Raw genomic sequence first — 112,103 nt, 5'->3', positions numbered from 1 at the left:
ATTTTGGCTTTAAAGTTCGCGATGGCGACGGTGATGAGGACGAAGAAACTCTCAGCATTTATATCGAAGACAGTGAACCTGTTGTTGATAGCAACCTGAACGCATTGGTTCAGCTGGATGATGATGCCCTTGCGGGTGGTCATGCCGGTGGTACAGGTGATGTTGATCCTGATAGCGAAAACCTGACCGGAACCTTGAACTTCGCGGCGGGTGCCGATGGGGTTGAAAGTGTTCTGTTGACCGGGGCGGCTTTGCCATCCGGTGCTGGTTTCTCATCCGCCTTGTCCAACGATGGCACTGTTCTCACGGTCAGTCAGGTTATCAACGGCGTACCAACAGACGTTTTCCGTGTGAACCTGACCGATAAAACATCTGGTGGTTATACGGTCACACAGCTAGCGGCGGTTGCCCATACAGCTGGTCTGGACGAAAACAATACCGAGTTCACCATTAACTATGAAGTGGTTGATGGGGATGGCGATAGTGCATCCGGATCAATTTCAATCAATGTTGATGATGACAGTCCGCTTGCTGTAACAGACAACGGAGAAGTGACCGAAGCTGGAACCCTTGACGTTACGGCGGCGAACGGTGTTCTTTCCAATGACGAGCAAGGTGCTGATGGTGCAGTTGTCTCTGGTGTTGCGGCGGGTGCTGGAACGCCTGCGGCATTAGGAACTGAGATTGAAACCGATTACGGTTTCCTGACCATGAATGCCGATGGGTCCTACACCTACGAATCCAAAGAAGGTACAATCAGTGACGACGTTGTTGATAGCTTTACCTATGAAATCAAAGATGCGGACGGTGATGTTTCCACTGCAACTTTGAACATCACGGTTAAAGATGCTGTGCCAACGGTGAACAATGCTAATAATGCACGTATTAAACTGGATGATGACGCCCTTGCAGGTGGTCACGCTGGTGGTACAGGCGATGTTGATCCTGATAGCGAAAACTTGACCGGTACACTAGATTTCGATGCTGGTGCCGATGGTATCCAGAGCATTGTTCTGACTGATATGAGTAGCGGAGGAGGGGCTGCCAATAAGCTTGGGCTTTATTTTAGTCCTACGGAGATCACTCTTGCCCAAGATATCGAAGGTGATGGTAGCTACGTCAATATATTCAAGATTACTCTGAGTGATACAACATCAGGTGCGTATACAATCACACAGCTAGCTCCTTTGCATCATGTCAGTGGAATAGATGAAAACAACGCTAAATTCCGTATAGACTATCAGGTTACCGACAATGATGGAGATATTGCAAACGGACAGATCTGGCTGGATCTGAACGACGACAGTCCACTAGCTGTGGTTGACAGTGGCGATGTCGATGAGGGTCAAACCCTTACTGTCTTGGCTGCTGCTGGTGTTCTTGAGAATGATCACCTTGGTGCTGATGGTGCGGTTGTAACTGGCGTTATTGCCGGGGATGGCACGCCTGTGGCATTGGGCACACCAATTGAAACAGCTTACGGTACCCTGACGCTCAGCGAAGATGGTTCTTACTCCTACGCAGCAAAAGCAGATGTGACCGACACGGATCTGGTTGACAGCTTTACCTATGAGATTACCGATGCCGATGGTGATACCTCTACGGCCAAACTGGATATCAATGTAACGGCTGTTTCCGAAGGCGGTGGTACCGACGATACATTAACCTTTGCCGTTGGTTCTCCTCTGGATGGTGGCGATGGTTTTGATACGCTCGCTATTCCTGGAACAGTTGGAAATGCATCAATCTGGATTACTCCTGGTGGTGGTGGAACGACCAGTTTTGATACTGATTTGATTAAGAACATCGAAGTTATTGATATGACCAATGGAAGCACAGATTACGAAGATTTTGGTGTCTTTGCACCAAACGCTTCGTTGACTTCACCGGGGATGCTTTCTGTACAGGACGTGATCGATATAACTGATGGGGATAATACTCTGTTTGTTATGGGTGATGGTGCCAGCGACGGGGTAAACCTGGAAGCAGGACAATCGGTTGGATCATCTGGTGATTCCGAAATTATCTGGACGCAAACGGCAACGGGTATTGCTGGTACAGAAGGATCAACGGTCGGACATACCTTTACTGAATATAGTGGGACAGGTGATCTTGGCGAAACCGTCAAGCTATACGTCGAAGATGACCTGACAGTAACGATATTCGGTACCGTCTAAAGCAATCTACTCCGCTAGATTAAAACAAAACCCCGGATCGAAAGGTCCGGGGTTTTGTTTGTTTAACGCTGAAAAATATAAGGTCTGAATGTTGATGGTGCCCGTCTTTTGGTAAATGGTGGTAGTGATATTCGTGTGACACCTAATTTATCTTTAAGGCTTCTTCAGTTAACCTTTTTAATTCATCTATTCTAACAGGTTTTTTTAAATACCCTTGGCATCCGCTTTCAATAGCTTCGCTTATGACCTTTTCATTTGTATTGGCACTTATCACGATTATTGGGATGTCTTTCAGGTTTAATTGGTTTTTTATATGACGAACGGCTTCTAGGCCGTTCATTTTTGGAAGGTTAATATCCATATATATAAGATCAAAGTCTTCGTTGATAAGTAACTCAAAGCTTTCTTCAGCCGTTTCAACCGATGAAAGGTAATCACCCCATAACTTTTCAACAAACAAGCTCAGTACCCGTGCATTAACAGGTTGATCTTCTATATATAAAAGCTTCATGTTTTATCCAATTTCATACGATCGAATGGTGTAGTTTTAAATACTGTTCTAACACGCTTTGTATCTCAAATATATTAATAGGCTTAGATAGAACGGCGTCAAATTTTCTCATTTTTATGTCTTTAGATGATGCATCTGAAATATCTGCTGTTATCGCAATTACAGGCGGTAAATTCTGGTACTCATTCTCTAGCTTTAGCATGGCTTCAACGCCGCTGATGCCCGGTAAATTAATATCCATAAAGACCAAATCACACTTGTTTTTCTCTATAAAGCTTAGTCCTGCTTCAGCCGAACGACAGCTTTTAAACGTTGCGTTTGGGTACGTTTCCTTAACAATTCTCTTTAACAGGGTAATGTTTGATGGGTTATCTTCAATGTACAAAACCAACCCTGAATCTTTTTTTGCTCCGAATGTGGTTTTTGGTTTAGGCAAGTTTTCTGGAGCTTGTTTGTTTTTGTCAAGATTAGCCGTGGGTAAGGTAATCCAGAAAGTACTGCCGTCTGTTGAGCTGGTTAGACCGATGTCACCTTTTAACATTGTGACGATTTTCTTGGTAAGTGCCAATCCAACTCCGCTGCCCTGAATATGAGAATTTTCAAGGCCCAATCTGTCGAAAGGAATAAACAATTTGCTTTGTAAATTTAGCGGAATGCCATAACCGGTATCTTCAATATTAATCCGAATAAATTTATCTTTTTGGGCTTCACAGGTTATGGAAACCGTACCGTTTTCACGGTTGTATTTTATGGCATTGGAGATCAGATTAATAAGACTTTGCCTTACCCTGACATGATCAGCATAAACGTATAAATTGTCATTTGTATCAGGATGAAATGTTACTTCTATATTATTTTCTGTCGCCAGAAATTTGGTTAAATCAATAGACTCTCGGATGATTTCATTAAGGTTGATATCTTCAAGAGAGACGGCGATAACGCCAGCTTCTATCTTAGACAAATCAAGCACATCATCTATCAGGCTGAGTAAGTGCTCTCCGCTTTTTAAAATATGGGTTGCTGCTTCTTGGTAAAGATCAAAATTAATTTCTTTTTCTTCTGAAATTTGCAGGAGTTGAGAAAATCCAAGTATCGTATTTAAAGGTGTTCTTAATTCATGGCTCATGGAAGAGAGAAAGTGTGATTTTGCCTGGTTCGCGTGTTCGGCTTCTTCTTTAGCCGCGAGGATATCATTTTCAGCGCGAACCTTTTCGGTTAAGTCCCTTAAAATACCAACAAAAAAAATGTCCTTTCCAACCTGAAGTTTACTCACCGCGAGATACATGGATAACTCTTTGTTACTCTTGGTCTTTCCTTCGACAATGCGGCCGATACCTATTATTTTTTTTGGTCCACCATCCATGTAATTTTTTAAATATTGATCGTGCTCTTTCCCGTATCTCGAGGGCATAATTTTGATGACGTTTTCGCCAATTATTTCCTCTTCTGTATAGCCAAAAATTTCTAACGCGGCGGGATTAACCATTTGGATAATACCTACTGGGTTAATAACGAGCATTCCGTCGACGACGGTATTCCAAATAGATTGAAAAAGGAGGGAATCACTTTGAGGGTTTGATAGATCTATACTGTCCATTATTTATTCCACTCAAGTTAAGCTATGATTTTTTCGCCGCTCGTACAGTGATTTTTTCATATCCTACCATAGGTAGAGTTTAATACTTGATTAATTTGTTAGGGGATTTTTTTTGCTCCGAGGAAAGGTCATTAATTAAAATGAGAACAGATTTCAAACTCGGGCAAAATTTTACAAAATTCTAGAATGACTTGAGTGATTTCATCCACCGGCAAGTCTTGGGATAAGGAAAATTTCGCTGTCTTCGGGGATGGGTTGGAACCAGTCGTCGCGGTAGATGGTGCCGTTGATCGCGACCGCGATGCCTTTTTCGATTTCGGGTTTTAATTCAGGGCACTGCTTTTCCAGACCGTTGAGCAACTGTCGGATATTCTTTGCTTCTATTTCAAGCGTGGAAATGCCGCCAGCGATCTGTTGGATTGTTCCCGAAAGTGTGACCTGAACCATATTTCCCTCTGTTACGACACAGCCATGTAACGAAGGCGGCCCTCTTTGTTGGTGAGGACCGCCTTGCTCTTTTTCGGTGACCTTATTCCGCAGCCACTTTGGCGTCGTCAATTGCTTTGAGAACGCGCGGTGGGGACATCGGAAGTTCGGTGAGACGCACACCAGATGCCGCCGATACAGCGTTGGCAATGGCAGCCAGTGGCGGCACGATCCCGGTTTCGCCGACACCACGAACACCATATGGATGACCAGGGTTTGGAACTTCCACGATTACGGTGTCGATCATCGGCAGATCAGATGCGACAGGCATACGGTAATCAAGGAAGCCTGCGTTTTGAAGTTTACCGTCTTCGCCGTAGATGTACTCTTCGTTCAATGCCCAGCCGATACCTTGAACAGCACCGCCCTGAAACTGACCTTCGACGTAATCCGGATGGATTGCCTTGCCAGCGTCTTGCACAACGGTATAGCGCAGGATATCGACGCGTCCGGTTTCAGGATCGACCTGGGTATCAACAATGTGTGTACCAAAGCTTACGCCCGCACCATCGGCGTTATATTCGTGATGACCTGCAATTGGTCCGCCCGTTTTGGATGCGGTTTTGGCAATTTCTGCGAGTGACATCGGCTCGAAATCACCTGCATTGGCACCAGAAGGTTTGGCGTGGCCATCTTCCCATGTGACGGCTTCGGCTGGAATGTCCCAGATCATGGCGGCACGGCTGCACATTTCAGTGATCGCCTTCTGTGAAGCCTTGATCACAGCCATACCACTGGAGAACGTGACACGACTGCCTTCTGTTGTGTCGTTATAGCCAAGAGCAGAAGTATCGGCGACGATTGCGCGAACTTTGTCATATGGGATGCCAAGTTCTTCCGCAGCCATAATACACATGGCGGCACGCGAGCCACCGATATCAGGTGTCCCAACAGCAATTGTGACGGTACCGTCCGCATTGATGTTGAGATTGGAGCAGGTTTCCCCGCCGAAGTTGAACCAGAACCCGCTGGCCACACCCCGGCCCTGATTGGGACCAAGCGGCGAGGAATAATGCGGGTGATCGCGGGCGGCTTCGAGGGTTTCAACCAGACCGCAAGAGCCAAATTTTGGACCGTAAGAGCTTTTACTGCCTTCACGTGCGGCATTTTTCAAGCGCAGTTCAATCGGGTCCATACCGATTTTTCCTGCCAGTTCCGCGATTACAGATTCCACGGCATAGACCGACATTGGTGCGCCGGGGGCACGGTAAGCGGCACCCTTTGGACGGTTGGTCACAACTTCGTAAGCGATTGTCTGTACATTATCGAGCGCGTAACAGGCAAACGCAGACATGGCACCAAATTCTGCTGGTGCGCCCGCAAAGGCGCCGCCTTGATAGCGAAATTCACCATAACCAGCGGTAATGCGACCGTCCTTGGTGACGCCGATTTTCACGTTCATGCTGGAACTTGCTGTCGGACCAGAGGCTTTGAATACTTCATCGCGTGTCATGGCTATTTTTACCGGACGTCCGGCCTTGCGGGAAAGCGCCAGCGCGACAGGTTCGATGAAGACCGTGGTCTTGCCACCAAAACCGCCGCCGATTTCAGACGCAGTTACCCGCAGGCGAGATACATCAATACCGAGCAACGAAGCACAAACCTGTCGGACATGGAAATGCCCCTGGGTACAGCACCACAGCTCGCTCATGCCGTCAGCACCGACATTGGCAACGCAGGCGTGGGGTTCGATATAGCCCTGATGGGTGGCGGCAGTTTTAAAATCGCGCTCGATTACAACGTCGGCCTGCTTAAAGCCAGCCTCGACATCGCCGTGGCCAAACTCACTGCGCGCAGCAACGTTGGAGGGCTTGACGGGCGCAGGTGTAACACCGGAAGTGATCATATCCGCATGAAGAAGAGGGGCATCAGGGGCCATGGCTTCGTCCACGTCAGTGACGTGTGGCAGGATCTGATAATCGACCTTGATCAGTTTTAGCGCTTTGCGTGCAACGGCTTTACTGGTGGCGGCAACGGCGGCAATCGCGTGACCTTCGTAAAGGGCTTTTTCGCGGGCCATGATATTACAGAGCACATCGTGATGATCGGCGTTTTCAGCAAAATCATCGCGCGTGATCACAGACTTCACACCGGAAAGCGCTTCTGCTTCGGCAGTATCAATACTCACAATAACAGCATGAGGGTGCGGACTGCGCAGGATCAGACCGACCAGCTGGCCCGGCATTACCATATCTGACCCAAAACGGGCGCGGCCTGTTACCTTGTCCATACCATCTGGACGTGGCGGGCGGGAACCAACAACTTTGAAGGATTTTGCTTTATCCGCATCAAATTCAGCAGCGCGGTTTTTAACGGTTTTTGGAGCTGGAGCGTTATCAGCGTCTGGATTACGTGCCATGATTATTGCCCTCTCATTTCTGCTGCAGCGTCCATAACGGCGCGAATGATTTTATCATATCCTGTGCAACGGCAAAGGTTCCCGGCGAGCCAGAAACGAACTTCGGTTTCGCTCGGGTCGGGGTTCTTTTCTAAAAGTGCTTTGGCTGCAACCACAAAACCCGGCGTGCAGATACCACATTGTAAAGCAGCGTGGTCGAGAATTTTCTGTTGAATCGGGTGGAGCTGTGTGCCCTTGGCAACGCCTTCGATGGTGCCGATATCGTGGCCTTCGGCCTCTGCACCCAACATCAAGCATGAACAGGTCAAGCGGCCATCAACCGTCACCGAACAGGCCCCGCAATCACCAGAGGCGCAGCCTTCTTTGGATCCTGTCATACCGAGTTTATCACGCAACACGTCAAGCAGGGTTTCTTCTACATCACAGACGAATTCAACAGCGTCGCCATTGATTTTGGTTGAAACATGAATACCGGACATTGTTATTTCTCCCCCCCGTTTGAGGTTTTTTTACTGGCTCGCGCGTTGGCTCGCTCAAGGGCAATTTTGGCTGCGCGCACCGCCAGAACTCCGGCAACTTTGGTACGGAATTCGATGGTGCCACGTTTGTCATTGATGGGCTTACAGGCAGCAGAAGTCGCTGCAGCCATTTTTGCAAGCGCGTCTTCGTCAAGTTTAGAGCCGATCAATGCTTTGGCAGCGTCTTCAACCAACAGAACTTTGATCGCAACAGCACCTAAACCAACACGTGCATGTGTGCAAACACCATTATCATCCAGTTCGATATTCACACCAACGCCAACGACAGCAATATCCATTTCTGTGCGGGGGATGAAACGCAAATAAGAATCTCCACCTCGTTTTGCCTGTGCGGGCAGGAGTACACTCTCAACAATTTCGCCTTTGGCCAAGGTGGATTTACCCGGCGCAACCGGGATCTCAATGACAGGCACTTCACGACGGCCATTCGGGCCAACAATCGTTGCAACCGCATTGGCGGCAACCATCCCCGGCACACTATCGGCAGCGGGGCCACAGTTGCAAAGGTTGCCAACCATAGTGGCGCGTCCTTGAACCTGAGTTGATCCGATCAGATCTGCACCTTCCATAACGCCGGGCCACATGGCGCAAAGACCTACATGCTCGTTCATTTCAGCAGAAGAAACCGCAGCACCAATTCGGTAACCACCGTTTTCTTCGACGATAGAGGTCATGGTCGGGATATTTTTAACATCGACCACCAGATCGGGTTCAACCATGCCAGAACGCAGTTGCACCAATAGATCAGTTCCGCCAGCGAGAACACGGGCGAGACCCGCCTCATCAGCCAGCAACGCGGATGCTGCTTCTATAGTTTTGGGAGATTCATAACGCATATACTAGATCCACTTGTCTCATCTCAACGAAAGTCGTTTTCCTGATCCCGGTTTCAGATCGCACCTAACAGCCTTCAGCACTTATGTCTGATGACCTTCTGAGCAGTCTGTCCATTCTTTTTCTTCTTTGTACAGTAGTAGATAGGGTGTGAGCCCCCTTTGTAAACATCAAACACGTCGCGGATGTCTTTTTTTATAAAATATAAGTTGTGGTTATATCCTATGGATTTGAAGTTTATATCTATGAGATATTTAGTGCGCTGAAATTGCATTCTGAGGAGATTTTCCCAACTGTTCGGCGAGATAATCGATCAACATGCGGACTTTGAGGGTTGAGGCTGCGCCGGGAGGATAGACGGCGTAGAGATCGAGCGGTGCCATTTCGTATTCGGGGAGCAACATAATAAGATCGCCCTTGGGTGATTCCCAAAATTCGTGTTCGGGCAGCAGGCCAAGGCCATGACCTTCCAAGACAAACTGTAAGCGAGCGCCGGCGTTGTTGGTACGCACCGGGCCTGAGATGCGGACCTTATAGGAACGTTCATCACGGGTGAGGGAGAGCACGCCGGAATGTCTGCTGTAGGTGACCCAGTTGTGAGAAGCCAGGTCTTCGGGCGCGGTCGGTGTTCCTGCCATTTCCAGATAGCTTGGGGCAGCACAGATCCGTCGACGGGTACTGCATATTTTTTTCGACATCATGTCTGAATCAAGTAACGGGCCAGACCGGATTGCGATGTCGTACCCGCCTTGGACCAGATTGGTCAGCTCGTCCGTAAGCTCTACGTCCAACTCGATCTTTGGATAGAGGTGACGAAACTTGCTGAGCAGGGGCACAATGCGTTTGAGACCAAAGTTGGTCGAGCATGTTAGCGAGATCCGCCCCACGGGTTCATCACTAAGGCTTTGAATACGCCGTGTTGCGGCCTCTGCCTCTTCGGTGATGAGTTTGCAGCTTTGGTAATAATCTTCACCTGCGTGGGTCAGGCTAAGGCTACGGGTGCTGCGGTGAAGTAATCGTATGCCAAGGCGTTCTTCGAGCTGTTTGATCTGGTGACTTATTGCGGCACGCCCTAAACCCAATCGACGGGCAGCTTCTGCAAAGCTGCCACTTTCAACCACACGAGCAAAGATAATCATGCCTCTTAAATCATCCATTATGTGCCCTTATAGCCGTTATTTTATTGTCAAATAATATCATACAAAATGTATTTATATTGGTCTATTAACATTATTGAAGAAGCAAATTATCTTTATCTCAACGGGAAAGGAAACGTCGTTGTTTGTTTTCACCTATTTGTATTGATTAAGGATATTGTTATGAAAATTTTGATGATTTTGACTTCTCACGCAGACTTTGGTGCCAGCGGGCGAAAAACGGGTTTCTGGATGGAAGAGTTCGCAGCACCTTACTACCGCTTTGCAGAAGCAGGAGCAGAGATCACACTTGCCTCTCCCGCAGGTGGACAACCGCCCGTGGATCCGGCAAGTCTGGGGGCTGATTTTCAAAGTGATGATACCCGCCGTTTTGAAAAGGATGAAGAAGCTCAGACCTTGTTGGCGAACACCAGTAAATTGACAGATGTCCAAGCCAGTGACTTTGACGCGGTCTTCTATCCCGGTGGTCATGGGCCGCTGTATGATTTAACTGACAATGTTGCTTCTCTCGCGCTTCTTACTGAATTTCACACTGCGGCCAAACCGATTGGGGCTGTCTGTCACGGTGTTGCTGCGTTGGTTAAAGCGACAACCAAGAACAACGAACCGATTGTGGCAGGGCTTGAACTTACCGGCTTTACCGATAGTGAAGAAGCCGCTGTGGGCGCGACTGATCTGGTGCCTTATTCCGTAGAACAGGGCTTACAAAAAGCAGGCGGTATTTTCCGTTCCGCAGACGACTGGGCCGATTTCGCAATTCGGGACGGCGTGCTGGTCACCGGACAAAACCCGGGATCATCTGATTCCACCGCGCGTTTGCTGCTCGAAGCCTTGGAGGGCTGATCTACAATTGATTTTGAAGGAGCATTTATGGCCGTAAGGATACAGAGCCTGCTAAATGCTCCTTCATGTAATCGAGATTATTCGAACCGCGATATGGCTTTAAATTTTTTGGGATAGCTCAAAAAGGTTATCCCAAGGGTCTGAGACGAAGGCGAGCAGGCAGTTGATATCATCGACAACAAAAGGTTCGGCCACCACTTTCACACCACGTGATCTGAGTTCTTCCAGCGTCTTTTTCGTATCCTCTACGGCAAAACAGATATGATGAGATCCGCCTTCGCCCAGACTGGCACTAAGGTCGGCATGTTTTGTACGGGGGGTGTTGAGGGTGCCGCCGATAAGCTCTATGAGAAAATTATCATCTGCAGCGGGTGCGAGATAGGCGAGTTTGAGGTCGCCAAAGGGCCATTGATGTATGACCCGAAAATCAAACTTTTCAATGAACCAGTCACGGCTGGCATTAAAATCGGGCACTCTCAGGGCCAGGTGGTCAGCTTTCATGGATGACAGAGGGCTTAGATTGTTTTTTGCGGGATAGGTAGGGATTGCCATCGTAAATTCCATTAACAGTTTAAGGTTATCTGATGACCTGACTATGAGGTTAAAGCGAGACGCAGCGTTATCATATTCCTTTCTGTCTTTTGCCTAAAACTCCAAAAAAGTTCCTTTTCGGTGTAAATTTAACCTTTGTCTGTCATGATCCTCCAGAATGTTTGATAACTGGGTGTAGGATATACACGGCAAAATGGATGATGCAGACGCGTTGATCGCAATTGTTGGCAGGTTGGCACCTGATGAGGGAGAGAACCTGACGGCAATTCCTGATATTAAGCTTTATCGTCATGAAGAAAGCTTTTGCCGCCGGCCTTATATGTATGGTCCGTGTATCTGTGTTGTAGTTCAAGGGCGAAAGCGCATGTACTATGGCGGGGCGGGGAATCAGGATAAATACAACGATTACAATCCTCGAAATTATCTGATCAATTCTGTCAGCTTACCCATTGAATCTGATGCTTATGATCTCTCGCCCGAACAGCCTTTTTTGGCTATTCAGTTGGACATTGATCAAGCCCTTGCCAGTCGTTTAATTGCCGAAATTGGCCCTGCCCGTGGGCCAAAGGCTAAACGGGCGCGCACTGCAGATATCGAGGCGGGAGAAATTATTGGCGCACCCCGTGGCGACAATTTGAGTGAAATCTGTGAAGATGTTGGTGGAAACCCTGTTTTATCGGGGCGGGCGGATAGTCTGGACATCAGCTTATCTAGCCCACTGACGGACAATTTGCAGAGGATCGTCTTGCGTTTGATAAAAACCCTTGATGATCCTGTCGATGCACGGGTGCTCGCGCCTGCAATCACGCACGAGTTATATTACGAAGTTCTTTGTGGGCCGCGGGGGGTATTGTTGCGGAACTGTGTTGCAAACGATACCTATGCCAATAAAATTGCACCGATTGTTCATTATATTGAGCGCCATTTTGATCGCCCGATTGAAATTGACACGTTGGTTGCAGTGGCAGGTATGTCAGCTTCGTCCTTGCACAGTAAATTCAAACAAGCCACAACTATGACGCCAATCCAGTTCATCAAAAACTTTCGCCTGCATAAGGCACGGCGTTTGATTTTATCGGGAACATCGGCCGGTGACGCATCCTTTGCTGTGGGATACAACAGCCCCAGTCAATTCAGCCGCGAATACAAACGCCTTTTCAATCAATCCCCAAAAGAAACATCAAGTCAGATACGCATGATTTAGCAGGATTTATTACCTTAGTTTTTATGATTTTACTTAAGGTGTTTCCAAGAAGAAAATTAAGACGTTAACGATGTGGTATTTCTTGTGACGTAAAATGCGGGGGAGTATTAGGAAAAGGTCGCTGAGATGAAGATTGTTTTATCTATAATTTGTTATTTTCTGTTGATCAACAGCCTGTCCGCACAAACCGTTTTTACGACCAGAGGGCCAGAGACTGCGAACGATCATCGTTATGAATATCAGCATAGATTGATTGAGTTGGCGTTACAAAAAACCGTTGATGAGTACGGTCCCTACAGATTGTTACAATCACGCATGGGGGCCAATACCAAACGGGCGATGGTTGAAGTTGAACAGGGTTATTACAAAAATTACTTTGTCGCTAATGCTGTTACCCCAGAACGTACGCAAAAGATGGTTGCCATTCCTTTTCCCATTGATCTTGGTATTTTGGGATATCGGGTGTTTTTTGCGTCTACGCAAACTCTTGCGCGCTTAAAAAGCGTCAAGAACCTCGATCAACTCAAGGAATTTTCAATGGTTCAGGGGATTGGGTGGAACGATACTGAAATTCTCAAAAAATCAGGATTCAATGTGGTTGAAGCGAGTAATTATCACGGCATGTTCCAAATGGTGGCCAATAACAGGGCGGATCTCTTCCCCAGAGGAATAAATGAGTTCCTTAATGAATGGGAAGCGAACAAAAAAATCAAAAACCTCGCCTATGACGAAAATTTAATCCTTTATTACCCCTTTCCAAAGTTTTTTTACACGACCAAGGGCAATGAAAAACAAGCCGATCGAATTATGAAAGGGTTGGTTGCTGCCTATAAAGACGGCTCTTTACAAGGGCTGTGGCAGTCGCAGTATCAAGCCAGCATAGATAAAGTCAATATGATGGAACGGCGTATTCTTTCGGTGAGAAATCCTGATTTGGCAGAAATAGATCCGTCTTATGCGCAATACTTTTACTTCGCTTCTCAGGCTGGGACGCATTAAAATTTGTACGAGGTAGGTCTCTCTCTCTCCCTTTTTCTGGTGATAAACAGGGGGGATGCGTGATTGTTCAGGGGCGATTTCACGACGTAATTTATTGTTAATGAAAATTAATCATGACTGTGATATAAAGGGAACCGAAAAGAGCATAGGTCAAAGTACTGATTTAGGGGTTGGGGGCAAAACCTGATAAGGAGATTGAAATGTTGCGTCGTTTAACTGTCCTCGTGATAGGCTTGTTTCTCTCCTTAAGCCTTGTCAGCTCGTACGCTCATGCCACAGAAGAAAAAATAAACGTAACCGTTGGTGAATGGCCACCCTTCCTGTCTCAAAAACTTGAAGGTGGCGGCGTTATTGCTGACCTGATCAGAGATATTTTCAAAGCCGAAGGCATTGAAGCCGAGTTGACGTTTTTACCCTGGGCGCGGGGCTATCATGAAACATCGATTGGCGATCACAATGCGATGGGCGTTTGGATGCACAAGGATGAGCGCGACGCAGAATTCCTTTTTAGCGATCCGGTTCTTATCGAACAGTTTGTCTTCTTTTATCTCAAAAAAAACCGGTTTGATTGGCAGGATCTGGATGATCTCGCGGGCTATCGCATGGGAGGCGGGATTAAATACAGCTATGGCCCTGAATTCGACGCTGCCCTTGCTGCGCAGACCTTCCTTATGGATCGTCAACCCAATGACCGGGCCAATTTTGAAAAGCTTCTTGCCGGGCGGGTTCAGCTCTATCCTCAGGAAATCTCTGTGGGATATTTTGCTCTACAAAGTCAGTTTGCCCCGGAACAGCAGGCCCGCATAACCCATCACCCAAAGGCAATTTTAAACAATAAAAGCTATGTTCTGTTTCCCAAAAGCCTGCCGGGCAGTGAAGCCCTGATGGCGCGTTTTAACAAGCGTCTGCAAGAGTTCAAAGACAATGGGACATACCAGCTCTACATTGACAGACTAGGTGCAAAAGAGGCGTCCTGATAGCTGTATCAATCGTTTTGGACAGGATGTCGATAGACAATGTCATCATTATCGGCAGCTTTTCCTTGGGTGTTTATAACTGCGCCAAGTCGCTCGGCAAGGGCTATAGATCGACAATTTTCAGGCGCTATATAACTCACCAATGTCTCAACGATTTTATTTTCAAATGCCCAATTTCGGGCAGCTGTCGCAGCTTCAAAGGCAAGACCTTTGCCTTCATACCCCTCGAATAAAAGCCATCCTAATTCTGGCTCAGGAAAATGATCGTGCCACAGGATTGCGACTTGGCCGACCACTGGATCATTTTTTTTAAGTTTCTGATTTTCTTTAAGCTCCAGCGCCCACGGCCCAAACCCCATCAAGGCCCAATGCCCAACTTCAGCCGCATAGGCATACCAAGCATGCCGCCTGTCCAGTTGCCCCATATGAACTGCGCGATTTGAAGCAAACATCTTGGCATAAGCATCAAAATCAGCCCTTCGATGTGGCCGAAGGATTAAGCGTTGAGTTTCTAGGGTTGGTGCGGAGTTCATGACAATATATTAATCATAGAAGACCTTCGCTTAGTGTTTTATTGTTCAATTAACGTGCTGTTACGATAGAGTTTATCTAATGTAATGTCGATGCGATCCGTTAATTATATGTTGCATTGGTTGCATCTTCGTGCTGCTTTTGGAGCGGGGTTTATTGTTATTTCTTGGGGCGCTATGTATATTCTCTTTCGCTTTTTCCTGCTGTTCTGCTCGAAAGATTTTATTCACTACTACAGAGGTTTACGGGCAAGAGGTCATTTGAACGAGAAGACTCTCACGGCTATCACATTTTATTTGTTTTTGTGGGCCGGACTGTTCTTTCTCTTTATCGGATATGTTTATTTTCATACTTGGGGTGATGAGATTGGCGAACATTTACTCTTGGCTCGCATATGTGCCTTTATTATGTGTTTAGTTGTTTTAATTTTGTCTCTCCGAAGGTTTAAATCCTGGAAAGAGGCCGTTTACGCTTATAGCGATGGTGTACTTGTTGATGGGATCTTGGTGAGTAAAGAGAGTGCACATAAAGGGTATGACTTGAAATATCTCTATAAAGTGGGAGACGTTCAATTTACCCTAACGAAGACAAGGCAATCTATTTTTGATGTTCATGACATTGAAAAAGGCCACAAGGTAAAGATCATCTATGCCAAATCATCCCCTTATAATGCGAAGTTTTATGAACCTCACGATTTTTCCAAGTATTGCCTAGATAAGAGCAAAAAAATAACCGATCTTGATGGTTCAAAAAGGAATTACCTTTTGTGACAATAGAGCGGTTGGATATTCAGATCGGCCTTGTCGGCATCAGATGACGATAGACAAGGTCGCCATGATCAGCGGCTTTTCCTTGGGTATCTAAAACTGCGCCAAGTCGCTCGGCGAGTTTTATGGAACGATGATTTTCAGGCGCGATATAACTCACCAGTGAAGTAACAACTTTGTTTTCAAATGCCCAACTTCAGCCGCATAAGCATACCAAGCCTGACGCCTGCCAAGTTGCCCCATATGGACTGCGCGATCTGAGGCAAACATCTTGGCATAGGCATCAAAATCACTTTTCCGGTGAAGTCGAAGGATTAAGCGCTGGGTTTCCAGGATTGGTGGGGTGTTCATGTGGCGATACCTGTTACGGGAGATTTGCTGTGAGTGTTTTGTTGGTCGCTAAAATATACGATTACGGTAGAGATAATTTATAAGAAAGATCTATTGATCTCGTTAATTATATCTTGCATTGGTTGTATCTTCGTGCTGCCCTTGGGGCGGGGTTTATTGTTATTTTTTGGGGCGCTATGTATATTCTCTTTCGCTTTTTCCTGCTGTTCTGCTCGAAAGATTTTATTCACTTTTATTTGGATTTACGTAAAAAAGGTGTGGTGAACCCGCAGGTTTTATCTTCTGCTGCCTTTTACGCCTTTTTGTATATGGGGATCTTTTTTGCCGCCTGTTTTTTTCTGTATTACAGGATGATGGAAAGCCATCTGCAATATGACTGGACCTTTCGCGGGTGGTTGATCTTTGTGTGCCTGATCATCTTCGGGTTTTGCTTTGTCTGGATAAAATCCCTTGAAGAAGCTCTATACGCCTATAGCGATGGTATTGTGGTTGTTGGTCGTTTGATCAGTAAAAAGTGGAGCAAAAAAGGCTTTTCGCTGAAGTATCAATTTGATGCAGATGGCGAGCAACTTTTCCTGACAAAAGATCGACAATCCTATTTTAAGGCAAAAAAGGTGAGTGTCGGGCATGAATTACCGATCATCTATGCCAAATCCTCTCCGCGCCATGCCAAGTTTTATAACCCTGATAATTTCTCAAAATATTGCCTTGATACCACGAAAGAGCCTCCCAAGATCAAGGTACCCGAGCGGAAGTACGTTCTGTAGATTGATCCCTGTTTTGCTCTCGTGAATTTATTGCCTTTTATGGCGAACTGCGACGTAAAGGGCGTGTAAATGCCGATGTACAGGCGCTTTATATGGCAAATTTTGCGCGCTGGATGGGACTTTATCTGTTCGCGGTTGGGGTGTTTTATTTCAACGCTTATCAATTCTATCTCGAACCTGAAAACCCGTGGGTGCGTATTGGCGGGCTTTTTGTTCTGGTGTTTTTCTTTGGTCTGTTTCTCTGGCCGCGGATCAAGGCGCTGGAGAAAACCGCCTTTGCCTATAGTGATGGTGCGTTGGTGGAGGGCAGGCTTTTTGACAAGGAGACCTATCGTAAAATCCGGGTTTTGAAATATGCCTACAAGGTTGATGGCAAGATCTACAAATTGCAAAGAGCCGGGCAATCGTTTCTGGATTTTATCAACACAAAACAGGGAGAGAGTGTAACCGTGATCTACGCCAAATCGGCCCCGGATGTCGCGGTTATCTTTGACCCGGACCTCTTTGCCAAACGCTGTTTAGACCGGGATAAAACCTTGCCGGAGATATCGATATGAAATTAGAAGGAAACTGTAAAATATGAAGATCCTGTTTAATCTGGTGCTGCTGTTTTGCTCTAAAGACTTCATTCTGTTCTATCGGGATATTAAGGGGCGCGGGGTTTTGAACGAAGCAGCGTTGCTTGCCTATTTCGTGATGTTCTTTTTCAAAGCGGTTTTCTGGATCGTTTTGTTTTGCTTGTTTATTCTGAATTTTTGGAAACCTGAGAGTTCAGTTTTAATGTTAAACGCTTTATTCCTTGGCAGTTTCCTGCTTACCCTTTTGATCATATTTGTAATCATCCGCTCTCAAGTTCGGGATATTGAAGTCCTTGCGCGCGCCTATAGTGATGGTGATGTGGCTGCCGGAATAATAACTGAAAAATCCTTTTGGAAAGGCAAGCATACCTACAATTTCAAGTACACCGTTAAGGGACGAAACTATCAGTTTGAGAAAAAGCTAGGTTTGCTTGGCGGCGTGGATAGTCTTGGGGATGTGGGAGATACTTTTCCTTTAATTTATGCGCAAAGTGATCCGAATATCGTGGAGCTATATCATAAAGTTAACTTTTCGAAACGTTGCCTTGTCAAAGATAAGTTGCCTCCTGACGACCTGTCAAAAGACGAAGAAAAGAAGTTTTTGGCGCGTTAATTGCCCTGAAAGGGTGGGGGTAAATGATGATGAGTTGTCAGGAAAATATGTTCGAGATCGTTCAAAATCTTGTTCCCTTTACAGCGGGTGACTGGGAAAGTGCGCTCCCTTTTTTCTCTTTCAAAACCTATGCGGTAAGCGACATCATCTTTTCCGCAGATGACAAGCCGATGCAGATCCATTTCCTGATCGAGGGTATCGGGCGGTATTTTTATATCGATATCGAGGGCAGGGAGCGCAACAAGTCGCTGGTTAAGGCGGGCGGGGCTTTTGCTTCGATCACGACGCTGGTCAGCGGTGAAGGCAGTCCTTTTTATACCCAGGCGATTACCACCTGTACGACCGGGGCGATTGCCTATGCTGATCTGATTACTTTGTCAGAGCAGCAGACGAACTGGGCCATTTTTTTACGCCGGGTTTATGAAAATCTCGCCTTGAAAAAAGAACGCCGCGAAGCCGGATTTTTGTTGCTTTCGGCCCGGCAACGCTACGAAGAATTCTTAAGCGAATATGGCGCGCAAAGCGACTTGGTGCCGCTCAAGCATGTGGCGATGTACATTGGCATTACAGATGTCAGCCTGTCGCGCATCCGCAAGGAAATGGGCCTGACCTAAAAGACTTATCATAGGATAAGGCTGCAACGGAACAAACCCGGTAGGATCAGGTATCTATTGGGAGAATGAAGTATGAAAAAGCTGCTGCCGCCGATACTCTTTGCGCTGATTGTGTGTGTTATGGCCGTTATTTGTTGGGGAACGGGTTCTCCGCATAACGTTGCCCGAAATTACAATCTCTTTGCTATTCCACTTGTTCTTACCGGGTTGTTTCTGGCTATGACGGGCAGCCGCTTGTTCAGGCAAAAAGGCACCAACATTATGACCTTTGACGAGCCGGATGTGCTGGTCATCGAAGGGGTTTTCCGTTGGTCGCGGAACCCCATGTACCTCGGCTTTGTCATTGCCCTGTTCGGCATTGCCATTGTTATGGGCGCGGCCTACAGCTCGCTCCTACTTGCGGCCCTGTTTCTTCTGATCACCGATCGCTGGTATATCCGGTTTGAAGAGCAGGTCATGCGCCGTAAATTCGGCGCTGATTATGACGCCTATTGCAGCCAGGTTCGGCGCTGGATTTAACCTTTAAGAGGGCGAAAAAAGACTGCACCCTGAAAAGGTGCAGTCGCACATCCGGTCTTTCTTATCCCAAAGCCTCCTTATTCCCGATAAGAAGGATCTGTCTTGTCCAGCATGGCTTTCAGGTGATCAAAATGAGCAAAGGCGGCATCGCCATAGTCTTCCCAGCTCCGCGCTGTTTTTTCGGCGATCTCATCGCTTAAGATGTTCAGTTCCTGTCCGGTCGAATAGGCCAAAATCAGGGTCTTGGCGGCACGTTCCAGGAAATAGAGGTCTTCAAATGCCTCTGCCACGGTATCTGAAGCCACAGACACGCCGTGGTTGCCCATCATCATGATCGACTGGTTGCCAAAGGCCCGTGCGATCCGTTGGCCTTCGGCCTTGTCATCGGCGAGACCGCTAAAGTTGCTGTCGATGGCCATGCGGTTGAAAAAACGGGCCGTGTTCTGATCAATCGGTTTTATGCTCGGATCTTTCAGGGTCGCCAAAGTGGTGGCATAGATTGGATGACAATGCAGAATAACCCGCGCGTTTGGTACGGCGGCATGGATGGCACCGTGTATGCACCAGGCGGTGGGGTCGGGTGCGTCAGGGCCGTTCATTACGTCGGGATCATCTGCATCCAGCAACAGCAAGTCGCTGGCACAAATTTCAGAAAAATGTTTCCACTTCGGGTTCAGCAGGAACTTTTTACCATCGCTTGAAACCGCAGCCGAAAAATGGTTGCCCACGGACTCATGCCAATCGAAATGCACAGCCAAGCGAAAGGCAGCCGCGAGATCAACACGGAGGGCCCATTCTTTTGCATCATAATCTTTACCCGTTTTGCGGCTTGTTACGCTCGACATCTGTTGTTTCCCCAAAATAATTCGGTATTTTTTCTGGTGGTCTTTTTCAAGATTGAAAGAGTTAGCGTTACTTTACAAACGAGAAAAATGACGTACTGTCATAAGTCAAACTAATGACCAATTAATGTATGCGCGGCGTGGTTATTCAAAGAGCAGAGAGAACACAAACAAATGAGTGGAAAACAGCTCCCGCCGTTGAACTGGTTGCGCGCTTTTGAGGCTTCGGCCCGGCATTTGTCTTTCACCGGGGCGGCGCGTGAACTAAACATGACCCAATCCGCTGTCTCTCAGCAGATTAAAAGCCTGGAGCAGCACCTCGGCCATCCGATGTTTATTCGACAACCCCGGACCCTGCATCTAACTGAAGCTGGAGAGCGCTATCTTCCGGTTATTCAAGATGCCTTTGAGCGTCTGCAATCCGGTACACAATCGCTTACTGGTGGCGAAGGCCATCAACGCCTGACCATTCAGTGCAACATGGCCTTTTCGATCTTTTGGTTGGCACCGCGCCTGCCCAAATTACTCGACAAACATCCTTGGCTCAGCGTGAACGTGGTGCCGGAAATCTGGACCACTCAAACAGAACCCTCGGCCTCTGTGGTGATCCGCTATGGCCGTTCGGATGTGGCAAGTACAGGGGAAAATTCGAGAGCTGAACGCCTGTCTCAGGGAAACTTTTATCCAGTCTGTACTCCGGAACTGACCGCCAATGCTGACTGGCGCAAAGATCGTCTGTTTGATTGCAGTGCCGTGTTTTGTTCGTGGGAGACATGGTTGTCAGATCAAGGTTTACGCTTGCCAAGCAACCAGCGGGTCAATCTGACTTCTACTTATTCGATCACCCTGACAGCCGCGGTGAACGGTGCAGGTTTGGCATTGGGTCATGACGTACTGGTTCAGGATATGATCGACCAAGGCCGTCTGGTGAAACCCTTTGCCCACAGCGTTCCCATGCAAGAGGCTTACTTCCTCATGATCCCCGCCCGCCACAGCCAAACCTACGCCAGCCACGCCTTTATCGACTGGATCCAAGGTGAGTTTGTTTGAGGAAGTGTTGATGTTTATATGGCCATAAATATTTTTTTGTATCTATTTGGTGTCTTAATAGGAATAAATTTTGCTCTGGCAGCGCAAGACAGGCAGTATAGCTGGGCTATTTCACGCACGTTGATTTTCCTTATTTAAGATTGTTTAGATGTCCTTTCTTTTTGAATTTTTTCTCCACGTTGGTGCCAGAGATTTTTTACCTTTTTACCGCGAACTAAAGGCGGCGGGGCGGGTTAATCCTGTCGTGCGGGCTTATTATCTCCGGCGTTTTTTGGGCTATAGTCTGCTTTCGGTTGCGATTGCTGTTTTACTGCTGTGGGTTCTGGGAGGGCTTACTTTTAACGATGGGATCAAACTGGACCTGACACTCAATGTGCCCGTACCGATCTCGCTGTTGGTATCTGTTTACCTGTGGTGGACAATGATTGAGATGGTGGGTAACACACTCCATATCTATAGCCGTGGTTGTACGGCGATGGCGACGGTAATGGGGACCAAGTCGCGCATGGGGCGCGGGTTTAATGTGCTGCACCGTTTTGAGGTCGCTGGCGCGGTTGTTGAGACCAGTTTTAACAAGCAGATCGGTCAGAAATCCTATTGGGACAGTCTGGGCGGGAAGGAGCTTGAGATTATCTATGCCGAGGACAACCCGGAACTGACATTGGAATATAAGGCAGAAAAATTTATGGATCGCTGCTTGGATCTTTCCCGTCAAACGCTTTGAAAATTCACTTCCCCAAAAGATACAATAAATCAGGGCTTTAATGCCCTGTGTCAAAATTGAGTAAAATGACGTTTTATCAATTACCACGATGGTTTTGATGATAACTGTTTTGATTATGGTAACTTTTTTACTGTTATATGTTTGGGAAGAAAGTTTCAGGTAAAATACCTAAAAATTTAATCTGAAATAGTTTGAGATACGGGCAGGGGATTGTCGTTGGCGCAAGAGAAGGCGAGGGTGTTAAGGCAGGGGTTACCTTTGTTGGAGGAAATGGAGACCAGTGATTTGGTCGATTTTCTTTTGCAAGAACGCCGGTCTTTTGTCCTAAAGTTGGAAAATCGAAAACCTCGACTGTCATCGCATGAAACGCGACATGAAATCGAAAGCTTTGATGAAGCTGTTCAATTGGTGTTACGCGACCAGGTTGAGGCGCAAAAAAAACGACCTGAAAAAGGTAATTATTCGAACAAAACAGAGAACAGAACCTCGATTTCCCTGAGTGCCCGAAAAGAAGAGCCACGATTTTCCATACCCAAGGATGACCCTATAGAGGATAAATCTCTAACGAGCCAGAAAGTCTCGGCCGGACCAATTTGGGATAAGGTCGAAAAGCGACCAGAGAATTATTTACCAGAGAATTATTCTTCCAAAAATCACTTAGCAGGAAATGGTTCTGAAGGCGGGCTTGCAGACTGGCCTGAGGATTGGCCAGATATTTTACCCACGCATAACAACGCAGAAGATCCTTATGGGTTTCGAGGTCATCGTCTTAAGGCGGGAAATGATCAGAATGATCGTAACCATTATGATGGTGACAGTCATGATGAAGACACCGGTGGGTTGAGGGCTGAAAAGCGCATTAAGTCAAAATCAATTGGCGGTCCTCTTGGGATGCTGATTGGATTGATGGTGTTGGCGATCTATATCCTTTTACCGCTTTTGGCTGCAACGAGTTCACTGGTGACGGGGGCGATGGCTTGGGATGCGTTAATCAATATTGGGGTGTTGAGCGGGGTTATTGCGGTTGCGATTTTTATTCTAACGATTTTTAGCTCTCATCGTTTCAGTTATGCTCTTTATGCCGGGATCGTGTTCTATGGCCTGAGCTACGGAGCGCATTATTACGCACCGGTACGCGATTTTATCCAAAACGAAAAGTATATACTGCCGCTTATAGCATCACAGATGATCGAAGGCTATTTTCAGGCTGCGGACTACACAGGATTACCAGAGAAAACCGGAGCACTCCAACGATCACCGCAATTACGTACTCAGTTTTTATCACAGAGTTCACCAGAGTTTTCTGGAGAGGGAAGTGGGCCAGAGGCAAACCCGACGCTTCAACAACGGCAAAAAGCCTTCGATCAGGAGGTCGAAGCATGGTTGGTGCAGTAGCTAGAGTAGCTAGGCGAAACGGTAAAACTCTGCTCCTGATAAGGGAACAGATACTGGCCTTCATAACGACGCTTCTTATGGTCTGGCTTATTGTCCCCACTGTCGTTTCAGCAGATATCGCCGGGCGGGAAAGTGGGCGTTATCAGTTCCTTCAACAGGCTGCAGGTCCTCTTGAAGAAGGTGTGAGAATACGCATTGAATATCCAGGTTTTGATTACGATGTAGGCTGGAAGGTTCAAAATGTTGAGGGCCAGGCGGTTACTCAGGCTCAAATCATGTGGTGGTTTCCAAAGGGCCGTCGACTTCCTTTACCAAATCCGCCGGGTGGATCTTTGCCCGTTTCTCAAATACCCGAAAGTATATGGCGTCATATAAATCTTTATGACTCAAGATTTCAGGTCATTCTCCACCGCAGAGGATTTCCGGAAAATCGTTACTCTCTCATCTTGGATCTTGGTATTCCCAATCGACCGGGAGATAAAGAGTGGAGCCTGAACGTCCCCAGAGCCTTGCCGTGGAATCGTTTGTTGACCCATTATCAAGGGCCGGGACGTGACAATAATGTTTATGTGAGCGCCGATGACGCTAAAAGCATTATTGGGCAGGGCAGTCCAAGAGACCGAAATGATGAAGATATCATTGTGGTGGAGAATTCCTGGTTGCTGGATGCTAAAATGAGTACAGCGGTTTTTAATCATAAATTACTGGCAGCCCGTCTGGATTGGCATGCAGATGTTATGGTTCGCGCCGTTCGGTCTCACCTGGATAACCTGAAGATCATTGCCAAACTGCCGATTGAAAAACTGGTCTTTAAACTGGAGCATGTGAAAATCGTGATCTCCAAGGACATGAAAGCCATTCCGGGTGATCTGGACCAGCTTTATGACAAACTAAATTCTGGTGTGCCGAATAAATATATTATCCCTGTGCGGCGGGCCTTCTATCACAAAGAGCGTCTGCGCATCGCTGATGAGGCAAAACGCGAGCTCCTGTTGCTATCTTTGGGGCGCTACGTTGATAAATATCCGGCGTGGTTCGACGAAAAAGTGAAAAATCTGGGGTTGGAATGAAAAGTTGTGGCCAGCTTAGTACTCTGATGAATATCTATTTTGAATAGTAAGGGGAGTTTCTTGAACCCATATTTCTACATAGCTTTACCAACAGACTGCTCTACAAATCGGGGGCGTTCTAATGTCGCTGATATTGTTCTTTCAGGCGGGAAACAAACGCGAACGGTCGTTCCTTTTTCAATCTGACTTTCAATCGTCAAGATGCCCCCGTGGAGTAGAGTGAGTGAATTGCTGATCGATAGCCCAAGTCCGGTTCCTTCTAAAGGGGTAGAATGGATATCTCCTCTGATTTGATGAAAAGGTTTGGTTAGGTGTTTGATATTATCGGCAGCAATCCCTGAACCATGATCTCTAACCACGATGATAATACTTCCTGCTGCAGAGTGTTGCGCTGAAAAGGAAACACTTTCTCCTTTAGGAGAGAACTTGATCGCATTGCTCAACAGATTGGTGAAAATTTGATTGATGCGTCTTTCATCTCCATAAAGGTTTGGGATTTCATTTAAGATATCAACGGTCAGAGTTACTTCTTTCTGATTAGCTATAGAGGCTATGCAATGAAGACAGTTGTTCATGACAGAAGGAATATCTATCACTTCTTCGGATAATTTTTCTTCATTTGATTCTATCTTTGCGAGGTCGAGTATATCATTGACCAGAGCTAATAAGTGAGTACCTGAATTTCGGATGTTTTCTATGTATTCTGTCTGTTTTTCGTTTTGCGCGCCACAAATGCCTAAAAGTAATGCTTCGGAAAAACCGATGACGGCATTCAACGGCGTACGAAGTTCGTGGCTCATCTTGGCAAAAAAATGATCCTTGGCTTTATTGGCTAGATCTGATTCTTGCCTGAGGCTTACCTCTCTTTTCAGACTTTCTGTTTGTTGTTCTAAACGCTGTTGGGTTAACATCAATCCGGTGAGATCATTGTGTGCTCCAATCATACGTAGAGGCGTTCCTTCATCGTTACGAATAATCATGCCTCTGCATCGAACCCAAACGGTGGATCCGTCTTTATGTTGGTATCTGACTATCTGGTCATATGGATGGTTAGGATCTTTTAAATGAGCATTAAAATTCTCTATGGAAGTGGCAAGGTCATCTGGGTGAATAAGATCCTGCCATTCAGCTGCGAGGTGTTTTTTTGTTTTTGGATCATGCCCCAACAGATTCCAAAAATGGTCATTCATCCATTCGATTTCGGGCTTCTCCAAATCCCAATACCACAACCCATCGAGAGTAGAGTGTTGTAAGAAATCAAATATTTTATTATTTGTTTTTACCAAAAAAGAGAGCTCTTTTGCGAGATAATGCTCTTTGTCACTCATTTGGGCATGTCCTTGGGTAACAGCGTTCAAAAACCTTAAAACACGTCTCTTACCAACGCTATTTCGAGTATTATCGACGAGGTGATTGATTTTACATTTTTACTCGTTAAGAGAGTGTTATTGTCGCAAAAGTTTAAGTAAAAAATAATTTTACTCATTTTGAATTTAAGAATTTTTGATAATTAAATTAACTATTATAAATACTTAAAGTGGTATTTCAGAATTTGGATCTTAAAAAATGTATAGCTCTCAAGCTGAAATTTAGTTTCGCCTTTGGGAAGGTTATTTTTATTATGGTGCGATCGCGACAAAATTTTAAATTCAAAAGTGGGAGATAAATACTCCGGAGGAGGACTTCTTAATCACAAGAGGTACACTAGTGATTGTTAATGGGGCCAAACACAAAACTTTGAGCTTACGGTTGTTAGGAAAAACTATTTATCTATGAAAAGAGTTATTTTTAACGTATTATGATGAAATAAACATCAACAGGCTTATCAAAAGCCTGAAAAGTCTAAGAGCTCGAAAATTAAAAAAATAAAGAGTCTGAAAAAGATGCGGCTCGTCGTTTTTCTCGAAAAAAATCGAGTTTATTTAAAAGCTGGGGAATGTTGCTTTGAAATGCTTTTTCCTGATTATTATTTTAATGATCTCGCCACTTACGTTAAAGGCTGAGCCTCTTAAGCTTGTCTTTCCTGAAAGCTATGCGCCGCTGGCGTGGGATGACGCTGGGCGTATGCGCGGCATCGGAATTGATGTGCTTGATGCATCGTTGAAAGATATTCTGAACGTTGATGTTTCCTATAAAGGGTATCCGTGGGCGCGGGGACAAGAAGAAGTCCGCAAAGGACGTTCCGATGGTTTTGTTACGGTTCCAACACCTGACCGATTGCTCTATGTAACCTGTAGTCCGGAACCTCTCATCGTTATCGAGCTTGCCGTTTATACCTATGCGAACCATCCGAGAAGAGATGAGCTTCTCCAGGTCAAAACCTATGATGATTTAAAAGGCTTTGTGCTGTTGGATTATCGTGGAAATGGCTGGACTAAAAATATAGCTGGTGGTCTGAATGTAATCTGGGCAAATACACTGGAGCAAACGTATCAATTATTGGCTGCTCGCCGGGCTGATGTTGTTGTGCGAAACAACTTTAATTTTGATTATTTTATGAAAGATCAAAGCCTTAAGGTGAAGTTTGAAAAAATGCCGGGTGTGTTGTCAAGGATACCGCTTCATCTATGTATCCGTAAAACTTCGCAATACGTATCTCTCCTGCCTGCCTTTAGTCAGACGATAAGTGATTTACGTGAAAAAGGCGTTATAGAGGAAATCATTCGCCCGTATGGTCATGGACCTTTGGCACCTGGTTCTTGAACTTCAATACAGGTTGGTTTTCATATTGTCGCGTCATAGCTGAGTTCTGACACAGAGTTATGAAACAGAGTGGCATTCTTTATAGGCATGGATAAATGTCCCAAAAGACTGCGTCTCGCAAAACGGATATGAATTGTTACGTGTGGCAGGCGTGCTGAGAGATAAGACCTCAAAAGCGCGCTCCGTTTGCGTGCTGCTATTCAAGATGAAGGAGCGCACTTTGTCGGCGATGACGTTGTCATGACAAGCCGTGTAAGCACCTTCATGATTTGCATCATATCCATAGAACTCGACTTCGCCCAAGAGTAATACACCATCCTCGATCCCAATCTCCACCCGGGCATCAAATTCAGCAACAACCCGATCACCACAGTGATACTCAAAGGTTGTCTCTAACTTTTCTGAACAAGAAAAAGATGATACTACAGAAAAAATAACAGCCATTCGTCACTCCAAATACTGGGGGAAGGTCGTTATTTTACGGTTATGATTATTGGGCAGGCAAAGTATCTCGGTGTCGAGGATAAACGGGCCGAATTAGATGCGCTTGGTATTCAAAAACGATGAAATCATCTTGAAAGAAATTGTGCTGGTGTAGGTGGATCGCTTTGTGCGCGAGCCACCTAACGAAACCAAAATGGCAATGCCAAGAATTTTAGTAAGCCTAAAGCCGGAAGCTTATAAAATGATGCTTTTAGAGCGGACGGCTTCTGAAAATTCGGATCTTAGGCAGATTAAATTTGAGCGGTAAAAATTTGGTCCAAGCCAGGCCGCAAACTGCCTGCCTGTTTCGTAGGCTTGCTCCGCGCTTTTTTGACCGGGATTGGGACCTTTGCATTTTTTTGGATAGCAAAAAGGCAGCCCACGGCGGTAATCTTCATATCCTCTTTGAAAGGCTTCGGAGCGATAAAGCTGATCAACCGACGTGACGATAAATCCTTTGGAATTCCCCAAGGTTTCTGAGTGCTGTATCATCGCTTTCGTCTCATGAGCCTATGTTTTCTCTAAATGACCCTGTGTAATTATCTACGATTTTCTCCATATCCTCAATTGGCCCTTTTTAAAGGCCACCCAGCTTCATATGGCGATTTACATCTTTGTAAAGCAGGTAACGGAACGGGCCGGGACCACCGGCGTAGCAGGCTTGCGGGCAGAAGGCGCGCAGCCACATGTAATCTCCGGCTTCGACTTCGACCCAATCCTGATTGAGGCGGTAAACCGCCTTGCCTTCTAGGACATAAAGCCCGTGTTCCATGACATGGGTTTCGGCAAAGGGGATCACGCCGCCGGGCTGGAAGGTGACGATGTTGACGTGCATGTCGTGGCGCAGATCATCAGGTTCGACAAAGCGTGTGGTGGCCCACTTTTCATCGGTATCAGGCATGGCGGTGGGCGCAACGTCTTTTTCATTGGTGACAAAGGCGTCGGGTTTGTCCAGTCCCTCAACGGCTTCATAGGCCTTACGTACCCAATGGAACTTCACAAGTGCGCCTGTGTTGTTGGCGAGCGTCCAGTTACAGCCCGCGGGCAGATAGGCGTAACCGCCCTCGACCAGTTCGTGGACGTTGCCTTCAATCGTCAGGCTCAAACCGCCCTCAACAACAAAGATCACGCCTTGTGCGTTTGCATTCGGTTCTGGCTTTGTGCTGCCGCCGCCGGGTTGAACTTCCATGATGTACTGGCAAAAAGTCTCGGCAAAGCCCGACAGCGGGCGCGAAAGTACCCACAAACGAGTCTTGTCCCAATGGGGCAGGTAACTGGTGACAATATCGCTCATGGTCCCCTTGGGGATCACGGCATAGGCCTCTGTAAACATGGCGCGGTCGGTGAGTATCTGGGTCTGTGGAGCCAGCCCGCCCTGGGGAGAGTAATAAGAAGAATGCGACATGTTTTGGACCTCGGTAACGGAGAGAAAATGGGATGGCTTTTACGAAAATGGCCGAAGTTTCATATCACTATTCTATCGCACGAGTGGCAAGCCCTAAAGCGCTATGAGGGTTTAAAAACGGCATTTGGGGGCTAAAAGGACTTGTGAAGGTCAGGAAACAATCAAATCTTTTTGCTGTGGAGGGGGCGGTTCGCTGCAACAAAAGTTTCCGGACTAATTAACTTTCCAGAAGATAGTCTCTAATCGAAAATATCAGGTGCCAGTTCCGGGTGGCGATTTCTGTGTTTTGAGAGTTTATAAGAAAATACCACAGTCGCGATGGCACCAATGATACTGTAGGGCAAGGCGAAGAGGACCCCGAACAGGGCTATTGCTATGAAGTTTTCTAATGCCTCTCCTGTATTTTCGAGGTGGCGAATTTCCAGTGAGAAGTTGGTAGCGTCAATCTTGAATGCGAACATTATGAAGATAAAAATAACCGTAAAGAAGGATGCCGCTAAAGTAGAGAGGCACCCTGCTGCGATGCTCCGGAGAACCAGAAAATTATTGGGTTGGAGAATAGCGGGGGTAACAAAATAGCCACTTAAAAATCCACCTCCAAAAACACTTAATAAAAGATCTGTTTCTTGCAGCATGATGGACAGGCCAAGGGTGGCAATCAAGGCGCAATAAGTACCTGAAACAAGTCGTTCTATTTTGGTGAATTTTGGGTTCATTAAAGGTGTCAGTGTCCCGTTAACGCAGAAACAAAGGTTGGATTTTTAAAGATTAACCATTTGGTTTATATATCAGATCTCTTCTGATTGAAAATCCATTTGTGTAAAGCCCAACTCAGTAAACCGTATACTGGCGCGCTGACGGCTGTGAAGAGTATAAAGAGGGTAAAGCCAAAATAAGGGCTGCTCGCTTCAGGGAGGATCGGGGCAAGAAAACCAAGACCCAGTTCCGAAAGAGGGTCCGCGAGACCATATCCCAATACTTCATACGGCAGAGGATCTGGCTGAAAGATAAAGGAGTTAAATGCCAGTAGGAAAAAGGCAAAAAACAGTATCACTGCGATCATCACGCGTCCGGGTTTGTAAATACGCGAATGAAAAAAGCGTGGCAGGATTAAAATTCCGGCAAAGAAATAACCGATTAAGGGAATAATAAGACTCTCAGGATTGAGGACGACGAAGTATCTGTCGTGATGACCGTCGCCATAAAGCACAATAAAATAATAAAGGTGGGAAAACAGAACCATTCCCGTCAGCCCAAGAACTGCACTGAAAAGACCGAGGATCAAACGGTGTTTAAGAGTTGCTGATTGGGGCATGGTCTAAGTCATATACGGATATTCTACTCAAAAGCGGCTTTGTCGATGGGTGGGTATTTCTGGTGGTGGCGATGCAGGAGATACGCCAACAAGATCGCGGCAGGGCCACCGATGATGCTTAAGGGGATAAAGGCCATTAAAGACCCCTGAATATGATTTAAAAGCGCATGGCTATAAGTCGATATGAGCCAGGTAATTTCCAGTCCGGTTTCCGGGACGATGCCCTCATAGAGAACCGAGTTGGTAAAAAGTAAGATACCAAAACTGATACCAGTCAGAAGAGTGATGGCAAGCGTTGTTATTACGCCACCGCTCAGTGCCTGTTTCGGTGTAAATTGTTGCGTAGATATGAAACCCGGCAAAATTACATAACCAAAGATGAGGGACGATATCAGACTAAAGGGCAGTATGTCGTAGACCAGTGATGCCAGCGTTGCCAGAGAGGCAAAACAAGCCGTGTAGAGCGCGATAATCATGCGCTGTTTTCTCGTGATGGTCGTTTTCATGATCTGAGTATGGGAAGATTTTAGCGGGGCGTCAAAAGATAATTTGTCGTTGTAATCGGTGCTTAACCTTTGATTTGTATTAAACTTCGGGGCTTGAAAAGCCCGCACAGGACCTTCATATAAATTTCCAGCACGGTTTATTGTGCGTCTTCCCAATTCTTAACTAATTTCTCTGCCTCAATGAGTTCTTCCGCGGAGAGATATGTTACTGATGTTTTCAGCAACGATGCCGCTTTCTTGTGCCCATTGTTTGCAGCGATCTTTAGCCAGTAGTACGTCTTAATTCTGTCGTCTTGATTTTTTGCTAACAGCAGTAGGTTTCCACCTAATTTGAATTGAGCTTCGACATGGCCACTTCGGGCTGCTTTTTCGTATAAATTAAGCGACTTGTCAGGTGGCCACTTAGAAATAGAAATCTCTGCTGCACGATATTGAGCTTTTGTATGGCCTTGTTCGCCAGCTCTTTCAAACCAATGCAAGGCTGTCTTTCTATCAGTGCCTATTCCAGTACCTGTAAGGTACATTATTCCGAGTAAATATTCAGCATCCACAAAGTGCAGCTCGGCGGATTTTTTGATAAGTTTATAGGCTTTGTAATCATTTTTTTTAGTACCTTCCCCCCGAATGTGTAATCTGCCTAGATAGTACAAGCCTTCAGGGTCGTTTACTTCAGCGGATTTTGTGAATAAATCAAAGGCTGTGGAGTATTCGTCGCGGGAATAAGCACTTAATCCATTTGTGACTTCTTGAGATGAAGATCTGCTGGAATCAGGAAAGCAAAGAACAAATCCTATAGTGAAGATAATTAAAAGCGTTGATTTCATTTGTTTGCACTTTCTTTAAAGCGCCCCTTTTTTCAAAGCCTTTAACCTTAGTTTGATGTCGTGGTGTTTGGGGATGTTAATTAACGCAAAGGCAGTGGTCTAGCGGAAATTAAGTTCTGTTGAGTTCTGGACCAATGATTTACACCTGACCTCCACACTTAATCCCAACACCTAAACCCGCCTCTACACCCGCCGGCCATACCAGATGATGCGGCCGATGATGTTGACTTCGTCGAAGGTGCGTTGGTATTCGGCGTGGTTGGGGTTGTCGGAACTGATGCGCAGCAGGGCGGGTTCTGAATTGGGGACGTGTTCGAGGCGTTTGACCACAACGCCGATGCCGTCCCACAAAGCAAAAATCCCCGGCGGGCTGGGGCGCTGGTCGTTGGTGTCGATCATGACGCGGTCGCCGGAATGCAGGGTGGGAGTCATGGAATCCCCTTGAACCTCAATAATGCGGGCGGCGGCCGGACTGACGCTAAGCTCAGAGCGCAGATAGTCGCTGGGCATAAACCAGTTGCCTTTGACGTCATCGGCAATTGCTGTGCCGCCGTGACCGTCATGACTATAGGCAACCCCGGCTTCACCACCACCGCCCATGCCACCGCGCACCGCAATCTCTGCGACGGGATCACAACCGGGGGCAGGAGCCAGTTGTGGTTGATTTTCGGTTTTTTGGTCTTTTCTGGACATACTTGTAGATTTACGGGCTGCCTCGTTTGAGGAAGAAGAGCCTGCCATGTCTGTTTCATAGTCATCGGTGGTGTTTTCATCGGTGGTGTCTTCGTTGAAGGTCTGTTCGTCTTCTGGAAGGTGCCGACTGTCGCGGCTGGTGTTCATAAGCTCCTTGGGATCGCATGTCATGGCGAGGGAAAGTCGGACCATCCACACATCGGTTAGACGGCGATCCCCCTTTTCCAATTTCATGACCTGGGCTTTTGTTGTGCCAGCCTTTTCGGCCACCTGCTGAAGCGTCATGCCTTTTTTAGAACGGATTTCTCTAATTCTGTTTTCCATTTTTCTGCCTCTTGCAACTGGCCTGACATACTTCGTTTTCTGTAACGGGTTTCGGTTTTTGTCGCGTCTGTTTTTACAAGCCGAGTGTTTCCGTAGTGGATACTGCGATAAACGCAAAAAGTTTACATAGTGGATACTTTTTTCTTGACTTGGTTTCCACTATGGATACATATTTGTTGCGAAGTCAAGAGAGAATCAAGAAAAAGTTAAGGAAAATAAGGATATTTTACCAATCAGAAGGTTTTAAGGTGAAGGTGTTGAAAGAAGAGGGGCATGTGAGGTTAAAAGAGAAGCTATCAAGAAATCATCTAAGGGGGCGTTGAACAGGAAAATATGCATATCGACAGGAGTGTACAGGGGGATTCACACCTATCGTTGTTTTAAAACATTTTTTGATAATATAGGTTAAACCGCCATTCTGAATTGTACGAAACCAGAACTAAATTCACTGTAAGGTCTTATTAAAACATGATGTTACCTATTTATGTGCATGATCTTGCCTTGGTCGGAACTGATATTAAACTTGTTACTCTCTATAATTGAAAATTTTGTATTTGTAACCAATTCATTATGAATTGAACCAAATAGAAAAATACCGAAAAGTAAGAGGGGATGTTAAGAGAAGTATCCATATAGGATACAATTTAGTTATTTCGAACAAATCATGAACAAAATTATTGATAAGGAAAGTCAATTCGCGAAGAGATTGCAGGTTCCGTAATGCGGGACCCAGTACTAAGTAATTTGGGTTTTAAAGGCTCAGTGTTTTATGGAGGCGAAATGAAAGAACGGAATGACTGGCAGGACTTCTATCGTCAGCAAGTCAAAAATGCTGAAAGGCTTCATCAAAACCTCCACCGCTTGCCGGATATTTTACCGCCGCGCATTCGGACTGAAAAATTAAAATTCAGAAATCATGATAATCAGAAACAGAAGTTTTCAATACAAGCATTACAGCAGTCTAAAAATTAACCAGTATCTGATTTTTGAGGAAGTAAGGGGCTGACGCTCTTTTAATATACGGCGGGAAGAAACGCCCGTTTTCGCGAGAGGCGCACAAAGGCCGCTCATTTTTATCTAATAGCGCAATAATCCATATTTTTACTCGCATGCTACTTCGGCGCTTAAGCCTTTTAGGGGGCCTTTAAGCAATGACCATCTGCGTCTTCGTTTTGACGAGGTCAGCGGTTTGTGTCGGTCCCGTTTTGGAAACGTCTAAATAAAAAAGCCAAATAAAAAAGCCAAATAAAAAAAGAAAGAAAAAACTATGAAATATCAGCACGCAGAAGATCTTCAGCCCGATCCATCCGTTGGCTTTTCCGCTATTGAGGTGGGGGGGGCAGAAGCAAATAGAGAAGGAAATAGAGAAAGAAACACGGAAACAAATGTGAAACCGGATGTGGCAACAAATGCCTCAATCTCAAAAGACCAACAAACAACTAAGCAAAAAACTCAGCTTACCCCGGCACCTTTTTCGGTCTTTAAAGCCTTATCCGAAGCCCGAGGACAGGAAATGACCTATAAAAAACTGCGGGTGATCAGCGGTATGGCCGACACTAATTCCTTTCCAAAGCACATTCAAGAACTGGTGGCCAAGGGCGTGATCCAATGCCTTGGTCCCCATTGCGACCGGTATGTGATCCTCAAGGTTGATCCTGCTTCTGTAGAACTAGTTCAACGCTATGCCCGAAAAACCAGCCAGCATTCGCGCCCCGATAGCAATGCGAATGCCAAAAAGCGCAAATGCCTCAGCTGCCGTGAAGAATTCCTGAGCGAATGGGCGGGCATGCGCATCTGTCTCGAATGTAAAACAACCCCCGCCTGGCTAGACCCCGACAACCCCTATACCCCCGAAGGCGACACAGACGGTTCCGGCCTGTCTGACCTCACCACGGGACTTTATTGAATGGAAAAAAAGCTAGCAGTCATTTGCTTCAATCAAGGCTTTGCGAATAAGCGTCGGCGCGCTTTGCGACCATTCCGTTGGATGGTCGTTGAGATATTCCATGACTTGCTCAACAAAATATTGAGGGGGATCACCGTAGGTACAAAAATCTACACGTTCTTTAAGCCCATCGTGAATGCCCATGATATAGCCGCTGCAATAAAGACCTCCAACATTTTTTTTGGGAGTTCCGAGAACAGGAGAACATTGTTTATACAGAGATTTCCCAGTGTTCGGACGCGGGTATTCGTTTTCAATCGGTACTTCCAACCCGAGGGCAGTGCCTGTTGCGAGGATCAGAAAAGTAAAAGAGTTCATATTGAGTTGCGACCTTTTAGTAAATCAGCGACAGGGATGGGTTTCTTTAAGGGCAGCGCTAACGGCTATTCGTGCGTTCTTTTTTGCCAATTCAGGATGGGTTTGAAAATAATCGAGGATCGCTTCATAGGATGTTCTCGTAGGGTATTTGGAAAGGCAGATTTCTCCCATCTCGCTGAGATCATCTTCAGCGGCCTGTATGTACGCCATACAATATACGCCTTGTTTCGTTCCGTGAATATTTTCAGGCGAAGACAAAATTCCACCGTTTTTATTAACGTGATCGGCGGTTTCTTTGCCACTGCGACACACTTCGAAAAGAAATTTACCTTGAGTTGGGAAAGCCTGAAGAGGTTCCGGCCACAAGAGTGCAATGATAAAAAAAATAACCAAGAATTTCATGTGATTTATCCCCCGATAACGTGTGCTCAGAAGGTGAAGAAAAACGGATGTGTCGTCAAGCTTGTACTCAACTCATGCCTTAAGCAAAAGGTGGCAGCATGAGTAAACTTCCTTGGTTTAAGTTTTTTCCGACCGACTGGCGAGCGGATGTCGGGTTGAAGTTGTGTTCGCTTTGTGCGCGGGGTTTGTGGCTCGAGATGATTTGTATCATGCACGAGGCCGGGGGATATTTAGAGATCAATGGCAGCCCGGTATCTATACCTGCACTGGCGGCCCTGTCTGGCACAACGACCCAAGAGATCACCGGATTGCTCGGCGAACTTGAAGAGGCGGGTGTGTTCAGCAGGGATCGTAAAGGTAGGCTCTATTCCCGGCGCATGTTACGCGATCTTAAAAAGGCCAGCACTGCGCGCAACAATGGGCGTAAGGGCGGTAACCCTGCTTTGGCAAAAGCCGTAGTGCAGGGACAAAGGCTAGGAGCAGGAGCAGGACAAGGACAGGATCGGGGACCTGTAAGGGGACAAGGCCAAAGGAAAGGGAACGGTGAGGGGGCGTCGTCAAGAGTTTCAAGGAAAAGGGAAAATTCCGATTTGGATAAGGTGCCCCATAAGGAACCGGATAAGTCGAGACTTAATACCCAGAAGCCAGAGACCAGAGTCCAGACTCATAAAATAACTCCCAAGGGAGTTAACAAAAATCCTGAATATGAGACTGTCGGCTCATCTGCGGATAACGCTAAAGGTGAGCCATCACATGACGATTTTTTGGTCGATCCTGAGGGAGGAGAATTCACACAGTTGCTTCGTGAGATGGGTGAGATGGGTGAGAGTTTGGTTGTGGACGAGAATTTGGGAGAGGGCAGTCAAAGATTTGAGGATTTATCTTTTGATCCAGTAACTCAAAAAACAACACCAAAAACAATGCCAAAAACAACGCATGATCAATCAGATATCAATAAACGGGGCGTCCGTTTGAGCGAGAACTGGGAACCGACAAACGATGACATTACCTTTGCCAGAAAGAGGGGCCTAAAAGATGAGTTACTTGCCACCGAAGCACTCAAGTTTCGCAATTACTGGACCAGTCTTGCAGGACGAAAAGCTTGCAAGCTCGACTGGCATCGTACCTGGCAGAACTGGGTCTTGCGCGGATACGAAAACGGATCTGGCAACCTTGCAAAGAGCAGGGGCGCGTTTGGCCGAAGTCGTGCGCATGGGCAGCAGTCCGGCGGACAACGACCGGGCGGTCTTGACCTCGCTGAAATCGGTGCTCGGGTGCTCGGTCGGGCTCAGGCACAAGACGATCTTTCCCAAGAACGGGGGCAGTTACGCCCGGCTGGAGGAGGTGATTTTGCCCAAAAAAATGGCAGCTGAAAAGCAGACCGAAATGATCCGTATTCTCAAACTTTCCCTTGCTCCCTTGCCACGTACTGAAATCGTGCGCGAGTTGCTCAAGCTTAAGGTCAAAACCAACAGTCGCAATATGGACGTGGCAACTTTGGAATTGCAGTTGGAAGTCTATGCCGACGAGCTGGCAAAGTTTCCTGCTGACTGTGTTCTGCAAGCGCTCAAGGATGTCGGGCGGCAAAAGTGGTGGCCGGAATGGGGGCAGTTGGAGCGCATGCTTTCGCCCCTAGAAGTCACAAGGCGCGGCGTGTTACGTGCGGTCGAGGGGGCAAACAAACGGGTCAAGCCGGATAGATTAAGGGGATGCCCCAATGGAGCAGTATCCACGGGGCAAGATCTTAAACGTCTTGGTGATTTGATGCCCGTACCAAACACGGTCTAATTCGGAAGTCCAAGGTATAACCCTCACCCAAAACCCATTTCTAGTTTTGGCAGGTGCGTCCCAGAAATTTTCGGGACGCCCGAGCTTAGGCGAGGAAAAGTCTCAGTGGCGCTTGAACGAAAATAAGTACGTTTGAACGAAATAAAAGGACACTTAATACATGGCAAAAAAACTGGATATCTTAACCCCTGAACGCCTCAACAAAGATGATCAAATTATTGAAGGGGCTTTGCGCGCGCAGACTTCTGGCGAAAGCACAAAGGTTTTACGTGTTGACACGCCGAGCTTGGTTGAGACTCTTTATGAACGTCGCGTGTTTGGCCCCAAAGACAGCCGTAAGCGCCTTGCCGAACGTCGTAGAGATAACGGTTTCTGGCTGATGGAACTCTATGAGTTTCTTTATCATTCCGAAGGCGTGGCCCGTTATGAACCTTTTTCTGGTGGGGCCAAAGGTTATGGCGCGGAAATGAGCGATGCGGAAGCTGAATTACGCGCGCTTTATCACCGTTATCTGCGTGCGCTGCCCGCCACCGTGACCCAAAGTTTACGATTTCTCTGTAAGGATCAGCAAATGCCGAGAGTACAAACTGTCCCGCTCACTGAATGCCTCGATCAACTCGATAATTGGCGTGATAAAGAGCGTCGGGAAAGGCGTGAACTTATTGATTAAGTGAGTGTTCTAAAATGTAGTTATGAGGATAGAGTTGAGAGAATACACGTGACTTTAAAGGGGAAACAAAAGCGGAAGGGAGATGGCCCCTTCCGTACTGTCCCTTGGTAAAGACTTACAAAAACAGAAGGTTGGTAGTGGGATTTTTTGGGGTTGTTCTTCGATCCGGAGAGATTTTTACAAAGCAAATGTTCGTAAAAACATGCTCTTTTTAGTGTCGGTCTTGAAACTCTAAAGAAGATAAATCGTTTTTTGATTATTGAATCCCGACAATTGATTTTAGATCTTCAATATTGAATGGTTTCGAAATCGTTCCATCAAACCCAATTCTCTTATATTTCTCTATGCTCTCAATCATCAGATCTGCGGTAAATGCGTAAACTCTTAATTCGCTTTTTATATGACTTGGTATTTCGGCAATAACTTCAAGTCCGGTTTTAGTTGGCATGTGAATGTCCAATAAAACGATATCGTACTTGTTGTTGGTAATCTTTTCCAATGCCTGCTCTCCGTCTTCAGCAGTATCAAAATCAATTGACCATTTTTTTAAATGTGCGGAAACGATCATCCGATTGATTTTATTGTCATCGACGATAAGCACTTTTTGAACGGTAAGAGGTTTAGCAGTAGGTTCAAATGATCTGAGGAAATCCGTGTTTCCGGGCACATTTGATAAGTTTTTCGTCAAATCTTTCTTAATTGAAATTTCGCAATTAAATGTGGTCCCAACACCAATTTCACTCGTGGCGTAAATGCGCCCGTCCATTAGATTGATAAGCTTTTTACATATAGCGAGGCCCAATCCGGTACCTTGCTGTGATTTTTCTTTGTAATCTTCCACTTGGCTGAATTCATCGAAAACGTGTTCTAGTTGGTCCTCATGAATTCCTATGCCTGTGTCAATTACAGAAATTAACAAGGTAAGCTGATCCGAAGTTTGATTTTTTTGATTTATGATAAGTGTGACTGAGCCTTCGTCTGTGAACTTTATGGCATTGCCAACGAGGTTAAACAGAATTTGTCGAATCTTATGTAAATCACCTAATAATAAAACTCCTTTAATGGCTTCATCCACTTGAACCTTTAATTCCAGATTACTGCTTTGAGCAGCCGGGGAATACATTGAAGCAATCATTTCTGCGAGGACATCAACCTTGAAAGATGTTGGTATTAACTCAACTTTGTTGGCAGTTAATTTTGATATATCCAGGATGTCGTTCAAGATGGAACTCAAGTGGTGACCAGAACTCAGAATTATATCGATATACTTTTTTTGTGTTTCATCTGTTTTTGTAACTTTTAAAAGGTCAGCCACACCCAAAAGGGCTGTTAATGGCGTACGGATTTCGTGGCTCATTGTTGCCAAAACCGCAGTTTTAGCTTCTGTCGATTTCTCTGCTTTTTCTCTTTCAATCTGTATTAAACGGGCAGAGTGCTCACCGCGCCAAATCATCCACAACAGGACTGTTGCGGTAAAAATAATAATCAGTGCTGATAACAAAGCTAAATTTGCATCGTCTTTAATTTTTCGTATTTGCAGTCTGCTGGCTTCTTTTTTGATAACAAAATTTCGCCTAATACTTGTGTTCAGTGTTTCCATCGCCTTTAGCGCATGGCTATCATCGATACGGACCAGGTTGTCTAATTCAATACTTGATATTGATTTTGGCTGTTCAAGCATCAAAGTTAGATTAGCTTTGTATGCATCAAGCACATTTCTGATGACAACGATATCTAGATTAAAATTGCTGTAGCCTGTTCCATGAGAGTTAAGTTTGTCTAGCTCCTGAGATACAAGCTCAATTGATTCTGATGCCTTTTGGGCATATTTAATATCACGTCTGAGTACGTAATTTTTGAAAGAGTGGATAAAGCCACCATACCCAAAATGATTTCTGAGTGAACTAAGGCTATCTAGTTGTACGATCGCTTTATCGCTATAATTTTGCCAACTTATTTCAGCCTCTGAAATGTTGGATTTCAAATTAAGAGCATTAACAATTACAACTAAAACAACGAATATAGTAGCTATCGTTGTTAGCATCATTTTTGAAATAAATGCTAAGCCAAACAGCTTGGATGAAGGCATACGTAATCTACTCTGCAATAAAAATAAATAACAATTCATAATATAACATCTTGGACCGTGTAATATATAACGCCATGGATGGTAAAATTTTCTTTAATATAGAAAGATTATTTAATTATGGTCCTTACATAATAATTCCTTGTTTTTTTTGGAGACTTTAAAATTATCTGACGGGCTGTTGCCAAGGCACACTTTATAATGGTTTTTCGCGATCATATTGGTGTTTTTTTTGCGTTATTTGAGTTGATGAATATTATCAGTCATTTAAAGCAACTAAAGTCGGCACAAGGCCGATTGATCTTTTCCATCACAATAAAGTTATTAGAGAGCTGCTCCACGCCGGAATAGGGTCGGCTATATTTTATTCAAGTGTTATTTTAAAAAAGGCATATTTAATGGACGAGATTGTATTTGTTCATCTTTATGAGGTTCATGAGCAGGAACTTATTGACCTTATGAACAACGAGATGGTTGGTAAGCAGATGCCGTTACTTTCGGGTGGGTTTTCATCTGAAAATTGTCAAAATTTTTTAAAAGCAAAAAAGAAAATTTGGGACGAGCATGGCTATGGCCCCTGGGCTTTTCTAATAAAAGGTGAATTTGCGGGATGGGGTGGATTACAACCCGAACATGGTGACGCTGATTTTGCGCTGGTTCTTCATCCTAAATTCTGGGGTTGGGGCCGAAAGATTTTCGAAAAAGTCATCGCCCGTGCTTTTAACGAAATGAAGTTAAATTCGATCACTGTTTTATTTCCACCAAGCCGGACGAATTCAAAAGCTATAAAGCGTATGGGCTTTGTCGAAGATGGTGAATTGAATGTCGATGGTGCGCTCTTTATGAGGTTTCGCCTAACCAAAGCTTCGCACAAAGATAGTTATAGCAATCTTGTCTGATGATTATTCAATACTGGTCTTGTGAAAATTTCTTTCCAATAACTCTCTTACCAGCTGATATCTGTTGGGGAGAGGTTTGTGTTTTTTCGTGATCACATAAACGGTTTCGCGTGTTGGCTTTGCAAGGGGTGCTTTGCGGATAGCGTTTTGGTTGGGAAACAAGTTGACCGTAGATTCAGGTAATACAGTAAACCCAAGGCCTAGGCTAACAGGCAAGAGGATCTGGTTAATTTGGTTGATATAACTTGTTTGCCGAATTTCCTGTATATTTTTGAAATTGTTTGGATAGTTTTTCTCTAATACCTGGTTGGCATAATGGGTGCCGTTGGGGTGGTTGACATACCCCAAGGCCAAAAGTTTAGCCCAACTGTGTCCACGATCGTGCGGCACAATCAGGCAGAGTTCCTCGTGCCCCAATTTATGGATGGTGATTTCCGGATCTTCAATCACATTGGTAATCAACCCAAGGTCAAAGGTGTTGGTTTTTATCAAGTTGATGATCGTATTATTGGGGGCCGCTTCGATGCTTATGCCTAAACCGGGATGCTTTTTTTGAAGTATCAATAGCGGCGGATAAAGTTGCATGGCCATAGAGCCGGAACAGGCAATTTTACATTCTCCGTGGTGAAGGGAATCTTTCCCGAGGTTTTCACGCAGAGTTGCCTCTTGCTTGTGTTGTTTGAGGGAGAAGCTTTTAAAGATTTCTCCCGCGGGGGTCAGTTCTATTCTTTTTCCATGTCGGTAAAAAAGAGCAACCCCCATTTCTGCTTCCAGTTTCTTTAAGTGCTGTGAAACGCCGGGCTGGGTCATGTGTAGTTTTTCAGCCGTACGGGTGAAGTGTCTTGTTTCACAAAGCGTCAGGAAGGTTTGGATGAGAAATGGATTTATCATAAAATTTTATTATTAAAATTATCACAAATGATAATTTCACATAATTTATGAAAACGCGCAAGTTGTAGGAAGAAAGTGAAGTTATCTGTAGTTTTATTTTGGAGAATGGAAATGAACAGCACCTCTCAATTGCCTTATCCCCGTACCTTTTCCCATATTGGAATTTCTGTTCCTGATCTGGAAGCTGCGGTGAAATTCTACACAGAAGTTCTTGGCTGGTATCTGATTATGCAACCAACCGAAGTCGAAGAAGAGGATACAGCGATTGGCCAGATGTGTACGGATGTCTTTGGGCCGGGGTGGGGGCATTTTCGCATAGCTCATCTTTCGTCTGGAGATAAAATCGGGATAGAGCTTTTCGAATTCAAAAATCAGGAAAATCCTGAAAATAATTTTGAATACTGGAAAACGGGCATTTTTCATTTCTGTGTACAAGATCCGGATGTGGAAGGGCTGGCTGAAAAAATCGTCGCTGCTGGTGGCAAAAAACGGATGGAAAAACCACGGTTCTATTACCCCGGTGAAAAACCATATCGTATGATTTACATGGAGGATCCTTTTGGCAATATCTTGGAAATCTATAGCCACAGCTATGAACTACATTATGGCTCCGGCGCTTATAATTAAGCGTTTGTCTCTTTAACCTGCTTGGTTCTTTGTTGAAGTTTTTATGTTCATTTTTTGGTGGTGCCCGACTTTTAAATTGTTCTTATTAGTTGTGAGCGATGTGTTCTCTGTTATAGTTTTCTGTAAAAGATAAAGGCCAATAATTGGCCCAAAGAATACGAATCAGGAGAGCATCATGGTACGGATAACAGTTGGGCCGGTTATTGGCTTGGTGACCGATACGACGGCACGGGTTGCTATTGAAATTGATACGGCGGCAGATGTAACCTGTCTGGCCACAGATCGATACGGCAACTACGTTGAAGCTTCCTTGTCTTTGAAGAAAGACCGATTTACCGCTTTTGAACTTTCTGATCTGGAGCCCGATAGTCGTTATACCTTTAGTTTTGAAGGCGCTGAAAGTCCCGTGAGCTCCAGCTTTCATACTCTGGCAACGACGCCTGAACGGATGAACATTTGTGCAGTGAGTTGTAACTTTACGATTTTTCGCGAAGAGACTGATTGCTGGCGAGATCTATATGATCGGAATATTAAGCCCGGAAATATTGATCTTTTGGTGCATATCGGCGATCAGATTTATGGCGATAGCGCCTTTCAAGAAGCAGAAAGCCTTTTGGAAGGTGCGCTGGTTGGCAGTGCTGCTCAGCAAGAACAGATCAGGGATCTCTACCGAAGGCTTTATCGCATGACGTGGCGTTTCCCGGCGACACGCGATGTTATGGCCAATGTTCCTAACCTGATGATCTGGGATGATCATGAAATTCGTGATGATTGGGGCAGCCGCGCAGGGGATAATAACCCCGCGACACAGGCGCATCACATCGGTACCCTGGCCCAAGAGGTCTTTCGCGAATATCAACGCCAGCTGTGGCAAAGTGCGGATGACTGGCCGGATAACAAATTCGAGGGCCATTTTCACAAGTGGGGAGAAATCGGCCTGCTGTTTGTTGATCAGCGTGGAGGCCGAACGTTTGAATTTGATCCTGCACGCCCTTATTTGGGAACAGAACAGTGGAACCAGATTTCAACGGCCTTGTCCCCCGGCGGCTATTTTGACGATGTACGTGGTTTGGTCGTCGTAACCTCGGTGCCGCTGGTCTATCTGGGCGATGCCATTACCAATGGTGGATCTGGTCTGGTTGATGATCTGCAAGATCACTGGGCCTATGGGACCCACCGCGCCGAACAAGTCGAAATGCTGCGTGCCCTGCGTAAATGGAAAGCCGTGGGTGGCCGGGAATTGCTGGTGGTGGGCGGTGATGTCCACATCGGGGTTCACACCGATATCAAGCACAATAACCAAACCATATTCAAGCAGTTGATCACCAGCCCTATGACCAACAAACCACCGGGATTTCTCGGCTTTAAAGCGCTCAAGGCGATGCTGGAACTGGAAGAGAGCCTGACCGACAGCTATGCGTTCGAGCACTCGGACTACACCAGACTTCGCAACTACGGCATGGTCCTGGTCCGCATCCCCGAAGATGTCACCGCCACCCCCAAAGTCAGCGGCGGTTTGGAAAAACCCCACAATCAAAAAAATGGTGGCTGATCCTCGTTCTTTCTGAGCAGTTTGACCCGCGCTCCTTTGGGGCGTTTTGACATGAGTTTTTAAGTTATAATGGAAGGAAGTTACTCCCTTCCAAACCATCCCTGTTTGTTAAGGGGGGGCGGTTTTTACTTAATGGAGGGAGTGTAAAAGGTGTAGGGTGAAATTCTCCTTTTACGGTTGAAGCTTAAATTAATTGCTATCAGTGCTTGCTTGCATCCTCTGGGTTGTTTTACTGTTTAAGTCAAACGAGACCCATCAATAGATCCTTTTCTCTCAAGTCTTTAGATTTTTTGTTCTTCTCTTGTTCTTATACGTAGGTCACCCATGAAACGCTTTATCGTATTGTTTGTTTTCCTCCTCGCGGTTGCCGGGGGTGTCTCGACCGTGATTTCCCAATATCTTGCCCCTAATTTTGATAAAGGGGTCGAGGCCTTTAATGATGAAAACTATAGTGTTGCGTTGAGTGAGTTAGAGCCTTTTGCTAACCAAGGAAATCCGAAGGCTATGTACTATATCGCGAAAATGTATGCCGAAGGGCGTGGGGTGGTTCAAAATGATAATCAAGCTGTAAAATGGTATCGTCTTTCTGCTGAGAAGGGTGATTTTTACAGTCAACACAATCTGGCGGTATTTTACGAAAAAGGCAGAGGTGTACCAAAAGATATCGAGCAAGCAATTAATTGGTACATTCGTTCTGCAGAGCAGGGGAGCGTACTCAGCCAGACAGCACTTGGCCGGGTACATTTGGCTTCCGGGAAACCGGAAAAAGTGGCCGAAGCAGCTAAATGGCTTCAACTGGCTTCAGAGCAGGACAATGCAAAAAGCCAGGCTATGTTAGGATACCTTTATGCCAATGGGCTCGGCGTGGTTCAGGATGATAAGACAGCATTTAAATTGGTTTCACGTGCCGCTGAACAAGGCTTAGCACCTGCTCAGACGCTCGTCGGTCATTATTATTATAACGGCGAACTGGTTACACTTGATTTTGAAGAGGCTTTTGACTGGTACCTCTTGGCGGCAGAGCAGGGGGAAATCACAGCACAATATAATCTGGCGAACATGTATGAAGCCGGGCAAGGCACCGCCCGTGATGTTACCCGTGCCTATATGTGGTGGAGTGTGGCGGACAAGCTGGGCCGGGAAGATGCCCGGGATCGCTTGACCCAGCTAGAGCAGTCCATGACCCCGGACGAGATTAAAGCAGGTAAAAGCCTTACCGATGAATGTTTGGTCAAGCCTTATGAATACACGGGATGTTGATCTAAGTCGTTTGTCGATAATTATTTTTCAGTAATTCCTTCCAGCCTTGGTCTTTCTTAAACTCACAGGTTTCTCATGATACGCTTTGTTCTCCTTCCTCTTTTGGCTCTGCTGGTTTTGGCGGGAACGTATGTTTTGCTGGAAACAGAAAGCCCCGGCGTAAAAGCATACCTTGCGGGTGAATATGACGTTGCCCTCAAGGAACTACCGCTTGAGGCCGAGAAGGGGTTTGACGAGGCGCAATATCTGCTTGGGTTGATGTACTGGCAATCAAAGGGCGTTGTTAAAGATCCCGACCTTGCTGTAAAATGGATGACGTTGGCTGCGGAACAAGGCCATGCCGAAGCCCAGCGGACGTTGGGTGGTTTTTACCAACTTGGCGATGGCGTTCCCCAAAACGACAGGATCGCGACCCAGTGGTACAGACTTGCCGCCGGACAAGGGGACGCCGGGGCACAGTACCGCCTGGGCAAGAGCTATGCCGAAGGCTGGGAAAACGGGACCCCAAATCCCAAAGCAGCCCTGAAGTGGTACACGCTTTCCGCCGAACAGGGCTTTGGTGCTGCCCAGAACGAGCTTGGGGTTATCTATCAACATGGCCAAAACGTTCCAAAAGATCTGGGTCTTGCCCTGAAATGGTACACGCTCGCCGCCGAGCAGGGCGTTGAGGGGGCACAAGAACATGTTCTAAGCCTGAGTAACAATGCCGACCGTGTTCCGATAGAAACCGAACTTGCAAAAACAGAAAACCCGGAAAGTAAAACAGCCACTAACAGTGATGGAAAAACGGAAATTGGCAACGACCCCGCAGAGCAGGGTGCCAATAGCCTAGAAGAAGGGGAGCTGGACGGCACAACCTTATTATATATTGGGCTTTTATTTGAAAGTGGAGAGGCGGTTCACAAAGATATTGATACAGCGATGCGTTATTATAAGCTTTCTTCTGATACTGGACATGCGGATGCACAAAATCACTTGGGAAGAATTTACGAAGAAGGAAAGTTAGTCCCGCAAGATCTAAAGCTGGCTGTAAAGTATTACAAACTGGCTGCGGCGCAGGGACATGAGAGAGGGCGGGAAGGGCTTGATCGTCTCGAGAAAACAGAACCTTATCCCACTGAAGTCGCCGGGGTGAAAAGTCAGGGTGAAAACAATCTCACGCAGGAACAGCACTTTAAACAAGCGGTAAAGCTGTTTGAAGGCAGCGATTATGACGCGGCGCTTGAGACATTACTTCCTCTCGCCGAGCAGGGGCACAAGCTGGCGCAGTATAATGTCGGGGTCTTGTACCGGGATGCTCTCGGTACCGATAGAGATTACAAGGCTGCGGTTAAGTGGTTCAAACTGGCCGCCGATCAGAACGATGCAAATGCACAATTCAATCTGGGGAACATGTACAGGGATGGATATGGTGTTGAGCAAAATCATGAAACGGCTGTCGCGCTCTACCGCTTAGCTGCGGCTCAAGGGCATACAAGGGGGCAGTACATGCTGGGGGTCTTTTATACGGATGGTGTGAGCGTACCACAGGATTATAGCGAAGCTCTCAAATGGTTCAGGTTGGCGGCTGATCAGAAATCGTCCTATGCTCAGGTTGCCTTGGGGCAGCTTTATCGGGATGGTTTTGGGGTGTCACAGGACAGGGATAAGGCAATCGCATTTTTTCAACTTGCAGCGGATCAGGGCGATGAAGAAGGCAAAAGGCAGCTGGCTTTACTTTTGGCGACACAATCAAGCGATGCCAAGGACGCTGCAAAGAGCCGAGTTATTGGATCTGCCGCTCTGAAAGTTGGTCTGAATGCCTTCGAAAAAGGGGATTATTTTGAGGCGATGGAGAAGCTTTATCCCCTTGCGGAAAATGGCGAGATGGAAGCTCAGTTTGCTCTGGGGCAAATGTATCGCAAGGGATTGGGCGTGGATAAGGATAGTGGCGAAGCGCTGAAATGGACCGGGCTTGCCGCCGATCAGGGACACCAAGAGGCACAGTACTATATGGGGCTTACTTATCACTTTGGTTTTGGCTTGAAAAAGGACCCGCAAAAGGCTGTTGAGTGGTACAAAATCGCCGCTGACCAAGGTCATGCGGGGGCAAAGAAAAATCTGAGCCGATTAACGGCAATTGAGAGCCCACCCAAAAAAGATGTTGAGGTCGCGTCCATTCCAAAGCCGAAGCGAAAACCGGATGCCATACCGCCCGGAACTCAAACTTCGGGTGGGAAGGATACCACTGGTACGAAGGATACCGGGGGTGTAGGGCAAGCGCCCCATGAGATGTTGCGTGATGCTTTTGAAAGAGAGGATTACGCGCAAGTGTATGCGTTATCTTTCCCTCTTGCTCAAAAGGGCAATCCGGCAGCGCAGTATTTGATTGGAAATTTATATTATCGAGGCGAAGGGGTTCCAAAGAATTATACGCAGGCTCTTGAGTGGTATATACGATCCGCAAAACAGGGATATTTAAAAGCCGAGGTAGAACTAAGTCACATATATTTTCAGGGTAAAGTCGTTCCAGAAGATTTTTCCAAGGCTTATAAGTGGGGACTGCAAGCGGCGGTAAAGGGGAGTTCGGATGCGCAATATCTCGTCGGTGGTCTCAAACAATTCGGTCAGGGTACATCAAAAGATCCGAAAGCGGCTGTGAAATGGTACAAACTTTCTGCCGTTCAAGGGGACCCGTTCTCACAGGAAAGTCTCGGGCGAATGTATTTGCGGGGCGATGGAGTTTCTAAAGATACCACGCGCGGATATATGTGGCTCTCCCTTGCTGCCGCTCAGGGAAATAAAATAGCCAGGGAATACAGAGACAAGACAAAATCCACATTAACCTCATCTGAAATCACTGCGGCTGAAAATATGGTCCGTGATTGCATGGCCCAGAATTATCAGGGGTGTTGATTTAACTCTGCTCCTTACAAAAAAAACTCTTCTCATGTTGCCCGCTAATACATTAAACAAAACCACAGGTCGAAAATGAAACGTCTGATTGTCATATCCGTTCTTATTGCCAGTTTCTTTGGTGGAGGCATTTCTTTTGCGCAAGACCTTCAAAAGGGCGCTCAGGCATTTTTTGAAAAGAACTATGACGTCGCGTATCAAGAACTTATGCCTCTCGCCGAAGAGGGGGAGCCGATGGCAGAGTTCCTGATTGGCTCAATGTACAGCGAGGGCTTGGGGCTGCCGCAGGATCGGAAAACGGGCTTTGTCTGGATGCGGCGGGCGGCGGATCACGGCAACGTTTATGCTCAAGCCCTGATCGGGGCGATGTATCGCTATGGTAAGGGCATTCCCAAGGATTATGATAAAGCTTTTAAGTATTTTAGCCTTGCTGCGGATCAAGGGAGCGAGGCGGCGCTCCATGGTCTTGCAGGTCTCTATCATCATGGCTTGGGGGTTGAACAGGATGCGGACAAAGCCATTTCACTTTATAAACACTCTGCTGAAGCAGGCATGGAAGATGCCTATAACGACCTTGGTGAAATTTACGAAGACGGTGTCATTGTTAACAGAGACCTTGAACGTGCCAAGGGATGGTATCGGCTTGCGGCGGTTGCGGGGGATAGCGAAGGACAGGAAAATTATATTCGTCTGAAAAAAATAACAAACAATGAAATAACAAACGGCGAGGACATCGCTTCGTCATCAAACCTTGATGACAGATTTTCCAAAGCGATGGATTTCATCAAAGAGGGAGATCTCAAAACCGGGCTCAGATACCTTACTTCTTTGGTTAAAGAAGGACACGCGGACTCTCAGTTCACCTTGGGGATGATGCACACTTTAGGAGAAGGATTACCTGTTAACAGGCCGGAGGGTTTGAGGCTGTTCCGGCTTGCTGCTCATCAAGGTCACGGGCAAGCGCAACACATGGCCGGGCTGTACACCAGTGTCGAAGGCACCAAGCTTTATAACCGGGAAGAAGCCATAAAATGGCTCCGACTTGCTGCGGATCAGGGCATTGAAGAGGCCGGGGAATTGCTGGCGGAAATGGAGGCTGAAGACGTTGATGACCCCTTACAGAAAGAAAAAAAGAGCCCTTCTGCCTCTAGTGTTCTCTCGAAAATCCCCCCTAAAATTACCCCTAAAATTGCCGCAGATTACCAAAAAAGCCTGGGTGCAATAAAAAGAAAAGACTATGAAGTCGCGCTTGAATACCTGATTCCTTTGGTAGAACAAGGCCATGCTGATTCCCAAGTCCTTCTGGGCGCAATGTATTCCGTGGGGAATGGTGTAGCAAAGGACGATCAGGAAGCTTTGCGTTTATATACCCTTGCCGCAGAGCAAGGGCATGCAAAGGCTCAATCCATCCTCGCGCTTGTATACAGCTTGATTGGTAGCCATACCTATGATCCCGTCAAAGCTGAGAAATGGTTAAAACTATCTGCGGCCCAAGGGGATAAATACGCTATTGAGACGCTGGAACTTTTCAAAGAGAAAGGCATTATTCCGACGGAACCCTCAGACGGTATAGCTTTTGAGCCTCAACCAGAAAAAGATAAAATTGTTATAGACGGCCTTAAAGAAGGTATCGAGGCCTATACCAACCAAGACTATTTCACGGCGCTGGAACTGCTTTACCCGCTTGCCGAAGACGGCGTGGTTGAGGCGCAGTTCATGATGGGTGAAATGTTTCGCCAAGGCCTTGGGGTAAGTCAAAGCAAGGCGGAAGCGGTCAAGTGGATGAAACGCGCCGCAGAGCAAGGGCATGCAAAGGCAAGATTTCATCTTAATAACTTAAACGGTAATGCCAGTTCGTCGGGCAAAAAAACTGCACGCAATCAAACAGCCGCCATTCCCAAGCCTCTTCGAAAACCCGCCACTGTTCCTGAACGCCCCCCGGTTAAAGAGCAATCTTCGCCTCAAAAAGAAAATGAAGTTGATTTTCTTGCAGGCTCCGGATCCCAACCAAAAGGTAAAAACGTCAGTGATATTGATGACGATGTTCTTAAAGGCATCGTAAAAGCTTTTTCAGATAAAGATTATAAAAAAGCCTTTAACCTGTTAGGTCCTGTTGCTCAAGCCGGGCATTTGGAAGGGCAATATCTTCTGGCTGGAATGTATGTCGTTGGCCGGGGAACGTCCGAAAATATACCCAAGGGTATAGAGCTTTTCAAACAATCTGCCGAGGGTGGATTTGCGAAAGCTCAAATGCGCCTGAGCTATATGTATTTTAATGCTGAGGTTGTTCCGGAAGATCTAAACGCAGCTTATTATTGGGCGCGAAAAGCGGCCGACCAGGGAAGTGCAGAAGGGCAATATATGGTTGGAACACTCTTGGCCACAGGAGAGCGTGATCCGGAAAAACTTAAAGAGGCGGCGAAATGGTTCAAACGTGCTGCGGAACAAGGCGACGCCCCGGCGCAAAGCTATCTTGCTCTTTTGCTTATGATCTCAGAGGATACCTTGCTTGAAGGGCTGATGTGGTTATCGCTTGCAACGAAACAAGGAAACGAAGAAGCACAAGAATATTGGGATAGTTTCACCGCCAAGATGCCCGAAGAAGACCTCGCGACAGTAAGGGATATGACCCGTAATTGCCTGGCAAAAAATTATCAGGGGTGTTAATTACTTCACTGTAATCCAACAATTTTCCATCTCCATTATTGAGTAAGCACTTATGTTCAAGTCTTTTGCGTTGTTTAGCGCTGTCGTTATTTCATTTCTTGGGTCTTCCGTTTCGGCTATGGACGAGGTTGAGTTTGGCAAGCTGCTCTTGCCGGGCAAGATTACCGTGACAAATCCCTTTCTTGATAGCTGTGACAGTAAAGTGGAATGCGGTCGGTTTTATAAGTTACTCCATGCCGGGATTGATTACAGGGCCAGAACCCCGACCAAAGTAACATCACCTGTTGAGGGCATTGTTGTGAAAATGGAGTACGGTGGGAAAGTTTATTCACCTCAGAAAGACCGCTCAGGAACCATTATGATAAAGACCAAGGGCGAAAAGCCAATGTACTTTATGTTTTTGCATATGAGTAAGAGCTTCGTAAAGGCGGGGGATAAGGTTCAGATTGGGTGTGTTGTCGGACTAACAGGCAAGAAGGGGACGATATTTCCGCATCTTCACGTTGAGTATAAAGAAATTCCAAGTGGGTCATATAGGCGACCAACGCCGTCTTTGAAAACCGTCGCAGAAATAAAAAAGCGCGGTAATATCTCTCCGACAGAGGCGGTCCTGAATACAGAACCAGCTGTCCCAACTGGTCATACTTGCGTCACTGGCAGCTAAGAAATTGGTAAAAATACTGGTGATAAATTGACAAGGACTGTTGATCTAATTCGATCCAGCACATTGAAATACGATATTATTGCCGCCTATAAATCCCCATTGTGACACCATTTTTTGTGGTATCTGATTTTGTTAAGGTCAGGTTTTGGGGAATAACGCCTTCGCCGAACAGGCGCTTGCCTTGGCCGAGTATGACGGGGAAGGTCCAGAGGCGGAACTCGTCGATTAAGTCGTGTTTCAGCAGTGTCTGAATTAAATTACAGCTGCCGTGGACTTGGATTAAATTTCCCGGTTGCTGTTTAAGGGTTTTAATTTTCGAACATACATCGCCATATATAAGTCCAGAGTTTTGCCAAGTTAGATCGAGATCCTGGGTGGATACGACGTACTTTTGGGCATTGTTCATCATTGTTGCTAGAGGGTCGTCGGTACTTGCCGTTGACCAATGGGGTGCGAACATCTCATAGGTTTTACGGCCAAAAAGCATGTCATAGGGTTCGCTCATGGCCTCGCGCTGGGCTTGCTCCATAACCTCTGCCCAATAATCGTTTGCCCATCCGCCACGCATGAACCCACCAGTGGTATCTTCTTGTGGGCTGGAAGGTGCTTGCATGACACCATCGAGGGTCACAAAAGCCAAAATGGCAAGTTTGCGTGACGGTGTAGATGCATGATTTTTGGACGTAGATTTCATGTGTAAACCTCCTATGATCTCATAGTCACCGTAGCCAAATCAACAGGGTTTACCCCCCTCACTGGCGCACCGCTTCATACCCCTGTTGCTTTAGGAAATGTTGCACGGATTTGTCACCGCCGAGGTGGCCGGCGCCGACGGCGATAAAGATTTTGCCGGAGCCCTTCATCATGCTGTCGATTTGATAGGCCCAGTTTAGATTGCGGTTGGTTAGTAAGGCGGATTTCATTTTTTCATCGTCACCGAATGAAGCGTTCATCAGATTGGCGAGGTCGTCAATTTCACCTTTTTTCCAAAAGCTGAACAGTTGGTCGAGCATGTCGGTGTCTTCAACCAACTGCTGCACGGAACCTTCGAAAAAATCGAGATCTTCTTGCGGGCTTAGGTTGCCAAAAATACTGAACTGCTGGTCAAGGGTTTCGAGATAACGAAGCTTTTTACCCTCTGCTTTGGCGGCATCCCATAAGACTTTATCGACACCTGCTTCGGGGTCAATGCCCTTGGCCTGCATCTGGAAGGTGGCAAGTGTAACCGCCGCCAGCCAAGGGCGCATAGGGGCGAAATTTTTAACCGCGCTTTTCGATATGCCGAGGGATTTTAAGGTTTTCAAGAAATAGTCCCGGCCTTGGGGGCTGAGGTCCTCGTAAAAGGGTTTGCCAGAATGATTGATGCCATACTCCTGCATCATCGGTGCCATGCTTTCGGGGGTGGCTTCGTTGACCGGAGCTTCCATGTAAAAGGTAGTCGCGGCATCAAAGGCATTGTTGATTTTATCGGTGCGCCAATCGAGCCCTTTTTCCAGCGCGTGCACGGTACCAAACAACCAGATCTCGCTATCTGCGTCGGTGAGTTTCCAAAGGGCTGGATTAACATCATCGTCCGCCCATACTTGAGAACTGCTCAAGGAAAGCCCCGCCGTAGCGGCAGTTAAGCCCAAACCGATATCTGCGACCAGTAATGTGCCGAGTAAAGCTGAGGCCAGGGACTTAGAGGTCGTATGTTTGACAACAGAAAGAAAGCTCATGAGATATCCTCAAAGTAATAAGGTGCGGAATAAGGCAACTGGCCTAAAGGCATAAAGAAAACTGGAAACAGAAGAAAATATGTATAAAGCCAAGCTGGTTGAAGCCAGCATAAATCTAACCTGAAAATGTTACCAGATCGTTTTTGTGACAATAAGCCAATAGTTGTGTTTCAAAGCAATATATTAAAGAGAGCAAGTCATTTTTTTTATCGTCAAAATCTGGATATAGCTGGATATTTTGGGGGGATGGTTCTAATTTAAGCAGAAGGGTCATAAAAAACCAAATTCCCAAAGAGGAATCATCGAAGGGCCAAAAAAGGACCTCAAATAAGAAAATGATCCATAAAATTTCAAAGGGCTATTAAAAAGCTCATAATTGAGGGAAGTTCATGCCCAGTTTGTTACTTGAAAAACTCGTCAAAGAAGTGCGTCGTTATCAAAATCGTGATTTCCTGCACGCTGCGATGGCAGTATGTGCGATCACGGCTTATAGCGATGGTGAAGTCTCTATCCAAGAGCGCTATTCAATTGATTATGCCATTGATAATATTGAGGCTTTAAAAGATTTCGATCCTGTGCGGGCGATTGAAATTCTCGACGATTACATCTATCTGCTCAAAGCAGAGCAAAGTGCCGAAAATCAAGATAGATCAGAAGGTGCCAAAAACGAGCTTTATAAAAAGATTAAAGTTTTTGAAGGAAACTACAAAAAATCCCGCACCTTGTTACGTGTGGCTCATCTGATTATCAGTGCGGACCGCGATATAGACCCCCGCGAAGAAAAAGAGTTTGCCATGATCTGCAACCTGCTTGGGCTGGAAGCAAAATATCTCTGGAAGCAAATCTCAGCCCAAAAGGCCCTTTAGGGGCTGTTCATCGTTAGAAGTACTTTAAAATAAAGGGTTTCGAAAGGAATGTACTCCTTTCGCGCTACTCCTGTTTAAAGGCTGGATCTAACAGAGTGAAAGCCTCTGCTCGGGAAACCCGTACCTGCTTGCGCGCAGTAATCAGGCCCACACCACGGTTACAGCAGTTCATCCTGACCGTTTGGCAGGGAGATCCACAGAACGAGTTGTGTGTCCAGGGAATGACGCGAGAGATGGCCTTTGCCGTGGGTGTTTTCAACTAGAACGAGCCCTAGAGTTGTATCGTCACTCACCCCCGGTCAACTCTTTGTTAAATCCTCTGCGAGCATCAGAGCATTGTTGTCCGGGTCATAGAATGTGGCAGTTTTGACCATGCCATCGACCACATCTGTTGGGCCATCAAATCGAACGCCAACATCTTCCATTTTAACCCTTGCGGCATCAAGATCTTCTACGCCGAACACAGGAACACAATTTCCAGGGGCCGGTTTTGTGTGCTCGCCAAGGCCAATTGTTACGCCTTGTGTGTTGGTTTTAATTTCAGACCAACCCGCTTCATCTGCATGGTAAATAGTCTCAAAACCAAGCATTTCCTTGTACCAATCAGCACTTTCGTGGCGGTCTTTGACCGACATCGCAATTGTAATCGTTTCATTCAATTTTATGAGCGCCATGGACTTCCCTTTATATTTTAAATATAGTAACTATACTTTATGGACATAAATATTTTTGTCAATATCACTTCAAGAGCTTGGGCACTGCCCATCTTGGCGAAACTCCACTCTGGCATACCGGGGCGGCAAGCCGCATTGCTGAACGCAACCGGAGCAAGCAGAACGGCCTTCACTCAAAGTATGGAGCATCTGATCAAGATTGGCTTGTTAGAGCGCAATCCCGGCCACGGCCACCCTTTGCGCCCGGAATTTCGACTAACACCTGTTGGCCAAGCGGCAGCCGTAATTGCGCATAAAATTCTAGACGTATCGGAAGACGACGAGCAGGATTTGCTTCGGAGGTCTTGGACCTTGCCAGTGCTGGCAACTCTGCAAAGGCCAAGTCAATTTAGTGAAATTAAGCGGAGTTTGTTGACGATTTCGGATCGGGCGTTGTCACAGTCGTTGCGGCGCATGGAAGATCGAAAATGGGTACATAGGCGCGTTGAAAATGAAGTTCGCCCACCAATGCCACTTTATTACGCAATCAACACTGGTGCGATGATCCGTAACGTTACAAGCGATTTAACTTTTGGTTGATGATAAAAGCCAAAAGCTGCCGTTCAAATGTTGCGTATGAACGATGACGTGTCCTCAATTCGCGATTTACCTCGCTGCCCCTCGCTATTATCCGCTTTGGGTTGGTAGAGGTTGCTTTAAAAGAAAGGGTTTCGAAAGGGATGTATCCCTTTCGCGCTATCCCTGTTTAAAAGACGGGCCTAAGAGAGTAAAAACCTCTGCTCGGAAAACCCGTACCTGCTTCGCTCAGCAATATACCTATATCGCCCACACCATAACTACAGCGGTTCATCCAGACCGTTATGTGCCAACAGTGGACATTTGGGTATTTAACAATCAGGCCAAAGTTCGTGTATTTTAAGTACTGAAATATAGTAAGCAGGCTAGGTTATTTGGCGGGGTAACCTAGATTGTCAGCCTTCCAATTGCGATTTTATGGGCTTGGGTATATCGAGATACCTCAACCAAAGTAATAATTAAATTATTACGGCTTTTCACAATAGAGTATAACTTCAATTAAAACTTGCAAATTAAAGCGGCACGCCTCCAAATGTGGCAATCACTCTTGGAGACAACTATGCGCGCAATTCTCGGGCTTGTATTTTTACTATCCTCATCCACAGCATTTGCTGAAAAAATCATATGGTATGAAAACGAAACTGTAATTTGGGAAAAACTTCCTGAATATATAAAAAATTATGACGAAGAATGCAGAGAAGGTAATCAGCTATCCTGCTCTACTCTAAGCTTGTATGACAACGTCTATGATTTTGATAGAATTATATCGAGTTATCACACTCAGTGTATCTTAAATGAAGCTAATTGCTTTTTAATTGGTGAAATGTATCGTCTTGGGCTTGGTGTTAAATACGATCAAGAAAAGGCTTTTAACTTTGATAAGAAAGCCTGTTATTCAAAACACTCACCATCTTGTGTTAATGGCGGCGACGCTTTTAGGCACGGATATGGCAGCGTAGTCAAAAATGTACCTCTTGCTATTAAAATTTATAAATTGGAGTGCCAAAGTGACAAGTTCTTTGGTTGCGCAAAGCTTGGAAGCTTATACCGCGAAGGCATCCACTTACCCAAAGATGACCAGAAAGCTTTATCACTTTTTAAATTAGCCTGCGACAATGTTAAACCTCTAGGCTGCTCCGAACTGATTTCCATGTATAGACTGGGCGGGGATAACATCGATCATAATATCCCAAAAGCAGATATATTGAGTGACGAATTGTCTTTTTTCTTGGCAAAGGAATGTTCGTCAAAGAAAACTTACTTAGCAAGAATCCACTGCGAAGTACTACAATTTAGTTCTTCGTCATTAACGAAGCGAAGAATACTATCTAAGCGAAAATTCTTTCCTTAACTGTAGCGGCTTGAAAAGACCCGAGCTTTGGATTGAAATAATCGGAGATTTGGGATCGAATTAAATGAAACTATAAATCAGCTTCGGCTCGAATTATATGATAATGAGATCACATTATCTGCAACTATAAATAGGATTATGGTCTTAGCCGCTCAGTGCCATAAGCGGACCTACATTAATTTTGTAGTATCAAAATTGTCCAAACTAAATAAACTGCCCGCTTATTTCACTACTAACTTCAATTGTTTTAATAAATCCTGTTCATCACCTTGAATCGCGCAGCAAGAAAAGTCTAGTGGGCCCAAGCCAATCAATTCCCCTACTTGATTACAATAATTTTGCAATTCCGATAAAAACTCTAACAGTTCTCGTTCAGAGGTCCCACCAAGTGGTTGCCCATTAAAATGTGCCTTTCGGTCAAAGTGTGCCAAGCGCTTATTCCTAGCGGTGGATATTTTCGTCCCAAAACACTTTAATTTCGCAGTCGTATCTTCAATTTCAGTATTTAACAGATTATTATCCTGAAGCCGTGAATTGATGAGGTCGATGGTAATGTTTTCCTTACCATTCATTTCTTCCCTATCCATTATTTTACATACCTGCAATTTCCAATCCCTATGTATTATTGCGGCAATATCGAAAAAAAATGCAGCGGCCACTTTAGTCAATATATCTCTGTTCTCTTCACAAAATAAATTGCAGTACAAATTGTATTCTTTTCGAATTTCGATACAGTGATCTCTTAAAGCTTTAAAATCTATGTGTAATTTTTTTTCAGCTGGTTCCATGATTGACGTTACCTTTTCTTCGCATGCACCTTGCTTACGATAAACGATTTCACTCAACGTCCGCTTAAGTCAGAAAGTGCCGATCCTAGTAGCTATGCCAAAGTTCTTGAAATGTCTCTAATCAGAAATGGAAACCATCTTGTAACGCCGAATTGCTTCCTTGGTCGCCCCTTCAAGATTGGGCATCATTGTCCGCCAGTTGATGTTCAACTGGTCTAGTTTTCTACGTATTGGTCCAATTTCGCAATATTTTAATTTGAAAAGAAGAGGTTTTTTGGTTGTGTCTAAAACCTGTTGATATAGCTCATCATTTTTGTGATCAGTTAGGTATTGATCAAAGGTCACGAAATTTGATTTTTTTTGATCAAGGGGCGGTTTTGCTCCCCGCTCACTTACATCCGATAGTGTCGGAATATGGGAAGTAAATATACCTTGCTGAGCTATGATATTAGCATTTTGAAATTTAGGGACATCCACTATCTCCAAAAATTTAAAAACCTTAACCAATTCGGGTAAGAGGCGTGGTATTACCCAAATTCCAAGCTCCATATTCGCGTTGTCGGAATTGATTCTATCAATACTCTCCACTGCAAAAAATAAAGCTACATATGGGTTACTCGTCCAGTCAAGTAAGCGTGTTGGAAGCCCATAGTGTTGCGCAAGGGCGAGTGCACGTAACTGTTCCTTGGTTGGAAAACTAAATTCACTAAATCCTAGGGGATTCAATTGAGAAAGAGATGATCCCTCAGCTCTTTCACGAGACCTTCTGTCATCAATGATACCTACAGAATCGTTGTCTATGAACATCCCCAGATCGTTAATACCTTCTAGAAATTGGTGAAATGGTTGAAGTTCGTGGTCGAAATGACCTGCCCCAAAATGAGCACTAACCCGGTTTTGTTGAGTACTTATTTGTTCGGGAGTGGCTTGATTGGGTAATCTGTAAACTGATGGTTCAAGCTTCCATGTCGCCTCTTTGTGGCCACGGAATAGAAACTCTCGCGGCTTAGTTCCTCCCGGCACGTTATACATATCGGCTTCAACGTCCAGTGCCTTTAGTAAAAAGTGAGCATGTGGGCAATGGTATTCATAGAATGAGCCTCGATCAATTGCTGCTATTTTGTCAATTTCCAATCCGCGGGGAAAAATTGGAGGAATATAACCTGCATCCAATTCGTGTTTTAACATTTTACGAGATGGTTGAATCGAACGATTGACCATAGCTTATTCCAATCAGCGCGTAAGAAACGATAGCAATGAGAACTAACCTGTAATAGCTTGACACCATCCGGGCTGTAATATGAAAGGAATCCCCCTGAACAGATTTTTACAGACGGTCTTCAAAACGGAAAAAACAAAAGAGGAAAAAATATAACTTTAACCGGGTGTCTCGCTTGGGTCATTTTTTCTAGGATATGTCCTTTCTTCTTGAATTTTCCCATCAACCTTGTGAATTTTCACTGACCCAGTCCTATTCTTCATGTATTCACGAGTTTCTTTAATAATTTCTTCTTTTGTTCCAGCCGTTTTAGAAGCTCGATCGTTCCCTACTTTAGTCAGTTTCCAAATTTTCCCATCTTTTGTAATGTGGTAGTCATCCATTATTGTCTCCTATTAAGTTTCAGTAATAATTAAATATTATATAAAATAGGTAGACGCACAACCTTTGGTGTTAATACTTCCAATTAAACGGCCATGTTCTTGGCGTCATGACATTTTAAAACTTGAAATGCTGAAAGCATTTTGTATTTTTGATTGCATGATAATGCATTTTGTTGCAATTTTATGCGTAGTATAATTCTCACCTACTTGATAGGCGACCATGTCGGATTTGACTTTTGATCTTAACAATCCAGATACCCGTCAGGCTGTAATGCTGGAGCGCTTGCAGCAAGGGAATACGTTGGTGGCGCGGGAAATTGGGGAAGAGTTCGGTATTTCTATCGACACTGTGCGGCGTGACTTGATCGCGCTGGAAGAGCTTGGATTGTTAAAGAGGGTCAAGGGCGGGGCAATTTCGATTCAGTCAATGCCGCAAATACCTGCGGTCCCTATGGTTGAACGTCTGCAATCGCGAACGAATTGGTTAGGGGATGCCTATGCTGACGATCCGGGTAAGGTTTCTGATGCGTTTTCTGATTTGTTGTCGGGGTCTCCGACGCTTTTTCTCGACGGTGGCACGTCGGTACTGTTTTTTACCTGCCAGTTGCCGCAGAACTTCGCTGGTGTGGTGATCACGCCGTCGCCTTTTGTGGCGGGGGTGATGTTGGAAAAGGAAATCGAGACGGTCATGATCGGGGGCAAGATCAGGCCACAAGGCGGGATTGCCACCGGGCTGGACGCTGTGCGGGCGCTTTCGGATTGCACGGCGGATGTTGCTGTGCTTGGGGCCTGTGGTCTTGATCCACGGTTTGGTCTTTCGGCGGATGATCTGGACGAAGCCGCAGTCAAACAAACCATGGCCCGCAACGCGCAAAAGGTCGTGGTTCTGGCCTCTCGTAATCAAGTGAACACGCAGTCCAGACACCGGGTGCTGCCGTGTATGGATATTGATGTCCTTATTACCAATGCGGAAAAACACGACACTTCTGTTTATCAACTGTCGGAAATTGAGGTGCGCCATGTCTGATAAGACATCAAGCAATGGGTCTGATAAGACATCAAGCAATGGGTCTGATAAGACATCAAGCAATGGGTCTGAGTATCACCTAACAAAAGACATTAAGCCTGGCTTCTGGTCCCCGCGAAAAGCTGTGGCGGCGATGTTTATTCTCAACGGCGGGCTTTATGGATGTTGGGCGGCGCGTATTCCTTCTATCCAGCAGTATTTTGATCTCTCTCCCGGCGATCTTGGGCTTTTTTTGCTGCTTTTGGCGGGCGGGGCGATTGCAGCCTTTCCGCTTTCGGGGGCGCTGTCGGATCGTTTTGGTCCGGCCAAGATCACGCTGGTTTGTGCGCTGGTGTACTGCCCAGCGTTGGTGATGATTGGCTATAGCGCCAACCTTGGCTTTCTGGCGCTTTCGATCTTTTTTTTTGGTGCGGGGCACGGGGCCATGGATGTGGCGATGAACGGTTGGGCCGCAGAGGTCGAGCGGGGGTATGGCCGCTCTATCATGTCAAGCTTTCACGCGCTGTTTTCTGTGGGGGCCGGGATCGGTGCAGGCTTTGGTGCTTTCGCGGCGTGGCAAGCGGTGAGCTATAGCGCGCAGTTTGCCGGTTTTGCTCTGTTACTGGCGCCTTTAATTTGGTTCGCCGCGCGACCGTTGTTGACGGGTAAATTCAAAACATCGCAGGCGAACAGCACGGGGTATTCTCAAGTAGAGAATGGTCCGAAAACAAATGCCCAACAAGAAACAAATGTCCCGCAAAAAACAGATGATGGACAAGGAGCCGCGCGCAATAAACCCAAGCTGGTCTTGCCAAAGGGCGCGCTGCTGGTGGTGGCATTGGTGGCCTTTTCCTGTGCGGTGGGTGAGGGGGCAATGGCTGACTGGTCCGCGGTTTTTCTGGCATCGGTTATCTTTGCCAGCGAAGGTCAGGCCGCGTTGGGCTTTACGGTATTTTCTATTGCCATGGTCGCAATGCGTTTTGCAGGCGACGGCATCATCACCCGCTTTGGCCCCGTAAATACCCTACGGTTTTGTGGGGGCGCAGCGCTGGTTGGCTCAGTCATTACGGCGACGACGACCGGTCTTTGGGCGGGTTATGTCGGTCTTGCGCTGATGGGCGTGGGCTATTCCATCGTCTTTCCGTTGGTGTTTTCCCGTGCCGCCAACAGCAGCCAGCTTAGCCCCGGTGTGGCCATTGCTTCGGTTGCGATCTTTGGCTACGGCGGCCTGCTGCTCGGCCCGCCCCTGATCGGATTTGTCGCCGAGATTTCCTCGCTGCGCTTTTCCTTTGGTATTTTCGTGCTGTTGTCGCTGGTCCTGATCATCGGTGCTGTGGCGTTTCGCCCGAAGGTAAGCCGGAAAGCGATGGTCCCCTGATAAGAGAAACCTTTCGCCTCTAACAGGAGGTCGCTTTTGTGCCGCCGCGCTATTCTGGCGAGAGTGTTTTGGGCGCATATCCAAAGTTGAGGTGGCGGAAATCATTATAACTAAAACACCGTTTTTGTTGCGGGGATATCGGCGCTCGGCTTTGGTCTTTTTGCTATTCGCCCGGTGGTACACAGTTGGTTGATGGATATGACGCCGCCTCATATGGGCGGCACTGCAACGTCGGTTTTGTTCGGCGTACAATCGGCGATGACAATCTTTGCACCCATTATCGTTGGTGCTTTGGCAGATAGGTATGGTTTGATATCAGCATTTTATTTTCTGGGTGTGTCTTTGTTGATCGCGAACTTTCTTGTGCTTTTTATCCCGAAAAGAATTGGATAAGACGAACGCAACGAGGATATTTCAAGGCCCGGAACAGGGGCAAAAATAAACCTGCTGTATGCAGTATTATGTATGTATCTATCTATGTCGGTATTTTATTTGGTTGGGTAATCCGATTGGGTTATCGGGCCGGGTAATTTGGCCGGGTAATTTGGCCGGGTAATTTGATCGGGTAATTTAGTAGGACTTTTTCAATTCCCGCTTTTTTAACTGTGCTTCACGCAGGACGATGAACAGGCCGCTGCCGCAGATTACGGCGATGCCTGCCCAGGTTAAAAGGTCGGGGAAGTCACCAAAGATAAAATAGCCGATCAGGGTGCCCGAGATAATCTCGACATAGCCAAGCGGGGCGAGAATGGACGCGGGGGCTAGTGCGCAGGCCTTGGTTAGCAGGAAATGACCAAGGCCGGAACAAAGCCCAAGCGCGATCATCCATAACCAGCTATCGGCGGTGGGCACTGTCCAGTAAAACGGCACAAAGACAGACATCACCAAAGTGCCAACGATCCCGGTATAAAACAGGGTGACGATGGCGGGTGTTTCATGGGCGATGGACCTTGTCAGAACGATGTATCCGCCGTGTAAAATTCCGGCTGCAATGGCCAGCAGGGCGGGGGTGCTGATGTTACCTGCTTCGGGTTTGAGTACGAGGAGTACACCCAAAAACCCGACAACGACCGCGGCATATCTTCTTGGTCCGACTTTTTCTTTCAAGATCAGGCCAGACATCACGGTGATTGCCAGCGGATAGACAAACAAAAGCGCCAACGCATCGGCAATGGGTAAATAGGCGAGGGCCCAAAAAAACAAAAAATTGGAAGCTATGATCAAAAGACCGCGCAAACCTTGCCGCGTGGGGGACTTGGGGCGCAGGACTTCATGGCGATAACGCACCAAAATAAAGGGCAACAAAAGCACAGTCATAAAGACATAACGCGACCAAACAATCTGTGAAGTCGAATGATTTGTGCTGAGGTATTTGGCAATCCCATCCATTCCCGGCACGACGATCATTGCCAGAGCCATAAGACCCACGCCGAGATAAAGCCTGTTCCCAGAAGAATTCCCAGAAGAATTCCCAGAAGAATTCCTAGACAAACACTCAGAAGAACATTCGGAAAAACTTTTTGGCATCAGTGTTGATGATTGCTCGGATAGTTTTTTGGACTGGTTAGAGAGTAGAGGAGAACTCTTTTGCGCCTCAACATCCTCTTGCCGATTATTTGTCAAAAACTTTGGTCCGTTTGATCTCAAGACCTTCGTCAACCTTTGGCGGGACAAAATAAGCGGTGAGTTCATCGAACTGTTCGTCGGTGGGGTTGAATTCGTGCGAGCCAGCGGCATTGCGGGCGTGTAGGCGCTTTTTGCAAACGGCGTCGGATGCTTCGAGGTAGTGCAGACAGTTTTGTACGCCTGCGCGTGTTGAAATACCAAGCATCCACTGGCGAATATTTTGGGTGTTTGCTGGAAAGTCGAGGACAACGGAAAGCCCGGCCTGGAGCAATTGTTGGACGTGGTCTTCCATAATGCTGCGCAAACGCGATGAACAGCGGATGTAATCGGGAATTGTATTGATTTCATCGGGATACAAACGTGAAAGCCACGTGTCTTCATTGATCAAAATAACCTGTGGGTTCGCTGATAAATCTCTCGCCAAGGTCGATTTTCCCGCGGCGATTTTCCCACAGACAAGATGAAGCGTATTAGAGCTGTTTGTCATTTGATCTTTAATTCCCAGTAATTTGGAATTTCCATTAATTAAGCTTTTATCCTATCAGGAGGAGCTATGAGGTGTCTATTGGCTCTTTTGGGATAACATTGCTTTTATGTCATTATCTTGTAAGGGAAAAGTAGGGATACTACCCAAGATTTTGAAAATTCAACCTCTTGAAAATCAAACACTTGGAATGCGGATGTAATGTTCCTTGTCCAATTGTGAAAAATGATTGAAATTATTTGGCAGTAAAAAGGATAAAAATGCCCGTTTTAGTAGGTGTTCAGGGTGTTGGTACTGGGTGTCATTAGAGAGTGTATGATACTTTGATTTCGTCTTTTAAAAGTACTTTTTGGTGGAAGTGTTTGATTTACAGATGCTTTTGGGCAGTAAAAAAGTATTAAGCTTTTGAAGTTATTCTATATTTAGTGATCGGCATTGTAATTTAGATTTGCAGATAAATGCTCGTAAATTTAGCAGGTACGACACAAGTTCCGGTATTGATTAAGAATGTGTAGTTATTTTGGTATTTGTATTGAGTAGGATTAGGTCTTAATGAAGTTAAAGCATTTGTTGATTGCAGCATTTCTGTGCCTTTCGGTGGTACCGTTCTTTCTAAGTTTTCAATACTTCACCCAATATAATTCCAGCCAGTATCGACTTCAAGTCGAAGAAAAACTCGCTGCCGTTTCCCAGATTGCCAAAAAACGTGTTCTTGATGTGCTTGGAAGGGTACATGATAACACTGCCTTGATTGCCAGTCGGACACAAATGCGCGCCAGCCTGGACAGCTGGAATAAAACCCCGGAACTTAAACACAAAGAAAAAATCACTAAAATTTTGCGGGACGCAAAAGGTAATATGTCTCGTATCCAGGAAATTATTGTTTATGATCCGGATGGAAAAAGAGTCGCGTCAACAAATAACGACCTGAAACAATCAACCTTCATTGAGGTTCCCAAAGATGAGCATTCCATACGCTTGGTGAACAAGGACGATGTGGTTGTTGCCAGTATGTCTCGACTGGAATACGAAGGCAAAGTTGTTGGTTATATTTGCATTGAATTTACTGCGGCATTCTTGTTTGATTTGATTAAAGATCGTACCGGGCTTGGTGAAACAGGCGAATGGTTGATCGCTGTGCGGGCCGAAAATGGGGATGCCTTGTCTGCCGTTCCGCTTAAGTACGTTTCAGATGCGGCTTTTAAACTTCGTGTTTCCAAAGATAACCTTGCTACGCCGGTAACCCAGGCTCTTCTTGGTAATGAGCAGATTATGCGCAATGCCCCGGATTATGACGGCGAACCCGTTCTTGCTTCGACGCGTTATATTCCTGAGCTGGATTGGGGGCTGGTTGTTAAAATAAATGAAGCAGAAATCAACGCTAAAGTTGATGAAGCGAGCGGTTTTTTGATTTGGCTGGGTGTGTTTGTCGCGATTTTATCGATACTTGCCGGAATCGTGATGGCCTATTACATCGCCAAACCGATAGAGCGGCTAAAGCAGCAAACCAGTGACCTTGCCAAAGGGCAATTTAATATTGATCCGATCACAAAGGGGTGGCGGGAGGTTACGGAACTTTCAACGGCTTTTCAGGAAATGGCTGGGTCTTTACAGAATTTCAAAGATAATCTCAACCAACTGGTGTCTGATCGAACAGAAGATCTAAATGAAGCCAATCAGGATTTGGAAGAGAAAAACAGGGAACTGGATGTTGTTGCATCAAAAGCGCAATCAGCGAACCGGGTAAAGTCTGAATTTCTGGCGAGTATGAGCCATGAAATACGCACCCCCATGAACGGTATTATTGGCGCCACAGGCTTGATACTCGACACAGCTTTGAGTTCGAAACAGCAAAATTTTGCAGAAACCATTATGAAATCCGCCAATGCGTTGCTGAACTTGATCAATGACATTTTGGACTTTTCAAAGATCGAAGCAGGCAAGCTGGATCTGGAATTGATTTCTTTTGATATGCAAGAACTGATTGAGGATGTCGCAGAGTTGGTGGCGTCTAAATGTAAAGACAATGATATTGAGCTGTTGGTTAGCTTTTCTCCTGATCTGGATCGTTATGTCATTGGAGACCCTGGGCGTGTGAGGCAAATCCTTCTTAACCTGATCAGCAACTCAATCAAGTTCACTGAAGGCGGACACGTTTTCATAAGAGCCCGTTCTACCAAGTCAAAAAACGGGAGTGTGAACTTCGATTTTGAGATCAGAGACACTGGAATAGGAATTGCCCCGGATAAGCAGGCCCTGATTTTTGAAAAATTCTCTCAAGCGGATGCTTCTACAACCAGACAATTTGGCGGTACAGGTTTAGGACTGTCTATCTGTCAGGATCTTGTGAAATTGATGGGGGGAAGTATTGGGGTCGAAAGTAAGTTGGGTGAGGGCGCATGCTTTAGTTTTAATATCGCATTAAAACAAGCGGATAAGCCAACTGAATTATCCGACGATCTTAATGCACAGTCCGCAGAAACCCTCAATGGATTACGGTTGCTGGTGGTTGATGACAGCGAAATCTCTTTGGAGATCGTGGCTGAGCAACTCGACGGTTTGGGCATGGATATCCAATCTGTTGCCTCAGGTCCGGCGGCACTCGAAGCTTTGAAAAAGGCCGAAAGCATTAATAAACCCTTTGATCTGTTGCTGTCGGATTATTGCATGCCAGATATGGATGGTCATATGCTGGCGGAAGAAATACAAAAAGATAAAGAGATTAAAACCCCACAGATGACATTAATGTTGTCATCTCCTGAACGAGGCGACGGAAAACGTGTGTTGGACCTTGGCTTTCGGGGCTACCTAACCAAACCTATTTTCCCAGGGATTATAAAGGCAACGCTTTCGAAAGTCTGGAAAACAAGGGATGAAATGCAAGAAACGGCGTTAATTACGCGCCATAGCTTCCGGGAAAATCAACATAAATCTGAAAAACGTTTGAACTTTAAAGGCGTTCAAATCCTGCTGGTTGAGGACAATCCGATCAATCAGATGATTGCCACTAAAATGTTGGAACGTTATGAATGTTCGGTCACTCCGGCGGGTAATGGTAAGGAGGCGGTTGAGCAGTTCAAACAGCGACGGTTTGATTTGATTTTGATGGATTGTTATATGCCAGAAATGGATGGGTTCCTCGCGACCAAGGAAATCCGTAACATTCAAGAGAAAATGAAATACAAACATACCCCAATTGTTGCTTTTACTGCCAATGCAATGGCAAAAGATCGCAAGCAATGCCTTGATGCTGGGATGGATGACTTTATCTCAAAGCCAGTTCAGGTTAAAGAGCTTGAGAAGGTCTTGGGTACCTGGTTGGTGAAAGAGGATGCGGAGGACGACGTTGAACTCATCGATTATTCCGAACTGGAAGATCTGGAAAACAAAATTGGTGATAAATTAATCCCGATTGTCGAGTGCTTTATCCAATTTGCCGAACAGACATCGCCTAAGTTACAACAGGCTTTTGACGCCGATGATGAGAACGCCGTGAAGTTCGCAGCCCATTCCTTTAAGCCTATATGCCATGAACTCGGTGCTGTATCTTTGGGGCGTTTAGCTCATCAAATGGAACTTCTGGCTGATAAGGGAGAGCTTGATAATGCGAGGTTGATGTTGCCGGAGTTCTTGTTGACGAGTGAAAAAGTTTCTGAGTTGATGCGTAATTACATCGAAGAGCATTATAATCGACCAAAAAACAAAATCGCTTAAGGTAATTTTGGAACCCAGACCTTGGAGGCCACAACACAATTAAGACAGTGTGGCACTTTTGGGTGAGTTTTCAGGGAATGTTAAGCCCTGATACTCGAAATGTTGACAGATCAAAGCCCCAGGATTATTCGGGCATCATCGGACGTCGCAAGGGTCCCGCCGAGGTGGTCGATGATATCAGCGGCCTTTTCTACAAGTTGGGCATTATCGCGGCAGAGTTCCCCTTTGCGGATTTGCAGGTTGTCTTCCATCCCAACACGCACATGGCCGCCAAGCAGGAATGATTGTGCCAGAATTGGAAATTCGTGACGGCCAATGCCAAAGGCGGCCCAGACCGCGTCCTTGGGCAGTTGGGAGACCAGATACATCAGGCTTTGCGGGTTGGGCAGGATGCCATAGCGTACACCCATCACGATCTGCATCATCACCGGGCCTTTGATAATGCCTTTGTTCAGAAAATCCAGTGCCATGTTAAGATCGCCAACATCGAACAGCTCTATCTCGGGCTTGGTGTCTGCGGCGTAGATGCGCCCGGCCATGATCTCGACATTGCGCGGCGTGTTGATCACTACTGCTTCGCCGGACCACATGGTATTGAAGTCGAGGGTACAGATTTCGGGTTTGAGCTTTTCTACGTGGGCCACGCGCAGTTCTGGTGGGCAAAGGGTGCTGCTCTTGGCTGCGATCCTCGGTTGATCATCAGAGGGCACAAAGCGACCGCCTTCGCCCGTGGTCAGGTTCAAGATCACATCAGAGTTCTTTTGCCGGATCAGGCCGACCATTTCTTCGTAGAGGTCAAAATCCATCGACCCTTTGCCCGTTTGTGGATCACGCACATGCAAATGCACAATCGCTGCCCCGGCCGCCGCCGCACCAAGCGCTGCATCTGCAATCTGCTTGGGCGTAATGGGCAACCCCGGGTGCTGCTCTGGCTTGGTCAGGTTACCCGTAACGGCACAGGTCAGAATGGTCTTTTTAACGGCTTTGGGCATAATGAAGGCTCTGATGTTTGGAAGGTGATTTCTATATCAAAGGAATACTTTGACCCAACATGTAAAACAAAACAAGGAGGCGGAGGAATACATCCCTGTATTGATTTCTGACAGCTGTAATGAGAGCGCATAATTTTGCGATCAAGGCCTTGTGATTACCAGAATTTCTCACTGTCCTTACTCTCACTGTCCGTAGCGGGTCATAATGGATCGCCATTCTTTTGAGTTTTTAAGGTAAGAGATCTGGGATTGCAGGTAGGCATGAAGATCTGCGTCGCCTTTGGTGAGAAAATGTCTTTGGAACCGACTGTGAGGGTCGCTTGAAAAATGTATTCGCCCCGCTAGTTTTCGTTTGGCCAAAAGGTATTTGGCGATGGGGGTGGGCATAATACCTGCGTCAACTTTCTCCACAAACACCATGCGCATGGTTTCCCAATAATTTGATGTGTTTATGCGTGTAATACTGCCGTCTTTAACTAGGGCATCTAAACTTACCCACATCGCGCCTTCCTGCCCGGCAACGGTTCGTCCTTTGAGGGAGTTTGGCCCTGTGTATTCAATTGGGTTTTTAGGAGACGAAATGATGCTGTTACTGTCTTCCTGATAGCCTGTAGTCCAAAGGTATTTAGTTTTGTTGGTGTCATTAAACCAGGTGGGGTTAACCCAGGGAATGACAATTTTTGGATCTTGATCTAGCCGTTTGTTAAGCTCTAATCTGGAAAGCGGTGTTACCTTAAAATTATAACGGCCTTTTGAATGTTCACTCAATAAGTCAGCAAGCTCATATGTAAGGCCAAGCCTTTTTTGAGGTCTGACAATAAAAGGCTCTCCTATATGATAGGTCAGAAAGGGGATGATCTGTTCTGATGTTGATTTCAGAGTTGCATTTTGGGGTGCTGAGGGTTCTTCTGCCCATAAAGTAGAGGGAATTAAAGGCAAAATCAGAACAAGCACACAAGCATATAGAGTTCTAAAGGGGCTTGTTTTGGCTAAATTAGGCTTGATATTCATTATGGAAAGGCCTCACCTTTCTATTTTATATCAACACTTTGAACGTTTTAAACTATTTCTTGGCCATAATTTTACAGAACCGGAATTAAGGAATTCATAAGCTAAGCTTTTCACGGAAAATAATCAGATTTTGACAAGCTTTGAAAGTGCCAATGATGTAGTGTTCTGATCTGAAAACGTCGAGGCTCCATAATGTGGAGATTTAAGGCATTTGTTGAAGGGAATTATGAAGTCATGAGCAATAAACCAGACATTAAAACAACACCCGGAATTCGAAAAACAAGCGGCCGTGGAAGGTTATTCGACAGCATTTTGGATACGGTTGGTGATACGCCCTGCATCCGGATTAACAATCTCGCACCAGAAGGTATGGCAGAAGGGGTGCGGATTTATGTGAAAGCCGAATTCTTTAACCCGGCAAGTTCGGTTAAGGATCGCTTGGCCCTGAATATTATCGAAGCCGCAGAGCGTGATGGCAGCTTGAAGCCCGGCCAAACAGTGGTTGAAGCCACCAGTGGTAATACCGGGATCGGTTTGGCGATGGTGTGCGCGCAAAAGGGCTATCCGCTTGTTGTGACGATGGCTGATAGTTTTTCGATTGAGCGCCGTAAATTGATGCGGGTCTTTGGTGCCAAGGTGGTTTTGACGCCGCGGGCGGAAAAAGGCTTTGGCATGTATAAAAAGGCTGTTGAGCTGGCCGAAGCAAACGGCTGGTTTTTAGCCCGCCAGTTTGAAACCGATGCCAATGCCGATATTCACGAAAATACCACGGCACAAGAAATCATGGCTGATTTTGAGGGTGAAAGGTTGGATTACTTTGTCAGCGGTTATGGTACTGGTGGCACCATCACGGGTGTTTCGCGTGTGTTGCGTAAACAAAGACCCGAAACAAAAATCATTATGACGGAGCCGGCCAATGCCCCGTTGATTGGTAGCGGCACCCCTCAAGAACGCGATGCAAAAGGATCTCCAGCAGTTAGTCATAGCGCGTTTCAACCTCATCCCATCCAAGGTTGGACACCAGACTTTATCCCCCACGTATTGCAGGAAAACCTGGATAACAACGGCTACGACGACCTGATGCCAATTACCGGACCAGACAGCATTGCCTGGGCACAAAAGCTGGCCCAAAAAGAAGGCATTTTAACGGGCATTTCTGGTGGCGCAACCTTTGGTACCGCCATGGCCGTTGCCCAAAACGCCGCCCCCGGATCGGTTATCCTCTGCATGCTGCCCGACACCGGTGAGCGCTACATGACAACCCCAATGTTCGAGAGCATTATCGACGACATGGACGCAGAAGAAATCGCGCTTTCCAAATCAACACCCGGCTTTCAAATGAGCTGATATCTCCATGGCACAGCGCTTTAACCAAAAGCGCTGTGCCTATTGGCTGATATCGGTTTAGGTGGGAACTCTTCAAAACGAAAGTTGAGTTTTGTCGGTTGATCCGTCCACTATTGTGCGAAAATGAAATGGGACCTGAATGCCGTGTCGAGGGCCTGTCTGGCCATCGTTGTTGCTTCATCCGGGGCTTTGTTAAATTGAACTTGATAATACTCGGCGAGTGCTGCTTGTGCCTTTGGGTATTGGGTATAAATTTTGTTGTAGAGGCGTTGGTAGCTCTTGCCTCTTTTCGCCCAATTTTTTAATGCAGTATCAACCTGCTCTCGTGTATTATATGGCTCTGTGTTTATAAGGGCCCACGGCCTTTGTATCATGTTGGCTAAAACGTGTGTTATCTTTCCGCGTAATCTTGCGGTTGACTGTAACGTGCCTTCGTTATCGCCATCTCCGAGTGTCTCATCCAGATAATTTACCAAGTTTTTTACCGCAAAGGGCAGGAGGTCAGAGATTGTTTTCTTTTCGGATTTGAAATGGATTGAGCATCGTTCTTTGGCACCATCTTGTGCAACGGATAACACTGACCAAGCACCCAGAAAGACATAAGGGTTCCCGACATCTAACGCCCACACTTCCTTATTATCTTCTGCCTGTATCATCAAAGGCGGGGTCCACTGTTCCTCAGCGAGGGGGGTGAATTTTCTTTCTGCAGGACTGCGGCTGTATCCATCGAGAAAGGAGGTCGGGGAAATGTTTTCAGGGATGGCAAATAGAGTGTATTGATCGCCTCTCCATCCGAAGGCATCTTCGTTTATTACATAGCGCAAGCCATGGGTTGTTTCCGTCTGCCAATAGATACTACGTGTGAAATTTCCATCCTCATTACTTTTAGGGATTTTTTGAAAAATTGACGTATCAGCAATAAGGGCGTCGCCACCAGATAAATCCAGCCCCATTGGGCCAAGGGCGAGGTTGCTTTTTATACTTGCCGGAATGGTAAGTGAGTTATGAAGATAAAAGCTGTTGGAATTGTATTTTTGCGTCGCAATTTCGAAGGCATGTGCACAGATTTCATGAGAAGAGTTTTTATTAAGTTGTGGCCAGGTAACAGCTTCCGCCAAGGTGATTTGTGGCAATGTAATAAGAGTTACAATAGGGGGAAGTGTTTTAAGGATCTTACTAATCGTATGTATGAAATGGTTCATGACATTTATCTCAATTTAAATCGCCAAGCGTCAGCTGAGCTCATTTGTGGGCAGGCATTGATAAGGCTGAATGTTTAGACGGTATGCTTTTTCTATGATCGGCTATTCAAATGCCTCAATTTGTTCGCGTGCGAATTTGTGGTTTTGCTTTTCTTTTCTGATCGCGAAATAGAGCCAAAAAAAGTCGATGGTTAGCCAGATGGTTTGGATGAGAAATATAAATCCAATTGTTGCAAATAGCTTTTCGAGATGGGGATCAGCATCGACTATTCCTTGTTCAGGATCCTGCTGAAAGCTGTAGTAGATTGCATAAATTAGTACCCCGAAATTTACCATAAGAACCAGAAATTGAAGGATACCCACTTTTACTCTGTCGAGATAAAAACGATGACCGCCAAAGAAGCCCATGAAAAGCCAAAGGGCATAGGCAACCGTAAATGATTTATCGCTAAAAGCTTTAAAGGGAGGGGGCATTATAGCTAATCTCAAGGCGGACAGGAGGAAAAGACGATCTTCTATTTATCGACTATAAATTGTGATTGCGTCTGACGAAAGAAAAACATCTTCCTTGGTGGTGCGATTGTGGTGTAATATTGCATCGTATAAATGTTGAAAGCTCATAACATGCCAAGACAAAGCATTACCTTTACAGATCCCAACAGTGAATGGCTGAGAACGAAGGTTGATGTTGAGGGCGAATATTCGAGCAACAGCGAAGTTGTCAACGATCAGATCCGTAAAGCCCGGGTAAACGAGCAGGCTGAAATCAACGCGGTCCGGGCTGCGCTGCGTGTCGGAGAGGAAAGTGGTATTAGTAATAAAACGCTCAAAGATATCATCAAGGCCGTGATGGAGCGACAAGCCAAATAATGGCGGGGTATAAGCTAACCGAAGCTGCCGCAATCGATTTTGAAGTAATCCTTGAATACGGGATAACGACATTTGGTCTGGAGCGGTCCCTGAAATATCAAAGGGCATGATCCGCCGATTTCTTGAACTGTGTGAACAACCGGAACTCTATCCCGTCGTTGAGCAGATCGACAAAAACTATCGCCGCAGCGTTTATGGTTCGCACTCAATCTATTATCGTGCTCTTGAGGGCGAGATTATCATCACCCGTATCCTTGGCCGTCAGGATCTTGCGAAAGCGTTTTGATCGTATTCTCACCCCGCAACCTGACCCAACAACCAGTCTTTCAAGGCTTTACTCGCCTTGCTTAAGGGGCGGTTTTTGGGGTGGACGAGGTAATAGCTTTTGGGGGAAGACAGGCGGAGGTCGAAGGGTTCAACCAACTCGCCGTTTTGTGCTTCTGGACAGGTTAGTATTTCATTACTCAGGGTTAACCCTTGGCCGCGGCGGGCGGCGTCAATGGCGAGCAGGGCTTGGTCGAAGTGCATGCGGGGGATGGCATCCTGTTGCGTCTTGGGCAGGGTGGTAAACTGCTCCAGCCATTCTTCCCAGTGATGGTGCATGCTGGTGTTGAGCAGAGTGGCCCCGGCAACATCTTCGGGTTTGTTTAAGGGGTGTTGTTTCAAATAATCCGGAGAACAGAACAGCCGCACTTCATCCGCATACATCAGCTGACTTTCAAGGCTCGGATCATGACCGTCATAATGACGAATGGCGAGATCTGCGGGCTCGTGGTGAAAATCCACAGGGATCAGGGTGGCGTTGATATGAACTTCAATATTGGGATGCTTGCTGACAAAACCTGCCAATCTTGGGCCGAGCCACTTCGCTGCAAGGGTTGGCGACAACGACAGCTGCACGCTATTTGAGGTTTGTTCTTTGTAACAGGCGCTGGCTTGGGAAATTTGTTCGAGGGCAGGAGCAATGGCGCTATAATATCCTTTGCCTTGATCTGTGACCTGAAGCTGACGCGCCTGCCGGATAAACAGCGGGTAGCCGAGCCATTCCTCCAGTTTTTTTACCTGTTGAGACACAGCACCCGGCGTAATAGAAAGTTCTCGTGCGGCTTCTTTAAACGACGCATGACGCACGGAAGCCTCAAAAGCGACCAGAGCACGTAAGGGGGGCATTGATTTACGCATGTGACACCGTGTTTTTGTAATCGTTGTGATAGTTTCTGGCTTTGTCTTCGCGATAGTTTTGTGATCTATTCATTGATAGCTAGCTGACTGTTTTCAGTCTAACGTGGAAGATCAGTAGTAACAAATGAAATAGGTTTTCTATTCTATAGGCGCGTTAAAATCGTTTGTGAATAAAGTAAGATCGGCTTACATGCTACTGACTTAATTAACACAGGAACCTAATCATGTCCCTTGCGTCAGTAAAATCATCTAAGTTCTTTCACAGCAGCACATTTTTGATTGTGACGGCCTGTTTACTGCTGATGTTCTCTTTTGGTTATCGCTCTGGTTTTGGATTGTTTCTCTCTCCGATTAGTGAAGACAACGGCTGGTCGCGCGATATCATGTCTTTTTCTCTCGCCTTACAAAATCTGGTCTGGGGCGTGGTTGCTGTCTTTGCGGGCGGTCTGGCTGACCGTTATGGTAATGTGCGTGTCGTCCTTGGTGGTGTGGTGCTTTATAGCCTTGGCATGTATCTCATGTCGGTCACCGACAGCATCTGGATGTTACATACATCAGCAGGATTGATCGTTGGCTCTGGTATTGCGGGAACGGCCTATGGCATCGTCCTGCCCGCCATGGCCCGCGCTGTTGGTGAAGAGCGCAGACAATGGGCACTGGGCCTCGGTACCGCGGCAGGTTCCATGGGGCAGTTCCTAGTGGTACCGATTTCGTTTCAGTTGATGGATAGCTATGGCTGGGTCATGGCGCTTCAGATTATGGCAGCGTCGGGCATTATCATGGCATTACTGGCAATTCCTCTAGCCCCTTATTCGGGGGCACATGATACTTCGGTTAAAGGACCAACTCAGGGCGTGTGGGATGCCTTGAAAGAAGCCATGCGCCATCACTCATTTTTATTGCTGGTTGCGGGGTTTTACGTCTGTGGGTTCCAGCTCGCCTTTGTCACCGTTCACATGCCTGCCTATCTGGTTGATCTCGGTTTCGGGCCAGAGGTCGGGGCCTGGGCCATTGCCCTTATTGGCCTGTGTAACGTGGTGGGGTCATACCTTTCGGGGTATCTTTCAGGACGGTTTCCCAAGCGTGAGGCGTTGGTGGTAATCTATGTCGCGCGCGCCATTGCAACCACAGTATTCTTGCTGTTACCGATCACCCTGACGTCAGTGTTGATTTTCAGTGCCGTGCTTGGCTTTTTCTGGCTCGCCACCGTGCCGCCGACTTCAGGTCTTGTCGCGGTGATGTTTGGCACCCGTTATATGGCCATGCTCTATGGTATTGTCTTCCTGGGCCATCAGCTCGGTAGTTTCACAGGTGTCTGGCTCGGTGGTTATCTCTATGAAGCTACAGGCTCTTACGACCCCGTCTGGTGGATCTCCGTCCTACTCGCCCTGCTGGCAGCCCTCGCCCACTGGCCCATCAAAGAACGCCCGGTTGCGAGATTGCAGGGAGTGTAGGTGGGCGAAGTCATTAAACCGGAAGGGAAGCTCCCTTCCGGGCCATCCTGTTAATCGAGTTTCTTGGCTTCAGTTTTTATGAGAGATCAAGAGGGTTATTTTCTACAAGTATTAGATTTTCCTGACCTCTATCAAGTTGCATTGCTTCCATAGCTTTGACGATCACTATTTTTTGTTCTGAGGTAATCGATATATCATCTTCAAGTAAGGCATCAACTAAGGTTTCCATGCCTAATCCCCATTCATTGTATTTATAGATATAATCATGAATAGTTTCTTTTATATCTTTAGGTAAAAGGTGTTCAGTCTGTTCATAGATTTGTTTGGAAATCTTACTGTTTCTATGACGGTCCATTATTTTGAAAATTATTTTGTTCATTGGAATAAAACTCAAGGGCCGATAGAGTGAAACATAAATGGAGATATTTAGAAAAATCAATAAATTAGATTGTTGTATCTCTGAATTTGAAAAATGCGACATAAGCACGGTGCCGGGGGCACATTAAGTTATTTTCTCGTCAACAAATATGCCAAATTATCATACTCCGTTGCTAATAGCAGGTAAGTATCGTGCCATCCATTTGAAAGGGCTATTTCTTGTATAGGTCCTGCAATCGTAAAGAGAATTATTGCGTATTCTGGCAGAGGATTGTTCGCGGGCTTTAAGAGATGAGAAATTGTCTCGTCAACCAGCCTTTTGATCTCAACAGGATCTTCATCTGGCCAGCCTTGAGCTGTTGATCGTGATAAAAGCTCTTTTGTTGTTGCTAAAATAGTTATGAGCTTTTGTTTATCTGACCAGCGATCTTCAAGCGTTAAATTGCTTAACCAATCCATATTAGATGCCTATTGAAATCAAACTATCTATTGGAATAACAATAGCTTTTGGAGATAAGGTTTTCAAGGAAAGAGGTGACGCAGCGCTTTAAGGCCTTTTGTTGCCTTGCTTTGTGACGCTGGATTATATGTTGTGATCCTTGACACCTCTATTGCTCTATCGCAGTGTCTCACACTTGTTGGGTAAGTATTGAGGGTGATTTTATATCCCTGTAATCCTATCCCAATTAAAGCCTGAAATTGAAAATGTTTAGATTTCAAGGCGACTATTGTGATGTGAATGGCTGAATTGTCGCATCACTCTTGTTTATCAAATATATAGTGTAAACTAGCTGCTTATGACACAGAGTACTGAGACTTTGTATGCTTGAAGTTACCTTTAGAACGACAGCGGTTGAACGGGCGTATAAATACTGGCTTAGTAAGCGCCCCCCGGAAAAAGGCACACCGGGAAACGGCTCCACAGATGAGTGTCAGTCGTCGGGTGGGGGAGCCGGGCTATTGCCTTCGCGTGCCTTAATTGACCCCATTGAGATGCGTGCTTTTCTCCCCAATGTTTTACTGTTGGATGTGCAAAGAGAGCCGCTGGATTTTCGTTTTCGTGTGGTTGGGACCAGTGTGACCCCGTTGCTTAACCGTGATTATACATCGGAATGGATGAGCAACATCGACAACCTGAAAGCACCAGGTAAAGTCTGGACAAACTGTAGTTCTGCGGTTGAGTTCGGAGAGCCTGTTTATGCCTGTACGCCCTATACGGGGCCCAAACGGGGTATTTTGGATGTTGAGGATCTCATCCTTCCACTCGCGGCTGATGGTCGTACGGTTGATATGCTGATGATCATTTTGGCGGGAACCAAGAAAGAAGTGACACCGAAAGTGTAGTTTTTGGAGTAAGTGACTTTAATAATTGAATTTTCCAATAAAAAATCATAATTCTGTGCAAAGTAGCTCTGTTACGGGGGCAATCTGGACCGAGCAAATCGCCACCACGTATGTCGAAAATACGGTGAGCATGCCATTAATCGGCTGACTGCAGCGCGGGCAGGGCTTAACCAGGATGATCGTGTGTTGGATATCGGGTGCGGCAGCGGCTCCGTCTTACGGGCTGCGGCAGAATTTGCAACCAAAGGGGACTTGATCGGCGTTGACCCAACGCCAGCAATGATTAGGATTTCACAAACTGAAAGCGCCGACCATCCGGATTTCGCCCGCATGCGGTTGTTGCTTGGTGGGGCCGAAGCGTTGCCGTTGCCGGATAATCGGGTAACGGTTTGTTGGGCGATCAAACATTGCACCATTGGCAGGATATTGCGTTGGGCTTGGCAGAAACTCATCGGGGTTTAACCTCCGATGGACGTTTTATTCTTGTTGAAGAGATCTTTGAAAAAGGCCACGGTCTGGCGCTGGATGAGATACAAGAACATTTGATTGACGCTGGTTTTAAGGTCGTGAACTCAAGCCTTCAATACGCAGACGGTGCGCAAATGCACATGGTTGTGGCACGTAATAATAAAGAGAACTGAGTATGAATTTCACAGCAACCCTTATCGGGTTTTGACATAATATTTTGGTTTGTGCTTGTCATGGTGAGGAATCTTTTATTTTAAACATGTTTCTGTTTATTTGCAGAAACTTATTTAAAAGCAGGAGCTTACATGTTGCATGTGTCTGTAGCTGCTCGTATGCTTCGAGTGTAATAATTTTGGGTACACAATAATTCTGGCAATTGAGATGATATAATGGACGACAACAAATTATACGAAGACTTTATGTTGGTCAGTGTTAATACCGATAGGCTTGGCCACATAATTGATGGTGCTTCTCTGGCAGATACAACGGGTTATTTTTTAGAGTTTGGGGTTTATAAAGGAAGGACTCTCAACCATATTGCCGGTAAATTTCCTTCTTTAAAAATTTGGGGATTTGATTCTTTTGACGGTCTGCCTGAACCATGGGTTCGGTCTTATGACAAAACAAATGTGACACCACAAAAATGGTTTGCTCTAGACGAATTGCCCGTGGTTGCCTCTAATGTGGAGCTTGTTGTGGGGTTGTATGAGAGTTCTCTTCCTGCATGGTTAAGTGAACACGATGGCAACGTTTCATTTCTTCATGTTGATTGCGACCTTTATTCCTCGACTAAAGAAATTTTGAACAATTTAAATGACCGTATCGTTCCGGGAACGATCATTGTTTTTGATGAATTATTCGACTGGCCAGAAGCTGGATATGAAAGCTGGAGAGAATGTGAGTGGAAAGCATTGATTGAATGGATGGCTGAATATGGCCGCGATGTTGAACCCTTGTGTCGAACGGATACAGGACAAGCCTCATTAACGGTCATTAAATAAATTATTAGTGTTACTTTCCTCAAATTCAAGTTTGCTACGCAGCTGTTAGGAGTCAAGGTTTTCCGGTAATGTCTAAGCCAGTTACATATTCGAAAAATAATGACCCAAAGAATAATGACCCAAGAAAGGCTGGTGAGGTAAACGCAATCTCATCGTGTGCGTTTACCACTCGTAGAATTGCAGTTAAGGCGTGGGGTTTTACATCTGTGCATCTTGAGACTGTGCAAGATGTAAAACTGGAAGCGGAATTGTTGGAGCTGTTGACCCCGGCAGTGACCATGTTTTTACCTGAACCGTTACAGCTTTCACAAAAAACAGATCGCATTGCTTCTTGGATCATTGCACGCAACAGTGAAAGCACTGTTCTTGAAGCTCGTGATAAATCAACACACGCGTTGTTGGGGGTGCTTATTCTTGCTGTGACTGACGATGCAGACTGCCCTTTGGAAATAAGGCTGGGTTATTTACTCCGAGAAAAGAGTTGGGGCAGGGGCATTGCAAGTGAATTGCTCAAGGGTTTGGTGGCGTGGTGTAGGGAAAATCATCTCCCCGTCCATTTTCTTGGTGGTGTTGAGAGGGGAAACCCGGCTTCGGCATCTGTATTGATTAAAACAGGTTTCAAAAGATCGAACACGTTGTCTTCTGAGAAAACGGATATTTTTGAGTTAAGTCTTGGAGCAAAATTACTCTAATTATACTGTCCTTGATGTCTTTATTTCTGGTCAGTTTATAATGGATGCTTGTCACCAGTTGCTTATGCGCTGATCGCTCAGTAGGATCCGGTGATGATAAATTCAAATGATAATACAGATCTTATTCAAAGTTTTCGAAGCGTCGTCGGGCGCCGGTATGTTCTGAGCGATCCGAAAAAGACGGAGCGTTTTCGCAAGGGCTTTCGCTCTGGTCAGGGTGAGGCCATTGCTGTGGTGCGCCCAGGTACTTTGTTGGAACAATGGCAGGTCCTCAAAGCCTGTGTTGCCGCGGATAAGATCGTCATTATGCAGGCCGCCAATACGGGGTTGACCGAAGGCTCAACGCCAAAAGGAATTTATGACCGGGATGTGGTGCTGATTAACACCAATCGAATGAAGCAAATCCAGATACTGGATGAAGGTAAACAGGTGATCAGCTTTCCGGGCTCAACCCTTTTTGATCTCGAAAAATTACTCTTCCCCTTAAAACGTTTACCGCATTCGGTAATTGGATCATCTTGTATTGGGGCGTCCATCGTCGGTGGTGTGTGTAATAACTCGGGTGGTTCCTTGATAGAACGTGGGCCTTCTTATAGTGAGCTTTCTCTCTTTGCGCAGATTGGCAAAGGCGGCCAGTTGGAACTGGTCAACCATCTGGGCGTGAAGTTGGGCCAAGGGCCGGAAGATATTCTCACTAATCTGGAATGTGGGAACTATACTTCTTCGGATATTCTTGAAACCAACAATAAGGCCTCAGACAGCGAATACCACGAGCGGGTGCGCGAGATTGATGCCGACACGCCTGCACGGTTTAATGCAGATAAGCGCAGGTTGTATGAGGCCAGTGGCTGTGCTGGGAAATTGGCGGTCTTTGCGGTGCGGTTGGATACCTATCCCCGCTATGAGAGCGAGCAAACCTTTTACATCGGCACCAATGATGCCAACGAGCTGACCGAGATCCGTAGGTCTATTCTGGAAAGTTTTGAAAACTTGCCTGTGTCTGCTGAATATATGCATCAGGAAATTTATGATATTTCCGAGCGGTACGGCAAAGATACGTTGATGATGATTAATGCTTTGGGGACGGATCGCCTGCCGACTTTTTTTGCCCTTAAGGGTGCGATTGATGCCCGGTTGAGCAAGGTTAAGTTCCTTCCCAAAAACCTGACGGACAAGTTTATGCAGCTTGTTGGGCGGTGTTGGCCCAATGTATTACCCAAGCGTATGCGCACCTTTCGTCAAAGGTTCGAGCATCATCTGATCTTGAAAATGCGTGACCAAGGAGCACAAGAAGCCAAAGATTTCCTGACGGATTTTTTTGCCAAAAACAGCGGTGATTTTTTTGACTGTACTTCACGCGAAGGCAAAATTGCCGGACTGCACCGTTTTGTTGCCGCCGGGGCCGCGATCCGTTTTCAGGCTGTACATGCGAGCGAAGTCGAGGATATTCTCGCGCTTGATATTGCGTTGCGCCGTAATGACCGTAATTGGTTTGAAAAGCTCCCTAAAGAGATTGAAGACAAGCTGGTTCACCGGCTCTATTACGGTCACTTTATGTGTCATGTTCTGCATCAGGATTACATCGTCAAAAAGGGCGTGGATGTTACCAGTCTAAAGGCGGACATGCTGGCTATTTTGGATCAACGCGGTGCAGAGTATCCAGCCGAGCATAACGTTGGTCATATTTATAAGGCCAAACCTGATCTGGCTAATTTCTATAAATCCATCGACCCCACTAACAGCTTTAACCCGGGCATAGGGAAAACTTCACGTAACAAAGATTATCGTGAATAATAGGTTTTGTACTTATGATGTGGTTGCTCATCTTAATATAAATGTAATTTTAGTACATTTTTTGAGAAGTATAATTCAGCGCATTCACTTTGCCAAAAGAGAAGCTGAATTATAAATCGGAAATATCATTGGGCCCTAATGAAGTCGTATTTCTCATAACAGAGAAGTTGAAAAAGGCGTAAGAATCGCGATATTAAATTACACTTATGTCCCGTAAAATAATGAAAACTAACAATATTTAGCTTATTGTTGAAATTTTTTTAAGTTTCTATGATGTTATACAAAATCAAAATTTGATGGCTATCTAATTGATTTTTAAGTTGTATATACTTTATGAGATAGATGGGGTGTTCTCGTGTCGGTTTCTAAGGAAGGGTGCTGAGTATTCTGTGCGTTTATTTTTAATGACTCTTTAAGAAAATAACCGTAATTTTCCTACACTCGGTCTCCCGGGGAACCTAAAAGTGAACTTCTTTTTACTTAAATAAATTAATTTGCAGTATGAATTTGCATTATGTATGGGATTGAGTTGGGTATCGTTCATTAGAAATATCGTGTGGTTTTGATGACGACTTTAGGATGTGGGGACAGAGTACAAAACTGGATGACATCGTTTCGGTTTACCGAACAAATTTAGACCTGAATGCAAAATGTATAAGTACTTTCGGTCTGATTGAGTACGGGATCTGCTTTGAAAATCGGACGTGTCGTAAGGGGGACGTTTAAGTTGTCCAGTTTTAAGGATTCAAAGGTACTTCCTTAAAGGGGGGATCTAGCCAACGTGGAAACCGATCATGGGACGGGGAGTTTTTACCTGAACCGTTGAAATACCTGCGGGAGAAAACTTTCTGGTTTTTTACTGCGATGTCAGGCTAAACAGAGTTTTACGCAAGAACTTTAGGGTGGGGGACGTAAAATTAGTTTGGCAGCGTTGTGTTCTGCATCGCAAATGCGGGTGTCGGGGTAAGTACAGATCTTAATGATGGTCCAGGTAGTGACTTTGGTCTAGAGGAGCGCAGGTAATACCTAAGGGGGTATAAGCGTTCTGCCTTTGAATTTTGTTACGTAGTTTTACTGTTGAAAAGAAAGCGAGTGCCCGCAATAGCTAAGCCGCGACAAAGGCCGGCGGGGCAGAGATGCCCATTCTTTTGAGATAACACTATCTTATTACAAACCCTATTTTTGAATAGCCCTCAGCCCACTACGATGCCGGATGTTCGCTTTGCTTCGTCTTGCAGCCAATGGATAAAAGAGCTTAATGATTTTCTCGGAGGATGGTATTTGGAAGGGTAAACGATGTAATAAGGCCAGTCAGAGATTTGTTTTTCTGAAAAGGGTTGAATCAGAGTGCCTCTATGAATTTCCTCGCTAATCAATACCGACCGCCCAAGCATAAAACCTTCACCGTTAACGGCGGCCTGAATGGTAAGGTTGCTGTCACTAAAGGATTGGCTTGGTTCCAAGCTTGATGAGGGGGGGAGGCCTTCTCTGTTAAACCAGATTTGCCAATTCAAGTTGGTGTTTTCGTGGTCAAAGGTATCGTCAGCTAACAACCTGCAGTTTCCAATGTTCTTCAAATCGATACGATTATTTGCCCAATAAGTAGGACTGCACGCAGGAGAAACATATTCATCAAACAATTTTTTTGAGTGACAGCCTTGATAATTGTTGCCTTTTAAGTGTTGCGGACCAGACCTTATTGATAATGAAAAATTATCTCGGGAGAAATCAACAAGATTAACCGAGGCTTCAACCATAACCCTGCACCCTGGATGGTGTAAGGAGAAGGCGGGTAGTCGGCTAATCAACCACCTTGAGGCTAATGATGGCAGGATGCTTAGCCTGATTTCACTTTCGTTAGGAATGTTTTTTCTATGAGAAACTTCTTGCTCCAGTTTATCAAAAACCAAATTTATTTGCTGGGAAAAGCGGATACCGTCTGGGGTCAGTGTTGTTTTGTTTGATGTCCTTTGCAGGAACTTAATGCCCATCCAGCCTTCCAGTATTGTGATTTGTTGACTTACAGCTGATGAACTGACGCAGAGCTCTACAGCTGCTTGTGCCAAACTTCCATTTCGTGCGACAGCATCAAAAGCTCGAAGGGAATTTAAGGGAGGCAGTTTTCTCATGTCTTGCTCTGTTCGTGTTTGGTGTAAGCTATGAACGATGTGCTTAGCTGAAAGTGTCTTAATTAGCTGCATAATTGGGTGTTATGTCAAGAAATGTCAAAAATATAGCATAAGAAAATCAAAATCTATAATGCTTCGTTTTTAAATATTATTTCTAATAATATAATAATTACAACTATTTATATTTAATGCTAAAATATAGCATAAGAAAAACTTAGCCTATAGTTATTATTAAATGGGGACTGTTTACGACAAAGGCGTGTTATATTTATATCCTGTTTTATTGATGGTAGGAATGATGAATGTCTATGATAAAAGCAATTGGCGTCCGAGAAGCTTTGCCCGTAAATCACGAAGATTGCTTCGTTGAGGTGGAACTCAAAACACCAGAAGCTACAGGCCGTGACCTGTTAGTTCGAATTAGAGGTATTTCAGTTAATCCTGTTGATTGTAAACAAAGACAAATGATCGAGGGACCTTTGAAAGAACCTCGTATTCTTGGTTGGGATGTTTGCGGTGAAATCGTGGCTGTAGGATCTGATGTCGAAAATTTTACTGTCGGAGAGCAGGTTATCTATGCGGGTGATATCACGCGTCCAGGATGTTATGCGCAAATGCAGTTGGTTGACGAAAGGTTGGTTGGTCCAAAACCAGAAACCATTACCGAAGAAGAAGCTGCATCATTGCCGTTAACTGCTCTTGCAGCTTGGGAAGCTTTATTTGATCGTCTTGATGTTGATAAAACGAATAGTCGTGATGGCAAGGCAATCCTGATTATTGGTGGTAGTGGAGGCTTGGGCTCTATGGCAGTGCAGCTTGCACGGAAACTGACCAATTGCACGGTGATCACAACTGCATCTCGCGCCGAAAGCAAGGAATGGTGCTTGAAGATGGGAGCGCATCATGTTCTTGATCACTCCAAGCCATTGCCGGAGCAAATGACTAAGATCGGGTTTGAAACTGTTCCCTATATCCTCAATTGTAATAACAATGTGCCTTATTGGGAAGCGATGAGTGAAATGGTATCCCCCGAAGGATCAATCTGTTTGGTTGCGAGTACCAAAGCCAAGCTTGATCTGGATATCTTTATGAAAAAGAGCGTACGTATTAGCTGGGAACTGATGTTCACAAGATCCATTTTTTCGACCAAAACAATGGCCAACCAAGGTGATATCTTGAGCCGCGTTTCTAAATTGGTGGATACTGGTGTGCTTACCCATACGAAAACAATGAGCCTGGGGGAAATGACAACACATAGTCTCGCTGCAGCGCATGCTCAGGTGGAGAGCGGGAAGATGATCGGAAAGCTATCTCTTGGTGGTATTTCTGATTAAGTAAAAAGCGATTATCCTCAGGGTTTGTCGGTCAACCTTGGGGATAGCCGTGATCATTTTATCATATAGTACGGGCAAATCATGGATTTTCGTATTTGGATTACTTACGTGTGCACGCGTTAATGCTTATGGGGGCTTATGGGCAAAATCCATCTAAATAATCAAAATTGAACGGGCCACAATATAGATCCCCAACAATAAGAGAGCGACAAAGAAGACGCGACGAAATATCTTTTCTGAAATTTTTGCACGTACTCTCTGCCCTATAAACACACCAATTATTGTTGGTAATAAAGCAGCAAGCGACTGCATTCCAAGTGATGCGTCAAGTATGTCGTTCCCCCTAAGGCTCAACGCGAGGGCGAGGGTCGACAAACTGAATAAAATGCCCAAGGCTTGAACAAGGGTGTCGCGTGAAAGACCTATTGCCTGAAGGTACATAGCGCCGGGTATAACAAATGATCCGGTCATTCCCGTGAGTACACCATTGATACTGCCTAAAGCAGGTGCAATCCAAAATTCTTGGCGTCGGGTAAAGCAAAGACGCATCCCTTTTAACCCTATGCTACCATAAAGGATCAGCAAGACCCCAAGAAGGAGGGAGAGGTGGTTCCAGTCAATTCTGGTTATTGCCATTGCACCAAGCCAAACCAGCCCTGTGGCTGGGAGTAAAAAGGGCCAGATACGCCAGATGATTTTTAAGGGATTTCCACCAGCCAAAGATTGCCAGATGTTTGTGAGCAAGGATGGAACAAGAATAAGAACCATGGCGGATGGTAAATCAACAACAGTGGTGAGAAGGCCGAGACTAATCGTAGGGAGACCAAGGCCAACGATGCCTTTGACTGTACCAGCAAAAACAAAAATGACAGCGATCAGGGCCATGGTCAGTGGTTCAATCATACTGGAACCATAACAGCTTCGGGCTTTTCTGGAAGATAATTTGTAAGGAACAATATCTTCTAGAGGAGCAATGTGTCTATGAGGGACAGCCTGTTTAGTTGTACCCTTCGTCGAAAGTACCGATGGTTTGTTAAGCCATCAGTACCAAAACGATGTTGATTTTTATGATTTAATTTCTATTGAAATCAAGAGTATCAGTATTAAATTTTTTAACCATTAATACTAGTTTAGCGAGTGACGAAGCCGCCGTTAACGAACAGGGTTTGGCCTGTTATCCATCGGGATTTTTCCAAATGTTGGTTGAGAGGGCAGCAGCCGAACTGGACGGGCCAAGGTGGGATTAAATGTTTATAGGGATGTTTTGAGTCTTTGAACTCGCTGTCGAATATGGTCAATTACGGTTCGTAATGGAAGGTTTGGCGTACCAATAAGACTGGATGTTGCACAAATGAGTGGGCCTCGTATGTTATACGATAAAGTGATAAAACAACCCAAACAGACCTCTTTGAGACACTTCGAGTAAGGTGTGAAAGCTTCTGCTCGAAGGCAAAAGCATCACACATTATTTATAATTACTCAGATATTGGCGTTTTGCTGAGGTCTCTTAAAAATAAAACCTTTGTATGTTACGAATTTATCCTGTGGCAGTTTGTTCTTTGATTAACTCTTTTTCTAGAGAGATTGGTACTATCACTTTAACCTTGGTGCCCTCACCCTTACGGCTGGTGATTTTTAGTTCACCTCTGATTTGCTCTACAAAAGCATGAACGATGGGCAAACCAAGTCCTGTTCCTGATAAATCTGAGGTAAAGGCATTTTTTACTTGTCCGAATGGCTTGACGGCCAGATCGATTTCTTCTTCCGTCATACCGATCCCTGTATCTTCGATAACGATATTGACATTTCTGTTACCCGGCCATGCGCGAATAGTGACACGGCCTTGCGCGGGCGTATATTGCACTGCGTTTGATATAAGGTTGATCAACACTTGATACAGTTTACCCCGATCCGTATTTACGGTTTCAGGTAAATCACTATCCACCAGCACTGAAACGGTTAGATTTTTTTTCTCAGCGTGCTTTTGAACCATGTTTGCAGCATCTGAAATTAATGTCTGCAAAATGATATCTGTCAGTTCCAAATCTTGAATATTTTGTTCAACCTTTGAAAGTTCGAGAAGCCCATTTACCAGGCTGAGAAGGTGATTACCTGATGAAAATATGTCTTCAGAATATCCAACATAAGTTTTGCTGATAGGTCCGAATGCCTGCGCTCGCATAATATCGGAAAATCCTAGTATAGCGTTTAGCGGTGTTCTCATTTCATGGCTCATATGAGCTAGAAAATTTGCCTTCATTTCATTGGCTTCTTTGATGCGTGTCGCTTTCCTTAATTCACGTTCGATTTCTTTACGTTTCGAAATATCCCGCAGAATACCAGTATATAGAACTTCGTCGTCAATCCTGGTTTCGCCGACTGACAAATCCAAAGGAATAACTGTCCCGTCTTTATGTCGCCCGACAACTTCACGACCAATACCTATAACCCGCGCCTCTCGGGTTTCCTCGAACCGTTTGATAAAATTGCGATGTGCTGCGACGCTGATTCCATTGGTAATCATGGCAATGTTCTGGCCCACGGCTTCCTGCGCAGTATACCCAAAAATTCGATGCCCGCTTTTACTCCATTGGCGAATGACCCCCAACTTGTCAATCACGATAATTGCTTCGATAGTGGTGTCGAAAATTGCCTGCAACCTTGCCTGATCAGCACGGGCCTCTCTTTCCGCAGCTGAACGTTGCCGGGCTTCATTGGCAAGGTTTCTGATACTTTCTTTTAAGCGGGCCGCAAACGCGGCTGTCGCGACGCCGCCTGCTAAGACCAATGTTCCCAGGCCAACAAAAATTGCCAGAATGACATCATCCAGTCGACCAGTTTGACTGCCTGCCTCTATGATTGGATAGAATATGGCCGCTTGCATGGCTATGTAGTGCATTGATGCAACGGCTAATCCTAGTGTTGTCGCTGCCGTTATCTGTCTGAAACGTCTATATGACGTCTGGCGCTGCCCGTATTCGACAACGGCCAGGGAAATATAGGATAAAACAATCGCGGCAATGACTGACAAAGCAACATAACGTGGGTCGTAAAAAAGAATAGCAGGCATTCGCATTGCGGCCATTCCAACATAATGCATGGTCCCGATGCCCGCCCCCATCAGCACCGCGCCTATCATCAACCGAAGCTGAAGGTTGTATTGCTGCTGACTGACTACAGAAAGCGCGGTCAGGCTGGCAAGAATAGCCGGAACGATTGAGATGGAGGTTGTCAGAAAATCATAAGAGATCCCGCAAGGTAGTGAAAATGCCAACATACCGATAAAATGCATACCCCAGATCGCGCCACCGAAGGCCAGAGCGCCCGCTACTTTCCAGAGCGTGCCACTTCCTACATCGTTGGCCGCTGCGAGTTTTTCGGCGCGGGTCAAACACATCATTCCAGCCCAGCCGCCAAATATCGCAATGGCAACTGATAGAGCAACTAAATCGAGACGAAAAGCTCCGATCAGTGGTATAGAATTACCTGGAAAATCGACAATCCCTGTAAAATAAGTGTCAAAATACATGCCTTAATTTGACTCCGGTGCAAGACATTTAACTTGGGCGTAGAATTCCCTTTTGTGGTGAATTTTAGGCATAAACAACGAATAATAGGTTAATGAGAGGTGCCTCTTTTTATCGTCCGTCTTCATTGTGTATCAATATCTGGCCTGAGCCCCAAGTTTCTTCTATTTAAAAGTAAAGATTTTGGGTAAATGATTTTTGGCTTTATGCTGCAAACTTGTTAATTTTACATTTCTTTTCATATAGCGCAGTCGGGATTATTTCTAACCAATTTAAAATCCGTTTAGTGGCTTGATGGCTGCTATCAATGGCTTTGTCTTTAAGGGTGAGTGTGTTTGCAATCTTGGCTTCCTAAAAATTTGTCCCCTTAAAACGTAGGATCGAATTAAAGGCACTGGCTGTTGTTTCGTTGCATCTATCCGATAAGGCTTTTTGAACAAATTTTCAGATATCACTTCATCCAAATCATGAATAATAACGAGCAGGCCTGTTGCTAAAACCAACATCTCCGGGCGTCTTTTTTTTCTTCAATTCTATGAGCTGGAGTTCTCAGAGTAACAACGGGATAGATTTTACGCCATCCCCATACAGCTTTTTCTAGGCTTTGGCCTGAGTTGGTAATGTCTGATGATCAACCCTCGCTTTAGTTGATTGATGGTGGTTTCGAGATCGTCTGCTTTCAAATTACTCTATTTTAAGCCGGGTGATTTCAGGTGGGAAGTTATGGTGTTGATATCTGTCACAAAGGCTGGCCTTTGGAAAGTAAAGAGCGGTCACGTCTATACTACTTGTGATCGATATAATTGTTTGTGTCCATGTTATCAGTAGTGGTTTTGCATGCTTACATGCATATCGACCTGGATGTGTTTGAAATGGAACTAATTTAACGAAGTTCTGACCGAGCAAACGTGAAGTTTAAATCAATAAGAGTAGTGATTTTTATATATGTAATGGGGATTTTGACCCGAGATTATTCGCGTAAGTCTTTGAAAATTAAAATACTCGTTACCAATGTTTCATTATTTTGAAATCTTAGTATTTTTTAAAGATTTTAGAATTATCTAAATCCTATCTTCTTGATCAAGTACTCAAGAACACTTTATCGATGGATTCTGAAAAAATTCAATAAAACACCTAATTTGCCTTTGGAATCAATTTTATGAAACAATTTAAAACGACCGGTAGAGAACTCTTTTTTGACGATGATGAAATCATTGTAAGTAAGACCGACCTTAAGGGTAAACTGACCTACACCAATCCTGTTTTTATACGTCTGGCCGGATATAGCGAAGCTGAATTACTTGGCAAACCGCATAATATTATCCGTCATCCAGATATGCCGCGCTGTGTGTTCCAGCTTTTGTGGGAAACTCTTGGGCGCGGCGAAGAGATTTTTGCCTACGTCATTAATAAATCGAAGAATGGCGATCACTATTGGGTATTGGCTCATGTAACGCCTAGTAGGAACCAATCGGGTAAAATTATTGGCTATCATTCCAACAGACGAACGCCGGATAAAAAAATCCTGCAATCATCAATTATCCCGCTCTACAGAGAGTTGGTGGCAATAGAGAACTCAACGTCTAACCGTAAGGATGGCATGGAGAAATCCTATCAAAAACTCCTGAGCGTGGCATCGTCACAATCAATGAAATACGACGAGTTCATTGCAAGACTTGCGGCTTAATAAGAATTACGAATAAGAGTTTAAGTTATGTTTTTATCAAATAAATCTGCCGACATTGAAAAGGTACTGACGGTTTGTAAAGCGGTTGCAAACGGGGACTTTGAAGCACGTATTGTTAATATTCCAGCCAAAGGCCAGATGGCAGAGCTCATGCACACTATTAATCTGATGATTGATCGTACGGATGCTTATATCAGAGAGTCAGCGGCTTCTTTGGAGTATGCCAGCCAAAACAAATACTTTAGACGTATTTCGACCAAAGGAATGCTGGGTGCTTTTGGCAGTGCGAGTGCAACGGTTAATCAGGCGATGGGCAGTATGGAAGAACGGGTAACGACTTTTTCTTCTATTGTCGGTAACTTTGACAGCTCTATGGAAACCGTGGTCTCGACCATTGCTTCTGCTGCAACAGAGCTCAATGCCTCTTCTGATGCATTGAATGTCACAGCTCAATCTACCAATGAGCAGGCAAACAGCGCAGCCTCTGCAGCTGAACAATCGGCGGTTAATGTGCAAACGGTTGCTTCTGCCACCGAAGAATTGACGAGCTCTATTTCCGAAATCTCTCGTCAGGTCACAAATTCTTCCTCAAAGGCTCAAGATGCCGTAGTGAAAGCCCGTGATACTCAGACGGTCATTGAAAGTCTTGCGGATACATCTGAAAAAATCGGTGAGGTTATCTTCCTGATCAAAAATATTGCAGATCAAACCAATCTGTTAGCCTTGAACGCTACAATTGAGGCTGCGCGTGCGGGTGAGGCGGGCAAAGGGTTTGCGGTTGTGGCGGCAGAAGTGAAAAATCTTGCTAATCAAACGGCAAAGGCGACCGAAGAAATCACCTCTCAAATCGGTGAGATCCAAGCCTCAACAGAAACAGCCGTATTATCTGTTAAAGATATTCATGATGTGATCATTGGTATCAACGACGGCTTTTCAGAAGTCGCCATTGCTTTGGATGAACAAGGCGCAGCGACACAGGAAATCGCTCGTAATGTGGAAGAAGCTTCGACCGGGACGGCAGAGGTTAGCTCCAACATTCGCTCTGTCACGGATGGATCATCCGAGACCCGTAACGCCGCACAGGATGTGGGGCAAGCATCTGGCGAACTTTCCCGCCAAGGTGAGTTGCTGAATTCTGGCGTGAATACTTTCCTTGCTGAAGTACGCAAGGTCATTTGAGAAAATATACCAACGCAGGGTATTATGCCTGTGTCTTGGATCAGAAAACTTATGAACAGGGGGGCAGAATGTTAAATCTGCACCCCTGAATAATGTTTATGATATAGGGGACTTAGAGCAGGGCAGTTAAGCGCTAGCGGGAAAAGTCCATCGTCCAGTTAACTTCCCAGGTGGTGCCGTTATCAGGAGAAAAAGCCTGTTCCCAACGTGGGATTTGTGTGTTGGTTCCCGTCCATCGAAAACGCACCTTGATCGGTTTTCCACCTAAAACATCATCGGCGTAAAACGTTCCGATACCATCCTTGAACTGGCCGAGTACCGGAACATCAAGGCTGTGGGGATTACGACCGTCGAGCCACCATATCGCCCATTTGTCACTGGCGGGATCATAGGTCCGCAAGGAGATCGCGCGGTACGGATTACCGGGCAAATCAAGCACATTGTCATCCATGTTACCCCCGTAGTTTTCTGGTCCGCCGAGTAATGGTTGAGCGATCATCTGTCCGCCAAATTCCTGCCAGTTATCTGAATTGATTAAACGCTCAACAAGGCGGCGGTGGTGCACGTTCCATGTCCCCATTAGAAAATCAAAGGCTCTTACCTGATCTTGAGGGGCCTGATCTGGGTGTGTTGGCGCGTTTTGGGCGGCTGTATTTGTCATGTGATCTGTCCTGCTTTTTTTGTGGATATTTTCGTAGTGCGCACAAACTATTCCGCTATACTTGCCAAATAATGTCAGGTTTTATTTGGATGCTAAAATAAATGCGGGCTTCGCGTCTTCTATCGATCCTCATGCGTTTGCAAAAGGGGCAGGTCACCGCCGAGCAACTCTCTGCCACGCTCGAAGTTTCCGTGCGCACCATCTACCGCGACATGGATCACCTCAGCTTTGCAGGTGTACCTGTTTATGCTGATCGTGGCCGGGCAGGCGGGTTTCAGCTCCTGGATGGCTGGACCATGCCGCCGACGGGTCTGACCGGAATAGAGACCGAGGCGCTGTTGCTATCGGGCTTGCCCGATCAGGTCCGGCAGCTTGGCCTGCACGCCGCCATGCTCAGCGGGCAAGACAAAATCATGGAAACCCTGCCCGAGAGCCAGCGGGAATTTATCGGCAAAATATCCAACCGGGTGCATGTGGACCCGGTTTCATGGTTTGGCAAAGAAGAGCCCGCTGACAAGCTGCACGATATCGCCGATGCGGTCTGGAACTGTCGCCGCCTGTCGTGCCATTATGAAAGCTGGCGCGGCGTGGTAGAACGCACAATCAACCCGCTCGGCCTTGTCGTAAAGGGTGGCACCTGGTATCTGGCCGGGGAGGTGACGAGAGATGAAAGGCGCGAGGTTGGCAAAGACGTAACGAAAGAAATAAAAGAGGGACAAAGGATTTACCGGGTAACAAAGTTCCAAGAGATCAAGGTGCTTAAAGAAACGTTCAGCCGACCCAAAATTTTTGACCTCGCAGAGTTTTGGCGCCAATCCGTCAAACGCTATGAAGCCAATATCTATCGTACGACAGCCAAACTCAAGCTCAGCGCAGAAGGCCTCCGCCAAATTCACAAACTGGGCGACCCCGTCGCAAAAGCCGCCGAACTAAGTAAATCCGGCTCGGATGCTGAGGGGTATTTTAACGTCACTATCCCCATCGAAACCCTCGACCAAGCCTGCTCCGACCTCCTGCGCCTCGGCTCCAGCTGTCAGATTTTAGAGCCGCGGGAATTAGTGGAGAGGGTAAAGCTGGCTTTAAGGAATATGTGTGATCTCTACAGGTAAGAGTTGGCTTTTAAATAACCATCGAAGCTATCGTATTTCATAATGCTTTCATCCGTCCTGTAGTCTATGAAAAATCCGGGATTATCGAGAATTTCGGACTTCAAATTTTTAGTACCAATTTTAGATATTGCCTTTTCCAGAGTAGAGATACACTCCTCTTTTGATTTAAATATAAAATTAGGTTCCCCATCGTCGTGGGTACTCATCGTACCAATATTTTCTATCGCTATTTCAAAGTCGATTAGACCCAGTTTGGGTTCAGATTTGAAATAACTAAAGAGCTCTTGAATAGTCGAAATACAGGGAAGATCTTTTGCTGATATCCAGTCGTTTTGTTTGTAGCTTTGAGCTTCGAAGTCAGTGATTTCAATATTTGTCTCAAGCGCAAAATATGACAAACCTTGCCGGGTTGATAATTCATTCAAATAAAGCTCAAAACCACGTGTTGTTTGTTCGTATCTGAATAGATGTAATCTAAGATAATTACACATAATAAGTAATTACGATCTCCAAATGATCAGGTTTGATAACTTACTATATCTGGAAATGGTTTAAAGGGAAATACGCCCATTAGTTGTTGTTTAAGCTTTTCTTCTTAATGTCAGGTACGCAAAAGATGTCAAAATCAATACGTATGGAAGGTATCGTGGAATTGGTTGATTTCAAAGAAGCTATTTCGAACCATGAGATTGAAAAAACCAAGCTTAGAGCAACCCTAGCAGAGGCTCACCGTTTGAAAGATCGTTCTAAAATTCACGACGAACTATTTTCATCTGCTGCAAAGAGGTATCGAGAATTTACATCGATTGTGGATGATCTCACGAATGCATGTCTAAAAGATGGTATTGTGACAGACCCTAATCTCCGTAAATTTGTCTTCGACTATATTCAATGCGATCCTTACTTTTATCGATCTGGTTATATCTTAGAGAAACTGCTTCAGCGTATTAAAAAGTTAAAATTATCAACGGGTGAGAAAAATAAAATTCAAGTACTTATTCTTCATAGGATTGAAACTCGAGCATTACGAAATTTCCGAAATATTTGTAGATTGATTCCAGTAATATCTGATGATGATTTTCATCAAGCAGTGCTTGATAGGTATCGATCAAAGGATGAAAATGTTAGAAGGCGTGCAGAGTTCGCCTTATGCTATTTTCGATAAATTTAGCGAAGTTCTCAGAAATTTATCACTTTTTGGGATAAGTTCATAAGTCCTTTATAGTGTTGTTGATGTGGTCATCAAGCAGCTTTAAAACACGCGATATTCGTCTTTAAGTGCGCGACCTTGCTGGTTCCGGTCAAGACGATGCCGGAAGATATGGTGTTTTTTATAAAGCCAAAGGCTTTGGTAATTTCATCGTGGGGCGAGGCGTTGTTTTTGATCATATGTCCCATGTTTAAGGGGCGGTTAATAATGGGCTTGATATTGGTTTCGTTCAATAATTCAAGGAGATCTTTAAGCGCATCATTTTCAAAATTAAAGGGGAATTGTAGAAAGTCATACTTCCCGCTTGAGCAAGCGGTTGTTGCGCCTTTCATGTCTGAAATACTGGCACCAAAACGGTGAATACCGAGGGTTTTTGCATAGGCCAACGCTTCGCTAATATCTTGAGATTTCAAAACGCTATCTGTTGCTTTGTGAACTTGCAGAATATCAATTTTACCAAGCAGATCCATGCTTTGATCCAGACTGGCTTTCAAACGTTCAAATGAATGATCAACAGTGGTGGATTTGCTATCGTCGCACCAGTGTTCTCCAAATTTGGTCGCGACGGTGATGTCATCTAACCCGCCGTGAGCTTTCAAGAATTCTCCAAAGATTTCTTCACTGGTGCCATAGGCCGGGGCTGTATCAAAAAACCTTATTCCGAGAGCATAAGCTTGTTCTAATAGCTCGAACGCTTGCCTTTTGGAGGGCGGTTCTGTGTTTGCTGCGCCCCATTGCCGACCGATTGAAAGCAAGCCAAGGCCGAGATTTAAACTCTTCACTGTTTAGCCCTTCTTGGGATGGAAATAGGATTGCTCATGGAGGGTGATTTGTGATGATGCCTCACCGACAACGGCAACCTTTCCCGTATGAATAGTTTGGCCTCGTATGAGGCCGCGCCCTTTGATAACGGCGGCTCTAAGGTCTGGATCTTGGCCGCTAAAGGGATCTCCAGCTTCGAGGATGCAGTTTTGAACTGTTATGGAACCCAACACTTGCGCACCGTCGCCGAAGGTGGAGTTGCCAAGTAACATGGCCCCAGAGAGATACCGACCGTTATCGCCAATTTTGATACATGTACCGGGGCTGTTCGCTTTGATGCTTACGCCGCCTTCAGGGCCAAACTGGTTGCCGCTGCCAATTTCGATGACGCCACCCTCAATTGAGGGGTAGTTATTTTCAGAACCATTTGTGTCTGGGCCGGATGCTTCCAAATAGCTCATGGGATAAAAGGTATTGGCGTTCCCGATAACGATGGCCTCTGGCCTGTCGGCACGCAGGGTCACACTTGGATAAAAAACATTATCTCGGCCAATTTTTGCATGAACAGATATCAGGGTCGAAAAGGGATCAAGTACTGTGTTGCCCCTTTGAGTGAGCGCCATGGTCTCGCTCAGGGACAGAAACCCGTTGTCTCTTCGCTGGGTATCAATGTCAGAATACAGGTTTTGCTCAGACACTTTTGAGATCTTTCTTGAATGGTTTTCACGAGGGGAATGAACGACGTTTATTCGGCCGTAACAAGCCGGACACCAAAGCCGATAAAGACGGTGCCCGCGAAGGCTGTCAGGCCGCGTTTGGCTTTGGCCAGAGCTTGACCCATGACCCGAGTGGTAAAGGCGACGGCAACCAGCGCGTACCAGCAGAGGGAAATCGAAACCATGGTCAAGACGGATAGCGCGCCGTCGCTCCAAATGTAATTTTCAGGAAGGGCCGCGGCAAAAAGACTGGTGACAAACACAGCTGTTTTTGGATTTGCCAGATTTGTTGTCAGTCCTTTGAGGAAAGCACGTTTAAGTGATTTAGATGTAGTTTGTGATTTCTCAGATTTTTGTGACCAATCCATAGGTTTTCGTGCCGCCCAGATCATTTTTGTCCCCATCCAAATCAAATAGGCCGCGCCAACAAATTTAAGCACGACATAGAGCATGGGTGCCGCCGCAAAAAGAGCCGAAATCCCGAGCCATCCCGCGATCCCCCAAATCAATGTGCCAAGACCAATGCCAAGCACCGTCATAAGGGCAAAGGCCCTATTTGAGGTCGTCGCAGCCCCCAAAACCATAAACAAGTTCGGCCCCGGCGTTATAGCCGCAATCATCCATATGACCCCGACAGATATAAGAAAGCTCATGTTTGTTTCTCCTCAGATACAGCTTGAAAAAGTAACGCGAACAAGAGAGTGGTGCAATGGGAGGAACGAATGGCGTCTTGAGTGTCGATTTCATGTTATATGAAACGATAACTACATAACGAGCATGCCATAAGCCGTTAATAGATCAGATGCTTGGGATTTTGAGATAATGGCGCCCCGAAAATTTGCAGCGTCTCTCAAATCGACCAAGCCAAGGTCTGCGTCGCGAAGATCAGCGCCTTTGAACTTCGTCGCTCTTATGGACGCACCGACAAGTTTACAGTCCTCAAACTCCGTGCCGCAAAAGTCACACCCACCAAGATCTGCATCCGATAAGTTAAGCCCACGAAGGGTCTGATCTCTAAATGAAAATCGTTTCATTATTGCAGAAATCAGGTTGCACTCCTCAAACGTTACACCCAAGTTCCGGCTATTGGAAAAATTAGCGCCGAGTAGCTTACAGCCGACAAACTTCGTATGTGAGAGCTGTGTAGCAAGCCAACTTGATCCAGAGAAATCACATGACTTAACAACGTTCTCCATGCAATTGGCGTATGATAGGGATAGTCGGTGCCCTTTGCATCGTAACCAATGACAGTTATCAAGATTGGCATGTTCTAATGAGGCGTCTCGAAAGTCACAATCTTCAAAAACTGCGTTTGTCAGAGTTATATCTTTTAGTATTGCCTCGGAGAAGTCACAGCCAATGAAATGGAGGTCATTTGTTCGGTCCGAAATCAGATCGCCAATGTTCCCCTGATTGATTATCACTTCACGTATGACGTGACGAGAAGGGGCTGGTTTTATGGGGTTTTTCATCATAAAATGTCTTTTAAAATATCGTGATTTGGAAAGGGTAGATCCCATCTTCTGCGCCTTCAAGCGTGATTGAGGCGAATTGATCGTTGCTTTTTTCTAACTATCTGTTTGCTCTACTACTCCCAAGAATGCTCCTTCACTTCAACGTGTTGTTGCCATCAATACGCTGCCGCCGATGAGAACGCCGCCGCTGGCATAGCCGAAACGTTTTCGGGTTGTGTGGCTTTGGTTTAGGAAAAATCAGTGCCACCATCAGGGTTAATGGCATAGGAAAAAGTCACTTCATCACGGTCATCGTTACGAGTAGAATCTCTAATATCATGGATATGAATGACGGCGTAATTACCCTCATGATTTTTGAGAGCAACAAGCTGTCCCTCTTCAGGGATAACTGCGCGATTGGTGTAAACTAATGCTGTTACATCTCTTACTTCTTTAATTTGACCAGCTCCATGTATGAGTGCGATCTCTTCGATGTCAGGTGGATCATTATAAAGATAGATACTCTTATCACTGCGTTTGGAGAATTGAAGTGTAAATTGATATTCACTATGTCCAATAATAAATTTATGGTCGTTGCTCATATAGTCACATGTTATTCTACTTTTAAGCCGTTTATCTGCATATCCAGGTTTCCAAGGCCAATAAATGGCTAGAAGAGTAACAATGCCTCCTACAAAAACTACGACTGGCTCCAATGGAAACTTCCACTCGAGTAACTCAACAAAAAACCAGATTACAGATAAGCATAAAAAAGATATCCCAAGCCACAGTAGCCATTTCTTTTGGCTGCGTTCTAGGCGAAAAAGAGTGTTGTGAAACATATTTTATACCTGAATTACTGAATAAATACACGATTATAGGTGTTATTATTTTAGCCTCAATAGTTGTTTATGATTCTAGTTATAAACAAATAATTATCAAGGTTTCTCTTACTCTTAGCCCTTAATTACTCTCAATAATACCTTTGCGTTCCTTAATCCGCTGCACGAAAAAATCGATAAAGGTGCGGATGCGGGGGACGCGGCGGAGGTCATGGTGCATGAGCAGCCAGATGTCGCGGCTGCTGACAATTTGGCCGGGGGTGAGGCGGACGAGGTTGGGATCTTGCTCGCCGATAAAGCAGGGCAGGATGGTTGCACCGATGCCAAAGCGCACGGCCTCCAAAAGGGTGGCGACTGAATCACTGCGCAGGCGACATAGATTGTCGGGGATTTCCGGGGCCAGTCTCGGCCAGGTCGGGGTTGCTGATCCGTCGTCCCAGTTTAGCCAGACCATCTCTTCCAGACGCCCTTGCAGGCTTTCGACATACTCCCGTGCGGCGTAGGAAGCAAAGGTTGCGGTGGCAAGCTTGCGACCAAACAGTTCTTCGTTGGGGGTGTTGGTCGCATAGAGGGCGAGGTCACCGGGCAGGCGTTTGTCGTCGATTTCCTGAGTGCGGATACGCAGGTTTATATCAGGGTATTCTTGCAAGAACTCAGACGTTACAGACATCAGCAGGTGGTTGGAAAGGATATCCGTGGTGACGATATGAACCGTGCCGCCGTGATGTTCATCGAACCCGGCGATGTTCTGGTTGATCTCTTCGACTTCTTTTTCAAGCCGGGCCGCACCCTCAAAAACGGTTTGCCCTGATGGGCTGAGAATATTGCGTTTCGCCGTGCCCATAAAGAGGTTGAGGCCAAGCTTCTCTTCAAAGGCCTGTAGCTTGCGCGATACCGTGCTTTGGTCGAGGCCGAGGTGCTGCGCGCCAGCGGTAATCGATCCACTGCGGGCGACGGCTAAAAATATACGAAGATCATCCCAATTTTCCATCCATGCAATATAGCATGGTTTTCATGCATATCCATCTGTTTACGGTTTTTGTGCATTGTGTGAGGGTGATGCCCGTTACCGACAAGATACCAGTATCAAGATACCATCATCAAAGGAACCCCACCATGTCAGCATACTTCGTTGCGCACTTTGTCGTTAAAGATCCCGCTAAATTGGCGACCTATTCTCAGGCTGCGGCCCCGATTATCGCGTCTTTTGACGGTGAGTTACTTTTTAAGGGCGGTGCAGATGGCGTCTTAACGGGAAAAGACGCCTTACCCGGAACCGCTGTGTTCCGCTTTCCAAGCCAGGATAAGCTCAATGCCTTTTATCACTCCCCGGAATATCAGTCCCTGACCTCTGCGCGCGAAGCGGGCGCAGATATGGTGCTGTCTGCTTTTGAAGCGGCGTAAGATCTTTTGATCTAAACAACGAAGGAGCCAGTTGGGTGACCTCAACTGGCTTTCCTTTATGAAGGGGACAAGCCATGTCCAGATTTCCAGAAGGCACAAATATCTTTGTGATCGACCTACATTATATCGCAGTCTTTGAGCAAATAGACCCGCTGATCGAGGCCCACAGGGCTTTTTTGCAAAAATACTACGCGCAAAAAGTCTTCATCGCCTCGGGCGCAAAGGTCCCGCGCGAGGGCGGTGTGATCCTCGCTCTTTCCGACAAAAAAGAGAAAATAGAGGCCCTGATCAAGCATGACCCCTTTTATCAAAATGGCGTGGCCCGTTACAGGATTACGGAATTCAAACCGAGCATGATGGACTTTACCAAGTCAAATATATTTCAGAGTTCACTTATTATGTGCCTCAAACCATAACATGTTTTGTGTGTCTAAAATGACCGTTCAAAATCAGTGGTTGTGGGGAGGGAGCCGTTTATTATGTAAAAGGTCTTTTTGTATCTCCAAAAAGGGCTAAGCCAGCGCTCATCAACGATACCTCAGGCATACCGGGGATTTTTCTGAGAAGGTTATTAAAAAATTGAATAAAATTGTACAAACCTAATAAAGTTAGGAAAATGCAGTTTTTTTTGAATTTTATAACATATTCAACCACTAATTACATTAAATTGTCATTGATATCAGTGTGTTATGATATTTTTAAATTTTACATATAAAGCATAAATCACTAATTATTTAATTTTTACCAGATAAAAAACTATAAATTTAAAGATTTACAAAATTATATTTTACTAATACAGCTTAATAGAGTGTGGATTATCTAAAATCAACCTTTTATAGTAATTTATCACAATTATAAAACAGCAGATATAAGTCTGCGATGTGAAAATACGTACAACTCTTAATAACAAAAATAACTCTAATGGTTGTGCGAGCAGGGAGCTTTAAAGTGTCTATGACAACTGTACCTGTACTTGTTACAGGCGGTGCAGGATTTATTGGGTCTCATTTATGTGAGGCACTCATCAACCGTGGCCACCATGTTTTGTGTATTGATAACCTTCAAACCGGAAGTTTGGATAATTTAGCCGGGTTTTGGGATCACCCAAAATTCGAATTCTGCCAGCATGATATCATTGAGCCGTTATCAGTTGATGTCAGTGCGATCTATAATCTGGCGTGTCCGGCGTCTCCGGTTGATTATCAAAAAGACCCGATCCATACCTTCAGAACCTGTGTTCTGGGGGCACTTAATATGCTGGAACTGGCTCGAAAAAAACGGGTTCCCATTCTTCAGGCCTCAACCAGCGAAGTGTATGGCGATCCGGAACAGCATCCGCAAACAGAGACCTATTGGGGCAATGTTAATCCGATTGGCCCCAGAGCCTGTTATGACGAAGGCAAGCGGTCCGCCGAGACGCTTTTTTATGATTATCACCGGGCTTATAACGTCGATACACGGGTTATCCGCATCTTTAATACCTATGGTCCGCGTATGAAAGCGGATGATGGCAGGGTGGTTTCCAATTTCATCACAAGCGCCTTGAAGGGGCAGCCGCTTACGATTTACGGCGATGGCAAGCAAACCAGATCTTTCTGTTACGTAGATGACTTGGTGCGTTTGATTTTGGCCTGTATGGATCGTGATACCCGTAACGACACGCCAATCAATGCCGGAAATCCGGAAGAATACACAATGATTGAACTTGCGGAGTTGGTTATGGAACTTGTGGAGGGGGATAGTTCGTTAATCCATCATCCCTTGCCAGTTGATGATCCTCGAAAACGCAAGCCCGATATCTCTGTTGCGAAGGATGTCTTGAATTGGGAGCCGGAAATCTGTGTGCGGGACGGGTTGTCTAGGACCAAAGATTATTTCGTAAAAACGACCGATGGAAACCGTTTCCAACCTCTTGGTTGGGATCATAAATTAGAGGTTGCTCATGCCTGATTATATCCCGGTTTTGGTCACAGGTGGCGCTGGCTATGTGGGAAGCCACGTATGCAAAGCCTTGAAGGGAAATGGAATTTTGCCCATTACGTACGATGACCTGAGTACGGGGCATAAAGAAGCTGTTCTTTGGGGGCCTCTGGTGTGCGGTGATATTGCGGATCGGCAGAAACTGGAAAGTGTTATCAGAGAATATGCGCCTGTTGCGGTTTTACACTTTGCAGCACGCGCCTATATAGGGGAATCAATGGGGAAGCCCGCCGAGTATTATCGGACGAATGTTGCGGGCACTTTGTCATTGCTTGAGGCAATGGAGCATACAGGCGTCAAACGCATTGTTTTCTCCAGTACCTGTGCGACCTATGGTATTCCTGAAACACAACCCATTACCGAAGATCAGATTCAAAAACCCATAAACCCTTATGGGCATACTAAACTTACAGTCGAACAAATGTTGCAAGACTTTGAGAGTGCCTACAGCATCAAGTCGGCAATATTGAGGTATTTCAATGCTGCCGGTGCGGACCCCGAGTGTGAAATCGGGGAAGACCACGACCCGGAACCACATCTTATTCCAAATGTTCTTTCTGCGGTATCCAACCGAAGCCCTGTGGTTATTCATGGTGATGACTACCCAACGCCGGATGGAACCTGTGTCCGGGATTATGTGCATGTCAGTGACTTGGCCAGCGCACATGTTGCGGCTGTCAGATCCTTATTGAGCGGAGCAGACTCTTTTTCTTGTAATCTTGGAACTGAAAGAGGCGTGTCAATCCGTGAAATTTTGACCACAGTCGAAGAGGTTACAGGCCGATCTGTACCGCATCAAATCGGTCCCCGCCGCCCAGGCGATCCTGCAACTCTTGTGGCAAATACAGCGCGCGCAAAAGAGCTTTTGGGGTGGACCCCGTGCCATAGTGATCTGGAGACGATCATCAAGACTGCCTGGTCCTGGCATCGCCGCCAGCAAAACAAATGTGCGGCTTAATTCTGAGTAATTGAAGGTTCGAAGTATAATGAAAATTTCTGCAATCGTTCCCTGTTTTAACGAGGACGAAAATCTGGATGCAGCCTATGAAGCCTATACCAAGGCATTGGCGCCCTATGATGATTACGAAATTATCTTTACAGATGATGGTAGTACGGATCGCTCTTTGGAGATGATCAAGGCTTTTGCTGCCAAAGACGATCGCGTTAAATACATTTCATTTTCTCGAAACTTTGGCAACTGTGCTGCTTTTCGAATTGGCTATCGCTACGCCCGTTTTGACTGGTGTATTCAATACGATTGCGATTTGCAATCACCGCCCGAAGAATCATATAAATTGATCGAAAAAGCTCAGGAAGGCTATGATGTCGTCTTTGGTATCCGGCGTGATCGGGACGATCCCTTTTATCGGGTTTGGGGAACAAAGATCCAGCAATTCATAGCGGAGCGTCTGTTTGGGATTGAAATTCCGATCGGTGCGTCAGTGTTCCGCGTGATGCGTACGGCTGTTGCGCGCGATGTCATTAACTATCCGGCGCGCGCTCAATACTTTATTGCGACAGTACCCAAGGTTACGCACAACTACGTTTCTGTTGAGACAGATCATCACGCACGTCGGGATGGGGAGTCAAAATGGACGCTCTACAAGATGTTCCAGCACAGTTTTGATTTGTTCCTTGGCTTCTCGGTCATGCCTTTGATGTTTATATGGATTTTGGCTGGAATGGCTGTCGTTACCGCAATGGGAAGCCTGTTTTTGAGTGCCAATACTGCTTTTTTAAGCGCTGCGATTGCCGCAGGAAATTTAATCGGTTTGGGGATTGTCGGGGAATATATCAAACGTCCCTTTAGTAATAATCTGCCCTATAAACAGATTTACGTCCGTGAGAGTAACATTCCTGAGTGTCAGCAGGATTTCAACACACGTGATCTTTTGGAATATGGCCAAAATCCACATAATGCGCCGGTTCTTGTTGCAACAGGTGAGGGATCTTAAGTCATGGAACTGTCTTATGATACGCCTTCGGTATCCAACTCTAATCATGTGACGGATGAGGATAATTTTGAAAAGGTAAATTATGCAGCAGGGAAAACCGTTTTAATCCTTGGGGCCAGTCCTGATCAACTGCCGCTGTATCAGGTTGCAAAAAGGGCTGGGGCCTATGTGATCGGTGCAGACGCAAACCCGAATTCCATAGCGCGGCCCTTGGCTGATCAATTTCTGTTATTGGAAAGCCGTAATGCCGAAGACATTATCAGGATGTTGGATGGTAGAACTTTGCACGGCGTTGTTTCGCCGGGGAATGATTCCTTTCATGAAACAATTTATGATTTGGCAAAACATTATGACTTGCCTAATCCGCCAAGCCGGGATGCGGTTAATGCGTCATGTGACAAGGGGTTCTTTTCTTCTCGGGCGCAGGAAATCAATGTATTGGCGCCGACGCACTGTACCTCGCACGATATCTCTGTCTTACGTGAATTTGCCAAAACCCGCCAACTTCCCCTGATTGTTAAGCCGGCTGATTCTTCGGGGAGCAAGGGGCTTTCCTTTTTAACGGCCCTGGATCAATTGCCTACGGCTTATGAAAAAGCATCGTCTGTTTCACCGACAGGGCTGGTGATTATTGAAGATTACCTATCGGGCGAACAATTTGGTGTTGAAGCCTTTCGAGTGAATGGGCGTTGTGTTCTGTCGGCTGTAAGCCAGCGGGGGCACACAGGACCCCCAGACTTCCTTGTCACACAGCATAAGGTTGGCTTTACGTTACCAGAACTTTTAGAACGGGAACTTGTACCGACGATTGAGCACATTGCTAATGCGTTAAATATCCAGAACGGTCCTCTTAATTTCGATATTATTCATACCTCAGATGATCGGATCTGTTTTATCGAAATGGGCGCACGTCTTTCCGGTAACGGTTTTCCTGCGCTGGTTCGGGAAACCTATGGTGTGGACACCCAAGATTGGGTGTTACGATTGTCACTTGGTATGAAGATTGATGTCCCCGGTGACTTTTTGAGATCAAAAAGTTACGGGATACAACAGGTCTTAAAAGCACCAAAAACGGGAAATTTAAAAAAAATCATAGGATTGGAACGCATAAAGGAACATCCAGCATGTAAACAGGTAACGCTATTCGTTGGACCTGGTGACGAAGTTCGGACGTTTGAGCGTACCGTTGATCGTCTGGGGGTGGTGCTCCTGGTACACGAAGACAAAATGTTATTGGAGCAGGGGCTTGCTTTTGTTGAGTCTGAACTCTCTTTTGAAATAGAAGATACATGCCAGTGTGAAGAAGCTGGCGTAATGAAGCTGGAGTGTTAAATGTCTAAATCTACGAAGTGGTCAATTTTCTTTGGCATGTGTGCGGTTTTGCTTGGTGGCTATGCTATTTTGCTTCTACCTTCTGAGCGTGAAGTTAAAAGTCTTGGCATTTTTATTTTTAAGTTAACCCCGTTTTTGTTTGCTGCACTTGCAATTTCGCTATTCGATCCGGAAATTTTTAAACGGTTACGCGTGACGGTGCCGATAGCCTATATATGCTTTGCCATCTTTTTCTTTTTCTATGTGCCCAAGATGTTCTTTGATGTTGCTTTCAGGGATGCCGGTAATCTTTATTACATGACGCTATTGATTGTCCCGTGCTTGATACTGGCCTTTGCCCTTATGTACCGCATGGGCGGGGGATCAACGGGGATGGTTTTGAGGATCGCCATTGGTTTGTTGATACTGATGCTGTCAGGTATCGAAGATCTCGCGTTCTTGACTATTAACCCCCATGAGGTCGGAAAGTATAATCCAATTCCCGAAGTCTGGTCGTGGGCGTCACACATGAAGGTTCGGATCGGACATTATCCGACGAAATACGAAGCTTTTGCCTTTATTGGTGTTCACGTAGTCTTGGCTCTGACGGTTGCTTTTTATCACTTTCGCTGGCTCTCCCCGGTTGGACGTTATCTTGGGGTATATGAAACCTCCAAGCCGGATCCCGTTGAGCGCGAAGCTTATGCAGGTTCATGACCGACTATCGCATTGTCATAACGGAAGATCCTGCCGATATTTCTCAATCCGGTTGGGATGATGTTTCCGGGGATAGATTACATTCAAGCTATCGATGGCAATGTTTTTGGACCGCGGCACAGGCACCGACCTGGCCTCGGAGCCGGACTTCGATGATTGCGGTTTATGAGAATGATCATATTGTTGGGCATTGCGGTGCCTATCGATATCCTTTTCCCTTGCCGTTTAATAAATCCTGGCAAAGGCGGGTTGCCCGTTCGGTTATGTGGCCCTTAAACCCGATCAATTTTCATAAACCGCCTGTTGTACATCCGCTGGCTGATCCAAATAAGGTGTTGCCTTTGTTGTTAGAGGGCATTGATCAATTGCGTCGGCGCTGGTTGGCGCCAGCTACACGGTTAGTTATGTTGGATAAAAAACAAGACGAGCTATTGTTCAAGCATTTGGCACAAAAGGGTTATGCTTTTACGCCCGGTATAACTGATACGCGCTTGGACATTACGTGGCCATCTTTTGATGAGTATTTGAAAAGTGCGATGCGGAGCAAACATCGAAATTTTTTGGCCCGGTGTTATCAGAAGGCAACCGAGGCAGGGGCAAACTTAGAAGTTCTTCCCCGTCCTTGGGAACACAAAGATGAAATTATAAAACTGCTCCGGAATGTTGCTGCACGTAATCGAAGCGAGACGCTTTATGCGCCTGATTTTCTGGACGCGGCGAAAGGATATCTGGAAGACAGAGATGTTGTGGTTATCTGTGCCCGGGTAAAGGGCAAAATGGCGGCCTGTACCATTAATTATCGGGATCATAATGTTCTCACCCAGAAATCTCTCGGGGTTGACTATGAACTGTCTCAACCACTTAATCTATACCGTCTTATTATTGCCGAAGGGATTAAGTATGCGATCAACAATGGCATCAGCCGGGTAGGCTGTGGGTTTAGTCAGTATGATATCAAAAGCCGCCTTGGCTTTCAGCAGGCCGAGACGGCAACAGCTGTTAAAACCTGGCCTTCTGGTCTTGCGCGGCTTTTTGCTTATCGATCCGGATCTATGACAGCAGTGCAAAAGTCTTCTCCCGTCTCAAAGGTTTCCCCGGTCTCAAAGGTCTCAAAGGTTTCCCCGGTCTCAAAGGTCTCAAAGGTTTCAAAGGTTTCAAAGGTTTCCCGGTGAAAATTCTGACAGAAAAGATGCGTTTATTACAGAACACGATACTTCTTATGGGTTCGATGGTTTTGCTTCGCGTCTTTTCTGCCGCAACAACAATTGTTCTCACCCATTGGTTGACGCTAGAAGATTACGGTCGGTTTTCTTATGGGCAGTCTGTGGCCTTGTTGTTGATGTTCGGTGTTTCTGTGGGGCTGCCGACCTTTATTGTTAAAGATCTCGCGGGGAAGACCGAGAACGCGGCAATGTTGTTAACATCCTGCCTGAAATTGATCGTATTTTTAACGCTTATTGAATGTACGGTGGTCGGGGCGATATTTCTTTTCGGAGGCTTTCCGCAAGGTTTGGCTGGAACGGTTATCCCGATGTCCATTGGGGGCGGTGCTCTTGCTGGCAACATGGTCATGCAAGCCTTCTTTCGGGCCTATGACCGCTTTGCTCTACAGGCCACTTTATTATCTCTTCAGGGGGTAATGATGTTGGTGATCTTGTTGACCGTGGCAAAGCTGTTTGATAGTTCAGCTGCTGTGGCATGGGCCTTTGCGGGCAGCACGGGGTTTATTTTTTCTGTTCACCTTGCTTTTACAATTCGAATTACGGGGTGGTCGTGGTTAAGCCAATTCCAATTTACAGAGCTTTTACGCAAGACGATTTCTTTTGGCCTGATTGACTGGATTATGGCTGGGTATCCCTTGGTGGTTGGGACGGGGTTGTTGCTTTTTAAAGGCGCAGCAGAAGTTGGGATTTTCTATGCTGGCTTTGCTGTTTTTGGTGCAATTTCCATTATGGCCCTTGTTCTGGATCAGATCTTTATAAGAGAAATTCTTCGATCTGACCGGGGGCAACAAATAAAAATAGCGCGGACATATATCGCAATTGCGTTTGTTGCAGGTGTGAGTGCCGGGGCGATCGTGTTTTTTAGTGCGGGTTTACTCGCGTCACTATTTTTTGCAGAAACCCAGCCGATGCTGGTGCTTGTCCTCCAAATGTTTTCTTTTGCCTTGGCTTTTCGTTTTGTTGGGATGGCATCCAGTAGTTTTGAGCGTTTAAACGGTGCGCAGAATAAAATCCTTCTGATCCACTTTACCGGTTTGTGTTTATTGATGTTGGTTATGCCCTGGGCGTTGCAGTGGGGATTGGTCGGCGGCGCGGCAGCAATGGTTATATTAGAACTATGTCTTGCAATTGTTTTTGTATTTCGCACATATTTCCTTGGAAAAACTCTCTGTATCCCCCTTGCGGGTAAACCTTAAACAGCCTTTCAAAATTTTTTCGAAGACAGAGATGTTTTGGATAAGGGGGCTTTAAAAATGGAAGATATGCGCATGATCTTTAAAGGTGACGACGTATTTTATCGCCCCTTGGCGCAAGATGATTTACCCGCACTTTACAGTTGGGCCTGTGATCAAGAGGTCACGAAATACAGTTTGTCCTGGTATGTTATTCCCAAGCCCATTGAATGCCATAAGACGTGGCTAGCCGCGCTTATCGCAAAAGATACATCGGTTGATTTGGCGATCTGTTGTAACGAAACTCAAAAGATCATTGGCTATAGCGGGATTACCGCTCTTAATCTCATCAACCGCTGTGGAGAGTTTTATATCCTCATCGGAGAACAAGACTATTGGGGCCGGGGCATTGCAACGGAAGCGACTAAGATCATCACAGAATATGGCTTTAAGAACCTGGGATTACATAGAGTGGAGCTTACCGCTTTCGCCGATAATCCTGCTGCAATCACGGCCTATAAAAAAGCGGGCTTTATACATGAAGGCATAAAGCGTCAGTCAGGTTTCCGGGATGGTCAATATCGGGATAAAGTAATGATGTCGGCTCTTTCCTCTGAATGGATGAAATGAAACTTTCGATCTCTGCTAAGATTTATGTAAGGTGATAAACCTACAGAGAAGATCAGCTTGTGCGTTCTCAGTTTGAATCCAGTATCTTTGTAAACAGAATAGGCACGCCGACGATGACCGAATTTAGTATGGAGTTGACTTATCTTTCCTGGCAGGAGCTTTTTCTTCGGGTTGGAATGACGATGGTATTCGGGCTTGTTCTGGGGTTAGAACGTGATACCAAAAATAAACCAATCGATTTTAGAGCTTATATGATTGTGGCGGTAACCACTTGTATTCTCGCTATTTTAGGGCAGGAGCTCTATTCAGACTTTGCGTCGGCCAGTAATATTGTGAAGGTTGATCTCTCAAGCATTGTTGCTGGTGTTATGACCGGGATTGGTTTTCTGGGGGCGGGGGCAATTATCCATCGAAGTGATGATCGTGTTGTTGGAACGGCAACTGGCGCTAGTATCTGGGCTGCGGGGGGGATTGGCCTGACGATTGGCTTTGGGTTTTATGGGCTTGGCATTGTTGCTTTTGGGTCTATTAGCCTGATTTTACTGGCTGGTGGAGTGTGTCGGTCGTTCTTTTCTGGTGAGGATGACAAAGAAGAATAAGAAGACAAAAATAAAAACAGGTAGTGTCATGTTTGTCATTTAGTCCGTCTATACTGACCTGCCAAATTTGGGGGCGTGTTTTACGACTGAACTCTGGTAAGCTTGAGCGGAATAACTACATATGCGTATTCAAAGTTCGGGATTGGGTTTTCGAAAAAAATAACAGGGGCGTTTATGCTGCACTACCTATTGGGCTTCATAACACTGCTTTGCTTTTTGGCCAGTGTGATCCCTTTTATACCGATAGCTCATGGGGCCGTCAGAATATTTGATTTTGGACGTCTTCAAATATTTTCAATCTCTGTTTTTACATTTATGGCTGTGGTGATGTTGTTAGCTCAAGATCAGTACGGTGCCATTCTTTCTGTAATGTTGCTTTGTTCAATTTTTATAGAATTTTTTCATATCGCGCGATTTACACCGCTTTGGCGTAAACAATCCGCAAGGTTTGATCCTGATAAGTACAACCCAGATAAGCATGAAAAGGCAATTACCTTTAAGCTTTTGGTTTGTAATGTAAAACAGGGAAATAAAAGTTATGAAAAACTTATCGATATTATCGAAGACTGCGACCCGGATATCCTTATTCTTATGGAGACAGATCAAGTCTGGGTAGATGCTTTGCGATCGGTTTCTGATCGTTATGATTATAAGCTCAGTTGTCCGCAGGATAATAGCTATGGAATGTTCCTGGTTTCTCGGTTGGAACTCACAAAAGGAGACGTGCAATTTCTATTGAACAAGGGAATACCGAGCTTTCATTGCACATTTAAATTGAAAAATGAGACAGAATTCAATTTGATTGCTATTCATCCGGATCCCCCCGTTCCACATAGAGATACAGTTGGGCGCGATGCCGAAATCTTGGTTGCGGGGAAAAAGGCAAGATACCGGAAGCGCCCTTTGATCGTCGCCGGGGATTTAAATGATGTGGCTTGGTCTTCTACGACACGTCGGTTTTTGAGGATTTCCCGCTTGCTGGACCCACGGCAAGGGCGCGGATTGTTCAATACCTTTGATGCGCGCTTTCCCTTTTTGAGGTGGCCACTGGATCATATTTTTCATTCAGAAGAATTTGAATTGGTTACGATCCGACGACAACCGTTTATGGGGTCTGATCACTTTCCGATGTTTTATGAGTTGGCCTATGTATGTGAGAACAATAACGCGCTTCCTGTTGATCCTACGGTGACGGAGATGAAAGAGGCGAGAGCATTAATTAAGACAGAAGGTAAGCGCGACAGGCGCCCGGTTGGGGAAGATTGGGAAAAGTAATTAAGCTGATGAGATGTATTATGAAAAATCTAGTTTCGCCCGGTTAAAAGCCAACAATGGCGTGAATAAGATATACAATTTTAAATAAACAGCCATTTGTGTCGGAGATAAGAGAGAAACAGCTTCTAAACTATGCTTCTTTAAAACCAATAGGTTATGAGGAGGGAAGATGTTTCAGCGGCGCATTCCTGAATGGCTTCGTCATGCCCCGACACCAGGGGCAAAAGGCTTTGCTATTCTATCTGGTATCGAAGCAATTTCCCGTGGGATTTTGATTTCTGTTTTTCCTCTGGTTATGTATCGGGCCTATCAGGATACGGTCGTGGTATCCCAGATTTATTTTTATGTTGGTTTGATTTCTTTGGTTTGTGGTCTTCTGGTGCCTTGGTTGACCCGCTTTATACCTCGGCGCTGGATGTATTCTAGCGGGGCAGTTCTTTTTATCATCAGCGCTTTTTTCGCGATTGAAGGCACCCCGACAACCATTGCTCTATCGTTATTCTCCTACACGGTGGCTGTTGTTGTGCTCTTTGTTTGCTTCAATGCTTATGTGCTGGATTATGTGGCAAAGGTTGAGCTTAAAAAATCAGAAACCCTCCGTCTGTTTTACAGTGCTATGGCATGGTGTGTGGGGCCAGCAGGCGGGGTCTGGTTGTTACAATGGTGGACACCTGCACCTTTTTTGATCTCAGCTTTTGGCGCGGCGGTGTTACTCGTTGTTTTTTGGTGGATGCGTCTGGGGGATGGTAAACTGATTACCAAAGCTCGTGCACCGGCCCCAAACCCAGTAGCATTTTTGATGCGATTTTTTGTCCAGCCCCGTCTGATTTCCGGGTGGCTTTTTGCGGTGATCAAGTCCTGTAGCTGGTGGGTCTATATCGTATGTCTACCGATTTATGCAGTTGAATCTGGTCTTCATGAAAGCGTTGGTGGGATTGCCCTTTCGATCTCTAACTCCCTGCTTTTTATCACGCCTTTTATGTTGATGTGGATAGAGCGTAATTCGGTGCGCTACGCGATCCGGTTGGGTTTTTTTATGGGAGGCAGCATATTTGTAGTGGCAACCTTAACAACCGACTGGCCTTGGGCGGTGGTGGCTCTTCTCGTGCTTGGGACATTGTTTTTAATATTGCTGGATATCTGTGCAGGCCTGCCTTTTCTTATGGCCGTTCGCCCTTCTGAACGTACCGAGATGTCAGCGGTTTATTCTACCTTTCGGGATATTTCCGGTATCGTCAGCCCTGGAATGGCCTGGTTGGTACTGTTGGTCGCGCCGATCTCTACACTCTTTGCTGTCGCAGGGGGAGGGATGTTTGCCGCTTGGGTTGTCGCGGCGCGGCTTCATCCCCGACTAGGGGTGCCCAAGCGGGTTTAGAGGTAAATAACTTTGCCGTTATGGATAACTCTTTAGCGCATATCCTTTTGATGAAGAGCTTAGGTAATTACCGAATTAATTTTCTGAAACAACAGTACGATAGAGATGCCAAGTTGAGTGTCCGAGGACTGGCATAACCACGCAGAGCCCGACAAAAAACGGAAGCGATCCCAAGAGAAGAGATCCTGCAACAATCAGGCCCCAGGCCGCCATGGGAACTGGGTTCGTTAGAACGACCTTTGCCGATGTTTGTACGGCCATGGCTGCGCTTATGTCTTTATCCAATAACATGGGAAAGGACACGACGCTGATGGCAAGGACGACAACGGCGAAGACAAAACCTACGCCACAACCAATTACAATCAGTGACCAACCCGCAGGTGTTGTCATTACTTTCGAAACAAAATCACTTATCGAAGAAGGTTCGATGACGCCAATGGTCATCTGGTAAATGCTCAAAGCTACGACCAACCAGATTAAGAAAATAATCATTAACAAGATACCTAGGGCGCTGATTGAGCCAATTGCGGGAGAGTCCAGCACATCAAACGCGTTTTTCCAGGCCAGGTTAAGGCCTTGTTCACGGCGGCGACTAAGCTCATACAGGCCCAAAGCAGCAAGAGGGCCAATTAAAGCAAAACCGGTGATAAGTGGAAATATGAGAGGTAAAATATCGTATCCAGCGGTTAATCTTGCTGCCAAGAGACCTGCGATGGGGTAAATGATGACAAGCAATAAAATGTGGCTTGGCTTTTCCCGAAAATCATTGATTCCTTTGGCTAGGATCTCTTTAAGGTCCATCACACTAATTTTTTTGATTTCTGGAATAGACCGAATAACAGGGCGATCCACGGTTACTTTTTGTGTTTCATGCGTGGCTGTCTTAGGCATGTATCTTTACTCCTGAACCAGTTGACTTCGAACGAGTAGGCTCAAGCAAAAACGGTTCCTGATGGACCACACAAAACAAGTAACACAATCGTGCCGGGGAGAAACTGGGCTGTCATTACGTTAACAACCTGCTCAACCAACCGCATTTTGAAGAAGGCACGCCCCGTAGGCATGCAGTCCAAAGACGATCAATTGAGCCCCCGGTAAGGGACCGCTATCCGCTTATGTCTGACTATTCTACTCGGAATTGCGAAGCTTGTCACCAGTCTCTACTTTTTGAGTGTTACTGTTTTAATTAAAATAGGGCGATAAAGTCTGTTTTTATGTGACTTTTTATGCGGTGGTTTTTAAACTTAAAACTTAAACGCAAAGTTTTGTCGCTAAAAAAGTTCTACTGATTAAAAAGAAGAGACAAACTTACCACCAACGCCCTTACCACCAACGCCCTTACCACCAACGTCCTTACCACC

At 45.7% G+C, this 112,103-nt stretch carries 116 protein-coding genes and 1 pseudogene (2 of these 117 only partly in view); 64 read left to right on the top strand and 53 right to left on the bottom strand.

Features of this window, described 5'->3' with window-relative positions; genetic code table 11:
• On the top strand, positions 1 to 2,177 hold the end of the coding sequence (locus ACFSKO_RS09490) for a DUF5801 repeats-in-toxin domain-containing protein (protein WP_380250846.1). Its footprint begins 4,084 nt before the window's first position; 2,177 of the gene's 6,261 nt are visible here — the last part of the coding sequence; its start codon lies off the left edge, out of view; the stop codon is at positions 2,175 to 2,177.
• 142 nt (positions 2,178 to 2,319) lie between these two features.
• On the opposite strand, the gene ACFSKO_RS09485 is transcribed toward ACFSKO_RS09490, so the two are convergent.
• The 7 genes from ACFSKO_RS09485 to ACFSKO_RS09455 all read right to left on the bottom strand — a co-directional run bounded on the left by ACFSKO_RS09485 (position 2,320) and on the right by ACFSKO_RS09455 (position 9,660).
• Positions 2,320 to 2,688 carry a response regulator gene (locus tag ACFSKO_RS09485; protein WP_380250844.1) on the bottom strand — a complete coding sequence of 123 codons (369 nt, stop codon included), beginning with the start codon at positions 2,686 to 2,688 and terminating at the stop codon, positions 2,320 to 2,322.
• Positions 2,689 to 2,701: 13 nt separating this feature from the next.
• Positions 2,702 to 4,285: a PAS domain S-box protein gene (locus ACFSKO_RS09480; protein ID WP_380250842.1), complete on the bottom strand. Its 1,584-nt coding sequence runs from the start codon at positions 4,283 to 4,285 to the stop codon at positions 2,702 to 2,704.
• A gap of 201 nt (positions 4,286 to 4,486) precedes the next feature.
• Positions 4,487 to 4,843, bottom strand: coding sequence for a MoaD/ThiS family protein (locus tag ACFSKO_RS09475; protein ID WP_380250840.1), 357 nt, complete (start codon positions 4,841 to 4,843; stop codon positions 4,487 to 4,489).
• Positions 4,815 to 7,130, bottom strand: a complete 2,316-nt coding sequence (locus tag ACFSKO_RS09470; protein ID WP_380250838.1) for a xanthine dehydrogenase family protein molybdopterin-binding subunit — start codon at positions 7,128 to 7,130, stop codon at positions 4,815 to 4,817. The genes ACFSKO_RS09475 and ACFSKO_RS09470 overlap by 29 nt, the downstream gene beginning before the upstream one ends.
• Before the next feature lie 2 nt (positions 7,131 to 7,132).
• Positions 7,133 to 7,609: a (2Fe-2S)-binding protein gene (locus ACFSKO_RS09465; protein ID WP_380250836.1), complete on the bottom strand. Its 477-nt coding sequence runs from the start codon at positions 7,607 to 7,609 to the stop codon at positions 7,133 to 7,135.
• A gap of 2 nt (positions 7,610 to 7,611) precedes the next feature.
• On the bottom strand, positions 7,612 to 8,505 hold the full coding sequence (locus ACFSKO_RS09460; RefSeq protein WP_380250834.1) for an FAD binding domain-containing protein: 894 nt from the start codon (positions 8,503 to 8,505) through the stop codon (positions 7,612 to 7,614).
• 252 nt (positions 8,506 to 8,757) lie between these two features.
• The gene (locus ACFSKO_RS09455; RefSeq protein WP_380250832.1) at positions 8,758 to 9,660 is read right to left on the bottom strand and encodes a LysR family transcriptional regulator; all 903 of its coding nucleotides are present in this window, start codon (positions 9,658 to 9,660) and stop codon (positions 8,758 to 8,760) included.
• Between the two features lie 162 nt (positions 9,661 to 9,822).
• Between ACFSKO_RS09455 and ACFSKO_RS09450 the strand changes: the two genes are divergently transcribed.
• On the top strand, positions 9,823 to 10,503 hold the full coding sequence (locus tag ACFSKO_RS09450) for a type 1 glutamine amidotransferase domain-containing protein (protein ID WP_380250830.1): 681 nt from the start codon (positions 9,823 to 9,825) through the stop codon (positions 10,501 to 10,503).
• 99 nt (positions 10,504 to 10,602) lie between these two features.
• Here the strand turns inward: ACFSKO_RS09450 and ACFSKO_RS09445 are convergent, their stop codons facing one another.
• Positions 10,603 to 11,055, bottom strand: a complete 453-nt coding sequence (locus ACFSKO_RS09445) for a VOC family protein (RefSeq protein WP_380250828.1) — start codon at positions 11,053 to 11,055, stop codon at positions 10,603 to 10,605.
• A gap of 193 nt (positions 11,056 to 11,248) precedes the next feature.
• Between ACFSKO_RS09445 and ACFSKO_RS09440 the strand changes: the two genes are divergently transcribed.
• The 3 genes from ACFSKO_RS09440 (at position 11,249) to ACFSKO_RS09430 (ending at position 14,235) form a co-directional block, all read left to right on the top strand.
• The gene (locus ACFSKO_RS09440) at positions 11,249 to 12,259 is read left to right on the top strand and encodes an AraC family transcriptional regulator (RefSeq protein WP_380250826.1); all 1,011 of its coding nucleotides are present in this window, start codon (positions 11,249 to 11,251) and stop codon (positions 12,257 to 12,259) included.
• 126 nt (positions 12,260 to 12,385) lie between these two features.
• Positions 12,386 to 13,258, top strand: a complete 873-nt coding sequence (locus tag ACFSKO_RS09435) for a hypothetical protein (protein ID WP_380250824.1) — start codon at positions 12,386 to 12,388, stop codon at positions 13,256 to 13,258.
• A gap of 200 nt (positions 13,259 to 13,458) precedes the next feature.
• Positions 13,459 to 14,235, top strand: a complete 777-nt coding sequence (locus ACFSKO_RS09430; RefSeq protein WP_380250822.1) for a substrate-binding periplasmic protein — start codon at positions 13,459 to 13,461, stop codon at positions 14,233 to 14,235.
• 8 nt (positions 14,236 to 14,243) lie between these two features.
• Here ACFSKO_RS09430 and ACFSKO_RS09425 read toward each other — a convergent pair whose 3' ends face one another.
• Positions 14,244 to 14,768, bottom strand: coding sequence for a GNAT family N-acetyltransferase (locus tag ACFSKO_RS09425; protein WP_380250820.1), 525 nt, complete (start codon positions 14,766 to 14,768; stop codon positions 14,244 to 14,246).
• A 90-nt stretch (positions 14,769 to 14,858) separates the two neighbouring features.
• On the opposite strand from ACFSKO_RS09425, the gene ACFSKO_RS09420 reads away from it, so the two are divergent.
• Entirely contained in the window at positions 14,859 to 15,536 is a 678-nt protein-coding gene (locus ACFSKO_RS09420) for a hypothetical protein (RefSeq protein WP_380250818.1), read from the top strand.
• A 19-nt stretch (positions 15,537 to 15,555) separates the two neighbouring features.
• On the opposite strand, the gene ACFSKO_RS09415 is transcribed toward ACFSKO_RS09420, so the two are convergent.
• Both ACFSKO_RS09415 and ACFSKO_RS09410 read right to left on the bottom strand, forming a co-directional pair.
• Entirely contained in the window at positions 15,556 to 15,693 is a 138-nt protein-coding gene (locus ACFSKO_RS09415) for a hypothetical protein (protein ID WP_380250816.1), read from the bottom strand.
• Positions 15,690 to 15,884 (bottom strand): hypothetical protein, encoded by a 195-nt coding sequence (locus ACFSKO_RS09410; protein WP_380250814.1) that lies wholly within the window; start codon positions 15,882 to 15,884, stop codon positions 15,690 to 15,692. Before ACFSKO_RS09410 ends, ACFSKO_RS09415 begins: the two co-directional genes overlap by 4 nt.
• 176 nt (positions 15,885 to 16,060) lie before the next feature.
• On the opposite strand from ACFSKO_RS09410, the gene ACFSKO_RS09405 reads away from it, so the two are divergent.
• The 5 genes from ACFSKO_RS09405 (at position 16,061) to ACFSKO_RS09385 (ending at position 18,975) form a co-directional block, all read left to right on the top strand.
• Positions 16,061 to 16,651, top strand: a complete 591-nt coding sequence (locus tag ACFSKO_RS09405; protein WP_380250812.1) for a hypothetical protein — start codon at positions 16,061 to 16,063, stop codon at positions 16,649 to 16,651.
• A 92-nt stretch (positions 16,652 to 16,743) separates the two neighbouring features.
• Positions 16,744 to 17,208 carry a hypothetical protein gene (locus ACFSKO_RS09400; protein WP_380250810.1) on the top strand — a complete coding sequence of 155 codons (465 nt, stop codon included), beginning with the start codon at positions 16,744 to 16,746 and terminating at the stop codon, positions 17,206 to 17,208.
• Positions 17,209 to 17,230: 22 nt separating this feature from the next.
• Entirely contained in the window at positions 17,231 to 17,842 is a 612-nt protein-coding gene (locus ACFSKO_RS09395) for a hypothetical protein (RefSeq protein WP_380250808.1), read from the top strand.
• 47 nt (positions 17,843 to 17,889) lie between these two features.
• A complete protein-coding gene (locus tag ACFSKO_RS09390) occupies positions 17,890 to 18,456 on the top strand; it encodes a Crp/Fnr family transcriptional regulator (RefSeq protein ID WP_380250806.1) in 567 nt (188 codons plus the stop codon).
• Positions 18,457 to 18,528: 72 nt separating this feature from the next.
• Positions 18,529 to 18,975, top strand: coding sequence for a methyltransferase family protein (locus ACFSKO_RS09385; RefSeq protein ID WP_380250804.1), 447 nt, complete (start codon positions 18,529 to 18,531; stop codon positions 18,973 to 18,975).
• Positions 18,976 to 19,052: 77 nt separating this feature from the next.
• Here ACFSKO_RS09385 and ACFSKO_RS09380 read toward each other — a convergent pair whose 3' ends face one another.
• Positions 19,053 to 19,820: a class II aldolase/adducin family protein gene (locus ACFSKO_RS09380; RefSeq protein ID WP_380250802.1), complete on the bottom strand. Its 768-nt coding sequence runs from the start codon at positions 19,818 to 19,820 to the stop codon at positions 19,053 to 19,055.
• Between the two features lie 195 nt (positions 19,821 to 20,015).
• On the opposite strand from ACFSKO_RS09380, the gene ACFSKO_RS09375 reads away from it, so the two are divergent.
• From ACFSKO_RS09375 to ACFSKO_RS09360, 4 genes are all read left to right on the top strand, one after another.
• Positions 20,016 to 20,867: a LysR family transcriptional regulator gene (locus ACFSKO_RS09375; RefSeq protein WP_380250800.1), complete on the top strand. Its 852-nt coding sequence runs from the start codon at positions 20,016 to 20,018 to the stop codon at positions 20,865 to 20,867.
• Between the two features lie 148 nt (positions 20,868 to 21,015).
• On the top strand, positions 21,016 to 21,591 hold the full coding sequence (locus tag ACFSKO_RS09370) for a hypothetical protein (RefSeq protein ID WP_380250798.1): 576 nt from the start codon (positions 21,016 to 21,018) through the stop codon (positions 21,589 to 21,591).
• Between the two features lie 216 nt (positions 21,592 to 21,807).
• A complete protein-coding gene (locus ACFSKO_RS09365; RefSeq protein ID WP_380250796.1) occupies positions 21,808 to 22,986 on the top strand; it encodes a hypothetical protein in 1,179 nt (392 codons plus the stop codon).
• A complete protein-coding gene (locus tag ACFSKO_RS09360; protein WP_380250794.1) occupies positions 22,971 to 24,056 on the top strand; it encodes a hypothetical protein in 1,086 nt (361 codons plus the stop codon). The genes ACFSKO_RS09365 and ACFSKO_RS09360 overlap by 16 nt, the downstream gene beginning before the upstream one ends.
• A gap of 74 nt (positions 24,057 to 24,130) precedes the next feature.
• On the opposite strand, the gene ACFSKO_RS09355 is transcribed toward ACFSKO_RS09360, so the two are convergent.
• Positions 24,131 to 25,384 (bottom strand): sensor histidine kinase, encoded by a 1,254-nt coding sequence (locus ACFSKO_RS09355; protein WP_380250792.1) that lies wholly within the window; start codon positions 25,382 to 25,384, stop codon positions 24,131 to 24,133.
• A 616-nt stretch (positions 25,385 to 26,000) separates the two neighbouring features.
• Here ACFSKO_RS09355 and ACFSKO_RS09350 point away from each other — a divergent pair.
• Entirely contained in the window at positions 26,001 to 26,759 is a 759-nt protein-coding gene (locus ACFSKO_RS09350) for a substrate-binding periplasmic protein (RefSeq protein WP_380250790.1), read from the top strand.
• 57 nt (positions 26,760 to 26,816) lie between these two features.
• Here ACFSKO_RS09350 and ACFSKO_RS09345 read toward each other — a convergent pair whose 3' ends face one another.
• The 8 genes from ACFSKO_RS09345 to ACFSKO_RS09310 form a co-directional block, all read right to left on the bottom strand.
• Positions 26,817 to 27,203 carry a hypothetical protein gene (locus ACFSKO_RS09345; RefSeq protein WP_380250788.1) on the bottom strand — a complete coding sequence of 129 codons (387 nt, stop codon included), beginning with the start codon at positions 27,201 to 27,203 and terminating at the stop codon, positions 26,817 to 26,819.
• Positions 27,204 to 27,437: 234 nt separating this feature from the next.
• A complete protein-coding gene (locus tag ACFSKO_RS09340) occupies positions 27,438 to 27,734 on the bottom strand; it encodes a hypothetical protein (protein ID WP_380250786.1) in 297 nt (98 codons plus the stop codon).
• A gap of 85 nt (positions 27,735 to 27,819) precedes the next feature.
• Positions 27,820 to 28,647, bottom strand: a complete 828-nt coding sequence (locus tag ACFSKO_RS09335; RefSeq protein WP_380250784.1) for a bifunctional allantoicase/(S)-ureidoglycine aminohydrolase — start codon at positions 28,645 to 28,647, stop codon at positions 27,820 to 27,822.
• A gap of 239 nt (positions 28,648 to 28,886) precedes the next feature.
• Positions 28,887 to 29,363, bottom strand: coding sequence for a hypothetical protein (locus ACFSKO_RS09330; protein ID WP_380250782.1), 477 nt, complete (start codon positions 29,361 to 29,363; stop codon positions 28,887 to 28,889).
• A gap of 65 nt (positions 29,364 to 29,428) precedes the next feature.
• Positions 29,429 to 29,962: a hypothetical protein gene (locus ACFSKO_RS09325; RefSeq protein WP_380250780.1), complete on the bottom strand. Its 534-nt coding sequence runs from the start codon at positions 29,960 to 29,962 to the stop codon at positions 29,429 to 29,431.
• A 23-nt stretch (positions 29,963 to 29,985) separates the two neighbouring features.
• A complete protein-coding gene (locus ACFSKO_RS09320) occupies positions 29,986 to 30,576 on the bottom strand; it encodes a hypothetical protein (protein ID WP_380250778.1) in 591 nt (196 codons plus the stop codon).
• A gap of 29 nt (positions 30,577 to 30,605) precedes the next feature.
• Positions 30,606 to 31,292 carry a tetratricopeptide repeat protein gene (locus ACFSKO_RS09315; RefSeq protein WP_380250776.1) on the bottom strand — a complete coding sequence of 229 codons (687 nt, stop codon included), beginning with the start codon at positions 31,290 to 31,292 and terminating at the stop codon, positions 30,606 to 30,608.
• A gap of 183 nt (positions 31,293 to 31,475) precedes the next feature.
• Entirely contained in the window at positions 31,476 to 32,309 is an 834-nt protein-coding gene (locus tag ACFSKO_RS09310; protein WP_380250774.1) for an XRE family transcriptional regulator, read from the bottom strand.
• Between the two features lie 780 nt (positions 32,310 to 33,089).
• Between ACFSKO_RS09310 and ACFSKO_RS09305 the strand changes: the two genes are divergently transcribed.
• Both ACFSKO_RS09305 and ACFSKO_RS09300 read left to right on the top strand, forming a co-directional pair.
• On the top strand, positions 33,090 to 33,281 hold the full coding sequence (locus ACFSKO_RS09305; RefSeq protein WP_380250772.1) for a hypothetical protein: 192 nt from the start codon (positions 33,090 to 33,092) through the stop codon (positions 33,279 to 33,281).
• A 295-nt stretch (positions 33,282 to 33,576) separates the two neighbouring features.
• Positions 33,577 to 34,215 (top strand): hypothetical protein, encoded by a 639-nt coding sequence (locus tag ACFSKO_RS09300; RefSeq protein ID WP_380250770.1) that lies wholly within the window; start codon positions 33,577 to 33,579, stop codon positions 34,213 to 34,215.
• 12 nt (positions 34,216 to 34,227) lie between these two features.
• On the opposite strand, the gene ACFSKO_RS09295 is transcribed toward ACFSKO_RS09300, so the two are convergent.
• Positions 34,228 to 34,572 carry a Rap1a/Tai family immunity protein gene (locus tag ACFSKO_RS09295; RefSeq protein ID WP_380250768.1) on the bottom strand — a complete coding sequence of 115 codons (345 nt, stop codon included), beginning with the start codon at positions 34,570 to 34,572 and terminating at the stop codon, positions 34,228 to 34,230.
• A gap of 24 nt (positions 34,573 to 34,596) precedes the next feature.
• Positions 34,597 to 34,974 (bottom strand): Rap1a/Tai family immunity protein, encoded by a 378-nt coding sequence (locus tag ACFSKO_RS09290; RefSeq protein ID WP_380250766.1) that lies wholly within the window; start codon positions 34,972 to 34,974, stop codon positions 34,597 to 34,599.
• A gap of 98 nt (positions 34,975 to 35,072) precedes the next feature.
• Here ACFSKO_RS09290 and ACFSKO_RS09285 point away from each other — a divergent pair, with 98 nt between their 5' ends.
• The 3 genes from ACFSKO_RS09285 to ACFSKO_RS09275 all read left to right on the top strand — a co-directional run bounded on the left by ACFSKO_RS09285 (position 35,073) and on the right by ACFSKO_RS09275 (position 37,432).
• Positions 35,073 to 36,347 (top strand): hypothetical protein, encoded by a 1,275-nt coding sequence (locus ACFSKO_RS09285; RefSeq protein ID WP_380250764.1) that lies wholly within the window; start codon positions 35,073 to 35,075, stop codon positions 36,345 to 36,347.
• Positions 36,325 to 36,762: a hypothetical protein gene (locus tag ACFSKO_RS09280; RefSeq protein ID WP_380250762.1), complete on the top strand. Its 438-nt coding sequence runs from the start codon at positions 36,325 to 36,327 to the stop codon at positions 36,760 to 36,762. The genes ACFSKO_RS09285 and ACFSKO_RS09280 overlap by 23 nt, the downstream gene beginning before the upstream one ends.
• Positions 36,763 to 36,922: 160 nt before the next feature.
• A complete protein-coding gene (locus ACFSKO_RS09275) occupies positions 36,923 to 37,432 on the top strand; it encodes a hypothetical protein (protein ID WP_380250760.1) in 510 nt (169 codons plus the stop codon).
• Between the two features lie 256 nt (positions 37,433 to 37,688).
• Here ACFSKO_RS09275 and ACFSKO_RS09270 read toward each other — a convergent pair whose 3' ends face one another.
• Positions 37,689 to 39,521, bottom strand: coding sequence for an ATP-binding protein (locus ACFSKO_RS09270; RefSeq protein WP_380250758.1), 1,833 nt, complete (start codon positions 39,519 to 39,521; stop codon positions 37,689 to 37,691).
• A 395-nt stretch (positions 39,522 to 39,916) separates the two neighbouring features.
• On the opposite strand from ACFSKO_RS09270, the gene ACFSKO_RS09265 reads away from it, so the two are divergent.
• Positions 39,917 to 40,417, top strand: a complete 501-nt coding sequence (locus ACFSKO_RS09265; protein ID WP_380250756.1) for a GNAT family N-acetyltransferase — start codon at positions 39,917 to 39,919, stop codon at positions 40,415 to 40,417.
• A 3-nt stretch (positions 40,418 to 40,420) separates the two neighbouring features.
• Here ACFSKO_RS09265 and ACFSKO_RS09260 read toward each other — a convergent pair whose 3' ends face one another.
• Complete coding sequence (locus ACFSKO_RS09260; protein ID WP_380250754.1) at positions 40,421 to 41,308, bottom strand: LysR family transcriptional regulator; 888 nt, start codon at positions 41,306 to 41,308, stop codon at positions 40,421 to 40,423.
• 111 nt (positions 41,309 to 41,419) lie between these two features.
• On the opposite strand from ACFSKO_RS09260, the gene ACFSKO_RS09255 reads away from it, so the two are divergent.
• The 6 genes from ACFSKO_RS09255 (at position 41,420) to ACFSKO_RS09230 (ending at position 50,973) form a co-directional block, all read left to right on the top strand.
• Positions 41,420 to 41,935 carry a lactoylglutathione lyase family protein gene (locus ACFSKO_RS09255; RefSeq protein ID WP_380250752.1) on the top strand — a complete coding sequence of 172 codons (516 nt, stop codon included), beginning with the start codon at positions 41,420 to 41,422 and terminating at the stop codon, positions 41,933 to 41,935.
• A gap of 175 nt (positions 41,936 to 42,110) precedes the next feature.
• Positions 42,111 to 43,487 carry an alkaline phosphatase D family protein gene (locus tag ACFSKO_RS09250; protein ID WP_380250750.1) on the top strand — a complete coding sequence of 459 codons (1,377 nt, stop codon included), beginning with the start codon at positions 42,111 to 42,113 and terminating at the stop codon, positions 43,485 to 43,487.
• Positions 43,488 to 43,811: 324 nt separating this feature from the next.
• On the top strand, positions 43,812 to 44,747 hold the full coding sequence (locus ACFSKO_RS09245) for a tetratricopeptide repeat protein (RefSeq protein ID WP_380250748.1): 936 nt from the start codon (positions 43,812 to 43,814) through the stop codon (positions 44,745 to 44,747).
• 75 nt (positions 44,748 to 44,822) lie between these two features.
• Entirely contained in the window at positions 44,823 to 47,642 is a 2,820-nt protein-coding gene (locus tag ACFSKO_RS09240; protein ID WP_380250746.1) for an SEL1-like repeat protein, read from the top strand.
• Between the two features lie 75 nt (positions 47,643 to 47,717).
• The gene (locus tag ACFSKO_RS09235) at positions 47,718 to 50,309 is read left to right on the top strand and encodes a tetratricopeptide repeat protein (RefSeq protein WP_380250745.1); all 2,592 of its coding nucleotides are present in this window, start codon (positions 47,718 to 47,720) and stop codon (positions 50,307 to 50,309) included.
• Positions 50,310 to 50,361: 52 nt separating this feature from the next.
• Complete coding sequence (locus ACFSKO_RS09230) at positions 50,362 to 50,973, top strand: M23 family metallopeptidase (RefSeq protein ID WP_380250743.1); 612 nt, start codon at positions 50,362 to 50,364, stop codon at positions 50,971 to 50,973.
• A gap of 76 nt (positions 50,974 to 51,049) precedes the next feature.
• On the opposite strand, the gene ACFSKO_RS09225 is transcribed toward ACFSKO_RS09230, so the two are convergent.
• Together ACFSKO_RS09225 and ACFSKO_RS09220 are read right to left on the bottom strand one after the other, a co-directional pair.
• Positions 51,050 to 51,667 carry a dihydrofolate reductase family protein gene (locus ACFSKO_RS09225; RefSeq protein WP_380250741.1) on the bottom strand — a complete coding sequence of 206 codons (618 nt, stop codon included), beginning with the start codon at positions 51,665 to 51,667 and terminating at the stop codon, positions 51,050 to 51,052.
• Positions 51,668 to 51,725: 58 nt separating this feature from the next.
• Positions 51,726 to 52,691, bottom strand: a complete 966-nt coding sequence (locus tag ACFSKO_RS09220; RefSeq protein WP_380250739.1) for a TraB/GumN family protein — start codon at positions 52,689 to 52,691, stop codon at positions 51,726 to 51,728.
• Positions 52,692 to 53,080: 389 nt separating this feature from the next.
• Here ACFSKO_RS09220 and ACFSKO_RS09215 point away from each other — a divergent pair, with 389 nt between their 5' ends.
• Together ACFSKO_RS09215 and ACFSKO_RS09210 are read left to right on the top strand one after the other, a co-directional pair.
• Positions 53,081 to 53,557 carry a tellurite resistance TerB family protein gene (locus ACFSKO_RS09215; RefSeq protein ID WP_380250737.1) on the top strand — a complete coding sequence of 159 codons (477 nt, stop codon included), beginning with the start codon at positions 53,081 to 53,083 and terminating at the stop codon, positions 53,555 to 53,557.
• A gap of 95 nt (positions 53,558 to 53,652) precedes the next feature.
• Complete coding sequence (locus ACFSKO_RS09210; protein ID WP_380250735.1) at positions 53,653 to 53,820, top strand: hypothetical protein; 168 nt, start codon at positions 53,653 to 53,655, stop codon at positions 53,818 to 53,820.
• A gap of 36 nt (positions 53,821 to 53,856) precedes the next feature.
• On the opposite strand, the gene ACFSKO_RS09205 is transcribed toward ACFSKO_RS09210, so the two are convergent.
• Positions 53,857 to 54,231, bottom strand: a complete 375-nt coding sequence (locus ACFSKO_RS09205; RefSeq protein WP_380250733.1) for a VOC family protein — start codon at positions 54,229 to 54,231, stop codon at positions 53,857 to 53,859.
• Between the two features lie 93 nt (positions 54,232 to 54,324).
• Between ACFSKO_RS09205 and ACFSKO_RS09200 the strand changes: the two genes are divergently transcribed.
• Both ACFSKO_RS09200 and ACFSKO_RS09195 read left to right on the top strand, forming a co-directional pair.
• A complete protein-coding gene (locus ACFSKO_RS09200) occupies positions 54,325 to 54,810 on the top strand; it encodes a winged helix-turn-helix transcriptional regulator (protein WP_380250731.1) in 486 nt (161 codons plus the stop codon).
• A 556-nt stretch (positions 54,811 to 55,366) separates the two neighbouring features.
• Positions 55,367 to 56,158: a tetratricopeptide repeat protein gene (locus ACFSKO_RS09195; RefSeq protein WP_380250729.1), complete on the top strand. Its 792-nt coding sequence runs from the start codon at positions 55,367 to 55,369 to the stop codon at positions 56,156 to 56,158.
• A 221-nt stretch (positions 56,159 to 56,379) separates the two neighbouring features.
• On the opposite strand, the gene ACFSKO_RS09190 is transcribed toward ACFSKO_RS09195, so the two are convergent.
• The 3 genes from ACFSKO_RS09190 to ACFSKO_RS09180 form a co-directional block, all read right to left on the bottom strand.
• Positions 56,380 to 57,003 carry an AbiU2 domain-containing protein gene (locus tag ACFSKO_RS09190; RefSeq protein WP_380250727.1) on the bottom strand — a complete coding sequence of 208 codons (624 nt, stop codon included), beginning with the start codon at positions 57,001 to 57,003 and terminating at the stop codon, positions 56,380 to 56,382.
• Positions 57,004 to 57,063: 60 nt separating this feature from the next.
• A complete protein-coding gene (locus tag ACFSKO_RS09185) occupies positions 57,064 to 58,167 on the bottom strand; it encodes an FRG domain-containing protein (RefSeq protein ID WP_380250725.1) in 1,104 nt (367 codons plus the stop codon).
• 156 nt (positions 58,168 to 58,323) lie between these two features.
• Positions 58,324 to 58,548: a DUF2188 domain-containing protein gene (locus ACFSKO_RS09180; protein ID WP_380250723.1), complete on the bottom strand. Its 225-nt coding sequence runs from the start codon at positions 58,546 to 58,548 to the stop codon at positions 58,324 to 58,326.
• A gap of 220 nt (positions 58,549 to 58,768) precedes the next feature.
• Between ACFSKO_RS09180 and ACFSKO_RS09175 the strand changes: the two genes are divergently transcribed.
• The 3 genes and pseudogenes from ACFSKO_RS09175 to ACFSKO_RS09165 all read left to right on the top strand — a co-directional run.
• Positions 58,769 to 59,575, top strand: coding sequence for a DeoR/GlpR family DNA-binding transcription regulator (locus tag ACFSKO_RS09175; protein WP_380250721.1), 807 nt, complete (start codon positions 58,769 to 58,771; stop codon positions 59,573 to 59,575).
• Positions 59,568 to 60,932 carry an MFS transporter gene (locus tag ACFSKO_RS09170; protein ID WP_380250719.1) on the top strand — a complete coding sequence of 455 codons (1,365 nt, stop codon included), beginning with the start codon at positions 59,568 to 59,570 and terminating at the stop codon, positions 60,930 to 60,932. Before ACFSKO_RS09175 ends, ACFSKO_RS09170 begins: the two co-directional genes overlap by 8 nt.
• A 132-nt stretch (positions 60,933 to 61,064) precedes the next feature.
• Positions 61,065 to 61,325: pseudogene (locus ACFSKO_RS09165) on the top strand (MFS transporter); the annotation flags it as partial.
• 177 nt (positions 61,326 to 61,502) lie between these two features.
• On the opposite strand, the gene ACFSKO_RS09160 reads toward ACFSKO_RS09165, so the two are convergent.
• Positions 61,503 to 62,555: a DMT family transporter gene (locus ACFSKO_RS09160; RefSeq protein WP_380250717.1), complete on the bottom strand. Its 1,053-nt coding sequence runs from the start codon at positions 62,553 to 62,555 to the stop codon at positions 61,503 to 61,505.
• Positions 62,545 to 63,045, bottom strand: coding sequence for a P-loop nucleotide/nucleoside kinase family protein (locus ACFSKO_RS09155; protein ID WP_380250715.1), 501 nt, complete (start codon positions 63,043 to 63,045; stop codon positions 62,545 to 62,547). The genes ACFSKO_RS09160 and ACFSKO_RS09155 overlap by 11 nt, the downstream gene beginning before the upstream one ends.
• Before the next feature lie 549 nt (positions 63,046 to 63,594).
• On the opposite strand from ACFSKO_RS09155, the gene ACFSKO_RS09150 reads away from it, so the two are divergent.
• Positions 63,595 to 66,756: a response regulator gene (locus ACFSKO_RS09150; protein ID WP_380250713.1), complete on the top strand. Its 3,162-nt coding sequence runs from the start codon at positions 63,595 to 63,597 to the stop codon at positions 66,754 to 66,756.
• Positions 66,757 to 66,866: 110 nt separating this feature from the next.
• Here ACFSKO_RS09150 and ACFSKO_RS09145 read toward each other — a convergent pair whose 3' ends face one another.
• Positions 66,867 to 67,748, bottom strand: coding sequence for a beta-keto acid cleavage family enzyme (locus ACFSKO_RS09145; RefSeq protein ID WP_380250711.1), 882 nt, complete (start codon positions 67,746 to 67,748; stop codon positions 66,867 to 66,869).
• Between the two features lie 183 nt (positions 67,749 to 67,931).
• Positions 67,932 to 68,759, bottom strand: coding sequence for a substrate-binding periplasmic protein (locus tag ACFSKO_RS09140; RefSeq protein WP_380250709.1), 828 nt, complete (start codon positions 68,757 to 68,759; stop codon positions 67,932 to 67,934).
• A 234-nt stretch (positions 68,760 to 68,993) separates the two neighbouring features.
• Here ACFSKO_RS09140 and cysK point away from each other — a divergent pair, with 234 nt between their 5' ends.
• Positions 68,994 to 70,106, top strand: a complete 1,113-nt coding sequence (cysK, locus tag ACFSKO_RS09135) for a cysteine synthase A (protein WP_380250707.1) — start codon at positions 68,994 to 68,996, stop codon at positions 70,104 to 70,106.
• Between the two features lie 110 nt (positions 70,107 to 70,216).
• On the opposite strand, the gene ACFSKO_RS09130 is transcribed toward cysK, so the two are convergent.
• Positions 70,217 to 71,308, bottom strand: a complete 1,092-nt coding sequence (locus ACFSKO_RS09130; RefSeq protein ID WP_380250705.1) for a hypothetical protein — start codon at positions 71,306 to 71,308, stop codon at positions 70,217 to 70,219.
• A gap of 102 nt (positions 71,309 to 71,410) precedes the next feature.
• Positions 71,411 to 71,782, bottom strand: coding sequence for an NINE protein (locus tag ACFSKO_RS09125; RefSeq protein WP_380250703.1), 372 nt, complete (start codon positions 71,780 to 71,782; stop codon positions 71,411 to 71,413).
• A gap of 150 nt (positions 71,783 to 71,932) precedes the next feature.
• On the opposite strand from ACFSKO_RS09125, the gene ACFSKO_RS09120 reads away from it, so the two are divergent.
• Positions 71,933 to 72,178, top strand: a complete 246-nt coding sequence (locus ACFSKO_RS09120) for a ribbon-helix-helix domain-containing protein (RefSeq protein WP_380250701.1) — start codon at positions 71,933 to 71,935, stop codon at positions 72,176 to 72,178.
• 106 nt (positions 72,179 to 72,284) lie between these two features.
• Positions 72,285 to 72,464: a type II toxin-antitoxin system RelE/ParE family toxin gene (locus ACFSKO_RS09115; RefSeq protein ID WP_380250699.1), complete on the top strand. Its 180-nt coding sequence runs from the start codon at positions 72,285 to 72,287 to the stop codon at positions 72,462 to 72,464.
• An 8-nt stretch (positions 72,465 to 72,472) separates the two neighbouring features.
• Here ACFSKO_RS09115 and ACFSKO_RS09110 read toward each other — a convergent pair whose 3' ends face one another.
• Positions 72,473 to 73,348: a LysR substrate-binding domain-containing protein gene (locus tag ACFSKO_RS09110; RefSeq protein WP_380250697.1), complete on the bottom strand. Its 876-nt coding sequence runs from the start codon at positions 73,346 to 73,348 to the stop codon at positions 72,473 to 72,475.
• Between the two features lie 236 nt (positions 73,349 to 73,584).
• Between ACFSKO_RS09110 and ACFSKO_RS09105 the strand changes: the two genes are divergently transcribed.
• Complete coding sequence (locus ACFSKO_RS09105; RefSeq protein ID WP_380250695.1) at positions 73,585 to 74,814, top strand: MFS transporter; 1,230 nt, start codon at positions 73,585 to 73,587, stop codon at positions 74,812 to 74,814.
• Positions 74,815 to 74,890: 76 nt separating this feature from the next.
• On the opposite strand, the gene ACFSKO_RS09100 is transcribed toward ACFSKO_RS09105, so the two are convergent.
• Positions 74,891 to 75,295 (bottom strand): MafI family immunity protein, encoded by a 405-nt coding sequence (locus tag ACFSKO_RS09100; protein ID WP_380250693.1) that lies wholly within the window; start codon positions 75,293 to 75,295, stop codon positions 74,891 to 74,893.
• A 26-nt stretch (positions 75,296 to 75,321) separates the two neighbouring features.
• Entirely contained in the window at positions 75,322 to 75,651 is a 330-nt protein-coding gene (locus ACFSKO_RS09095) for a hypothetical protein (protein ID WP_380250691.1), read from the bottom strand.
• Between the two features lie 363 nt (positions 75,652 to 76,014).
• Between ACFSKO_RS09095 and ACFSKO_RS09090 the strand changes: the two genes are divergently transcribed.
• From ACFSKO_RS09090 to dld, 6 genes are all read left to right on the top strand, one after another.
• Positions 76,015 to 76,536 (top strand): PAS domain-containing protein, encoded by a 522-nt coding sequence (locus tag ACFSKO_RS09090; RefSeq protein ID WP_380250689.1) that lies wholly within the window; start codon positions 76,015 to 76,017, stop codon positions 76,534 to 76,536.
• Positions 76,537 to 76,620: 84 nt separating this feature from the next.
• Positions 76,621 to 76,998 (top strand): class I SAM-dependent methyltransferase, encoded by a 378-nt coding sequence (locus tag ACFSKO_RS09085; RefSeq protein ID WP_380252251.1) that lies wholly within the window; start codon positions 76,621 to 76,623, stop codon positions 76,996 to 76,998.
• Positions 76,974 to 77,177 carry a hypothetical protein gene (locus tag ACFSKO_RS09080; RefSeq protein ID WP_380250687.1) on the top strand — a complete coding sequence of 68 codons (204 nt, stop codon included), beginning with the start codon at positions 76,974 to 76,976 and terminating at the stop codon, positions 77,175 to 77,177. The genes ACFSKO_RS09085 and ACFSKO_RS09080 overlap by 25 nt, the downstream gene beginning before the upstream one ends.
• Before the next feature lie 216 nt (positions 77,178 to 77,393).
• Positions 77,394 to 78,005 (top strand): TylF/MycF/NovP-related O-methyltransferase, encoded by a 612-nt coding sequence (locus tag ACFSKO_RS09075; RefSeq protein ID WP_380250685.1) that lies wholly within the window; start codon positions 77,394 to 77,396, stop codon positions 78,003 to 78,005.
• 68 nt (positions 78,006 to 78,073) lie between these two features.
• Entirely contained in the window at positions 78,074 to 78,697 is a 624-nt protein-coding gene (locus ACFSKO_RS09070) for a GNAT family N-acetyltransferase (protein WP_380250683.1), read from the top strand.
• A 93-nt stretch (positions 78,698 to 78,790) separates the two neighbouring features.
• Complete coding sequence (gene dld, locus ACFSKO_RS09065; RefSeq protein WP_380250681.1) at positions 78,791 to 80,491, top strand: D-lactate dehydrogenase; 1,701 nt, start codon at positions 78,791 to 78,793, stop codon at positions 80,489 to 80,491.
• A gap of 1,193 nt (positions 80,492 to 81,684) precedes the next feature.
• Here the strand turns inward: dld and ACFSKO_RS09060 are convergent.
• A complete protein-coding gene (locus tag ACFSKO_RS09060) occupies positions 81,685 to 82,620 on the bottom strand; it encodes a LysR substrate-binding domain-containing protein (protein ID WP_380250679.1) in 936 nt (311 codons plus the stop codon).
• 302 nt (positions 82,621 to 82,922) lie between these two features.
• On the opposite strand from ACFSKO_RS09060, the gene ACFSKO_RS09055 reads away from it, so the two are divergent.
• Positions 82,923 to 83,954, top strand: a complete 1,032-nt coding sequence (locus tag ACFSKO_RS09055) for a zinc-binding alcohol dehydrogenase family protein (protein WP_380250677.1) — start codon at positions 82,923 to 82,925, stop codon at positions 83,952 to 83,954.
• Between the two features lie 153 nt (positions 83,955 to 84,107).
• On the opposite strand, the gene ACFSKO_RS09050 is transcribed toward ACFSKO_RS09055, so the two are convergent.
• Together ACFSKO_RS09050 and ACFSKO_RS09045 are read right to left on the bottom strand one after the other, a co-directional pair.
• Positions 84,108 to 84,857: a sulfite exporter TauE/SafE family protein gene (locus ACFSKO_RS09050; protein WP_380250675.1), complete on the bottom strand. Its 750-nt coding sequence runs from the start codon at positions 84,855 to 84,857 to the stop codon at positions 84,108 to 84,110.
• Between the two features lie 634 nt (positions 84,858 to 85,491).
• Complete coding sequence (locus ACFSKO_RS09045; RefSeq protein ID WP_380250673.1) at positions 85,492 to 87,483, bottom strand: sensor histidine kinase; 1,992 nt, start codon at positions 87,481 to 87,483, stop codon at positions 85,492 to 85,494.
• Positions 87,484 to 88,640: 1,157 nt separating this feature from the next.
• On the opposite strand from ACFSKO_RS09045, the gene ACFSKO_RS09040 reads away from it, so the two are divergent.
• Together ACFSKO_RS09040 and ACFSKO_RS09035 are read left to right on the top strand one after the other, a co-directional pair.
• Positions 88,641 to 89,168 carry a PAS domain-containing protein gene (locus ACFSKO_RS09040; RefSeq protein WP_380250671.1) on the top strand — a complete coding sequence of 176 codons (528 nt, stop codon included), beginning with the start codon at positions 88,641 to 88,643 and terminating at the stop codon, positions 89,166 to 89,168.
• Positions 89,169 to 89,195: 27 nt separating this feature from the next.
• Positions 89,196 to 90,347, top strand: a complete 1,152-nt coding sequence (locus tag ACFSKO_RS09035; RefSeq protein WP_380250669.1) for a methyl-accepting chemotaxis protein — start codon at positions 89,196 to 89,198, stop codon at positions 90,345 to 90,347.
• A 133-nt stretch (positions 90,348 to 90,480) separates the two neighbouring features.
• Here ACFSKO_RS09035 and ACFSKO_RS09030 read toward each other — a convergent pair whose 3' ends face one another.
• Positions 90,481 to 91,008, bottom strand: a complete 528-nt coding sequence (locus ACFSKO_RS09030; protein ID WP_380250667.1) for a DUF1579 domain-containing protein — start codon at positions 91,006 to 91,008, stop codon at positions 90,481 to 90,483.
• Between the two features lie 101 nt (positions 91,009 to 91,109).
• On the opposite strand from ACFSKO_RS09030, the gene ACFSKO_RS09025 reads away from it, so the two are divergent.
• Positions 91,110 to 92,117, top strand: coding sequence for a helix-turn-helix transcriptional regulator (locus ACFSKO_RS09025; protein ID WP_380250665.1), 1,008 nt, complete (start codon positions 91,110 to 91,112; stop codon positions 92,115 to 92,117).
• On the opposite strand, the gene ACFSKO_RS09020 is transcribed toward ACFSKO_RS09025, so the two are convergent.
• Positions 92,108 to 92,542: a hypothetical protein gene (locus tag ACFSKO_RS09020; protein ID WP_380250663.1), complete on the bottom strand. Its 435-nt coding sequence runs from the start codon at positions 92,540 to 92,542 to the stop codon at positions 92,108 to 92,110. The two genes, ACFSKO_RS09025 and ACFSKO_RS09020, sit on opposite strands and share 10 nt — an antisense overlap.
• A 191-nt stretch (positions 92,543 to 92,733) precedes the next feature.
• On the opposite strand from ACFSKO_RS09020, the gene ACFSKO_RS09015 reads away from it, so the two are divergent.
• Positions 92,734 to 93,282 carry a hypothetical protein gene (locus ACFSKO_RS09015; protein ID WP_380250661.1) on the top strand — a complete coding sequence of 183 codons (549 nt, stop codon included), beginning with the start codon at positions 92,734 to 92,736 and terminating at the stop codon, positions 93,280 to 93,282.
• Between the two features lie 77 nt (positions 93,283 to 93,359).
• Here the strand turns inward: ACFSKO_RS09015 and ACFSKO_RS09010 are convergent, their stop codons facing one another.
• The 6 genes from ACFSKO_RS09010 to ACFSKO_RS08985 form a co-directional block, all read right to left on the bottom strand.
• Complete coding sequence (locus ACFSKO_RS09010) at positions 93,360 to 94,109, bottom strand: aldo/keto reductase (protein ID WP_380250659.1); 750 nt, start codon at positions 94,107 to 94,109, stop codon at positions 93,360 to 93,362.
• A gap of 3 nt (positions 94,110 to 94,112) precedes the next feature.
• Positions 94,113 to 94,787, bottom strand: a complete 675-nt coding sequence (locus ACFSKO_RS09005) for a hypothetical protein (protein WP_380250657.1) — start codon at positions 94,785 to 94,787, stop codon at positions 94,113 to 94,115.
• A gap of 47 nt (positions 94,788 to 94,834) precedes the next feature.
• Entirely contained in the window at positions 94,835 to 95,458 is a 624-nt protein-coding gene (locus ACFSKO_RS09000) for a LysE family translocator (protein WP_380250655.1), read from the bottom strand.
• 111 nt (positions 95,459 to 95,569) lie between these two features.
• Positions 95,570 to 96,280 carry a pentapeptide repeat-containing protein gene (locus ACFSKO_RS08995; RefSeq protein ID WP_380250653.1) on the bottom strand — a complete coding sequence of 237 codons (711 nt, stop codon included), beginning with the start codon at positions 96,278 to 96,280 and terminating at the stop codon, positions 95,570 to 95,572.
• Positions 96,281 to 96,507: 227 nt separating this feature from the next.
• Complete coding sequence (locus ACFSKO_RS08990; protein WP_380250651.1) at positions 96,508 to 97,101, bottom strand: hypothetical protein; 594 nt, start codon at positions 97,099 to 97,101, stop codon at positions 96,508 to 96,510.
• A 121-nt stretch (positions 97,102 to 97,222) separates the two neighbouring features.
• On the bottom strand, positions 97,223 to 98,092 hold the full coding sequence (locus ACFSKO_RS08985) for a LysR family transcriptional regulator (protein ID WP_380250649.1): 870 nt from the start codon (positions 98,090 to 98,092) through the stop codon (positions 97,223 to 97,225).
• Between the two features lie 125 nt (positions 98,093 to 98,217).
• Between ACFSKO_RS08985 and ACFSKO_RS08980 the strand changes: the two genes are divergently transcribed.
• From ACFSKO_RS08980 to ACFSKO_RS08920, 13 genes are all read left to right on the top strand, one after another.
• A complete protein-coding gene (locus ACFSKO_RS08980) occupies positions 98,218 to 98,505 on the top strand; it encodes a DUF1330 domain-containing protein (RefSeq protein WP_380250647.1) in 288 nt (95 codons plus the stop codon).
• A 74-nt stretch (positions 98,506 to 98,579) separates the two neighbouring features.
• The gene (locus ACFSKO_RS08975) at positions 98,580 to 98,921 is read left to right on the top strand and encodes a YciI family protein (protein ID WP_380250645.1); all 342 of its coding nucleotides are present in this window, start codon (positions 98,580 to 98,582) and stop codon (positions 98,919 to 98,921) included.
• A gap of 538 nt (positions 98,922 to 99,459) precedes the next feature.
• Entirely contained in the window at positions 99,460 to 100,455 is a 996-nt protein-coding gene (locus ACFSKO_RS08970) for a UDP-glucuronic acid decarboxylase family protein (protein ID WP_380252249.1), read from the top strand.
• Positions 100,448 to 101,443 (top strand): UDP-glucose 4-epimerase GalE, encoded by a 996-nt coding sequence (galE, locus tag ACFSKO_RS08965; RefSeq protein ID WP_380250643.1) that lies wholly within the window; start codon positions 100,448 to 100,450, stop codon positions 101,441 to 101,443. The genes ACFSKO_RS08970 and galE overlap by 8 nt, the downstream gene beginning before the upstream one ends.
• Before the next feature lie 28 nt (positions 101,444 to 101,471).
• A complete protein-coding gene (locus tag ACFSKO_RS08960; RefSeq protein WP_380250641.1) occupies positions 101,472 to 102,440 on the top strand; it encodes a glycosyltransferase family 2 protein in 969 nt (322 codons plus the stop codon).
• A gap of 3 nt (positions 102,441 to 102,443) precedes the next feature.
• Entirely contained in the window at positions 102,444 to 103,772 is a 1,329-nt protein-coding gene (locus ACFSKO_RS08955) for an ATP-grasp domain-containing protein (protein WP_380250639.1), read from the top strand.
• Complete coding sequence (locus ACFSKO_RS08950; RefSeq protein ID WP_380250637.1) at positions 103,773 to 104,468, top strand: hypothetical protein; 696 nt, start codon at positions 103,773 to 103,775, stop codon at positions 104,466 to 104,468.
• Positions 104,465 to 105,640 (top strand): GNAT family N-acetyltransferase, encoded by a 1,176-nt coding sequence (locus tag ACFSKO_RS08945; RefSeq protein WP_380250635.1) that lies wholly within the window; start codon positions 104,465 to 104,467, stop codon positions 105,638 to 105,640. Before ACFSKO_RS08950 ends, ACFSKO_RS08945 begins: the two co-directional genes overlap by 4 nt.
• On the top strand, positions 105,637 to 106,887 hold the full coding sequence (locus ACFSKO_RS08940; protein WP_380250633.1) for an MATE family efflux transporter: 1,251 nt from the start codon (positions 105,637 to 105,639) through the stop codon (positions 106,885 to 106,887). Before ACFSKO_RS08945 ends, ACFSKO_RS08940 begins: the two co-directional genes overlap by 4 nt.
• A gap of 57 nt (positions 106,888 to 106,944) precedes the next feature.
• Positions 106,945 to 107,493 carry a GNAT family N-acetyltransferase gene (locus tag ACFSKO_RS08935; RefSeq protein WP_380250631.1) on the top strand — a complete coding sequence of 183 codons (549 nt, stop codon included), beginning with the start codon at positions 106,945 to 106,947 and terminating at the stop codon, positions 107,491 to 107,493.
• A 113-nt stretch (positions 107,494 to 107,606) separates the two neighbouring features.
• Positions 107,607 to 108,092: an MgtC/SapB family protein gene (locus ACFSKO_RS08930; protein ID WP_380250629.1), complete on the top strand. Its 486-nt coding sequence runs from the start codon at positions 107,607 to 107,609 to the stop codon at positions 108,090 to 108,092.
• Positions 108,093 to 108,266: 174 nt separating this feature from the next.
• Positions 108,267 to 109,367 (top strand): endonuclease/exonuclease/phosphatase family protein, encoded by a 1,101-nt coding sequence (locus ACFSKO_RS08925; protein WP_380250627.1) that lies wholly within the window; start codon positions 108,267 to 108,269, stop codon positions 109,365 to 109,367.
• Positions 109,368 to 109,536: 169 nt separating this feature from the next.
• Positions 109,537 to 110,742, top strand: a complete 1,206-nt coding sequence (locus tag ACFSKO_RS08920; protein ID WP_380250625.1) for an MFS transporter — start codon at positions 109,537 to 109,539, stop codon at positions 110,740 to 110,742.
• Between the two features lie 75 nt (positions 110,743 to 110,817).
• On the opposite strand, the gene ACFSKO_RS08915 is transcribed toward ACFSKO_RS08920, so the two are convergent.
• Entirely contained in the window at positions 110,818 to 111,633 is an 816-nt protein-coding gene (locus ACFSKO_RS08915; RefSeq protein ID WP_380250623.1) for a DUF2189 domain-containing protein, read from the bottom strand.
• A 462-nt stretch (positions 111,634 to 112,095) separates the two neighbouring features.
• Positions 112,096 to 112,103, bottom strand: the final stretch of a protein-coding gene (locus tag ACFSKO_RS08910) for a DUF1127 domain-containing protein (protein WP_380250621.1). The gene runs 346 nt beyond the window's last position; only the last 8 of its 354 coding nucleotides appear in the window; the start codon falls outside the window, past its right edge; the stop codon is at positions 112,096 to 112,098.

It is taken from the genome of Kiloniella antarctica (assembly GCF_042682825.1).
Lineage (GTDB): Bacteria > Pseudomonadota > Alphaproteobacteria > Kiloniellales > Kiloniellaceae > Kiloniella > Kiloniella antarctica.
Note: the sequence above shows the minus strand (reverse complement) of the source record. Positions and strands in the feature narration are given on the sequence as shown.

What these genes read in the sequence shown, in the direction of transcription:
- ACFSKO_RS09485 (WP_380250844.1), bottom strand. Translation starts at nt 2,688, where the DNA reads ATGAAGCTTTTATATATAGAAGATCAACCTGTTAATGCACGGGTACTG.
- ACFSKO_RS09480 (WP_380250842.1), bottom strand. Translation starts at nt 4,285, where the DNA reads ATGGACAGTATAGATCTATCAAACCCTCAAAGTGATTCCCTCCTTTTT.
- ACFSKO_RS09470 (WP_380250838.1), bottom strand. Translation starts at nt 7,130, where the DNA reads ATGGCACGTAATCCAGACGCTGATAACGCTCCAGCTCCAAAAACCGTT.
- ACFSKO_RS09465 (WP_380250836.1), bottom strand. Translation starts at nt 7,609, where the DNA reads ATGTCCGGTATTCATGTTTCAACCAAAATCAATGGCGACGCTGTTGAA.
- ACFSKO_RS09460 (WP_380250834.1), bottom strand. Translation starts at nt 8,505, where the DNA reads ATGCGTTATGAATCTCCCAAAACTATAGAAGCAGCATCCGCGTTGCTG.
- ACFSKO_RS09455 (WP_380250832.1), bottom strand. Translation starts at nt 9,660, where the DNA reads ATGGATGATTTAAGAGGCATGATTATCTTTGCTCGTGTGGTTGAAAGT.
- ACFSKO_RS09450 (WP_380250830.1), top strand. Translation starts at nt 9,823, where the DNA reads ATGAAAATTTTGATGATTTTGACTTCTCACGCAGACTTTGGTGCCAGC.
- ACFSKO_RS09445 (WP_380250828.1), bottom strand. Translation starts at nt 11,055, where the DNA reads ATGGCAATCCCTACCTATCCCGCAAAAAACAATCTAAGCCCTCTGTCA.
- ACFSKO_RS09440 (WP_380250826.1), top strand. Translation starts at nt 11,249, where the DNA reads ATGGATGATGCAGACGCGTTGATCGCAATTGTTGGCAGGTTGGCACCT.
- ACFSKO_RS09435 (WP_380250824.1), top strand. Translation starts at nt 12,386, where the DNA reads ATGAAGATTGTTTTATCTATAATTTGTTATTTTCTGTTGATCAACAGC.
- ACFSKO_RS09430 (WP_380250822.1), top strand. Translation starts at nt 13,459, where the DNA reads ATGTTGCGTCGTTTAACTGTCCTCGTGATAGGCTTGTTTCTCTCCTTA.
- ACFSKO_RS09425 (WP_380250820.1), bottom strand. Translation starts at nt 14,768, where the DNA reads ATGAACTCCGCACCAACCCTAGAAACTCAACGCTTAATCCTTCGGCCA.
- ACFSKO_RS09420 (WP_380250818.1), top strand. Translation starts at nt 14,859, where the DNA reads ATGCGATCCGTTAATTATATGTTGCATTGGTTGCATCTTCGTGCTGCT.
- ACFSKO_RS09410 (WP_380250814.1), bottom strand. Translation starts at nt 15,884, where the DNA reads ATGAACACCCCACCAATCCTGGAAACCCAGCGCTTAATCCTTCGACTT.
- ACFSKO_RS09405 (WP_380250812.1), top strand. Translation starts at nt 16,061, where the DNA reads ATGTATATTCTCTTTCGCTTTTTCCTGCTGTTCTGCTCGAAAGATTTT.
- ACFSKO_RS09400 (WP_380250810.1), top strand. Translation starts at nt 16,744, where the DNA reads ATGGCAAATTTTGCGCGCTGGATGGGACTTTATCTGTTCGCGGTTGGG.
- ACFSKO_RS09395 (WP_380250808.1), top strand. Translation starts at nt 17,231, where the DNA reads ATGAAGATCCTGTTTAATCTGGTGCTGCTGTTTTGCTCTAAAGACTTC.
- ACFSKO_RS09390 (WP_380250806.1), top strand. Translation starts at nt 17,890, where the DNA reads ATGTTCGAGATCGTTCAAAATCTTGTTCCCTTTACAGCGGGTGACTGG.
- ACFSKO_RS09385 (WP_380250804.1), top strand. Translation starts at nt 18,529, where the DNA reads ATGAAAAAGCTGCTGCCGCCGATACTCTTTGCGCTGATTGTGTGTGTT.
- ACFSKO_RS09380 (WP_380250802.1), bottom strand. Translation starts at nt 19,820, where the DNA reads ATGTCGAGCGTAACAAGCCGCAAAACGGGTAAAGATTATGATGCAAAA.
- ACFSKO_RS09370 (WP_380250798.1), top strand. Translation starts at nt 21,016, where the DNA reads ATGTCCTTTCTTTTTGAATTTTTTCTCCACGTTGGTGCCAGAGATTTT.
- ACFSKO_RS09360 (WP_380250794.1), top strand. Translation starts at nt 22,971, where the DNA reads ATGGTTGGTGCAGTAGCTAGAGTAGCTAGGCGAAACGGTAAAACTCTG.
- ACFSKO_RS09355 (WP_380250792.1), bottom strand. Translation starts at nt 25,384, where the DNA reads ATGAGTGACAAAGAGCATTATCTCGCAAAAGAGCTCTCTTTTTTGGTA.
- ACFSKO_RS09345 (WP_380250788.1), bottom strand. Translation starts at nt 27,203, where the DNA reads ATGGCTGTTATTTTTTCTGTAGTATCATCTTTTTCTTGTTCAGAAAAG.
- ACFSKO_RS09340 (WP_380250786.1), bottom strand. Translation starts at nt 27,734, where the DNA reads ATGATACAGCACTCAGAAACCTTGGGGAATTCCAAAGGATTTATCGTC.
- ACFSKO_RS09335 (WP_380250784.1), bottom strand. Translation starts at nt 28,647, where the DNA reads ATGTCGCATTCTTCTTATTACTCTCCCCAGGGCGGGCTGGCTCCACAG.
- ACFSKO_RS09330 (WP_380250782.1), bottom strand. Translation starts at nt 29,363, where the DNA reads ATGAACCCAAAATTCACCAAAATAGAACGACTTGTTTCAGGTACTTAT.
- ACFSKO_RS09325 (WP_380250780.1), bottom strand. Translation starts at nt 29,962, where the DNA reads ATGCCCCAATCAGCAACTCTTAAACACCGTTTGATCCTCGGTCTTTTC.
- ACFSKO_RS09315 (WP_380250776.1), bottom strand. Translation starts at nt 31,292, where the DNA reads ATGAAATCAACGCTTTTAATTATCTTCACTATAGGATTTGTTCTTTGC.
- ACFSKO_RS09310 (WP_380250774.1), bottom strand. Translation starts at nt 32,309, where the DNA reads ATGGAAAACAGAATTAGAGAAATCCGTTCTAAAAAAGGCATGACGCTT.
- ACFSKO_RS09305 (WP_380250772.1), top strand. Translation starts at nt 33,090, where the DNA reads ATGAAAGAACGGAATGACTGGCAGGACTTCTATCGTCAGCAAGTCAAA.
- ACFSKO_RS09300 (WP_380250770.1), top strand. Translation starts at nt 33,577, where the DNA reads ATGAAATATCAGCACGCAGAAGATCTTCAGCCCGATCCATCCGTTGGC.
- ACFSKO_RS09295 (WP_380250768.1), bottom strand. Translation starts at nt 34,572, where the DNA reads ATGAACTCTTTTACTTTTCTGATCCTCGCAACAGGCACTGCCCTCGGG.
- ACFSKO_RS09290 (WP_380250766.1), bottom strand. Translation starts at nt 34,974, where the DNA reads ATGAAATTCTTGGTTATTTTTTTTATCATTGCACTCTTGTGGCCGGAA.
- ACFSKO_RS09285 (WP_380250764.1), top strand. Translation starts at nt 35,073, where the DNA reads ATGAGTAAACTTCCTTGGTTTAAGTTTTTTCCGACCGACTGGCGAGCG.
- ACFSKO_RS09275 (WP_380250760.1), top strand. Translation starts at nt 36,923, where the DNA reads ATGGCAAAAAAACTGGATATCTTAACCCCTGAACGCCTCAACAAAGAT.
- ACFSKO_RS09270 (WP_380250758.1), bottom strand. Translation starts at nt 39,521, where the DNA reads ATGCCTTCATCCAAGCTGTTTGGCTTAGCATTTATTTCAAAAATGATG.
- ACFSKO_RS09265 (WP_380250756.1), top strand. Translation starts at nt 39,917, where the DNA reads ATGGACGAGATTGTATTTGTTCATCTTTATGAGGTTCATGAGCAGGAA.
- ACFSKO_RS09260 (WP_380250754.1), bottom strand. Translation starts at nt 41,308, where the DNA reads ATGATAAATCCATTTCTCATCCAAACCTTCCTGACGCTTTGTGAAACA.
- ACFSKO_RS09255 (WP_380250752.1), top strand. Translation starts at nt 41,420, where the DNA reads ATGAACAGCACCTCTCAATTGCCTTATCCCCGTACCTTTTCCCATATT.
- ACFSKO_RS09250 (WP_380250750.1), top strand. Translation starts at nt 42,111, where the DNA reads ATGGTACGGATAACAGTTGGGCCGGTTATTGGCTTGGTGACCGATACG.
- ACFSKO_RS09245 (WP_380250748.1), top strand. Translation starts at nt 43,812, where the DNA reads ATGAAACGCTTTATCGTATTGTTTGTTTTCCTCCTCGCGGTTGCCGGG.
- ACFSKO_RS09240 (WP_380250746.1), top strand. Translation starts at nt 44,823, where the DNA reads ATGATACGCTTTGTTCTCCTTCCTCTTTTGGCTCTGCTGGTTTTGGCG.
- ACFSKO_RS09235 (WP_380250745.1), top strand. Translation starts at nt 47,718, where the DNA reads ATGAAACGTCTGATTGTCATATCCGTTCTTATTGCCAGTTTCTTTGGT.
- ACFSKO_RS09230 (WP_380250743.1), top strand. Translation starts at nt 50,362, where the DNA reads ATGTTCAAGTCTTTTGCGTTGTTTAGCGCTGTCGTTATTTCATTTCTT.
- ACFSKO_RS09225 (WP_380250741.1), bottom strand. Translation starts at nt 51,667, where the DNA reads ATGAAATCTACGTCCAAAAATCATGCATCTACACCGTCACGCAAACTT.
- ACFSKO_RS09220 (WP_380250739.1), bottom strand. Translation starts at nt 52,691, where the DNA reads ATGAGCTTTCTTTCTGTTGTCAAACATACGACCTCTAAGTCCCTGGCC.
- ACFSKO_RS09215 (WP_380250737.1), top strand. Translation starts at nt 53,081, where the DNA reads ATGCCCAGTTTGTTACTTGAAAAACTCGTCAAAGAAGTGCGTCGTTAT.
- ACFSKO_RS09205 (WP_380250733.1), bottom strand. Translation starts at nt 54,231, where the DNA reads ATGGCGCTCATAAAATTGAATGAAACGATTACAATTGCGATGTCGGTC.
- ACFSKO_RS09195 (WP_380250729.1), top strand. Translation starts at nt 55,367, where the DNA reads ATGCGCGCAATTCTCGGGCTTGTATTTTTACTATCCTCATCCACAGCA.
- ACFSKO_RS09185 (WP_380250725.1), bottom strand. Translation starts at nt 58,167, where the DNA reads ATGGTCAATCGTTCGATTCAACCATCTCGTAAAATGTTAAAACACGAA.
- ACFSKO_RS09180 (WP_380250723.1), bottom strand. Translation starts at nt 58,548, where the DNA reads ATGGATGACTACCACATTACAAAAGATGGGAAAATTTGGAAACTGACT.
- ACFSKO_RS09175 (WP_380250721.1), top strand. Translation starts at nt 58,769, where the DNA reads ATGTCGGATTTGACTTTTGATCTTAACAATCCAGATACCCGTCAGGCT.
- ACFSKO_RS09170 (WP_380250719.1), top strand. Translation starts at nt 59,568, where the DNA reads ATGTCTGATAAGACATCAAGCAATGGGTCTGATAAGACATCAAGCAAT.
- ACFSKO_RS09155 (WP_380250715.1), bottom strand. Translation starts at nt 63,045, where the DNA reads ATGACAAACAGCTCTAATACGCTTCATCTTGTCTGTGGGAAAATCGCC.
- ACFSKO_RS09150 (WP_380250713.1), top strand. Translation starts at nt 63,595, where the DNA reads ATGAAGTTAAAGCATTTGTTGATTGCAGCATTTCTGTGCCTTTCGGTG.
- ACFSKO_RS09145 (WP_380250711.1), bottom strand. Translation starts at nt 67,748, where the DNA reads ATGCCCAAAGCCGTTAAAAAGACCATTCTGACCTGTGCCGTTACGGGT.
- ACFSKO_RS09140 (WP_380250709.1), bottom strand. Translation starts at nt 68,759, where the DNA reads ATGAATATCAAGCCTAATTTAGCCAAAACAAGCCCCTTTAGAACTCTA.
- cysK (WP_380250707.1), top strand. Translation starts at nt 68,994, where the DNA reads ATGAGCAATAAACCAGACATTAAAACAACACCCGGAATTCGAAAAACA.
- ACFSKO_RS09130 (WP_380250705.1), bottom strand. Translation starts at nt 71,308, where the DNA reads ATGAACCATTTCATACATACGATTAGTAAGATCCTTAAAACACTTCCC.
- ACFSKO_RS09125 (WP_380250703.1), bottom strand. Translation starts at nt 71,782, where the DNA reads ATGCCCCCTCCCTTTAAAGCTTTTAGCGATAAATCATTTACGGTTGCC.
- ACFSKO_RS09120 (WP_380250701.1), top strand. Translation starts at nt 71,933, where the DNA reads ATGCCAAGACAAAGCATTACCTTTACAGATCCCAACAGTGAATGGCTG.
- ACFSKO_RS09115 (WP_380250699.1), top strand. Translation starts at nt 72,285, where the DNA reads ATGATCCGCCGATTTCTTGAACTGTGTGAACAACCGGAACTCTATCCC.
- ACFSKO_RS09110 (WP_380250697.1), bottom strand. Translation starts at nt 73,348, where the DNA reads ATGCCCCCCTTACGTGCTCTGGTCGCTTTTGAGGCTTCCGTGCGTCAT.
- ACFSKO_RS09105 (WP_380250695.1), top strand. Translation starts at nt 73,585, where the DNA reads ATGTCCCTTGCGTCAGTAAAATCATCTAAGTTCTTTCACAGCAGCACA.
- ACFSKO_RS09100 (WP_380250693.1), bottom strand. Translation starts at nt 75,295, where the DNA reads ATGTCGCATTTTTCAAATTCAGAGATACAACAATCTAATTTATTGATT.
- ACFSKO_RS09095 (WP_380250691.1), bottom strand. Translation starts at nt 75,651, where the DNA reads ATGGATTGGTTAAGCAATTTAACGCTTGAAGATCGCTGGTCAGATAAA.
- ACFSKO_RS09090 (WP_380250689.1), top strand. Translation starts at nt 76,015, where the DNA reads ATGCTTGAAGTTACCTTTAGAACGACAGCGGTTGAACGGGCGTATAAA.
- ACFSKO_RS09075 (WP_380250685.1), top strand. Translation starts at nt 77,394, where the DNA reads ATGGACGACAACAAATTATACGAAGACTTTATGTTGGTCAGTGTTAAT.
- ACFSKO_RS09070 (WP_380250683.1), top strand. Translation starts at nt 78,074, where the DNA reads ATGTCTAAGCCAGTTACATATTCGAAAAATAATGACCCAAAGAATAAT.
- dld (WP_380250681.1), top strand. Translation starts at nt 78,791, where the DNA reads ATGATAAATTCAAATGATAATACAGATCTTATTCAAAGTTTTCGAAGC.
- ACFSKO_RS09060 (WP_380250679.1), bottom strand. Translation starts at nt 82,620, where the DNA reads ATGAGAAAACTGCCTCCCTTAAATTCCCTTCGAGCTTTTGATGCTGTC.
- ACFSKO_RS09055 (WP_380250677.1), top strand. Translation starts at nt 82,923, where the DNA reads ATGTCTATGATAAAAGCAATTGGCGTCCGAGAAGCTTTGCCCGTAAAT.
- ACFSKO_RS09050 (WP_380250675.1), bottom strand. Translation starts at nt 84,857, where the DNA reads ATGATTGAACCACTGACCATGGCCCTGATCGCTGTCATTTTTGTTTTT.
- ACFSKO_RS09045 (WP_380250673.1), bottom strand. Translation starts at nt 87,483, where the DNA reads ATGTATTTTGACACTTATTTTACAGGGATTGTCGATTTTCCAGGTAAT.
- ACFSKO_RS09040 (WP_380250671.1), top strand. Translation starts at nt 88,641, where the DNA reads ATGAAACAATTTAAAACGACCGGTAGAGAACTCTTTTTTGACGATGAT.
- ACFSKO_RS09035 (WP_380250669.1), top strand. Translation starts at nt 89,196, where the DNA reads ATGTTTTTATCAAATAAATCTGCCGACATTGAAAAGGTACTGACGGTT.
- ACFSKO_RS09030 (WP_380250667.1), bottom strand. Translation starts at nt 91,008, where the DNA reads ATGACAAATACAGCCGCCCAAAACGCGCCAACACACCCAGATCAGGCC.
- ACFSKO_RS09025 (WP_380250665.1), top strand. Translation starts at nt 91,110, where the DNA reads ATGCGGGCTTCGCGTCTTCTATCGATCCTCATGCGTTTGCAAAAGGGG.
- ACFSKO_RS09015 (WP_380250661.1), top strand. Translation starts at nt 92,734, where the DNA reads ATGTCAAAATCAATACGTATGGAAGGTATCGTGGAATTGGTTGATTTC.
- ACFSKO_RS09000 (WP_380250655.1), bottom strand. Translation starts at nt 95,458, where the DNA reads ATGAGCTTTCTTATATCTGTCGGGGTCATATGGATGATTGCGGCTATA.
- ACFSKO_RS08995 (WP_380250653.1), bottom strand. Translation starts at nt 96,280, where the DNA reads ATGATGAAAAACCCCATAAAACCAGCCCCTTCTCGTCACGTCATACGT.
- ACFSKO_RS08990 (WP_380250651.1), bottom strand. Translation starts at nt 97,101, where the DNA reads ATGTTTCACAACACTCTTTTTCGCCTAGAACGCAGCCAAAAGAAATGG.
- ACFSKO_RS08985 (WP_380250649.1), bottom strand. Translation starts at nt 98,092, where the DNA reads ATGGAAAATTGGGATGATCTTCGTATATTTTTAGCCGTCGCCCGCAGT.
- ACFSKO_RS08980 (WP_380250647.1), top strand. Translation starts at nt 98,218, where the DNA reads ATGTCAGCATACTTCGTTGCGCACTTTGTCGTTAAAGATCCCGCTAAA.
- ACFSKO_RS08975 (WP_380250645.1), top strand. Translation starts at nt 98,580, where the DNA reads ATGTCCAGATTTCCAGAAGGCACAAATATCTTTGTGATCGACCTACAT.
- ACFSKO_RS08970 (WP_380252249.1), top strand. Translation starts at nt 99,460, where the DNA reads ATGACAACTGTACCTGTACTTGTTACAGGCGGTGCAGGATTTATTGGG.
- galE (WP_380250643.1), top strand. Translation starts at nt 100,448, where the DNA reads ATGCCTGATTATATCCCGGTTTTGGTCACAGGTGGCGCTGGCTATGTG.
- ACFSKO_RS08960 (WP_380250641.1), top strand. Translation starts at nt 101,472, where the DNA reads ATGAAAATTTCTGCAATCGTTCCCTGTTTTAACGAGGACGAAAATCTG.
- ACFSKO_RS08955 (WP_380250639.1), top strand. Translation starts at nt 102,444, where the DNA reads ATGGAACTGTCTTATGATACGCCTTCGGTATCCAACTCTAATCATGTG.
- ACFSKO_RS08950 (WP_380250637.1), top strand. Translation starts at nt 103,773, where the DNA reads ATGTCTAAATCTACGAAGTGGTCAATTTTCTTTGGCATGTGTGCGGTT.
- ACFSKO_RS08945 (WP_380250635.1), top strand. Translation starts at nt 104,465, where the DNA reads ATGACCGACTATCGCATTGTCATAACGGAAGATCCTGCCGATATTTCT.
- ACFSKO_RS08935 (WP_380250631.1), top strand. Translation starts at nt 106,945, where the DNA reads ATGGAAGATATGCGCATGATCTTTAAAGGTGACGACGTATTTTATCGC.
- ACFSKO_RS08930 (WP_380250629.1), top strand. Translation starts at nt 107,607, where the DNA reads ATGACCGAATTTAGTATGGAGTTGACTTATCTTTCCTGGCAGGAGCTT.
- ACFSKO_RS08925 (WP_380250627.1), top strand. Translation starts at nt 108,267, where the DNA reads ATGCTGCACTACCTATTGGGCTTCATAACACTGCTTTGCTTTTTGGCC.
- ACFSKO_RS08920 (WP_380250625.1), top strand. Translation starts at nt 109,537, where the DNA reads ATGTTTCAGCGGCGCATTCCTGAATGGCTTCGTCATGCCCCGACACCA.
- ACFSKO_RS08915 (WP_380250623.1), bottom strand. Translation starts at nt 111,633, where the DNA reads ATGCCTAAGACAGCCACGCATGAAACACAAAAAGTAACCGTGGATCGC.